This window comes from Silvimonas amylolytica (assembly GCF_014645555.1).
GTDB lineage: Bacteria > Pseudomonadota > Gammaproteobacteria > Burkholderiales > Chitinibacteraceae > Silvimonas > Silvimonas amylolytica.
Window position 1 is genome coordinate 345,298 of record NZ_BMLY01000004.1, and the last position, 103,928, is coordinate 449,225.

Genomic DNA, 103,928 nt, shown 5'->3' on the forward strand with positions numbered 1-103,928 from the left:
ATCAAACGGCAGGCCCAGTCGCGACAAGAGGTCGCGCCGATAGACGGATGTAGAAGCCAGAATCAACGGTCTGGCCGGAAGGGCTTGTTTTTGCATGGGAAATTCTTGTGCTTTGGCTCAAAAAGCCTTTGACAGAAGGGCGTCGCGGATTATATCATGCGCGGTTTCTTAGCTCCGGCGGCCTTGGCCATGAATGTGATCGACAGCGCGTTATTCGCGCGTGAGCAACGGGAATTGTCCGGTACCCTTGCGGTATCGTCACTCACTCGTTTGCACGATCAGTTGGCCGATCAGTCTGGCTCGGTGGAGTGGGAATTGCAGGGTGGTGTCGACAAGATCGAACGTCCCTGGCTCAGTCTGGCGCTCAAAGGACAGTTGCGGCTTGTATGTCAGCGCTGCCTCAAACCGATGGACTGGCCGTTTGCCACAGAGGCGCTGCTGACGCAGTTCTCTGATGAAGCAAAGCTCGACGAAGCCGAAGAGCAGGATGAAGAACTTGAAGGCATGCTCGTTGATCCAGCGCTGGATGTAGAAGCGCTGATCGAGGAAGAAGTCATCCTTGCTGTACCGTTTGCGCCCATGCACGATCATTGTGGTGGCACAGAAGGTGCAACAGAGGCTGGCAAGAAACCGAATCCGTTTGCTGTCCTGGCTGGTCTGAAAACCAGGAAAGCGGAATAACGGACGAGACCGTAAAGCCGGATGTGCTTATAGCGTCGTCCGTTGCATCATCAAATACATAACTGGTTTTCAAGGAGTACCCAAATGGCTGTTCAACAGAATAAAAAGTCCCCGTCCAAGCGCGGCATGCATCGCGCCCATGACTTCCTGACCGCTCCGGCTCTGGCTGTTGAAGCCACGACCGGCGAAACGCACCTGCGCCACCACATCAGCCCGAACGGTTTCTACAAGGGCCGTCGTGTGATCAAGGCCAAGGGCGAATAATTCGCTTCGGGTGAAAACCCTTTATAACCATATGGTTATGTTAGCGGCGCAAGCGGGAGTCCCTGCTTGCGCCGTTCGCCATTCTGGCCAAGCGATTCGCAAAGCAGACCAAAGCTAATGGATATTACTGTTGCTGTTGACGCGATGGGCGGTGACCATGGCACCCATGTCACCGTACCTGCCGCGCTGCGCTTTCTGGACGACCACCCCGATGTGAACATCGTGCTGGTCGGAATGCCTGACGCCATTGAGGCTGAACTCAAGGCGCGCCGCCGTACGCTCGGCCCGCGCCTCAGGGTGCAGCCGGCCAGTGAAGTCGTCACCATGGATGAGGCGCCGCAATCGGCCCTCAAAAACAAGAAAGACTCGTCCATGCGGGTGGCAATCAACCTGGTCAAAACCGGTGGTGCCAACGCGTGTGTGTCGGCGGGCAATACGGGCGCGCTGATGGCGACTGCACGTTTTGTGCTCAAGACCATCAAGGGGATTGATCGCCCGGCCATTGCCAAAATGCTGCCGACGCGCAAGAACACCTATTCGTGCGTGCTTGACCTGGGCGCCAACGTCGATTGCACGCCACAGCACCTTGTGCAGTTTGCAATCATGGGCGCCATGCTGGTTTCGGCCACACGCCAGCAAGCCCGCCCGAGCGTTGGGTTGTTGAATATCGGTGAAGAAGAAATCAAGGGTAATGAAGTGGTCAAAGAGGCCGCTGAACTCTTGCGCCGTTCAAATCTTAACTTCCATGGCAACGTGGAAGGTGACGACATCTACGCCGGTACGGTGGATGTGATTGTTGCCGATGGCTTTACCGGCAACGTCGCGCTCAAGACCTCTGAAGGTCTGGCGAAGATGATTGCTGAGCAGCTGCGGGAAGAATTCCTGCGCAACTGGTGGTCACGTTTGCTGGCAGGACTGGCTTGGCCAGTATTGTCGCGGTTCAAAAAACGCGTTGATCCACGCCGGTACAATGGCGCATCTTTGCTCGGCCTCAACGGTATTGTGGTAAAAAGCCATGGCGGAGCGGATCGCATGGCGTTTTACTGGGCACTGTCACAAGCCGTTGACGAAGCCCGCGCCGGTGTGACCCAGCGCATTGCCGAGCAGGTGCAGCAAGAGCTTGAATTGCTCGCTGCCCAGCCAGAGGTTGGCGCAGTCTCCCCCGATACGCCTTTAGCCTGAACGGGCAACGCGCCCGTTCAGACCCTGCCAGGAGAATAAATCCATGTATTCGCGCATTGCCGGCACCGGTTCTTACCTGCCGGCCAAAACGCTGACCAACCAAGATCTGGCGCAGAAAGTTGAAACCAGCGACGAATGGATTGTCTCGCGGACCGGTATCCGTGAGCGCCGTCTTGCCGCTGCAGATGAAACCACGTCTGACCTGGCCTTCAAGGCTGTCGAGCGAGCGCTGGCTGCTGCAGGCAAAACGGTTGAAGACATTGATCTCTTGATTGTCGCAACGACGACGCCTGATAGCGTCTTTCCGTCGACAGCATGTATTTTGCAAGACAAGCTGGGCGTGCACGGCTTTCCTGCGTTTGATGTCCAGGCAGTCTGTTCGGGCTTTATCTACGCCCTGGCTACCGCTGACAAATTTGTGCAGACCGGCGCTGCCAAATGCGCAGTTGTCGTTGGCGCAGAGAAACTCTCAAACATCGTTGACTGGAATGACCGCGGTACCTGCATCTTGTTTGGCGATGGCGCCGGCGCTGTAGTGCTGACTGCGAGTGAAGAGCCGGGCATTTTGCAGACTCGCCTGCGCGCTGATGGTCGGTACCGTTCCATTCTGAAAGCGGATGCACGTCTGCAAGGTGGCGAGATTTCCGGCAATCCGTATATCTATATGGAAGGCAACGCGGTCTTCAAGTTTGCCGTGCGTGCGCTGGCCGACATCGCTGTAGAAACCCTGGCGGCTGCCGGTCTGGAAAAATCTGATATCGACTGGCTGGTACCGCATCAGGCCAACCTGCGCATTATCGAATCCACAGCCAAGCACCTGCATCTTTCTATGGACCAGGTCATTGTCACTGTGGACCGTCACGGTAATACTTCGGCCGCGTCGATTCCGCTGGCGCTGGATGAAGGTATTCGTAGCGGCAAGATCCAGCGAGGGCAGACCCTGATGCTGGAAGGCATTGGTGGCGGTTTTGCCTGGGGCTCCGCGCTGATCCGGTACTGAAAAACACGGCGCTTTATGCGCCGTTTGTTTTTTCAAACAGTCATTTGAACTGATCGCTCGCGATCAGCCCATACAATGCTTTGCTGTAAAGTTCGACCTGCACAATCCGGCGCAAATTAATACGCGCGACAGGGCAGGGGACGGACAGGTGCAGCGAAGGTAACAAGGAGAAAATCCATGAAACTGGCATTTGTATTCCCCGGCCAGGGTTCGCAGGCGATCGGGATGATGAACGCATGGGCCGAGGTGCCCGTTGTGAAGGCCACCTTTGATGAGGCCTCTGGTGTTCTGGGTCTGGATCTGTGGAAGATGGTTGCTGAAGGCCCGGCTGAAAACCTCAATGCGACGATCAACACCCAGCCAGTCATGCTGACCGCTGGCGTCGCGGTGTGGCGTGCCTGGCAAGCTACCGGTGGCCGTACGCCTGACGTATTGGCCGGTCACAGCCTCGGTGAATACGCAGCACTGGTTGCTGCGGGCGCCATGGGGTTTGGCGACGCGTTGCAATTGGTACGTCTGCGTGCAGAAGCGATGCAAAATGCCGTGCCTGCCGGTGAAGGCGCCATGGCCGCTGTGCTGGGTCTGGATGATGCAGCGGTGGTCGCTGCGTGCGCGCAGGCAGCGCAGGGTGATGTGGTGCAGGCTGTTAACTTCAACTCGCCCGGTCAGGTGGTGATCGCGGGTTCCAAAGCGGCCGTTGAGCGAGCATGCGAGACCGCCAAGGCAGCCGGTGCCAAGCGCGCCATGCTGCTGCCGGTATCCGTGCCGTCTCATTGTGACCTGATGAAGCCGGCTGCCGAGGTGTTGAAGGCTCGTCTCGCTGCTATCAATATCGCTACGCCTGAAATCCCCGTGCTTCACAATGCCGACGTTGCCAGCTATGCCGATGCCGACCGTATCCGTGATGCCCTGGTGCGCCAGTTGTATATGCCGGTACGCTGGGTGGAAACCGTCAGCCATATGGCGGCAGATGGCGTCGGTGTGATTGCGGAATGCGGTCCGGGCAAGGTGCTGGCAGGTTTGAACAAGCGTATCGCTGCGGATGCCCAGCAATTTGCGCTGACCGATCCGGCTGCGCTGGACGCGTTGCGCGCGGCGGCCTGAATCAAGCCGCGGCGTGAAGCATTGCCTGGATTGGCAGCGTTCATGGCCGCGTTAAATGAATTTGAGGAGATAAATCCATGAGTCTTGAAGGCAAGATTGCGCTGGTGACCGGCGCATCGCGCGGCATTGGCCAGGCCATTGCGCTTGAACTGGCAAAGCAAGGCGCGACCGTACTGGGTACGGCAACGTCCGACAGCGGCGCTGAAGCAATTACCGCATACTTGAATGCGGCCGGTGCGAAGGGGCAGGGCCTGCGTTTGCAAGTGACCGAAGAAGGCGCTTGTGAGGCGATTGTGGGTCAAATCGAAAAAGAATTTGGCGCAATCACCATCCTGGTCAACAATGCCGGCATCACGCGCGATAATTTGCTGATGCGCATGAAAGATGAAGAATGGGATGCCATCATGGCGACCAACCTCAAGCCCGTGTACCAGCTTTCAAAAGCAGTTATTCGTGGCATGATGAAGGCGCGCTGGGGCCGGATTGTGAATATTGCCTCTGTTGTGGGTGCAACCGGCAATCCTGGTCAGACCAACTACTCTGCAGCCAAGGCTGCACTGTTTGGTTTTACCAAGTCGCTGGCCCGCGAAATTGGCAGCCGTGGTGTGACCGTGAACGCTGTGGCCCCCGGCTTTATTGATACCGATATGACTAAAGTATTGCCGGAAGAGCAAAAGGCAAAACTGGTCGAAAGCATTGCGCTGGGCCGCTTGGGCGACCCGCAGGACATCGCCGACGCAGTCGCGTTCCTTGCCAGCGACAAAGCCGGTTACGTTACCGGCAACACGCTGCACGTGAACGGTGGCATGTTCATGAACTGATTCTTTCCGGTGTGCATTCAGATGCTTGCGTGCCGGGGAATGGAAGTAGTGTTACAACCGTATGGCGTGTGCATTTTCATCAATTGAAAGCTGAGGCGCTTGGCGTTCAGGTTTTTTTTGGTAGAATGCGGACGCATTTTTCCGAATCTTAGAAAGGCTTGGCTAAACCCATGGAAAACATCGAACAGCGCGTGAAGAAAATCGTTGCTGAGCAACTTGGCGTACCGGAAACCGACGTCAAAATCGAATCGTCCTTCGTGAACGATCTCGGCGCCGACTCCCTCGACACCGTTGAGCTGGTGATGGCACTCGAAGAAGAATTCGAATGCGAAATCCCGGACGAAGAAGCTGAGAAGATCACTACTGTTCAGCAAGCGATTGACTACGTCAGCGCCCACCTGAGCAAGTAATCGTTCCGATTCGTCTCCATGGTCGCCTGGCGACCGTGGTCAGAGCGGTGCGCAAGACCAACGCCTGCATCAGTCACTCCGGTCTTTGCCGGCAATACGGTTTCCGTGTTGCCGGGATGGATTGGGGCCGCCTGACTGTGGGCGCTGCGCCATTGCCACCGCTCTTGTTACATCCGGTTTACTCTCGGAGATTACCGTGTCCAAACGTAGAGTAGTCGTTACCGGCCTCGGTCATGTCTCGCCCGTGGGCAATGACGTGGCAACTGGCTGGGCGAACCTTCTCGCTGGCAAGTCCGGCATTGGCAAGATCACCCGCTTTGATGCGACCGACTATGCCTGCCAGATCGCAGGCGAAGTCAAAGAGTTCGACATCAGCAGTTATATTTCGGCCAAAGACGCACGTCGTATGGATGTTTTCATCCATTACGGTATTGCAGCGGCTTTCCAGGCGATCGCCGATGCTGGCATTGAAGACATTCCCGACCTGGACAAGACCCGCGTTGGCGTGAACATCGGTTCCGGCATTGGCGGTCTGCCTTTGATCGAAGAAACCGGCGCGACGCTGCTGGCTGGCGGCCCGCGCAAGATCGGTCCGTTCTTCATTCCAGGTTCGCTGACCAATTTGATCGCCGGTCACGTGACCATTTACAAGGGCTTTCAAGGTCCTAGCTATGGCATTGTGTCCGCTTGTACTACCGGCGCACACTGCATTGGCGATGCTGCCCGCATGATTCAATACGGCGATGCCGATGTGATGGTCGCTGGCGGCGCAGAAGGCGCGGTCACCGGTCTGGGTATTGGTGGTTTTGCCGCCATGAAGGCGCTGTCTACCCGTAATGATGATCCGGCAGGTGCATCCCGTCCGTGGGACAAGGGGCGTGACGGTTTTGTCATGGGCGAAGGCGCTGGTGTGCTGGTGCTGGAAGACTACGAGCACGCCGTCAAACGTGGCGCAAAGATCTACGCAGAACTGGTTGGTTTTGGCATGAGCTCGGATGCTCACCACATCACAGCCCCCAGTGCAGAAGGTCCGGCGCGCGGTGTGGCCAATGCGCTGCGTGACGCTGGCATTAACCTGGATGAAGTCGACTACGTGAATGCTCACGGCACATCGACCCCGCTGGGTGATGCCAACGAAACCAATGCATTGAAGATTGCTTTCGGCGATCACGCGAAGAAACTGGTGGTGAACTCGACCAAGTCGATGACTGGCCACTTGTTGGGCGGTGCAGGCGGCGTGGAAGCGGTTTACTCGGTCCTCGCGTTGCATAACCAGATTTCCCCACCGACGATCAACCTGGATGACCAGGACATTGAAGGCGGTTGCGATCTCGATTACGTGGCCAATACCGCACGTGAAATGAATATCCGTGTGGCCATTTCCAACTCCTTCGGGTTTGGTGGCACTAACGGCACGCTGGTATTTAAACGCGTCTGATCGCGTGGATGCCAGATCGAAAAGGGCTGCCTTGGGCAGCCCTTTTTATTTGTGGTCGGGATGAGTGATTGTCATGAAGAGGTACGCTGGCAAGCCTGATAAAATCACGCTATGACTTCTGCATTTCATTTTCGCGATTTGACCGATCCGCTCGACCTGGCTGCATTGCATGCGGCCAGCCCGGCACGCTTCCCGTTGTTAATGCAATCTTCCGGCCAGGCAGGGTGGGATATCTTGCTGGCTCTTCCGCAAAGTGGCCGTGTATATCGCCAGGCAGACGGTGCGCAGTTCCTGGCTGATCTGGCTAGCTTGCCTATCCATGCCGGGCAAGGTGGTGATCTACCCTTTACCGGTGGCTGGGGCCTTTACGCCGCGTATGAATTGCTTGAGCAGTTCGAGCCTACAGTGGCGCATCGGGATTGTGGTGACGTTCCTGTCGCGGCGCTGTGGCGCTGCCCGGCGGCGGTATTGCATGACCGGCAGCACCAGCGCTGGCTATTGGTGGCGGAAACAACCGCTGCGCTGGATGAACTGGCCCTGGCTGTCCACAATGCTGTTACGCCGGCTGCGACGCCAGTGATTGTCGATCGCGTGACCGAAGACGATCCACAGGCTTTTCTTGCGGGCGTGCTTGCCAGTAAGCGTTACGTGTATGAGGGCGACGTTTTTCAGGTCAACTTGTCGCGGGCGTGGGACATTCACCTCGCCAGCGGCGGTGCCGGTGATGTGTATGCACACTTGCGTACCGCCAACCCGGCGCCGTTCTCCGCCATCTGCCATCTGGATGGCTACGACATCATCAGCTCCTCACCCGAGCGCCTTGTGAAAGTGCGTGATGGCGTGATTGAAACACGTCCGATTGCCGGCACCCATCCGCGCTCGACCGACCCGGTAGAGGACGAGCGCTCGAAAGCCCAGTTGTTGGCGACGGTAAAAGAGCGGGCCGAGCACATCATGCTGGTCGATCTGGAGCGTAACGATTTAGGGCGGGTGGCAGAGCCGGGTACGGTAGAGGTTGATGAGTTGATGGCCGTCGCCAGCTATGCCTATGTGCATCACATTGAATCCAATGTACGTGCACGCCTGCGTCGCGACGTAAACGCGGCGCAGATCCTCCGTGCCTTGTTCCCTGGCGGCACCATTACGGGCTGCCCCAAAGTGCGCTGCATGCAGATCATTCGTGAACTGGAGCAACGCCCGCGTCATGCTTATACGGGCAGCCTTGGCTATATCGGCATGGATGGCAGCATGGACCTCAATATCCTGATCCGTACTTTCCTGATGCATGACAAACATCTGTACGTGCGCGCCGGCGCCGGCATCGTGGCGGACTCAGACCCGGAGCGTGAACTGCAAGAAACCCGCCACAAAGCACGCGGCCTGTTGCGCGCGCTGGGACTGGAGCAATAAACAGTGCGCTTGATTAACGGCCAGGCCGCCGAGCGGCTGGATTTGTCAGACCGCGCCTTCCAGTTTGGCGATGGCGTTTTTCGCACGTTTTACCAGCGCGATGGCAAGGTTCCTTTCTTGCAGCGTCATTTAGCCAAACTGCGCGCGGATGCGCTTGCGCTGGGTATTACTGCACCGGCAGATGAAGTGTGGCTGGCGGATTTACGCCAGATCGGCAGCCAGAACGCGACGCTCAAACTCATCCTCACCCGTGGCGAAACGCCTCGGGGCTATGTGTATCCGGCTGATCTGCACCCCAACCGTATTGTCCAGTCAGCGCCGCTGCCGACGGCCCGATTGTGGGAAGCGGAGGGCGCTGAGGTCCGGATTTGCGAAACCCGGGCGGGCTGGCAGCCTCGCCTTGCCGGGATCAAACATTTGAACCGGCTGGAAAATGTGTTGGCGCGCGCAGAGTGGCAAGACCCGACCCTGTTTGAAGGGCTTTTGCTTGATCGGGACAACCATGTGATTGAAGGCTGCATGTGCAATGTGTTGATGCTGGAGAACGGTCAGCTGGTCACGCCGCTTCTGGATGGTGCCGGTGTGGCAGGCGTGATGCGCAGCGTCGTGATGAATGCCGCGCAACAACTGGGCTGGTCGGTCGCCGAAGAACGCATTACGCTTCCGCGGCTGCTTGAGGCACAGCGGGTATGGCTCAGCAACAGCTTGATCGGCCTTGTGCCGGTCGGGGCGCTGGCTGGGGTTCGCTGGCCTGTTCATGAGGCGGATGCCGAGCTTTATGCGGCAATCGGAATAATAAACAGTAAGGAAAGTTTCACGCTGTAATCGGCTCCGCAAGGCCCGCCAGGCGAGCCTTGCGTCATGTTTGAGCACTGTCTTGCACCTGGATCGAACGGCCATTCGTCCGTGTAGTCCGTCTGTCTTGCCACGCCGCCAATGGCGCGATGTCTGCGCTATCACTCCATCACAAAGCGCAACGCAATGACGCATTGCCGCGTCGCGATTGCCGCCATAAATCCGTGCCGTTGTCGACCGGGGAAGAGAAAAGCATGCGCGTCGTGCTCGATCACGAGGGCGGGGAGCGGCTATCGCAGTCGCTTTACCGGCACGGCTTGCCAGACGATATTGATACGTCAGGGGCGGGTGAGGGTGCGCTGGTGATCGTTGTGCTGGCGGGGGCGGAGTCGGTCGCCGCCGCGGCCGAACACTGGTTACGTCATCTGCCCTTGCCGGATGCCTTCATCATCGGTTGCACCAGTCATACCCGCAACGCATGCCAGCCAGAAGACTGGTGGCCGGATGGCATCTGCGATCTGGTTACCGCGCAAGATGAAGATGCGTTGCTGGCCGAACTGGCCATGCGGCTGACCCGCCTTGCTGAACTCGAAACGATTCTTGACTCTGAGTGGTTACATGAACGCGCGGTCGGGAGTTCCGCAGTCTGGCGACGGACCTTGCAAACCGTGGCAGAAGTTGGGCGTTTCAGTCATGGCGCATGTTTGTTGCTGGGCGAAAGTGGCTGTGGCAAAGAGTTGCTGGCGCGTCTGGTGCATGACCTTGATCCAGAACGTCGGCGGGGGCCATTCGTCGTCGTCGACTGCACTACGCTCAGCCCGGAACTCTCAGGTAGTGAACTGTTTGGACATGCCCGCGGCGCATTTACCCATGCCCTGAACGCGCGGGATGGCGCGGTAGCGCTGGCTGATGGCGGTACGCTGTTTCTGGATGAAATTGGTGAGCTGGAATTGCCGTTACAGGCACGGCTATTGCGAGTGATTCAGGAGCACACCTACAAGCGGGTTGGGGAGGACAACTGGCGCCAGTCAGACTTCCGTTTGACCTGTGCCACCAACCGTAACCTGGAAGATGATGTACAGAGTGGCCGCTTTCGGGCGGATCTGTTTTTCCGCATTACCCAGTGGACGATCCGTGCGCCGAGTTTGTCTGAACGGCGCGAAGATATCCCCGCCCTGGTCCGGCACTTCCTGGGGCAGAGCGGGCAAAAGGTGCCCTATATCATGCCGGAAGTCATGGCGCGCCTCAAAGCGGCTGATTACCCCGGCAACGTGCGGGAGCTGCGCAATGTGGTGTTGCGCATGTCAGATCGACAGCGTGGATTTGGTGTACTGAGTACGGGGTGCCTGCAAGGCATGATGCCGGGACGCTCCGTGATCAATGCCGAGACCTGGGAGCAAACGCTGGCCAGCGCGGTCGAGGCCGCGCTGGATGCCGGCATGGGTCTGAAAGGCATCGGGCAACTGGCTGAGTCAATGGCCGTGCAGATGGCCGAACGGCGCATGGGGTCGACGGCGCGCGCTGCCGAACTGCTTGGCGTTACACCGCGCGCATTGCAACTGCGTCGACGCGGCCGCCAGCCGGAAGCCGGCCAGTAGGCCGGCCCACCGCCTGCTGCCGGTAGCGCTGCGCGCGCTGTAGCAAGCGCCATGCGTTGCCGCCGGCCATTTGGGCGAATGCGTCCGGTTTTGGCTTGAGCGCGTACACCTTGGCCAGTTCCAGCCCCGGATGCAAAAACACGCCATCCGATCCAAACAGCAATTTGCCGGGCCCGGCCCGGTGAAAGGCTTCATCCAGCAGATCAAAACGGCGAATGCCGGAGGTATCGCTGAACAGGTTGGGGTAGCGCACGATCAGGTCAATCATCCGCCGCTGGGCCGCCCAGTCATCGGCAAAACTGCCCAGGTGCGCAATCACGAATGGCACATCAGGATGCGTCTGCGCCAGCAGTTCAAGCGGGCCGATTTCGCCGGCCGGGTCGTACAGTACCGGCAAGTGCCAGCGCCGGGCCGCATCGCAGATCTGCCGGTTAATGCGGGCGTCATGGTGGTGCACCTTGATGCCACATAGCCCCAGTTCCAGCACGGCTTCTTCAATCATCCGGTGGATGCGTTCCCGATCACGAGAGGCGTGCACCATGGCAAAGCCGAACCAGCGCTGCGGTTCAGAACGCACCAGCGCGGCCACATCGTGATTGCCGCGTCGGTAATCTGACTGGAACACCGGCAGCAGCACCGAACGCGTAATGCCGGCCTCATTGGCACGTGCCACGTACTTTGCCAGGGGGGCGCTGGTGTCCCAGGGGCCGGTCATCCCGTCGCCCTGGCCGGCGTGGACGTGGAAGTCGATGATCATGGCTGGCGTTATCCTTGCCAAAATTCATATTCGCTACCGGGTGCTCTGTACAGGCGATTTTTTTTGGCCTTGAGCTCCGCGGTTTGCCAGGTTTTGAACGGCAGGAGATTGCGAATATCCAGCGGTTTCTTCCCGACCGTCAACGGAGCATTCAGGAGTACATTGGATGGCTCGTACCGTTGCAGAGCACGTACCAGCGCATGTTCTACCGCCGCTTGATGATAGGGGTTGCTTATGAAGGATATGCATGCTTTGAGTGACGTATCTTTGTAGCGTCTGGCATTGGATAGATGAAATCCAACCCGCTCTTTGAGGTCGCTGGATTTCCCAACGTAAAGGGGCTGGATACCACGCCGGATAATGTAAATACCCGCGTTTTTGCTTTGCGCAGTAAGGGCTTCGAGGGTTTTTTCAAGGCTGTTGTAACAAGCCCAATCCAAAGTCAGCGTGGCCGAGCGAGGTGCCGTCTCAAACTCTTCAAGCAATTCAGTTTCAAATTCATTGAGACCGGTATCGAACGCCATCGGACTTGATGCAATCGACAACCCCACCAGCTCCAGGACATCCCGCCGCTGTTGCGCCATCAGGCATGCCTGGCAGCAAGCGCCCTTACTTTGGTAGTGCGCAGTGCCGATGCGCGGATTGCCACCGGTACGCCGGGCGCGGGCGATGATCTGGCGCAGGTCGGTAATGAGCGTATGAGGGGGCGTCCCGGCCGGGTAATGGCGAGCGTCGGCGATCAGGCGTAATAGTCGTCGCAAGCGCCAGGGGGCGAGTTCCAGGGTTTCTCCGTCTGCGGTTTTAAACATGCTCGCGTTCCTCCAGAAAAAGACGTTCACCAGCGGCGTTGTCGCTGACTGCCGGTAACCGTGGCGCCAGTGCCACCATGCTACGCAGTAGCGCCTCGATATCACCGGCAGCGTGGTCGGCCCGCACAATGATGGCGACGGCATAGCGCCCGTCACGCTGGCGCAACAGGGCAGTACGGAAACCACGTTCACGCAGACCACGGTGTAGCGCCTGAGTCCGTGCGGTGGTCGCAAGGCAGAGGTGTTGCATCGGGTGGGTCTGACGCGAGATGCGTAAGTCTGGCAGTGCCGAATGGGCCAGCCGTCGCAAACCCTGTTGCAAATGCCGTAGTGCCTGCCACACGCGCTGGCGCAAACGGGTGCCGTATTTGTGGTTCAGTGCCAGGGCATTCAGGCCGGCGCGCAGGGCGGCTTCGCTAGCGCTGCTGCAATGCGACTGCGTGGGGCCTTCTCGCGCCAGATCACTGATCAGCGCCAGTGGTCCGCACAGCGTGGCCAGCGGCGCACCGAATGCTTTGGACCATGAAGCCAGCAGCAACACGGGCGCGTCTGGCCCCAACCCGGCATGACGCAGGGCGCCGCCGCCACCATGTCCCCATGGCGTGCGCAGCGAGGGGCGTTCACCCAGAATGCCAAGCACCTGACTGTGATCGACCACCACCACGCCGCCGTGTTTGCGCGCCAGCTTTTGATAACGCGCCAGTTGCACCGGCGCGCTTTCGCGCCGGGTGGCGTCGGTGATAATGGCAGGGGGCCGCCCGCCCCAGCGCAAGCGGATCTGCCGTGAGAGATCGGCCAGATCGGCATGACGAAACCATGCCACCGGGACCCCCATGCCCATCACCCGTTCCAGCCCCCAGCGCATGATCGGATAGATAGATTCATCGGCGATCAGCGCATGGGTGCGCCCCAGTTTGTCGAACACATCAATAGCAAGGTGCAAGGTGGAAGGGGCCACCATCCCGGCTTCACATCCCTGCAAGGCCGCCGCTTGTGCCGCCAGAACCCGGGCTAGTGGCGCGACGGCGAGCGAGGCCGGGGTCCCGGTGGTCAGTGCCGGGTAATCCCCCAGTTGTCGCGCCGGATGCACCAGCCCCAGGTACAAAGCAGTAGAGAAGTCGATCATCATGGCGTGCTCCTGGCCTACGCCACGCTGGCTCCCTTGCGCTGTTGCAAGCGTCGCAGCAAGTGAATGCCTGGCACCTGCACATCCACCGGTTCTGCGCTGACATCGATACCCGTGACGGCGCGGTAAGAGTGGATATAAGTCTGGATCTCCGGCCGGAAGAACGTCGCCCAGTTGGCGGCATTGACCGGGTCATTGATCGAGTTCCAGTCGCCCCAGCGGATTGACGACACAATCTGTTCGCCCGTGGTGGCCAGTTGCCAGAACTGATACACATTGGTGTCGCCCCAGCCTTGCAGCTTGCGCATGCTTTCCACCGAGTGCATCCATGGTTCCGGGTACGCCACCATGGCTCGGCGTGGCAGAAACTCGCGGAATTCCGGTCGGGCCAGCAACCATTGCTGCATCATCATTTCCACGCGGGCCGTGGTTGGCAGATCGCGGAACTGGTTATGCGCGCCTTCAGACAAAATCAGATGCACCTCACGCAGGGCGTTCAAGAGCGGGAAGCCGTCAGGGACCACGGTCGTATCATCAGCTTGCCGGAAGAACGGCACGCACAGATTCAACAGCGTGTGAAAGGCTTCAAGGAACTTGCTGCGGTTGTCCGCCGGGCGCGCACTGGGCACGGCTTTGCCGAAAATCTGGAAACCATAGTGATGCCGGTATTCCAGCGCCCGGCGTTCGATCGGCAGGCGGTGTTGTTCGTCCTGCACCCAACCCCAGATCATATTGTTGAGCGGCCGTAGCGGGTCCAGTTCTAGTTGTCCCAGCGGATCATGCGCACCGGACGACACATTCTGGAAGCGCCGCGTGACCGCATTCATGGTCTGTACCAGCTGCATTTCTTCCATCCAGTAACTCCAGATGAGTTCGATCAGTGGCGGGTGCGTGAGCTTGGCAGAGATGTTGTCGTTCCAGTGGCGTAGCCACATGGCGGGCTGCTGGTGACCTTTGGCTTCCAGCTGGAATTGCTGTTCCAGCTTGATTTCCTCATCCTCCAGCGCGCCGGCAATCACGTCGGCGGCATCGGTGCCTTGCAACGCCTGGCCGACGCGCTGCAGATAAGGCAGCGTGGGGGAGTTTGCAGTCCCGAAATACTGCTTGGTCAGACTGGTCGTGTCAGGAGATACAAGATTCAGGCCCAGTCGCTCATTGGCCAGCGCCACAGCGGCAGGGTCATCGGTCAACAGCGTGGCGATGGCCGCTTTGTCTATGGCCCAGGGCGCAACACCACCCCATGTGACCAGGAATGCTTCCGTGGCCACTTTGAGTGCCCGGTAGGCTTCTGTGTCTGTGAACGGCAGAAAGCGTCGGTGGCTAAGTTGCGCCGTGGTGTTGTACAGCGGCGCACCGGGATCGGCGGTCTGGGGCATCGACAGGTCGGGACCCTTGGGGAAAAACAGCAGATCCAGTTGCCGGACGTAGTTATCCCAGCTGAGCGTGTCAGCGTTCAGTTTGATCAGCAGCCACAGCGCAACGTCACCGGTCAGTGGTCGGGTTGTCCGTTGCAGGCTGATGCTGTGTGGCATGTACTTGCCGGGGGCGGCCGGGCCGGAGTTGGCGGCGAGGGTGTCGAAGTTGTGGCCGAAACCGCCTGGTTCACCCGTTTGTTGACCTTGCTGATCTTGTGGAATCCTGGCGACACCCGTCAGATTGATGCTGGCAACAGTTGGAGTTTGTTGATTCGCCAAGGCCATGCCCAGATCAAAAAAGAGCTTCATCTGGATAAGGTCCGCTTTGCTGGAGCGGTCTCCCGGCGCGACCTCCATATACTCTGGACGAAGTACCATGCGCAGTGCTTCGTTGAGCGCATTCATCATCTTTTCCCGATGATTCAGAAATGATGATGGCAATTCCTGATCGTTCTCCACTCTCCCGGGCGTCTTCAACTTGGGTAAGGTAAACGTGATAATGACTTCTGCCTCGACCTCAACAGTTTCGCCATTTACCGGCGTTACATGTCCGGCGGGAATCGTCCTGTCATTGTCGTTCTCCGGGATGAGGTCAGCTTGTCCTTTGCGCTGGTTAAGTTGAGCTTCAATTTTTACGTAGGTTGCGTAGTGGGGTTTAAGCGCATGGACCGGAATCTTGACGTCGTATGTGCCCGGGCTGCGTGGTGTCACGTCGATCTGCACGACATCGTGAAAATCTGCAGTTTCGAATAAATTGGGTTTGGGTTGCGCCATCATCTTTCTCCTTCAGGAGCATTTCATGCAAACGCGGCGGACGCCGCCGCGACGGGTTTACGCTGGTTCAGCACCACGGATAGTTCCTTGCTGCCCGCACGCCATGGCAGGTACCCGGCCAGTGCCCAGCGTTGCAGCAACTCGGCGATCACCTGCAGTTCCTGACTGGCTGGCAGCAAGCCGCTAAAGCGGGCCTGACCCAGTACGGCGAAGGCCAGGGTCGGGGTGTCGGCCAGCATTTGTTGTGGACGGGCTTTCACCTCTTGCCAGCGCCTGAGCAAAGCCTGCGGATGGCGATCGGCCAGTCGCAGCGTGTCACCCAGCCTGTGACCATGCAGGGCAGCGGGCCTTAGCGAGAGCAAAACGCGCACGAACTCATTGATCGACTGATCCAGTCCGGCAAACGCATGCTGCTGGCTGGCGCTCATCTGCCAGCGCGGATATTGCAACTCCCAGATTTGCGCCAGCCGCGCCCACTGCGGATGCGGATACAGCGAGTTACCCATGGCCAGCGACAGCTTCACGCGTATCCACGGCGCCGGGTGCGGGTCGTCCAGATTGATCCGCAATACAAATGCCCGTGGCAGGCTGACTACGCTCATCAAGCCGCAAGTCGCTGCAATGCCCACCCGCGATACCGCCCACAGATCAGCCAGAATCTCACTGATCCACCGATCCCACGCCTGCCAGACCGGTGGAGGTTGTGCAGCGCCAAACCGTTGCTGGAGCGCCCGCTTGAATGCATTGACCAGTTCAAGCAATGCCGCGGCCTGATGTCCGACCTCATGAAACAGTGAGGCCGCGATCCCCGTGCCGACCATGCGCTCGCGCGGCATGCGGATCACAGACACCGGGTTGTTGCCGCCGCCCGGTAGCCGGGTACGTGCCCGCCGGATGGCCCCGCCATGACCGCGCTCTACGTAGCAGATCACCGGCGGCACGTTTTGCAGCACGCCGGGTTGCCGCAACCCATCCTGCGCGGCCACATCCAGCCCGGACAGCCAAACGCCTGTGCCATGCTGGCTGCGCTGGGTGAGTACTTCGGCAAAAATCTCGAAGTGCGTCAGCGCCGCATGGAAATACAACTTGAGCAGGGCGTAGCGGCGCTGGGCTTCGGCGACGTTGCGCGGCGTGGGCGGCATTTGCCGCAAACGGCGCAGGAAGTGCGCAATCCGCAGGCGCAACTGCCGCCGCGCGGCTTGCATATGCTGTTCGATCGCGGCCATGGCTTTGTCACTGACATTGGCCGCAGGCACCATCGGCATCTGCAAGGCGTAGGGCAACTGCGCATCAAGGCGGGCGCGGATGCCGTGCACTTCTTGTTCCAGCAAACGCAAGGCCTGGGTACATGCATCCATTGCGGGCCTCGTTTCAGTAGCCCTGGCGCGGGGGAGCCAGCATCACGATGATGGCTCGGCCATTGCGGGACCGCCGCCAGTAACCCCCATGCGGGATGCCACCGTGGACGGGTGTGCCGCAATTGGGGCAGCCGCTGGTGACCGCTGTCTGGGCCTGAGCCGGACCGCTCTGGCTCTGTGTCGGCCAGGCCGCATTGTCGTAAGTCTGTCCGCCATAACCCGTTGGGTTGGCATAGCCAGTCCCGTAGCCGCTGTTATTGCCGTAACTGTTTCCACCGCCGTAGCCTGCATAGCTCTGGCCGCGATGATGCCGGCGATGAGGTCGCGCAACGCCTGGGGTGGCGGGTCCAAAGATGGGTGTTCCCGCCTGGCGTGCCGCGGCGACACCTTGTCGTGCAATCACGCGCATGGCGGGTAACAGCCCCGGCGCAACCTGGCGAGCGGCTTTCAGGAAGGCGACTTTGGCTGCTTTGGCTGGCGGTACGTGCGGTGGCATGGTGGCGAGGTGGCGCGTGGCATGTTGACCAATACGCACCAGGCGGCGAGCGACTTCAAACTCACGGTCTTCGTTGGAAAGACCTTCCAGTTCCAGGCCCAATGCATTGCCGGCCATGCTGGCCAGCTTGCCCCCAATCATGCCCCCTGCACCCGGGACAATCATGTTCCCCAGCGCACTGCCCACAATGGGCAAGGCGGATTTGGCCGCAGATTTGAGAATGCCGCCCAGGGCTTTGCCCGCAGAGGACTTGGCAAAGTTGGTGGCAACGCGGCCCACAGACTTGATCAGGCCGCCCAGGAACTGTTCCATCTCCTGTTCGTTGTTGACGGCCAGTAATTCTGCGGCCAGTTCAAGTTCTTGCATCTCGCCAGATACTTCGTTTTCGAACTCGTTTTCAAATTCATTTTCGAATTCGTTTTCAAACTCGTTCTCAAATTCGTTCTCGAACTCGGTCTCGAATCCGCTTTCCAGTTCTTGCCCCATCTCGCCGGACAGTTCGGGGGAAAGCTCCTGTTCAAACTCGTTGTAACCAGGGCCCCAACCGCCAGGCCTGGAGGTGCCGATATCGTGCATTTGCCGCTCCTTTACACAGAAATTGGCGGAAGACCGTGCCCCGCACGGTGTTCTTCTGTGCACGATACGTGCCAGCTTTAAGAACGCAGGCCAGTGCCTTGAAAACAAAGGTTTTTGATTTGGAACGGAAAAATCAGGACGCGAATGGGCCTTCGCAGCCTGATATGCCGTCTGGCGGCTGGCGCGAAGATATCTTCGTTTGTAAGTTTTGTGGGGTGGTGCAATGCGGCAAGCGCATCTATGGTTGAAAGCGGTCCGCCGGGTTATGGGAGCCCGGGAGTTCAGAAACCGCATCAGCATCTGTCAGAGCGAACCGGACAAGAAAATGCTGTGCACGCCTGGGGGTGATCAAGTCTGCCCCTGGCTAGAATCTCGCCGTCGCTGTAACAGGACAGCAGGACAAGCGCGCAAATGCAAAAGGCCGCTTTAAGGGCGGCCTTTCAAATAGGGCATCACTGGCGGAGAGGGGGGGATTCGAACCCCCGGTAGGCTTGCACCTACGCCTGATTTCGAGTCAGGTACATTCAACCACTCTGCCACCTCTCCGCAGCAAGGAAGCGGATTCTAGCCGGTTTCATGGGTGCTGCCAAGTCTTTACATTTGTGCTGACACAACAAAATTGGCAGAATGCCGGTTCCTCAACGATCTGGAGTCGCATGAAACGCTGGTTGATCTCTATGGCCGTAGTGGCATTGGTGGGGTGTGGAGGCATGAACGACAAGGCTTCCGACCAACAACAACACCTGATGTCATGGAAAGATTCGAAAGAGCTTGTTGTGCTGGTCCAGAATGGGCCGACTTCGCTCTATATCGATGCCGAAGGCAACTATGCAGGTTTGGAATACGACCTGGTGACGAAATTTGCCCAATCCAATGGCCTGAAAATCCGGTTTGTAGTGGACAATAGCTACGCGAGTCTGCTGCAAAGGCTTCAACGCAACGAAGCGCATATTGCTGTCGGCCTGCATGCCGACGGTGCGCATCCTGGTCTTGCGTTCGGGCCATCCTATCAATCGGTTTCCCCTGTGCTGGTTTACAACGACAGCATGACCGAAGCTGCCGCCTGGCAGAAGCTCTACAACGGGGAAGCCATCATCAAGACCCTGCCGCAATACGTGCCAACGCTCACCGAACTCAAGGTGCAGCATCCATCTCTGGCATGGCAGGTGGTTCAAGACCAGGACAGCGAAACCCTGATTCAGGGTGTATCAACCGGCGACATGGATTTTGCGCTGGTGGATTCGCACGCCGCAGATGTGGCACAGAACTACTTCCCGCAAGTGGGCATGACCGACACCCTCGGGAAGCCGCAACAACTGGCGTGGGCCAGCAGTGCCAATGACAAAGAACTGGGGGACATGATCCAGAAGTTCTTCGGTCAGGCCATTGCTGATGGCACCCTGCGTCAACTGATGGATCGTTACTACGGCCACGTTAACCGCGTTGACCAGATGGATGCCCAGGCATTCCTGGACAAACGTGAAGATGTGCTGCCGACGTTCCGCAAGTGGTTCCATGAAGCCCAGCAGAAAACCGGGCTGGACTGGCGTCTTGTGGCGGCTCTGTCTTATCAGGAGTCGCACTGGGATCCGGCGGCCGCCTCGCCCACGGGTGTGCGCGGCATCATGATGCTGACCACCGAAACCGCGCAGCGGCTGGGTGTGGACCGGCTCAATCCCTACCAGAGTATTCTGGGCGGCGCGCGGTATATTGCGACGCTGCGGGACTCGCTGGATCAGGCCATTCCTGAGCCGGATCGCACCTTTATGGCGTTGGCTGCATATAACGTCGGCCTTGGGCACTTGCTGGATGCACGTGAACTGGCACGCAAGATGAACAAGAACGCTGATAGCTGGGCAGATGTGAAATCCACGCTGCCACTGCTGCGTCTGCCCAAATATTTTGGTCAGACCAAATTCGGCTTCGCCCGTGGCGGTGAACCGGTGGTGTTCGTGGAAAGCCTGCGTACTTACTATGACGTTCTGGCGCGGTTCGAGCCGCCGATGGGCAACTCGCAACCGACACTGTCCAGCGAGATTGAGGTACGTAACCCGAACAATCTGCCGCTGGAAATCAATAGCGCGTTGCGTCCGGTGCAGGCTGCGGCTTCTATCCCGGCCAATGTGGCGGCAGGCAGTGTCAAACCCGCGCCCATGCGGGTGGCAATGGCCCATCAATAGCGCGTGTTGCAGCGTTTCATGCCGTACAAAAACCCGGCTGGTGTAAACCAGACCGGGTTTTTGTTTGCCCGTCGCCGGGCGCTTTTGGCGGCAAGCGCGCTAGCCGGTACAATGACGCACTTCCCGGCCATTATTCATTGAGAGCCCACTGTGACCGTCCGTACCCGTTTCGCCCCCAGCCCCACCGGTTTGCTGCATATCGGTGGGGTGCGCACTGCGCTGTTTTCCTGGGCTTATGCCCGCAAGCATGCCGGCACCTTTGTGCTGCGGATCGAAGACACCGACCTTGAGCGTTCCACGCCGGAATCGGTGAAAGCCATTCTGGATGGTATGCACTGGGTGGATCTGGATTACGACGAAGGCCCGTTCTACCAGATGCAGCGTATGGATCGCTACAAAGAAGTGATCCAGCAAATGCTGGCTGCTGGCACCGCCTACTACTGCTATTGCAGCAAGGAAGAACTGGAAGCCATGCGCGCTGAACAAGAAGCGCGTGGCGAGAAGCCGCGTTACGACCGTCGCTGGCGTCCGCAGGATGGCAAAACCCTGCCCGCCGTCCCGGCTGATGTGAAACCGGTAGTGCGTTTCATGAACCCGATTGACGGCGTGGTCGCCTGGGACGATCAGGTGAAGGGACGCATCGAGATCAGCAATCACGAACTCGACGATCTGATCATCGCCCGCCCGGATGGCACACCAACCTACAATTTCTGCGTGGTGGTGGATGACTGGGACATGAAGATCACCCACGTCATTCGTGGTGACGACCACGTGAACAACACGCCGCGCCAGATCAACATTTTCAAGGCCCTGGGCGCCACGCTGCCACAGTTTGGTCACCTGCCCATGATCCATAACGATCAAGGCCAGAAGCTCTCGAAGCGCCGTGATGCCGTCAGCGTGGTGGATTACGACCAGGCCGGTTTCCTGCCAGAAGCATTGTTGAACTACCTGGCTCGTCTGGGTTGGGGCCACGGTGACGACGAGTTTTTTACCATGGAACAATTCGTTGAATGGTTTGACCTGAAAGACGTCAGCCCCAGCCCCAGCCGCTTTGATCGCGAAAAGCTGCTGTGGCTGAATGCCCAGCATATCAAGGTTGCCGATACCACGCTGCTGGCTGCCCGTGTGGCGGGTTTCCTGGCAGAGAAGGGCGTCGACACCACCCATGGTCCGGCGCTCGCCGATGTTTGCGCGCTGCTGAAAGACCGTTCGCAAACACTGGTCGAAATGGCTGACCAGGCGGAATACTTCTACCGCCCGCTAACCCCGTCGGCAGAGGTCATTGAAAAACACCTGACGGCAGATGACCTGACCCGTCTGGCCGCCTTTGCCGCTGGCGCTGCTGCCTTGGCGACCTGGGATCAACCGACGCTGGGTCAGTTCATCAAGGACTTCGTCAAAGAACAGGGTGTGAAGATGCCACTGGTGGGCATGCCGGTTCGCGCCAAAGTACTGGGTACCACGCATACGCCATCTGTCGACGCGGTCCTGGCTCTGCTGGGCCGCGAAGAAGTGCTCAAGCGCCTGGCCGCTTGATCTTTGAAATGGCGTGCGGTTTGCTCCGCACGCCATTTTTCCATCCCGTTCCCCGCTTTGTCCCACGTTGCCCACACCATGAACCTTTCGCTCAAACAAAAAGTCGGCCAGCTTTTGATGGTGGGCTTTGACGGCCTGACACCCAATGCCCATATCGAACATATGCTTCGTGAGCGAGAGGTCGGTGGGGTCATCCTGTTCCGGCGCAATGTTGATCAGCCTGCGCAAATTGCTGCGCTGACTCGGCGTTTGCAGGAGATCAACGCAGAACACAGCCATATTCCGTTGATGATCGGTGTGGATCAGGAAGGGGGCATGGTGGCCCGGATTGAAAATGGCGTCACACCGCTCCCGTCCGCACTCGCGTTTCGCGCAGCGGGTTCGGTCGCAGATTGCGAAACGCTGACCCGCTTTGCCAATGAAGAATTGCGGCTCTTGGGTTTCACCGTCAATTTCGTGCCCGATGTTGACGTCAACAACAACCGTCGCAATCCGGTGATTGGTGTGCGTGCATTTGGTGAGACGGTTGATGAGGTCACCACCTGGAGCCTTGCCGCACTACGCGGTGTGCAGGCTGCGGGGATGATTTCTGCGGCCAAGCATTTTCCCGGTCACGGCGATACGGATGTTGATTCGCACCTGGGCCTGCCACGCGTGCCGCATGACCGTACCCGCCTTGATCGCGTTGAACTGGCGCCGTTCCGCGCAGCGATTGCCGCTGGCGTCGATACCATCATGACCTCGCACGTGGTGTTTCCGGCGTTTGAACCAGACCCGCAGACCCCCGCAACGATGTCGCATGCGGTCCTGACCGGTTTGCTGCGCCATGAACTTGGATTCAATGGCGTGGTGTTTACCGACTGCCTGGAAATGGACGCCATTGCCAAAGGCCCGGGTACCGTGGCGGGTGCGGTGGCAGCCTTCAAGGCCGGTGCCGATGTGTTGCTGATTTCTCATACCCAGGCGCGGCAGGAAGGCTTTCTGGACGCACTGACTGATGCGGTGGTACGCGGCGAAGTGAGTGAGTCACGTATTGATGCCTCGCTGGCGCGCATTCTGGCGCTCAAATCCCGACACCCCGTCGCCTGGCGTGATCTACCCCTTGATCCGGCGCCCTTGCTGGCGCAACCGGCCGCGCTGGCATTGTCGCAATCTGTCCATCAACGGGCCGTCACGGTGCAAGGAGAGCTTGTCCCGCTGCAGCCTCAACTGCCGGTATTGTTGATTACGGTGGAAGTGCGTGAGCGGACAGAGATTGATGAAGTCCAGACTCGCCCGGACACCCTCGCGGCGCCCCTGGCTGCCGCCGGACTGGCGGTTGAAGAAGTCCGCGTTCCGTTGGCGGTGACCGAGGCCGATCGCGCACGGGTACTGCAAAAGGCCGCGAGCGCAGAGCAAGTAGTGATGGTGAGCTACAACGCCATTTTGCAGCCCGCGCAGCAGGCGCTGATTGCGGCACTGCCGGCAGAAAAACTGTGGCTGGTGGCCGGGCGTTTACCGTATGACCTTGATCTGGCGCCCGCCGCACAGGGCCGCTTGACCGCTTATGCCAATCGGCCAGCAGCGCTTGCTGCCATCGCCGAACGTTTGCTGGCAGGCTGATGTCTGGTTGCGTCCTGAGCAATATGCCATTTGTATATATGGACGAACGCACTTCGGCTCAGCGCATCACCTCGTTATACTGCAACTTTTTTGCGATTCGCGCGTTAGCCATAACGCCTGTTACAACCAGGAACCGGGCCGGCCGCGGCCGCGCTTTTACCCAACGATTTCGGGAATCTGTATGAAACGAATTCTGGCGCTGTGCCTGAGCGCACTCTTGGTGTCGATGACTGCTTACGCAGAAGATGCACCACTGCCGTTTGATGATCCGTCCTCCGCACCACCGGCTGGCAAGACTCACGCTCCGGCACACTCGGGCACATCTAACTCTACCCATGCCGCAGGCAAGAGCAGCAGCTCGGCGCATGGCAAGCACAAGGCCACCTCGGGCAAGCAGTCTGGCAAGCACACTGGCAAAAGCACGACTGCCAAGGGCAAGACGAGCACCAGCAGCAAGAAGGGCGCTGCGCCGGCCAAAGCCAATAGCAGCAAGAAGAGCCACAAGGCAGCACCGGCAAGCACCAAAAAGCCAGCTGCCAAATCCGGGCATGCCACGAAGTCTGGCAAGAAGCCGGCCGCTACTTCAAGCAAGAAAACGCATCAGTCCAAGACCAAGGGCCACACCAAGTCGGCCTGAAGGGCAGGATGAAAAAAAGGCCGGGTTTACCGGCCTTTTTTTGTACCTTGTGGGGGCAGCGGCCTAGTGGCCTTCACCCTGCAGTTCGCCCGCCTTGATCAGTTGTTCCAGCCAGAACGCGCCAGCGACGGTTTTGCCATCCGTCACACTGCCGTCCAGTATCCCGGCGATCAATTCTGCCTGGTCCTTGATGACCAACTCCAGAAACTCGCCTTCGTCCAGTTGCGCCTTGCCAGACTCCAGACCTTGCGCCAGGAAGATGTGAATCTCTTCAGAGGTGTAACTGATAATGGGGTGCAAAACGCCCAGCTTGCGCCAGTGGCGGGCGGTATAGCCGGTCTCTTCCAGCAGTTCGCGCTTGCCGCAGGTCAACGGATCTTCGTTCGGGTCCAGCTTGCCAGCCGGGAACTCAAGGAACACGCGCTTGAACGGATAGCGGAACTGGCGCTCCATCAGCAGGCGGCCGTCATCCATTACCGGGATCACCATCACCGCGCCTGGATGCTGGATGTACTCGCGCGTTGCGGTGCTGTCATCAGGCAAGCGCACTGTATCGCGGTTGATATGAAGCAATGCGCCATCAAACACGCGTTCGCTGGCAATGCCGGTCTCGATCAGATGCTGGTCGTCTTTCATGGGTTTGGGCTCAGGTTTGGCGCAAAGGCGCATTATGCACGTATTGATGTGACGTAAAGCAAACGGGGCAGCCCTGGCTGCCCCGTGCCATGAGTGAGGCAGATCAGAGTTTAACGGGTTGCACGTTCCAGATTTCTTCGGCGTATTCGCGGATGGTCCGGTCAGATGAGAAATACCCCATCCCGGCGATATTCATCACTGCCGCGCGTTGCCAGGCTGCCTTGTTGCGATACAGGGCGTCAACCTTGTCCTGGGCATCCACATATGAACGGTAATCGGCCAGTAACTGGTAATGGTCGCCCCAGTTCACCAGAACATCGAACACCATGCGGTAGCGCTCTGGATCATCCGGGCTGAAGTGGCCAGAAGCCAGCAGGTTCAGAACCTCGTGCAACTCGGTATCGTGATCATAGAACTCACGCGGGTTGTAGCCTTTTTTGCGCAGCGCTTCGACTTGTTCTGTTGTATTGCCGAAAATGAAGATGTTGTCCGGCCCGACATGATCACGCATCTCGACGTTGGCGCCATCCAGCGTGCCCATGGTCAGCGCGCCATTCAGCGCGAATTTCATGTTGCCAGTGCCAGAGGCTTCAGTGCCGGCCAGCGAGATCTGCTCAGACAAATCGGCCGCCGGGATGATCAGCTCGGCCAGGCTCACGCCGTAGTTGGGAATGAACACGACCTTGAGCTTGTCGCCAATGGCCGGATCGTTGTTGATCTTGCGGCCCACGTCATTGATGAGCTTGATCACCAGCTTGGCCATCTTGTAGGCCGAGGCCGCTTTGCCGGCAAAGATCACCACGCGCGGCTGCCAGTCTTTTTCCGGATGTTTGATGATGCGGTTGTAACGGGTGATTACATGCAATACGTTCAACAACTGGCGCTTGTATTCGTGGATCCGTTTCACCTGCACATCAAACAGCGCATGCGGATCAACCACACCGCCCATCTTGCGTGCAATGTACTGCGCCAGACGCTGCTTGTTGGCGAACTTGGCTTCTGCCACCGCGTCGATGAAGGCGGGGAAATCCATGTGCTGTTTGAGTTCGGCCAGCTCATCCAGATTGCCGCGCCAGGTTTTACCAATGTAATGATCAATCACCCCGGCCAGCGCCGGGTTGGCCTGGGCCAGCCAGCGTCGTGGCGTAATGCCATTGGTCATGTTGCAAAAGCGGTCGGGGAAGAGTTTGGCGAAATCGGCAAAGATGGATTGCACCATCAAGTCTGAGTGCAACTGCGACACGCCATTGATCTTGTGGCTGGCCACCACGGCCAGCCAGGCCATGCGGACGCGCCGCTCGCCCGATTCATCAATCAGCGAGATGCGGCGGATCAGATCTACATCGTCTTTATGCTGTTCGCGCGTGTCATCAAGGAAGCGTTCGTTGATTTCAAAAATCAGCTTCATATGGCGCGGCAAGACGCGGTTCATCAGTTCAACCGGCCAGGTTTCCAGCGCTTCTTGCATCAACGTATGGTTGGTGTAGCTGAATACCTTCTGGGTGGTGGCCCAGGCGTCGTCCCACTTGATATCAAAATCGTCGATCAAAATGCGCATCAGTTCCGGAATGGCCAGGACCGGGTGCGTATCGTTCAGGTGAATGGACGTCTTTTCGGCAAAGCGCGTGAAATTCTCGTGGGTTTGCCGATAGCGGCGGATGATGTCCTGCAGGCTGGCGCTGGTGAAGAAATACTCCTGGCGCAGGCGCAATTCCTTGCCGCTATAGGTGGAGTCATCCGGATACAGTACGCGAGAGACGTTCTCTGACAGGTTCTTTTCTTCCACGGCAGCAAAGTAATCGCCCTGGTTGAACTTGGAGAGGTTGATCTCGTTGGATGAACGCGCTGACCACAAGCGCAATGTGTTGGTCGCGGTGGTGTCGTAACCCGGAATGATCTGGTCATGCGCGACAGCGAATACGTCTTGTGTTTGCAACCAGCGTGTACGGCTACCTTCCAGTTGCAAGTGACCACCAAAGCGCACCAGATATTGCACTTCAAAACGCTCGAACTCCCACGGGTAGCCATTGGCCAGCCAGTAATCCGGTGCCTCGATCTGGTTGCCATCGATGATGCGTTGTTTGAACATGCCGTAGTCGTAACGAATGCCATAGCCATAACCGGGTAAGCCCAGTGTGGCCATCGAATCCAGGAAACACGCGGCCAGCCGGCCCAGACCGCCATTGCCCAGCGCGGCATCGGGTTCCAGTTCAACCAGTTCGTTGTAGTCCATGCCGAGTTCATCCAGCGCCCCGCGGACCTCGTCATACAGGCCCAGAGCGAGGAGGGCATTGGTCAGCGCGCGGCCGATCAAAAACTCCATTGAGAGGTAGTACACGCGTTTGACGTCTTGCGAGTACTGCGCACGGGTGGTGCGCATCCAGCGTTCAATCAACCGGTCGCGCACGGCGAGGAAAGAAGCGTTGAGCCAGTCGCGCGGCTGGGCCGAGATCGGATCTTTACCGATCGCGAACACCAGTTTGTTGGCGATAGAGCGTTTGAGCGAGGCTACGTCGGTGTTCGGGGAATCATGAACGAACGTGACGGTCATTGTGGATCTCCCAGGCAGGCAGTTCAGGCCAGCAATTGTTCATAAAGCGTGAAATACGAACGGGCGGCGGCATCCCAACCAAAGTCTTGCTTCATGGCCACTTGCCGAACCGCTTTCCAGTCTTTGGGGCGCCCCCATAGCGCCAGCGCCCGGCGCAGGGCTTGTCGCATGCCTTGCGCTGAGAACTCGTCGAACACAAACCCCGTCGCATGCTCATCGGCCATGTTTTCCAGTGAGCTATCGACTACGGTATCGGCCAGCCCGCCCACGCGGCGAACCAGCGGCAATGCACCATATTTGAGCCCATATAACTGCGTGAGCCCGCAAGGCTCGAAACGGCTGGGCACCAGCACGACATCGGCGGCGGCCATTAACCGGTGCGACTGTGCTTCGTCGTAGCCAATCTGCACCGCCACCTGGCCCGGGTCCCGCAGGGCCGCAGTGGCAAATGCGTGTTCCATGCCTTGGTCGCCACTTCCCAGCAAGGCAAATTGCGCGCCGGATGCCACCAGTTCCGGAAGCAATTCCAGTACCAGGTGCAGGCCTTTTTGTTCAGTCAGACGGCTGACGACGACAAACAAGGGCGCATCGGCATCGGACTGCAGCGAGGTGTGCTCTTGCAGTGCCAGCTTGTTGCGGGTTTTGTTCTGCGGTTTGTCTGCCGTGTAGGTGGCCGGGATCAGCGCATCGCTGGCGGGATTCCAGATCGCGCCATCGACACCATTGAGAATGCCGGTCAAGGCGCCACTGCGATCCCGCAAGAGACCATCCAGTCCGCAGCCCTGTTCCGGCGTGGTGATCTCCCGCGCGTAGGTCGGGCTGACCGTGGTGATGTGATCCGCATAAAACAGCCCGGCTTTAAGGAACGACATCTGACCGTGAAATTCCAGACCATGCATCCCGAAAAAATGGCCAGGCAGGCGCAGATCGCCAAATTGCCAGGCCGGGAACAGGCCTTGATACGCCAGGTTGTGCACCGTGAAAACAGACTTGGCCGGACGCCCGCGCGCTGCCAGATAAGCCGGAACCAGCCCCGCATGCCAGTCGTGTCCATGCACGATCTGAGGCCGCCAGAAGGGGTCCAGTCCGCTCGCCAGTTCTGCGGCTACCCATGCCAGCAGGGCAAAACGCAGGTGATTGTCACCGTATGGTTCCTGATGCGGGTCCAGATAAGGGTTGCCACTGCGGTCATACAAACCGGGCGCGTCGATCACATACAGTTCAAGACCATTTTCTGGCACACGGCCAAAGATCACACGGACAGGGCCGGCAAAGGTATCCAGCGCGGCGACTTCGCCGGCTTCTTCAATCCCCGCGCGAATGGCGGGAAACCCTGGCAGCAGTACGCGCGTGTCTGCGCCCAGTTGTTTGAGCGCGGGCGGCAGCGCACCGGTGACATCGGCCAGCCCTCCCGTTTTGAGCAGCGGAAACAGTTCGGAACATACGTGCAGCACTTGCATGTCAAATCTCTCCCGGCGTTGCCTCATTGGCAAACGTATTGGGCACCGTGCAGATTGCAGGCAGATAAAAGCGGCTGACAAACTGCTGCTGGCGCTGTCGGCGCCTTTTGCCAACCGCCGCGTAACCGCGCCGGATTACAACTTGGCGAGCATTTCCCGGGTGATCAGCACCACGCCGTCCTCGCTGCGATAAAAGCGCCGGGCGTCTTCCTCGGCGTTCTCACCGACAACAAGGCCGTCCGGAATCACGCAGGCACGATCAATAACACAGCGCCGGATGCGGCTGGAGCGCCCGACGATCACGTCAGGCAGGATCACCGCCGAGTCAATGGTGCAGAACGAATGCACCCGCACGCGGGAGAACAACACCGAGTTGATCACCAGCGAGCCGGAAACAATGCACCCGCCAGAGACCAGTGAGTTCAATGTCATGCCGTGGCTGCCGTTGCGGTCCTGGACAAACTTGGCCGGTGGCAGTTGTTCCTGGTGGCTCCAGATCGGCCAGTCCCGGTCATACACATCCAGTTCCGGTGTGACGGAGGCAAGGTCCAGATTGGCTTTCCAGTAGGCATCCACGGTACCGACGTCGCGCCAGTACGGTGGGGATTCAGGATCAGTAGAAACGCAGGAAAGCTCAAAGGGGTGGGCGAAGGCTTTGCCCTGGGAGACAGCTTTGGGGATGAGGTCTTTGCCGAAATCGTGGCTGGATTTATCGTCCTGGATGTCTTCTTCCAGAATCTGGTTCAGGTAGGCCGCGTTGAAGATGTAGATCCCCATCGATGCCAGTGCGGATTCCGGTTTGCCCGGCATGGGCGGCGGGTCGGCCGGTTTCTCGACAAAGTCGATGATCCGGCGATATTCATCCATGTGGATCACGCCAAAGGCGGTGGCCTCGGCGCGGGGAACTTCAATACACGCCACCGTGCACTCGCCACCTTGCTCGACGTGATCAAGCAACATGCGCGAGTAATCCATCTTGTAGATGTGATCGCCAGCCAGGATCACGACGTATTCGGGCCGATAACCCCGAATGATGTCCATGTTCTGGTAAACCGCGTCTGCCGTACCGCGATACCAGTGTTCTTCGTCAATGCGCTGTTGTGCGGGCAAGAGGTCGACGAACTCGTTCATCTCGTTGCGCAAAAAGGACCAGCCGCGCTGCAGGTGGCGCAACAGGCTGTGCGACTTGTACTGCGTAATCACACCAATGCGGCGGATGCCCGAATTCAGGCAGTTGGAGAGGGCAAAATCGATAATGCGGAACTTGCCACCAAAGTGGACCGCCGGTTTTGCACGGCGATCCGTCAGGGCTTTCAAACGGGAACCACGACCACCCGCCAGGACCAGGGCCACCGATTTGTTCGGTAGTTGCCGGGCCAGCGTGATCTTGTCCATGATCGGATATTGCATGGTGGTCTCCACGGTTTTCTGGTGAGCGCCCATTTTTCTGCCCCTTCTTTGGTGGTTTGTCTGTCAGGTCACGACTGTGGGTTCAGTCCGGCCGGTGAGCGGTGCAATGCGGGCCAGGTCACGTGAAGTGGTGATCAGGTCTGCCAGCGCCTCCTGGGTCGGCGTGGCGTGGCGCGCCGCATCGGCCTCGTAACTTTCAAGATAGACCCGCAATGTCGCGCCTTCCGTACCGGTGCCAGACAAGCGGTAGATGAGGCGGGCGCCATCTTCAAAAATGATGCGCACACCTTGCTTTTGCGTGGTCGAACCGTCGACCGGATCATGGTAGGCAAAGTCATCTGCCAGTTTGACCTTGCGGTGTGCCAGCTGCGTGCCCACCAGTTGCGGTAGCTTGGTGCGCAACTCGTCCATCAGCTTGTTGGCGGCATCCGTATCGACACCTTCGTAGTCATGGCGCGAGTAGAAATGACGGCCATATTTGGCCCAGTGCTCAGTCACGATCTGGTTCACGCTCTTGCCCGTGACGGCCAGAATGTTCAGCCAGTACAAAATGGCCCAGATGCCGTCTTTTTCGCGGATGTGGTTAGATCCGGTGCCATAGCTTTCTTCACCACACAGCGTGGCCTTGCCGGCGTCCAGCAAGTTGCCGAAGAATTTCCAGCCGGTCGGGGTTTCAAAGCACGGTACGCCCAGTGCCCTGGCGACAACGTCTGCAGCTTGCGAAGTCGGCATGGATCGCGCAATGCCGCTGATACCCTGCTTGTAACCGGGGGCGAGCGTCGCGTGCGCGGCAATGATGGCCAGGCTGTCTGATGGGGTGACGACCAGCTTGTGGCCGACAATCATGTTGCGGTCGGCGTCACCATCCGATGCCGCACCCAGATCCGGCGCATTGGCGGCATCCAGATGTGCGATCAGGTCGGTGGCGTAGACCGGGTTCGGGTCCGGGTGGTGGCCGCCGAAGTCTTCCAGCGGTTCGCCATTGACGACCGAGCCTTCAGGCGTGCCCAGCAAGTCTTCAAAAATATGTTTGCCGTACGGACCACCCACGGCAGAGAGCGCGTCGTAACGGATGCGGTGGCCAGATGCCAGCCATTGCTTGATGGCGGCAAAGTCGAACAGTTGCTGCATCAGTTCGCTGTAGTCGGCGACGGGATCAATGACCTCAACCGTCATGCCATCCAGCGTGCCAGTGCCGATGGTATCAATGTCGTAGTCGGCTGCATCCGAAATCAGATACTGCGTGATGGTGCCGGATCTGGCGTAGATGGCATCGGTGACTTTCTCGGGGGCCGGTCCACCGTTATCAATGTTGTACTTGATGCCGAAATCGCCATCCGGGCCACCCGGGTTATGCGAGGCCGACAGGATGATGCCGCCAGAGAGCTTGTGCTTGCGGATCACGCAACTGGTGCCCGGCGTCGACAAAATGCCGCCCTGGCCGACCATGACTTTGCCTACGCCGTTGGCTGCGGCCATCTTCAGAATGACCTGCACCGCGGCGCGGTTGTGGTAGCGGCCGTCACCACCCAATGCCAGGGTTTTGCCTTTGACATCGCCCAGTGCATCGAAAATCGATTGCACAAAATTTTCCAGATAATGCGGCTCTTGAAACACGCCGACTTTCTTGCGCAGCCCGGAGGTGCCTGGCTTCTGGCCGGCGATGGGCTGGGTGGAGATGGTTTGCGTACTCATGTTGATAACCCGTTCTTAAGGAGCTGTGATCTTTTGCGGCCGGCCCGTCGGGCCAGATGCCACAGGGGTGCAGTCGCGCTCATTGTGTTGTGTTGTCGGCAGGTTTTGCCGGGCCGGTGTCTGCCATCATGACGGTGACGCTACGCGGTGAGGCGCGGTATTCGCCTTGATGCAAACCCGATTCTTTTGCCTCGGCACTGGCCAGTTCAACGCGCCAGCAGCCAAGCGGTAAACGGAACTCCAGTTGGTGCGCGGAGCCGTTGATCAAAATCAGAATGCCGTCTCTTAATGCCAGCATCATTGCCCGCGCCGCACTGTCATCCCAATCGTGCGATTTCAGCGCCGCACCGGACGGGTTCAACCATTGCACGTCGTACTGGCCATCCGGTGAGGGCGTATCTTGCCACCACTGGCCGTTAATCAGAACGGGGCAAGCCTTGCGCAAGGCGATCAGATTGGCGACGAAGGTGATCATGTCCTCGTCCGCGTGAGCCCAGTCGAGCCAGCTGGTGGCGTTGTTCTGGCAATACGCATTGTTATTGCCGCCTTGCGTGTGCGCCAGTTCGTCTCCTGCCAGCAGCATCGGCGTGCCTTGCGCCAGCATCAGCGTGGCCAGTAGCGCGCGGCGTGAGCGCGTGCGCAACAAAATGACATCTTCGTCCTCACTGGGGCCTTCTTCGCCGCAGTTCCAGGCGTAGTTCTCGTTGTGGCCGTCACGGTTGTTTTCACCGTTGGCTTTGTTGTGCTTCTGGTTGTAACTGGTCAGGTCGGCCAGCGTGAAACCATCATGCGCGGTGATGAGATTGACGGATGCCCAAGGCCTGCGGCCCGGCACACTAAACAGATCACTGGATGCAGCCAGTCGCTGTGCCAGTTGTCCGCGGTTGATCCCGTCATGCAACCAGAAGCGGCGCAAGGTATCCCGATACTGGTCATTCCACTCTGCCCAGCCAGGGGGGAAGTGGCCCAGTTGATAGCCCCCGCCACCGACGTCCCACGGTTCTGCAATCAGTTTGACGTGGGCCAGCACCGGGTCTTGCGCGAGCGCTGCGAATGGGCCGGCAGACGTCGTATAAGCGCCGCCCGGGCCACGCCCCAGCACGGGCGCCAGATCAAAGCGAAAGCCATCAACATGGCACGTACTGACCCAGTAGCGCAGGCTGTCCATCATCAGTTGCAACATGCGTGGGTGGCTGAGCTTGAGCGTGTTGCCGCAACCGGTCCAGTTCTCATAGCTGCCATCGCTGGCCAGATGGTAGTAGCTGGCGTTATCAATGCCCCGCAGAGACAGTGTCGGGCCTTTGTCATCCAGTTCGGCCGTGTGGTTGAACACCACATCCATGATCACTTCCAGGCCGGCTTTGTGCAGGGCTTTGACCAGATCCTGAAATTCCGAGAGCGGCGTCGTACCTTCGCGACCAGACCAGTAGGCTGACTCGACCGCCATCAAGGCCAATGGGTTATAGCCCCAGTAATTGGAAAGATTCATCCGCTGCAGACGGGGTTCATCGGCGTGCAACGTGACCGGCAGCAACTCGATGGTCGTTACACCAAGACGTTTGAGGTGCGCGATCACGGATGGATGCGCAAACCCGGCGTAGGTACCGCGCAGGTTTTCCGGGACATCCGGGTGCTGCATGGTCATGCCGCGTACATGTGCTTCGTAAATCACGGTTTGCGCCCAGGGTACGCGGGGTGCTTTGTCACCTTCCCAGTCGTAATGATCCGGGCCCGGCACGCGTGCTTTGGGGGCAAGTTCCTGGCTGTCGGTAGGATCGGGCTGGCCTGGGTTCTCCAGATCGTCGCCCAGAAAGTTGGAGTGATCATGCGCATGGCCAATCACGTCTTTGGCGTACGGGTCCAGCAACAGCTTGTTCGGGTTGAAACGATGACCTTCCCGTGGCGCATAACGGCCGCTGACGCGGTAACCGTAAACCTGACCGGCGTGACCACCCGCCAGGAAACCGTGCCAGATGTTGTTCTCGCACACCGGGAGAGGCGTGCGGGTTTCTACACCGTTTGCATCAAACAAACAGAGTTCTACGCCGGTTGCGTTTTCTGAAAACAACGCGAAGTTGATGCCGTCGTCACCCAGTGTGGCACCCAGGGGGAACGGTCGCCCGTCCTGCAGGGTCATGGTGCCACCCGTTTCAGGTAAATGGTCGCCAGTGGCGGCAGCGTGAGCACCAGTGAATGCGGCTGGCCATTACAGCCTTCTTCTGTGGTGTATTGCGGCGGATTCCCGATATCGCTGCCGCAGTAATAACGCGAGTCCGTATTAAGGATTTCTGCATACTGGCCGGCTTCTGGCACGCCAATGCGATACCCCTCGCGCGGGACCGGCGTGAAATTGCAGATCACCACAATGCCATCGCCCGGTGTATTGCCGTAACGAATGAACGGGTAGACCGAATTGACGTTGTCGTCTGGGTTGATCCAGCGAAAGCCATCCTCGCTGAAGTCTTTTTCATGCAGCGCGCCTTCGCGTTTGTACGCCTGGTTCAGATCACGTATCAGTGCTTGTACGCCACGATGCCAGTCGACATCCAGCAAGTGCCAGTCAAGGCTGGCCTCATGATTCCACTCCCGGCCCTGGCCAAATTCACAGCCCATGAACAAGAGCTTCTTGCCCGGATGCGCCCACATAAAGGCGTAATACGCGCGCAGGTTGGCAAACTGCTGCCACGCATCACCTGGCATACGCGACAACAACGAGCCCTTGCCGTGAACCACTTCATCATGCGAGAGCGGCAGCACAAAGTTCTCATGCCAGGCGTACATCAGCCCGAAGGTCATCTTGTTGTGGTGATACTGGCGATGCACCGGGTCCAGCTTCATGTATGACAGCGTGTCGTTCATCCAGCCCATGTTCCACTTGTAGTGAAACCCCAGACCGCCATCGGAGGGCGGACGGGTAACGGCCGGGAAGGCGGTGGATTCTTCCGCAATGGTGATGGCTTCCTGGCGTACGCTGCCCACGGTTTCGTTCATGCGCTTCAGAAACTCAATGGCTTCAAGGTTCTCACGGCCGCCAAAGCGGTTCGGCACCCATTCGCCTTCCTTGCGGCTGTAATCGCGGTACAACATGGAGGCCACGGCATCTACACGCAGGCCATCAATGCCATAACGCTCCACCCAGTAGAGCGCGTTGCCGATCAGGTAATTGCGGACCTCATTGCGACCATAGTTGAAGATCAGCGTATTCCAGTCTTGATGAAAGCCCTCGCGCGGGTCGGCGTGTTCGTACAGATGGGTGCCGTCAAATCGGGCCAGACCGTGCGCATCGGACGGAAAATGCCCTGGTACCCAATCAAGGATGATCCCGATGCCGGCTTTGTGTGCGGTATCGACAAAGTGCCGGAAGTCATCGGGCGTGCCAAAGCGTGAAGTCGGCGCATACATGCCCAGCGGCTGATACCCCCAGGATGCGTCAAACGGGTGCTCGTTCACCGGCATCAGTTCAATGTGGGTGAAGCCAAGGTCTTCCACATATGGAATCAGCTGGTCGGCCAGTTCCCGGTAGGTTAACCAGCGCTGACCCTCTTCAGGGACGCGCTTCCAGGAGCCCAGATGCACTTCATAAACAGAAACAGGTGCGCCCAGCGCATTTGCTTTGCGGCGCTCGTCGCTGGGTTCTACCCAGGCGGGCAAACGCGCCACTTTGCTGGCCGTGCCTGGGCGCAACTCCATGGTCAGACCGTAGGGGTCTGACTTGAGAAAGATCTCGCCGTTCTGGTCGCGAATTTCGTATTTATACATCTGACCAATTTGCGCGTTGGGCATGAATAACTCCCACACGCCGCACTCAGGCCGGAACCGCATTGGGTGACGACGACCATCCCAGTAGTTGAAATCGCCGACCAGTGCGACACGCTGCGCATTGGGCGCCCATACCGCAAACGCCACGCCGCCGACGCCATCCAGGGTTGTCGGGTGCGTGCCCAGCTTTTCATACGGCCGCGTATGGGTTCCTTCGGCCAGTAACCAGACATCCATATCCCCAAGGCTGGGGCCAAAGCGATAGGCGTCTTCCAGATCAAACTGACCGTGCGCCCAGGTGACCAGCAGTCGGTAGGCAAAGCGATTCTTGCGGCGCGGAACCAGCGCTTCAAAGAAGCCGCGTTCGTCCGTGCAGGGCAGGGAAAGGATCTTGCGCCCATTGGCATCAATGACCGTGACTGCTGACGCCTGAGGCTGGAAGGTGCGGATCACCAACCCCTCTTCGCTGTCATGCAGACCCAGTACGGCAAAGGGGTCGGTGTGATCACCGTCAAACAGGGCGTCGCGGGCTGCAGCGTCAAGCAGGTAGGACATGGGCACGATCTCTTGGTGGATTTTGTCGGGAAATCTGTCTGATTCACGTGCTATATAAGCAGCGGTGCACGTGCAGCAAACGGCCTGCACAACGAAGCTGCCGTTAATTTATAGTCCAACGGTTACGTGCATGCTGTATTGCAAGATGAGTTTGTATATTCGTTTTCAGACATATCCCAGACATATCTCACAAAAACCGGTGTGCTGATTCAAAAGGGGGGGCAATACATGTCCAGGTCAGCCAAGGCATGGTGGCGCGGTGCAGTGATCTATCAGATCTACCCGCGCAGCTTCATGGATAGCAACGGCGACGGCGTGGGTGATCTGCCCGGCATTCGTCAGCATGTGCCGTATCTCAAACGACTGAATATTGACGCAGTCTGGATCTCTCCGTTCTTCACGTCTCCGATGAAAGACTTTGGTTATGACGTATCGGACTACCGGGATGTTGATCCGCTGTTTGGCACACTGGCAGACTTTGATGCGCTGGTCACTGACCTGCACAAGGCAGGTTTGAAGGTCATTATTGACCAGGTGTTGTCGCATACCGCTGATGCACACCCATGGTTTACCGAAAGCCGCAAAAGTCGTGATAACCCCAAAGCGGACTGGTATGTCTGGGCCGATGCGCACGCAGATGGGACGCCGCCATCTAACTGGTTGTCGGTGTTCGGTGGCTCTGCCTGGCAGTGGGATACCCAGCGCCGTCAGTATTACTTGCATAACTTTCTGACCAGCCAGCCAGACCTCAACTTTCATAATGAGGAAGTCCAGCAAGCGACGCTGGATAACATCGAATTCTGGCTCAAGCGTGGTGTCGATGGATTCCGCTTTGATGCCTGCAACTACCACTTTCATGATCGCAAACTGCGCAGTAATCCCCCTGCGGAGCTGGTGGATGAAATGACTGTGACGCAATCCAATCCGTACGGTATGCAGCAGCATCGCTACGACAAAAGCCGTCCGCAGAACCTCAAGTTTCTCAAGCGTATTCGCAAACTGCTGGATCAATACAGCGCGGCCAGCGTGGGCGAAGTCGGGGATGATGATTCGCTGGTACGCATGGCGGAATACACATCGGGCGGAGATAAACTCAACCAGGCCTACAGTTTCAACCTCCTGACCGAAACGCACTCCGCTGAGTTTATCCGCACTCAGGTCGAAGATCTGGAAGCGCAATTGGCCATGCACGACAAACCCGGTTGGGCGTGTTGGTCGGTGGGCAATCATGATGTGCCACGCGTGCTGACGCGCTGGGGTCACAACACCGACGACCCGCAGTTTTCCAAAATGGTGCTGGCGCTGGTCACGACGCTGCGTGGCAGTAGTTGTCTGTATCAGGGTGATGAGCTGGGGTTGCCTGAGGCCGATATTCCATTTGCATTGCTGCAAGACCCGTACGGCAAGGCATTCTGGCCGGAATTCAAAGGCCGGGATGGTTGCCGCACACCCATGCCCTGGAAAAAGAACGCAGCGTTCGGCGGTTTTTCGGCGATCACACCCTGGCTGCCTGTACCCGTTGAACACTTGGCGCGGGCAGTGGGCGTGCAAGAGCGTCCGGCCGATTCAGTGCTCAATTTCACCCGGCAGTTTCTGGACTGGCGGCGCGGTTTTGCGCCGTTGATTCGCGGTGATATCCATTTTCATAAAGTGCCGGAGCCCGCGCTGCTGTACACGCGCAAGTACGAAGGTAAAACCGTGCTGGTGGCCTTTAACCTGAGTAGTGCCAAAGTGCGCATCAAACTACCCACGGGGGTGCGTGATGTGATCCCGTTGTCGGGTCATGGCCTCGGGCGTGGACTGATTGAAAACGGCATGCTGGAACTTGGCGCCTGGGGCGGGGTTTTTGGTACTGTGCGCTGATTGATCAGTTCAACCGGTCTTCATCCATGCACATCGTTATCGCACCAGACTCTTTCAAGGAAAGCCTCACTGCGTGGCAAGTGGCGCAGGAAATAGCTGCGGGCTTTGCGGCCGTTTTCCCGGATGCGCACTATCACTTGTCGCCGATGGCGGACGGTGGCGAGGGCACGGTCGATGCGTTTGTGGCTGCCACGCGGGGCCGGCGGATTGAGTTATCCGTAACCGGGCCACTTGGTACGCCGGTCGAGGCCTTTTATGGCCTGACAGGCGATGGCCGCACAGCCGTGATTGAAATGGCCGCTGCCAGTGGGTTGGCGCTCGTCCCTGCCGCACAACGCAACCCGTTACTGACGACAACGCGCGGAACCGGTGAGTTGATCATTGCGGCGCTCGATGCCGGTGCGCGGCACCTTGTGATTGGCTTGGGCGGCAGCGCCACCAACGACGGGGGCGTGGGCATGGCGCAGGCCCTGGGAATGCGGTTTATGGATACGACCGGCGCTGACATCGGCCCCGGTGGTGGCGCGTTGGCTGAACTGGCTCGCATTGATGCATCAGCGCTGGATGCGCGATTGGCGCAATGCCGGATCGAAGTGGCTTGCGATGTCGACAACCCGCTGACCGGCCCACACGGCGCATCGGCGATCTTCGGCCCGCAAAAGGGCGCGACACAGCAGATGGTGACCCTGCTGGACCAACATCTGATGCGTCTGGCTGATCGGCTCAAGGATGACTTGGGCAAAGACGTGGCCAGAACGCCGGGGGCAGGTGCAGCCGGGGGGATGGGAGCCATGTTGCTGACGCTGGGCGGGCAGTTGCGGCCAGGCGTGCAGATTGTGGCGCAGGCTTTGCTGCTGGATGAAGCCATCCGCAAAGCCGATCTGGTGATCACCGGGGAAGGACGGATGGATAGCCAGAGTTTGCGGGGCAAGACCCCGGTCGGAGTGGCCCAAGTGGCCAGACGGTACGGCAAGCCGGTGATCGCGCTCAATGGTTCACTCACCGCCAGTGCAGATGAGCTGCAACGCGCCGGTATTGATGCCGCGTTCAGTGTGCTGCACGAACCGGGCGATCTGACTTACGCACTAACGCATGCAGGGCCGAATGTCCGGCTGGCCGCACGCAATGTGGCGGCGGCCATCCGTGTGTCCCAACTGCTCAAACCTTAACGGCCAAACGTTGCCAGAACTTCGGCACTTCCCAGTGATTGCGCCTTGATCTTGTCGACCAGGTTTTCCGGACTGCTGTGATTGGCATCCACGCCCAGCCTGGCGGTTTTCAGCGCGTAAACCGTGAAATGATAATGGTGCGGTTTGTCGCCAGCGGGCGGGCATGCCCCGGTATAAGAGAAGCTGTAATCACTGTTGCGGCCTTGAACGGCACCTGCGGGGAGGATCTTGCTGTTGTACTCGCCCGCATTGGCAGCCACATTTTTGACGCTGGCCGGAATATCGAACAACACCCAGTGGAACCATGTGCGTGAACCCGGTGCATCCGGGTCAGACACCACAATGGCAAAGCTTTGGGTTTCCGCGGGTGGGTTGTTCCAGGCCAGGTCGGGCGAGATATTCTGGCCTTTGCAGCCTTCACCGTAGGCCACGTGTTTCTGACTTAACGTGGCGCCTGAGACCACGTCGTGGCTGGTGACGGTAAAACTGGCGGCCTGGCTGGCAGTTGCAGCCAGTAACAGGGTGCTGCAGGCCCATGTCAGAGGGTGACTCATGGTGGCGTTCCTTCTCTCTATGAAAAGGCAGTGCTGATCAAGTGCGGTCGTGTGCCGCAGTGCACTGCGCGAACTCATCATAGGAAGGCAGAAGCCGCGTGTGTCGCCTTATCCGGTCAGATTCTGGCCTGAAGCGGTCAAACCAGTGCGTCAGCAATGGGTTGGGCCGCGATCTCGTCTGGCACCTGAAATGACGCCCGCAATGCCAGTGGCGATAATCCGAAGCGCTGCCGGAACGCCGCCGCAAAGCGTGATGGTGAGGTATACCCGCAGGCTTCTGCGATACGCTGGATGGCCGTTGTGCCATCCATCACCATGGCCAGTGCACGCTCCATGCGCACGTCCAGCAAGAGTTCGCTGAATGAGGTGCCTTCATCCCGCAAACGGCGGCGCAGCGATGATTCACTCAACGCCAGTTTGCGCGCGACGTCGTCGGCGTGCCAATCCGCCGCGACATTGCCGTAGAGCGTCCATACCACGCGCTCGCGCCAGCGGCCTGGCTGCGCCATGACCAGATCACGCGCGACGCCTTGTCGAGCCAGCGCCAGCCACAAGGCTTCCCAGCGTAATTCAACCAGGGCATCAGAGAGTTTGTCGTGCCGGGTGATGAGGATTTCGCTGATGTAATCGTGCAGCGCCTGACGGCAGGCGGTGTCCGGAGTGATCAGCGGGTGGTCACCCAGTTGCGCTGGTAGCACACTGGCATAGCGCTGGCGAAACCGCTGCAGCATGCTGGCATCGGCGGCGATCACCACGGCCGCAAAAAAACCTTGTGCAGGATCGGGCACATTGGTGAAGGTGATACTGGTGCCCGCGCTGACCGTGAACCAGTCACCCGCCTTGCAGACGAACTCACCGTGCGCAGTCTTGATCTGTTTTTCACCGGCCAGCACCGCGATCAGGCACGGCACAAAATAGGGCGTGCGTTGCACTTGTACGCGGTGATGAAAGCGGAACAAGGCTGCGCCGCCAACAAAGGTACGTTCGGCCAGGTGAGGCAAGGCCATCAGTTGTGACAACAGGCTTTGGTGCATGCGGATCACCCCGACCGGTTTAATGGGCGCATAGCCTACCGCCAGTTCATGACATTGGGTTGGTTTTATGGGTTAGCGGCGGCCCGGTTGTCGCATCCATGCGCCAGGTGTGCCACATCGCCGATATAGCGATGCCGGGGTTTTCTGACAGATCAAGACTCAAAGGCTTATCTGTTTTAAAAATATCAATAAATATCAATCACTTGCGTTTTGTGTTCTGGCTGGTTTTGTTGATAAAAGTCGAGTAAAATAGTCGGCTTTCCAATCTCCCCGTAACAGCCAGCCTATGCTTGATCGCTTGCGTGAAGACATCCGGGCCATTTTTGAGCGCGATCCCGCCGCACGTTCCATGTGGGAAGTGGTCATCTGTTATCCGGGTTTTCAGGCGCAAACGTTGCATCGTATGGCGCACGCCCTCTGGCTGCGCGACTGCAAGCTACTGGCCCGCACTGTCTCGCACTTTGGCCGCTGGCTGACCGGTATCGAGATCCACCCCGGCGCAAAGATTGGCCGTCGCGTGTTCATCGACCATGGCATGGGGGTGGTGATTGGCGAGACAGCCGAGATTGGCGATGACTGCACCTTGTACCAGGGCGTGACCCTGGGCGGGACGTCATTGCATGAAGGCAAGCGCCACCCGACGCTGGAAGAAGGCGTTGTTGTGGGGGCGGGCGCCAAGGTGCTGGGCGGGTTCACGGTAGGGCGCGGGGCCAAGATCGGCCCGAATGCCGTGGTGATCAAACCGGTACCTGCGGGCGCCACCATGGTCGCCAACCTGGCGCGCATGGTCGATAAAGAGCGCGACAAGGCCCGGGCCGAGCAGGCCGAAAAAATGGGCTTCACCGCATACGGTTTGTCTGACGACATGAATGATCCGACCGTGAAGGCGATTCATGGTCTGCTGGATCACTCTGTCACCACAGACAAGCGCCTGGAGATGATCCTGGCCCGGCTGGAACAACTGGGTGTGGATTGCACTGAAGAACGCGCCGAACAAGACGCATTCGACCCGAATTACCTCAACCGGATTGTCGAGGAATAAGGCCTTGGCAGGCGGTATTTTGACGGTAAAAACCCACTGAACTACCAGGGTTTTTAGTTGACTAAATTTGTAGGGTATTTTACGATGCGCCCTATACGATCAACCAGGACAAAGCGATGCGACTGACGACCAAAGGCCGGTTTGCCGTAACGGCAATGCTCGACCTGTCCCTGCGCCAGGCCAAAGGCCCGGTGACATTGGCGGGGATCAGCGAACGCCAGCAGATTTCGCTTTCTTACCTGGAACAACTGTTTGGCAAACTGCGCCGCCGTGAACTGGTTGAAAGCGTGCGCGGTCCTGGCGGTGGTTACTGTCTGGCGCGTGGCGCCGAGCTGATTACCGTGGCCGAGATTATCAAGGCTGTCGATGAACCCATCGACGCGACGCAATGTGGTGGCAAGGAAAACTGCCTGGAAGACCACCGCTGCATGACTCACGATTTGTGGGCCAGCCTGAACAAAACCATTTACGACTATCTGTCTTCCGTCACTCTGGCGCAGCTGGTTGAACAGCAGCATGAAAAGCAGCGTCGCCGTGAGCAATGCCAGCAAACAGTCCTGATGGACCAGCGCCCAGGCAGAACGGCAGAAGCCGCAGGTGTGTTGCCTGGTCTGTAAGTACCAGGCTGGCACCTTCGACACAGAAGTACGGAAGTACAGAAGTAAAACTGTAAAACCCATACGCACAGATTGAGCACGGAGTACCTGTAATGGACCGCAAGTTGCCGATTTACCTTGATTACTCTGCCACCACCCCGGTTGACCCGCGCGTGGCGCAGAAGATGATTCCGTACCTGACCGAACACTTCGGTAACCCGGCGTCGCGTTCGCACGCCTACGGCTGGGAAACGGAATCGGCCGTGGAAGAAGCGCGTGAGCAAGTCGCCGCGTTGCTGAACTGCGATGCCAAGGAAATCGTGTGGACCTCCGGCGCCACTGAATCTGACAACCTGGCCATCAAGGGTGCCGCGCACTTCTATCAAAGCAAGGGCAAGCACCTGATCACCGTGAAGACCGAACACAAGGCTGTGCTCGATACCACGCGTGAACTGGAACGCGAGGGTTTTGAAGTCACTTACCTGGATGTCAAAGAAGACGGCCTGATTGATCTGGACGTGCTCAAGGCGGCCATTCGTCCGGACACCATCCTGATCTCGGTCATGCTGGTGAACAACGAAATCGGCGTGATCCAGGATGTCGACGCGATCGGTGAACTGTGCCGCGAGAAAGGCATTGTGTTCCATGTCGATGCCGCCCAGGCCACCGGCAAGGTGGTGATCGACCTGCAAAAGTCCAAGATTGACCTGCTGGCCCTGTCGGCACACAAGACCTATGGCCCGAAGGGTATTGGCGCGCTGTACATCCGCCGCAAGCCGCGTATCCGTCTGGAAGCACAAATGCACGGTGGCGGCCACGAGCGCGGTTTCCGCTCTGGCACGCTGGCGACGCACCAGATCGTAGGCATGGGCGAAGCTTTCCGCATTGCCCGTGAAGAAATGGGTACGGAACTGGAACGCATCCGTATGCTGCGTGACCGTCTGTGGGCCGGGATCTCTGATATTGAAGAAACCCACCTGAACGGTGACATGGACAAGCGCGTTCCGCACAACCTGAACGTGAGCTTCAACTTTGTTGAAGGCGAGTCGCTGATCATGGCGCTGAAAGAACTGGCGGTGTCGTCTGGTTCTGCCTGTACCTCTGCCAGCCTGGAGCCGTCTTATGTGCTGCGTGCGCTGGGCCGTTCTGATGAACTGGCGCATTCGTCGATCCGCTTTACGATTGGCCGCTTCACCACGGTTGAAGATATCGATTTCGCCGTCAAATTGATCCATGAAAAGATCGGCAAGCTGCGTGAACTGTCCCCACTGTGGGAAATGTTCAAAGACGGCGTGGACATCAGCCAGGTGCAGTGGGCCGCCCACTGACCAGGTGGGTGACGGGGCAGGGCGTGAGGTGTAACCCGCCTTCTCCCGACAAGAACAGATTGATTGAAAGATTGAAATTCAGGTGGTGAGCCAGGCGATGCCGGCGCACCCCGCACAGGAGACATCCAGATGGCTTATAGCGAAAAAGTAATCGACCATTACGAAAACCCGCGCAACGTGGGCTCCTTTGAAAAGGGCGACGACAGCATCGGTACCGGCATGGTCGGCGCACCGGCCTGTGGCGACGTGATGAAGCTGCAGATCAAGGTTGGCGCGGATGGCGTGATCGAAGATGCCAAGTTCAAGACTTACGGCTGTGGTTCGGCCATTGCTTCTTCGTCGCTGGTGACCGAATGGGTCAAGGGCAAGACACTGGACGAAGCACTGGCCATCAAGAACACACATATCGCTGAAGAACTGGCGCTGCCGCCGGTGAAAATCCACTGCTCCATCCTGGCTGAAGACGCCATCAAGGCAGCGGTTGAAGATTACAAGCAAAAGCACACTGCCTGAGCACGGCTGGACTGGATGCCTGCATGTGAGGCATCCGCAACGAGACAGGACTGGAGTTTTTGAATGGCTTTGACTTTGAGTGAACGCGCTGCGAACCATATCTCTGGCTATCTTGCCCGTCGCGGCAAGGGGCTGGGTGTGCGTCTGGCAGTGAAGACATCGGGCTGTTCCGGCATGGCCTACAAGCTGGAATTCGTTGACGTGCAAGCGGATACCGATCTGGTGTTCGAAAGCTTCGGCGTGCAGATTTTCACTGACGCCAAGAGCCTGCCGTACCTCGATGGGACCGAACTGGATTACGCCAAAGAAGGGCTGAACGAAGGCTTCAAGTTCAATAACCCCAACGTGAAAAACGAGTGCGGCTGCGGCGAGAGTTTCCACGTCTGAAGCGCATGACTGAATCACCCTGCCTTGCGATCACGCGGGCAGGGCGGCGTTAAAAAGAACGGGTTATGCCCGTTTTCTTGTTAATCTGCAGGTTCACGCGACCCAGGCCAGCTCCGCCCGATGAATTTCGACTTCAACCAGAATCATTTCGAGGTTTTCCAGCTTCCGGCCACTTTTGCGCTTGATACAAAAGCGCTGGAGGCCCGGTACCGCGCGCTCCAGGCCACGTGGCACCCAGATCGCTTTGCTGGCAGTGATGACACTGAAAAACGGCTCTCGTTGCAGATCGCCACGCGGCTGAACGAAGGCTATCAAACGCTCAAGTCCCCGGTTTCACGGGCACGCTATCTGCTCAAGCTCAACGGTGTGGACACGCAAGAAGAAACCAATACCGCCATGCCGATGGATTTTCTGATGAACCAGATGATCTGGCGTGAGCATATTGCCGAAGGGAAAGCGTCGCAAAACGTAGAGCGGCTGGAAGAACTTAACCACGAGTTGCGGCAAGAAATTGGTGCGATGGAAGATGAAATCTCCCGCCTGATTGATCGTGAAGCACGCTACGACGATGCCGCCATGATCGTACGCAAGATGCGTTTCATGGAACGCCTTGATCAGGAAATCGGCAACGCCATCGAGTCAGTACTGTACTGATCCTGCCATGAACGCCAGAGCCAGCTGGGTGCCCGCATTTTTTGAAGCGTGGGGCATCGCACTGCTCTCTTATCTGGCTGTAGTACTGGTGACGCTGCTGGCACCGGATCGGCAGGACTACCCGGTAATCGGTGTGGTGGTCATGCTGGCTGCATTGTTTGCCACGGGCTTCTCCTACTTCCTGGTGTTGCGCGGGGCCAGGCGGTTTTTGCACCGGTTGAATGCGCATCTGAGTTATACCAGTGTGTGGTTGTCCTGGATCATCACCACGCTGCTGGTCCAGCAGCCGTTATGGCTGATCTGCCGGCGGTTTCATGTGATCAAAAGCCATGACGCACTCGATAATGCGTACTTCACCATGGTTACATTTCTGACCATCGGTTACGGCGACTTTGTGCCTGTGGATGCTGCCGGGCGCATGTTTGCCATGGTGGTCGGTTTACTGGGCTCTGCCCACAATGTTTGTTTTGTTGCCTACCTGCTGCTGCTGGTGCAGCCGGGTATCAGGAAAGATTGATTCATGGCCTTACTGCAAATTGCCGAACCCGGCATGTCCACCGCCCCACATCAGCACCGTCTTGCGGTGGGGATCGACCTTGGTACCACCAATTCGCTGGTCGCCACCGTGCGCAGCGGCAGTGCCGTGTGCCTGCCCGATCACGATGGCCGCGCGCTGTTGCCATCGGTCGTCAATTACGCCGCTGACGGCAGTATGACCGTGGGCCGCGCCGCACAGGCAAAGCAAAACAAGGACCCCTCCAACACGGTCGTGTCGGTCAAGCGCTTCATGGGTCGTGGCCTGAAAGACATTGCTGAACTGGCCACGCCGTACCGCTTTGTTGACGAGCCTGGCATGCTCAAGCTGCAAACCGCCGCTGGCATCAAGAGCCCGGTGGAAGTCTCTGCCGACATCCTGCGTACGCTCAAAGAGCGCGCAGAGGAGAGCATGGGTGGAGAACTCGTTGGTGCCGTGATTACGGTCCCGGCGTATTTTGATGATGCCCAGCGCCAGGCCACCAAAGACGCCGCACGCCTGGCCGGTCTGAATGTTTTGCGCTTGTTGAATGAGCCCACCGCCGCAGCCATCGCTTACGGTCTTGATAACGGCGCGGAAGGCACCTTCGTGGTGTATGACCTGGGCGGCGGCACGTTTGATGTGTCGGTACTGGAACTCACGCGTGGCGTGTTTGAAGTACGCGCTACATCAGGTGATTCGCAGCTGGGTGGCGATGATTTTGATCACCGCATTCACTGTTGGGCCATGGAGCAAACCGGTCTGTCGCGCCTGAACGTGCAAGACTCACGCCTTTTGCTGACGCGCGCGCGGGAGGCCAAAGAAGCGCTCACCGATCATGACAGCACCCACCTGACCGCCATGCTCTCTGATGGCCAGATGGTCGATCAGGAACTGACCGCAGACAAGCTGCATGAACTGACCGCGCATCTCGTGCAAAAAACGCTGATGCCGGTGCGCAAGGCACTGCGTGACGCCAAACTCACGGTGGATGACATCAAGGGCGTCGTGCTGGTTGGTGGTGCCACGCGCATGCCGCAAGTACGCCGCGCCGTGGCCGAATTCTTCGGCAAGACACCCCTGACTAATCTGGACCCGGACAAAGTGGTAGCCCTGGGGGCCGCCATGCAGGCTGATGTACTGGCTGGCAACAAGGGTGATGACGAATGGCTGCTGCTGGATGTGATCCCGCTGTCGCTGGGTCTGGAAACCATGGGCGGCCTGACTGAAAAGGTCATCCCGCGTAATTCCACCATCCCGACTGCACGCGCCCAGGAATTTACCACCTACAAAGACGGCCAGACCGCCATGGCCATTCACGTGCTGCAAGGCGAGCGTGAAATGGTCAGCGACTGTCGCTCGCTCGCGCGTTTTGAATTGCGCGGCATTCCGCCCATGGTGGCAGGCGCTGCACGCATTCGTGTCACCTTCCAGGTGGATGCGGATGGTTTGCTGTCGGTTTCGGCGCGTGAGCAATCCACCGGTGTGGAAGCGAGCATCGCGGTCAAGCCCTCGTACGGTTTGTCTGATGAAGAAATCGGCCGCATGTTGAGCGAATCAATGACGCATGCCACAGATGACATGACCGCACGCAAACTGGCCGAAGCCAAAGTGGAAGCCACCAGTCTGCTGCAAGCGACCGAAGCTGCGCTGGCGGTCGACGGTCATTTGCTCGATGACGCTGAGCGCGTGGCGATTCACAGTGTGCTTGATGACTTGCGTCAGCACCTGGCAGGTAGCGATGCTGACCGCATCCGCAGCACTGCCGAAGCACTGAATCAGGCGACCGTCGAATTCGCTGGCCGCCGCATGGATGCCGCCGTCAAGCGCGGCCTTGCCGGGCAGAAGATCGGCGAACTCTAAGCGCCAACTGAATACCCGTAACCCAAAGGGACTGTAACGTGACTCAAATCGTCGTACTGCCTCATCCCGTGTTGTGCCCGGATGGCGCAGTCATTGAAGCCGAGCCGGGTACTTCGATCTGCGATGCGCTGCTCGACAATGACATCGAGATCGAACACGCTTGCGAAAAATCGTGTGCCTGCACGACCTGCCACGTCATCGTGCGTGAGGGGTTCAATAGCCTGGAAGCCAGTGATGAACTGGAAGACGACTTGCTGGACAAGGCCTGGGGCCTGACAGCGCAGTCGCGTCTGTCTTGTCAGGCTTTGGTTGAGCAGACCGATCTTGTGGTCGAAATCCCCAAATACACCATCAATCACGCGCGGGAAAACCACTGATGACGGACATCTCCGCAAGTCAGCAACGCGTAGCCGATGTGCTCACGCGCCATGGCATTGCGGCGCGGATCGTCACCTTTGATGCATCAACCCGAACGGCCTCAGACGCTGCAGCGGCCATCGGTTGCGATGTGGCGCAAATCGCCAAATCCATTATTCTGAAAACGCGTCAAACCAGCCAGCTGGTACTGGTGGTCACCAGTGGTCGTAACCGTGTGTGCGAAAAAAGCGTGACGGACCTGGTGGGCGAGAAAGTCGGCCGTGCTGATGCGGATTTTGTGCGTGAGAAAACCGGCTTTGCCATTGGCGGCGTCGCGCCAGTCGCGCACCTTGAAGCACCTGTCGTATTGATTGATGAAGACCTGCTGACTTATCCAGAGTTATGGGCGGCAGCAGGAACCCCGAACAGCGTATTCCGGCTGACCCCTGAAGAGCTGGTGGCGTTGACCGCTGGCCGCGTTGCCCGGATCAAAGAGGAGAGTGCAGCATGAAGTGGACAGATACCCATGATATTGCCATCGAACTGGCGGATCGCTTTCCGGAAATCGACCCGCGAACCATCCGTTTTACCGACCTGATGGAGTGGGTCATGGCACTGGACGATTTTGATGACGAACCGTCCCGCTGCGGTGAGCGCATTCTGGAAGCCATTCAGGCCGCCTGGATCGAAGAAGTTTGAGCAACGCGGTGCCTGGTGTCTCATTGCCTTGCACCTGGTTTGACCAGAGGGCTGGATTGAACCATACAATGATGGATCATCTGGCCATCTGAACGGACCCAACCCCAACATGCCTGCCGCGCAACCTGCCCGCGACACCGTGACCACTTCTCCCACCGCGCGTTCTGTCGCCAGTCTGGTGCTGAACGCTCGTTTCAAACTGTTTGATCTGTTCCAGCATCATCCGGATAACGGCGACTTTACCCAACGCCTGACCGATATCGTCTGGCAATTGCAACTTGCCTGTGAGCAGGATGCCGATGTAGCGCTGGCCGTGATTTTGCATGCCCAGGAAGGCAGCTACGGCATCCGTCACTCGGTAGATACGGCCATTGTGGTGGATCTGGTGTGCGAGCGACTGGATATGAATCCGCTGGATCGCCAGTCGGTGGTGAGCGCGGCACTGACCATGAACATGGGCATGATGGCGTTGCAAGAAACGCTGTCACAGCAATCTTCGCCGCTCTCCAGTGCGCAGCGTGAAGAAATGCATCGTCATCCCATGATTGGCCGTGAAACATTGCGCAAGCTGGGTGTCTCTGATCAGTTATGGCTTGATTGCGTATTGCAACACCATGAGCTACCCGATGGCAGTGGTTATCCCGCTCGCCTTGAAGGTGAGGAGCTGCGGTTTGAGGCGCGGCTGATTGGTCTGGCGGACCGTTATTGCGCCATGCTGACCCAGTCGGCCTGGCGCAGCGGCAGCGTGGTCGATAGTGCTTTGTTCCGCACACTACGTACTCATGGCAGTGCTGCTGATGCCAAACTGGGGCGTTTGTTTGGCGATACCCTGGGCTTGTTTCCACCTGGCGCCGTTGTGAGAATGGCGAACGGTGAGAGCGGTGTGGTCAAGCAATATGCCAACGAAGCCGCGCCACTGGTGACGGCCTTGTTTGACGATGCCGATATGCCGTTACTGGAGCCAGTTGATCGCGATACCGGCAACACCCAGTTTGCGATTGTCGAAATGCTCGACCCGACGTCATTGGTCGGGCGCGTCCAATTTGACCTGGTCTGGGGTGCAGCTGCAGCGGGTTTATAGCGACGAGCGTGGTTTTTCTGCGCTTATATCCATTGATATCTATTTACATCCACAACAAGAAGCAGGAATTGATTCATGCAATTTGCTGAAGTGCTGGCCACTTTGCCAGCTGTTGACCACCTGGCTGGTCTGGAACTGCTGGATGGCGAAACCGTCGCCGCCCGCCTGGAAAACAAACCCGGGCAAGCCGGTAGCGTGCGGGTTTACCATGCGCTGTATCAGGAATTTGGCGCTATCGATACTGTTGCCGCCGATAAGGGTTTGCGTTTGTATGCCGAACACACGGTCGATGCACGTGCCAATCCGGGCAAACACCCCAATATTGATCGCCTGCTGACGCTGGTTGAAGGTGGTCAGCCGTTTTCGGTCCGTCTGCTGCCGGCCTGAACGGGTGCAGGCATCAGGTACCAAAACAAAAAGGCCAGCTGTTGCTGGCCTTTTTGTTGTCTGGTGCACCGAGGTATAGCCCCTCGATTACTCCTCTTCTTCGCCTTCCGGTTCGCTCATCAGTAGCGAACCTTGCACGGTTTCCCGCGTCAGGTGCGGTGAAAACAGTTCGATAAAGTCGAAGGCATAACCGCGCAGGTAGGCGTCACGACGCACACCAATGCGCGTGATGGAGGGTTCAAACAAATGGCCGGCATCGATGGCCACAAGGCCGCGATCCCGCTCCGGTTCAAATGCCATGGTCGCCAGAATACCGACGCCCAGCCCCAGCGTGACATAGGTCTTGATCACGTCAGAGTCGATGGCAGTCAGCACGACATTCGGCGTCAGCCCCTGTTTTTCAAAGGCACGGTTAATGAGAGAACGCCCCGTGAAGGCAAAGTCGTACGTGACCAGCGGGTAGGCGGCGACATCGTCCAGGCCGATCTTGCGATCCAGTGCCGCCAGCGGATGGCCTTCCGGCACAACGATGGAACGATTCCACTCGTAACACGGCAACATGGCCAGTTCCGGGTAGTGGTCTATCCCTTCTGTGGCGATGGCGATATCGGCCTCGCCTTCAACCACCATCTCGCTGATCTGGGTCGGGCTGCCTTGTTTGATCGACAAACGCACCTTGGGATAGCGTGACAAGAAGGCCTTGATGGTGCGCGGCAAGGCGTAACGGGCCTGGGTGTGTGTGGTCGCAATGGTCAGGCTGCCGCCTTCTACATTCACAAACTCTTCGCCAATGCGCTTGAGGTTCTGCGCCTGCATCAAGATGCGTTCGGCAATATGCAGAATCTCGCGCCCGGGTGCGGTGACATCAACCACCCGTTTACCGTTGCGGATAAAGATCTGTACGCCCAGTTCGTCTTCCAGCAAGCGGATCTGTTTGGAAATCCCCGGCTGGGAGGTATGCAGTTTTTCTGCTGCTTCAGAGACGTTCAGTCCTTGTTTTGATACTTCAACCAGGTACCGCAATTGCTGTAATTTCATGGCTTTCCCAATAAATAACCACGCATTCTAAAATCTTAACATAACAGTCTATAGCATTATAAACCCAATGATATGATCGCCAGTTCCGGGGGAAAAAACGGTGCGTGCATCCCTCATAAGAGGGATGGTTAGATGGCGTTGGGTTTCATTGTTTCTGGCCTTTTGGTCGGGTTTATTGTCGGCATGACCGGCGTGGGCGGCGGTTCCTTGATGACGCCGATCCTGTTGTTTTTTGGTATCAACCCAGCCACGGCAGTCGGTACGGATTTGCTGTATGCGGCCATTACCAAATCAGGCGGCGTCTGGGTTCACCATCGCAACCGCAATATCGACTGGAAAATCACGGGCTGGCTGGCTTTGGGGAGTGTCCCCGCCGCCATGGTGACGGTGTTTTTCCTCCATCGCTTGCAGACAGATCAAGCGGTGATTAATGGTTTGATCAAACATATGCTCGGGGTGGCACTCCTGCTGACTGCGGCGGCCATTCTGGCCAAACCACTGATCCAGAAGGCCACACTCTCGGGCGATCTGACCCTCAAGGCAGATTCCACCAGCCGCCGTATCATTACCGTGATCGTCGGGCTGGTGCTGGGCGTGATCGTGACGCTTTCCTCGATTGGTGCCGGTGCGCTGGGCACCATTGCGCTGTTTTTGCTCTACCCGTTGATCCCGACTTCGCGGCTCGTGGGCACCGAAATTGCCCATGCTGTTCCCCTGACCCTGGTTGCAGGTCTGGGTCATGCCGGTCTGGGTAACCTGGATTGGGGCATTCTGGGGTTCTTGCTGGTCGGTTCGTTGCCCGGGATTTACTTTGGAAGCCAGCTGTCCGGTCGTCTGCCCGATCGTCTTCTGCGTCCCTTGCTGGCCTTGATGCTGGCACTGGTCGGCAGCAAATTGGTTTTCTAGGCCCTTTTTTCTGAATTCATCGCATCCGGAGTTATTGATGGATCTCGATAGCAAGATTGCCGACACACTGGCATTGCTCAAGCGTATTGCCACCGACTATTCGCCCGCCGTGTTTGCCAACTCGTTTGGTGCTGAAGACATGGTGCTGACGGACCTGATCGCTCGGCACAACATTGGCATTGATGCATTTAGTCTGGACACCGGCCGCCTGCCGGAAGAAACCTATGAACTGATGCAAACCGTCCGTGAACGGTATCCGGAGCACGCGGTGCAGGTGTTCTTTCCGGATGCCGCCGCTGTTGAGGCCTACGTCAAACAAAATGGCGTCAATGGCTTTTATGAGTCTGTGGACCTGCGCAAATCCTGTTGCCACATCCGCAAGATCGAGCCGTTGCAACGCGCGCTGTCTGGCAAGAAGGCCTGGGTGACTGGACTGCGCCGCGAGCAATCCCCCACGCGGACTGACCTGGGCAACCAGGAATATGACGCGGGTAACGGCCTGGAGAAATTCAATCCGCTGATTGAGTGGACCGAGAAAGATGTCTGGGCCTACATCAAGGCCAACAATGTGCCGTACAACAAATTGCACGACCGCCATTATCCGTCGATTGGTTGCGCGCCCTGTACGCGTGCCATCGCGATGGGTGAAGACGTGCGCGCCGGCCGCTGGTGGTGGGAAAATCCTGAAAACAAGGAATGCGGTTTGCACGTAAAAGACGGCGGCGAGGTCAGTGCTGTTTCGTTTGTTTCGTCGGTAAATCGTTGATAGTTAGCAACGAGAACGCCGGACTCGTTGCCTGATTCTTACAATGCCGCCATCATTATGGCGGCATTATCGTTTTTGCTTTGGCAATACTGCGCCGCATCAAAGGTGTGGCGATAAAAAGAAAACATGAAACAAAAACCTGAATTCAGTTCAGGACAGAGGAAAGGAATCAAACATGAGTGGCATTCAATACCTGATTGGCGTTGATGGCGGGGGTACCGGCACGCGTATCTGTATTTCCGGGCTCGATGGCAAGGAATTGACCCGCACTGAAGGCGGTGCCTCGGCGCTGCAACAAGGTATCGACAAAGCCTGGGACAATATTGTGGCGACCATCCGCACCGGCTTTGCCGCGCTGGGAATCAACGCGCCAGATTTTGCCCAATGTGCTGTCGGCCTTGGTTTGTCTGGGGTGCATAACCGCGCATGGGCCGCCGAGTTTGAAGCCAAAAACCCGGGCTTTGCCCGCATCATTGTTGAGACTGATGGTTTTTCGACGCTGCTGGGGGCGCACAAAGGCCTGCACGGCGGCATCATCGCGGTTGGTACGGGTTCGATCGGCGAAGCCTGGTTGCCGGACGGCAAACGCATTGAAGTCGGCGGCTGGGGTTTCCCCACGTCCGATGAAGGTTCTGGCGCGTATCTGGGCCTGAAAGCCATCAATCATGTACAGCGTCTGTTTGATGGCCGTCAGCCGATGACTGATTTCGGTCGCGCCTTGTTTGCCGTGGTCGGCGACACCAAGGAAAAGATTTTTGAATGGATGGGCAAAATGAAGCAGGGCGAATGCGCCTCGCTCTCGCCCATCATCGTCCAGTTTGGCGAAACCGATGAAGTCGCGCGCGGCTTCTTGCAAGATGCTGGTCGCGAGATTGAAATGATTGGTGCTGCGTTGCGCGCCAGTGCGCCGACCCTGCCGATTGCCATTTGCGGCGGCGGCCTTTCTGAAGCCCTGCGTCCATACATTCCGGCTGCGTTTCTCGCGACGACCACGCGCGCGCAAGCCGATTCATGTGCCGGTGCTTTGATCCTGATCCACAAGGCGGTAACAGCCTGAGTGTCTGGTAATGCGCGACGGTGCCCAGTGCCCGTCGCCAGGCATTGTTGACCCGCCCCGGCACGACCGGGGTGCTTGCCAATCTGGGGAGAGCAGGACCATGGATCAGCAGCAAAAGCTGTTGTTTCTCAAGCCCGAAGCAGACAGCGCGACGCCGCTTTATCTGCAGCTGAGCCATAAGCTCGCGGCCGCTATTCATGCCGGCTTCTGGAAAGCCGAAGACCCGCTGCCGTCTGAGCGGACTTTCTGTGAAGTGCTGGGTTTGTCGCGCGTCACGGCGCGCAAGGCGCTGGATCTCTTGTACGAGCAAGGGATGATCGTGCGCCGTCAGGGGGCTGGGACGTTTATTACGCCCAAGCTGGAGCAGCCGCTCTCACGCCTGACCAACTTGTCTGAAATGCTCAAGCAGCGTGGCTTTGTGCCAGGTAGTCGCTGGCTTAAACGCGAAGTGGCACCAGCGACGGCAGAAGAATTGATGCGACTGAATCTGGCTCCCAATGCGCGGGTGTCGCGGTTGTTACGGGTCCGGACAGCGAACGACGTGGTCATGGCGGTCGAAGAGACTGCTTTGCCGCATCATCTCGTGGCGGATCCGGCCAAAATCGGGGATTCGTTGTATGAATACATGCAGAACGCCCGGCTAGGTGTTGTAAGAGCGATACAGAATATCGCTGCGGTCAATGCAAATGCCCGTCTGGCAAGCCTGGCGGACATTCCAGAGGGACAAGCCATGTTGCATCTTGTGCGCGTGGGTTATCTGGAAAATGGCCTGCCCGTTGAACTGACGCACTCCTGGTTTCGTAGTGACTACTACGACTTTGTCGTTGAGTTGCATCGCAAGGCTTAGTGTTTATGCGGCCTCAGGGCAATTGCTTAGGGTATTTGCTGTAGTCAGGTGTTTTACGTAAGTGTAATTAACTACAAAATATGAGAATCAGGCCGTTCATCTGGCAAGGCGCGACGCACAGGTCCGCTTAATGCGCAGGCTTCGAAGTGATTCACCGTATTGATAAATTGTTGTAACCTGCCAAAGCCTCGAGAAACGAGGCGGCATGGCCAGGCGCTAAAAAGCAGCCGGCCAGGAACCAGAAATAACCGGCAACGACCGGACTGAGCATGAGGATGGGGTAGTCACCGCACACTGGGCGGGGCGCCCCGGGAAACGAAACTAGGATAGGTATTTCGGCGGGTGCAGCCTGACTGCGCTTTGTCGCGCGCAACCTGGGAGAAGGTGCGTGCGCGGCCGCCTGCAGTATCACGCCTTTTTTGCGTCCGTATTCCTTTCGCTATTTCTGTGTTCCATGCCGCACTGGCCGGTTTCGGTCAGTGTCCATGACACCAGTTTGAATAGAGGATGAGGAATCGAGATGAAGTTCAGGCAGTCCGTTCTGACCCTTGTTGCCGCCAGTTGTGCTTTTGCGTCGTTGTCTGCCGTTGCTGCAGACAAGACCAAAGTTGAATTCTGGTCGAACAGCCTCTCCCCGAAGTTCGACGCGGTCATGAAAGATCTCACGGCCCGTTTCAACGCAGCCAATCCCGATATTCAAGCTGTCTGGGTCGATGTCGACTGGGACGCCTTCCAGCCCCGTTTTATTTCTGCCGTTGCCGCCGGCAACGCGCCTGATCTGGTGAATCTGCCTGTGCCCTGGGCTGCTGAATATGCGCAGAAAGGGTTGCTGCTGCCGCTGGATAGCAAGATCAATGGCTTCAAGGGTATGTATACCGACGCCGCACTCAAAGATGTCACCTACAACGGCAAGGTGTACGGCCTGCCGTGGTACAACTCAGTGTCGATCATTGCTTATAACAAAGGTATTTTCGACAAGGCCGGTTTGAAGACTGCCCCGAAATCACTGGATGAACTGTTTGCCTACTCCAGACAGATCAAGGACAAAACAGGCGTAGCCGGTTTTGCGCCCAAGGTGCAGGAGTTTTCCAGCTGGTTCATGTATCAAGGCTTGCCGGTCATCCAGAATGGCAAGGCTGTCTTCAATAGCCCGGAACACGTGAAGTTTGTAGAGCGTTTTGCCCAGGCCTGGAAAGATGGCTCGATCCCCAAAGATGTCTTCAAAATGGAGTTCGAGCAGGAAATCGCGGCCTATGACTCGGGCAAGATCGCCATGATGACGACTTCCCCGCAAGCGCTCAAACGCACCCAGACCGATGCCAAGCCAGTGTACGCGCAGACCGTCACGGCCTCGTTCCCGCTGTCCAAAGGTAATACGCCGTTTGGTGGCTATCTCTTCTTCTGGTCTGTCCCACAAGGCTCGAAGCACGCTGATGCGGCCATCAAGCTGGGTCAGTTCCTGACCAATGATGCCAATCAGCTGGCGTTCTCCAAAGCCACTGAAACCACATTCCCTTCGACCCGCAATGCGGTGAGCGATGCGTATTTCCAGAGCGGCGCCAATTCGGCTGACCCGATCGAACATGGTCGCGCTGTTGCTGCGGAGGCTATACGCCAGGCCCGTACGCTGACCGTAACGGGTCTGCCGGACGAAGCCGCGATGAACAAAAAACTTCAGGATGAACTGGAAGAGGCGATCTCCGGACGCAAGCCCGTTAAACAGGCGCTGGATGAAGCTGTTGCATTCTGGAACGGCAAACTTGGCGCCAAATAAGGCTTTGACAGTGGGTAGGTGTAATTCGCAATTGACAGTTGTGATATCTGAAATTTCGCCGCGGGTATTCTGCTACACTCCCGCAGCGTGCTGAAATCCGCATGATCTGGTGGGCACACGCCGGATCAAGTGTGGTGTACCGCAAGGAAAAGATTCCTGGCGTATTTGTCGATAACTCCAAGAGGAAGACAAGATGAAGCTCAAGAAGATGTTGGCCGTTGGCGCAGTGGTATTCGGTTTTGCTTCTGTTTACGCACAAGCTGATACTGAACTCGAATTCTGGACCATGAACCTGGCTCCGAAATTCAACGATTACTTCAACAAGTCCGTTGCTGATTTCAACAAAGCCAACCCTGGCCTGACCGCCAAGTGGGTTGACATGAACTGGGATCAGATCCAGCCCAAGCTGATCGCCTCCATCGCTGCTGGCAACCCGCCGGCACTGGTGAACTTCAACGTGCCTTGGGTGCATGATTTTGCCGCTCAAGGCAACATCCTGCCGGTTGACCAGTACATGGGCGCCGCCAAGAACAACTACTCCGTTGGCGCGATCAAGGACGTAACGGTGAACGGTAAGGTTTACGCCTTCCCGTGGTACAACTCCGTGTCCATCATTGCCTACAACAAGGACATCCTGGCCAAGGCCGGTGTGAAGACTGCGCCGAAGAACTTTGACGAGTTCGTGAACGACGGCAAGCAAATCACCGCCAAGACTGGTGTTCCGGCTTACGCACCGAAGCTGGGTAACTTCGTGGGGTGGTTCTACTACGCCGGTCTGCCAGTTGTTGAAAACGGCAAGGCCGTGTTCAACAGCCCGAAGCACGTTGCATTCGTGCAAAAGTTTGCCGACCTGTACAAGGCTGGCGTGATGCCGAAGGACGTGTTCAAGGTTGAGTTCGAGCAGGAAATCGCTGCATACAACTCCGGCAAGATCGCCATGATGACGACTGCTCCGCAAGCCCTGAAGCGCACCGAAACCGACGCCAAGGACATCTATGCCAAGACTGGCGTGGCCAAGTTCCCGGTTGACGCTGGCAAGATGGCCTTCGGCGCATGGCTGATGGACTTCGTGATTCCGAAGGGCACCAAAGACCCGGCAGCTGCCGGCAAGCTGGGCGTGTTCCTGACCAACGACCAGTCGCAAGTTGCTTTCTCCAAGGCAACCGAAACCACCTTCCCGTCGACCAAGAAGGGCAACCTGGATCCGTACTTCCAGGCTGGTGCCAAGAGTGCCGATCCGGTTGAAGCTGGCCGTGCTGCTGCCGCTGCCTCCATGGACAACGCTCGCACTCTGACCATCCCGCCGGGCGTGCTGCCGGACGAAGCTGCAATGACCAAGAAGCTGCAAGACGAAATCCAGGACGCTGTTGAAGGCCGCAAGCCGGTCAAGGCTGCTCTGGATGAGGCTGTTGCTGCCTGGAACGAAAAGCTGAAGAAGTAAGCAGTAAAAAGTAGCTAGAAGTTCCTGAGCGGAACCGCCCTCGGGTGGTTCCGCTCAGTCCGTTACACAAAAAAATAAAGACACAGTCGAGTTGCGTCGTGAAGACTTCAAACAGTTACACCACGATTGCCTATCTGTTCCTGGCTCCAGCCTTGATCTTGATGGGTGTCCTGACGTTCTGGCCTGTTGGCTATAACACTTACCTCGCGTTCCAGGACTACAGCATTGCTGATGGTTCATCCACCTGGAACAATTTTGCAAACTTCAAATACATCGCTCACGAAGACCTGTTCTGGAGTGCGCTCAAGAACTCGTTGCTGTATCTGCTGATTGTGCCGGTCATTCAGTTGGCGGCGCTGGTCGTGGCGAAGATGGTGAACAACAAGCTGCCGGGCATGACTTTGTTCCGCGCCTTGTTTTACATCCCGGTCATTACCTCGATCTCGATCGCTGGTGTCGTGTGGGCCAACGTCTACAAATATGACGGTGTGCTGACCTGGCTGTTGCAAAGCCTCGGCATCCTGCACGATCAGGTGAACTGGCTGGGCGAGCCCTCCATTGCGCTCTACATGCTGATGATCTTTACCTTCTGGAAAGGGATCGGTTATTACATGGTGCTGTATCTTGCCGGTCTGCAAGCCATTCCGTCGGAAGTGGAAGAGGCCGCCATTCTGGATGGTGCCAATGCCTTCCAGCGCTTCTGGAAGATCACCGTGCCCATGGTCAAGCCGACCATCCTGCTCTGTACGCTCCTCAGTACCATTGCCGCGATCAAGGTTTATCTGGAAGTGATCGTGCTGACCAAGGGTCAGGCCGACACCTACACCGCGCTGTTCTATGTGTACGACCAGGCGTTCCGGAACTACAACTTCGGGCGTGCTGCGGCCGCCGGTGTTGTTGTCACGTTCTTCTGCGTGCTGCTCGCCGTGATCCAGTTCCGCATGTTCGGCGACGACAAGAAATAAGGCACAGGGAGACATAACATGGCGCTTGGTAAAACCACCCGCACGGTGATCGGCCGTACGCTGCACTACGCCGGTCTGGTGCTGTTCGCGATTTTCACCGCATTTCCGTTTATCTGGGCCCTCTCGGTGGGCCTGTCGCAAGACGCATCCAACATCTGGATTTTCCCGCGGGCATTCTGGCCAACGGACCCCAGCTTCGGCTGGTTTATCCGCGTGTTCCACGAAATGCCGTTCATGACCTACCTGGGCAACTCTGCCCTGATGTCCTTCTGGACTGTGGTGGGTGTGACCGTGGTGTCGGTGCTGGCGGGCTACCCGCTGGCGCGTCTGAAGTTTGCCGGTCGTAACCTCATTTTTGTGGCCATCATTGCCACCATGATGTTGCCGTCTGAAGTGGCACTGGTCCCCAACTTCATCACCATGAAGCACCTGGGCCTGTTGAACACCATGACGGGTGCGATTCTGCCCAATATTGCCGGCGCATTTGGTATCTTTCTGATGCGCCAGGCTTTTGAGGCCGTACCGCAAGATCTGATTGATGCCGCCCGTGTGGATGGCGCGACAGAACTGCAGATCATGTGGCGGATTATGGTGCCTGTATGTGCACCGTCGATCGCCGCGCTGGCCATCTTTACGCTGGTTAACGAATGGAACGACTATCTGTGGCCGTCGATTGTGCTGAACTCGAAAGAGAAGCTGCCGCTGGCGGTTGGTGTGTTCAATGACTTGACCGGCCCGTTTGCCACCTCGACCAGCCTCGTGATGGCTGCGATCGTGATGACAATCATTCCGGTACTGATTTTCTTCGCTTTCACCCAGCGCTACTTTGTTAGCGGTCTGGATGGCGCAGTGAAATAAAGCTGCCTCTCGCTCACAGTGCAGCGGGACTTATCCCCGCTGTTCAGGCAGACTCAGAACAAAAGATTTAAAGGAATCGAATAAATGGCTTCGGTTACGCTCAGAGATATCAAGAAGACCTACGGCAAAGATGTACAAGTGATCAAGGGTGTTGACCTTGAGATCAAGAACGGCGAATTCGTCGTGTTCGTGGGCCCGTCCGGTTGCGGCAAGTCCACCCTCCTGCGCATGATTGCCGGTCTGGAAGACATTACATCCGGCGACCTCCTGATTGGCGATACCATCGCCAACGATATTCACGCTTCCAAGCGCGGTATCGCGATGGTGTTCCAGTCTTACGCGCTGTACCCGCACATGAGCGTGTACGACAACATGGCGTTCTCCCTCAAGCTGTCAGGTGAATCCAAAGAAGACATCGACCGTCGCGTGCAGCGCGCTGCAACCATCCTGCAGATCACGCATTTGCTGGAACGCAAGCCCAAGGCCCTGTCCGGTGGTCAGCGTCAGCGTGTGGCGATTGGTCGCGCGATTGTGCGTGAGCCGGAAGTGTTCTTGTTCGACGAGCCGCTGTCCAACCTGGATGCGGCGCTGCGTTTGAACATGCGTGTGGAGCTCTCCAAGCTGCACAATGATCTGAAGACCACCATGATCTACGTGACGCACGATCAGGTTGAAGCCATGACCCTGGCTGACCGTATCGTCGTGCTGAATGCCGGTGTGATTCAGCAAGTCGGCTCGCCGCTGGAACTGTACGAACACCCGTCTAACCTGTTTGTGGCCGGCTTCCTGGGTTCGCCCAAGATGAACCTGCTGGAAGCACAACTGGTGAGCCTGGAAGCGGAAGCCGCTGTTGTGCGCTTGCCCAAGGGCATCACCGTGCGTGCGGCGGTCAATGCCAATTCGGGCAAGGTCGGCGACAAGGTGACGCTGGGCATTCGTCCGGAACACGTTCAGCTGAAGCTCGAAGGCGAAGAGGGCGTACCAGCCCGCATCGACCTGATCGAACACCTGGGCGACATCGTGCTGGCTTATGTAGAAGTGGCCGGCGTGAATGAAATCCTGTGTGTGAAGCTGCCGGGCAACCACCCGGAACTCAAGCGCGGCGCTTCGGTTCGCCTGGTGTTCCCGGAAAAGTCCACGCTGGTATTTAACGAGCAAGGTCTGGCGTTCAAGCGTACTTGCTGATTGGCTGGCCGCTACAGCAACAAAAAACCCGCCGTGAGGCGGGTTTTTTTATGGCGACTGCAAACACGCAGGATCATGTCGACAGCCGCATCCGGCGTGAAATCAACCTGCGCGAGCAGCGACGTAGTCTTTCAGGGTCTGCACGTCTGCATCCATCACATCAAAGCGTTGCGGCAGTTTCTCCAGATCGGCTACGGCTGCCGGCATGGCCGGTTTGTTGCCCAGGGCTTCTTGCATGGTGGCTTCAAACTTGGCCGGCAGGGCGGTTTCCATAATGACCATCTTCACGCCAACCTGACGGTGCGCCTTGGCTGCATGGTAGCCGTCGGCGGTGTGCGGGTCGATCTGCACGCCGTATTTGTTGAAGACTTCGCGAATGCTGTTCACACGGTCAGCGTGTGTGCTGCGGTCAGAGCGGAAACCATACTCATCGTGCATACGGGCAAAGTCTGCAGGCGACAGATCAAAGCCCTTGGCCTTTTCGACGGTATGCCAGAGGTCGGCGAGTTTGGCGCCGTCGCGGCCGGTCAGGTCGAACACAAAGCGTTCCAGATTGGAGGCCTTGGTGATGTCCATCGACGGGCTGGATGTCTCGTAGGTTTGATCGAGGCCACGCGGGTGATAGCCGCCAGTCTTGAAGAACTCATCCAGTACATCGTTTTCGTTGGTAGCGACCACCAGATTGCGGATTGGCAGGCCCATCTGGCGAGCAACGTGCGCCGCGCAGATGTTGCCAAAATTGCCGGAAGGCACGCAGAAGTCCACCGGTTCGCCCACTTCTTTGGCGACGGCAAAGTAACCCTTGAAGTAGTACACCACCTGGGCGACGACACGGCCCCAGTTGATGGAGTTCACGGCACCGATCTTGTACTTTGCCTTGAACGCGGCGTCATTGTTAACGGCTTTCACCATGTCCTGACAAGCGTCGAACATGTTGTTGACCGAGATATTGAAAATATTCTCGTCTTGCAGCGTGAACATCTGCGCCCGCTGGAACGGGCTCATCTTGCCGTAGGGCGAAAGCATGAACACGCGCACGCCTTTTTTGCCGCGCATGGCGTATTCCGCCGCGCTGCCCGTGTCGCCACTGGTTGCGCCAACAATATTGATTTCTTCGCCGGCGCGGTTCAGTACGTATTCAAACAGATTGCCCAGCAACTGCATGGCCATATCCTTGAAGGCAAGGGTAGGGCCGTTGGAGAGTTGCTGGATAAAGAGATCGTCTTCCAGGCGCGTGAGCGGTGTGATGTCATCCGTACCAAATACCGCTTTGGTGTAGGTTTTGTCGATCAGCGCCTTGAGATCTGCTGCAGGGATGTCATCGACAAAGCGACTGATGATCGCGAACGCCAGCTCTGTGTATGACTTGCCAGCCAGCGCCTTGAGATCGTCGGCGGACAGTTGCGGATATTGATCCGGAACCACGAGGCCGCCGTCAGGGGCCAGGCCGCCGAGCAGGATTTCAGAAAACTTCTTGGGCGACATGCCGCCACGTGTGGAGATGTATTGCATGATCGAAGCCTGTGTCAGGGCGCGATGCGCGAAATTTTGTTAGCGCCTGGTGGCGCGGTGTTTTGATACCAAGGGGTATCTGGTAGCAAGTTGCTTTTTGTTTGCTACCCTACTAACTCGTCATTCCCGCGCAGGCGGGAATCCAGCTGCGATACTTGCTGGTGCTACGTTGTAGCCCGGATGGAGCCCAAGGCGGAATCCGGGGTGGCGGACCTGATTCATATTGTTGTCGGGTGTTAGCGCCTTTGGCGCGGTGTTTACAACCCGGCGGTGGCCGGAGCACGTCACTTTCTTTGCTTCGCCAAAGAAAGTAACCAAAGAAAGGCGACCCCAGCCTGGCGGCCCTCCGGGCTTCCCTCAGTCAGTCGGGAGCCTAAGGTCTCCCTCCCTTCTTCGGCGCTTGGCTTTAATGGGGGAGGAAAATCAAAAGCAACCCCAACCCCAACCCCAACCCCAACTTCAGCGCCAACGGCAATTTGCATTGGCGGGCTACCAACAATCTATTTACTGCGCCGGTTGATCGACCATTGAGTCGATCTCTTCACCCAGACAACTAAACCCGGCTGCAGCCGCCTTGCCTTTGAGCACACGCTCAAGCGCATCGTCCGCCAGCATGGGTTCCTTGCCGGCGATCAGGCCGTTGATGCGGGCGTCTTTCATCAGACGCTGCCCAACGCAGCCGCAGAACGCATTCTTGTCGAACGATACCTGGAGTTTGGCCAACTGGTCCGCCACGTTTTGCGGCAGATTCTGCCGCTTGCAGGCGCTGATCGCCTGCGCGCGCATCACCGAGATATTGGTGCCACGTACGCCGGTGACCTCTGCCGCATGGGCTGTTCCTGTTGCGCAGAGCAACAGGGCCAGAACCAGCCAGCCATACCTGGCCTTAGCCATTGAGGTGTTCCAGACGCAGCTTGACCACCTTGCCGTTAATGCTGGAAAGGTTCTCGATCTTCGCCAGCGCGCCGTTCACGTTCTTCTCCACCGCCTGGTGGGTCAGGATGATGATGTCGGCGCGGCTGTCAGCGCGGCGGTCTGCCGGACGTTGCAGCATGGATTCGACCGAGATATTGGCGTCAGCCAGGATGCGCGAGACATCAGCCAGCACGCCCGGACGGTCTTCTGCATCCATGCGCAGGTAGTAGCAGGTTTCCACTTCGTCGATCGGCAGGATCGGCAGGTTGGCCAGTGCGCTCGGCTGGAAGGCCAGATGCGGCACGCGGTTTTCCGGGTCAGCAGTGGCCAGACGGGTGACGTCAACCAGGTCGGCAATCACGGCCGATGCGGTCGGTTCGGCACCAGCCCCCGGGCCGTAATACATGGTGGCGCCGACGGCGTCGCCCTTGACCAGTACGGCGTTCATCACGCCATCTACGTTGGCAATCAGGCGCTTGTACGGGATCAGTGTCGGGGCCACGCGCAGTTCAATGCCGTTTTCACGGCGGCGAGTCACGCCCAGCAGCTTGATGCGGTAGCCCAGTTCACCGGCGTATTTGATATCTGCGGCGTCCAGCTTGCTGATGCCTTCCAGATAAGCCTTGTCGAACTGAACGGGAATACCAAATGCAATCGCGCTCATGATGGTGAGCTTGTGCGCGGCGTCGTGACCTTCAATATCAAAGGTGGGGTCGGCTTCGGCGTAACCCAGGCGCTGGGCTTCGGCCAGCACGTCTGCAAACGCCAGACCTTTGTCGCGCATTTCGGTCAGGATGAAGTTGCTGGTGCCGTTGATGATGCCGGCAATCCATTCAATACGGTTAGCGGTCAGACCTTCACGCAGGGCCTTGATCACCGGGATGCCACCGGCCACGGCGGCTTCAAATGCTACCGTTACGCCTTTTTCCTGGGCGCGCTCGAAAATCTCGTTGCCGTATTCGGCAATCAGCTTTTTGTTGGCTGTAACCACGTGCTTGCCGTTGGCAATGGCCTTGAGGACCAGTTCCTTGGCAATGGTGGTGCCACCAATCAGTTCGACCACGATGTCCACATCCGGGTGGTTCACCACCTTCAGCGCATCGTTGACGATCTCGACATCCGGGCCGCACATTTCGCGGGCGCGATCCAGGTCACGGTTCGCGGCAATGATGATCTTGATCGGACGCCCGGCGCGGCGTGCAATCTCTTCTGCATTGCGTTTCAATACGGCGGCAGTGCCACCACCAACGGTGCCAACACCGCACAGACCTACATGAATCGCTCTCATTTCAGCGCCTTCTTGAAGTTGAACGCGGGGATATGCATCCCCTCTCGGAAATAGAATTTATGTGCAAGCGTACGCTGCACGCCGGAATCCAGCGCCAGCACGTCGCACTCTAGCGCGCGTGCTTTGGTCTCAAGCCAGTCCAGCATCTTCTTTCCAACGCCTGTGGATCGCACATTGGCATCGGTGACCAGATCGTCCACGTAAAGACGGCGGCCTTCGTAGGTGTTCTCGACAACGCGCCATAGCGCGACGCCAAGTACCTTGTCATTTTGGGTAACGGCGATCAGGCGACCGCCATGCTGAGCAATTACCGCAAGCCTGCCGGTATAGTCTTCCGGCAGGTTGGGGCGTAATTGAACATGAACTGTTTTGGCCTTGGCGAACCAGGTGCGATCTGCAAACTGGCCGTTTTCATCAATCAGTTCAAGAATCTGCATTATGCCGTACCGTGCCGCTTGCGATAACCCGCCAGGAACCGCTCCACGCGACCCAGCGCATCGGTCAGGTCGTCCAGGTTTGGCAGGAAGGTCATGCGGAAATGGTCCGGCTGCGGCCAGTTAAAGCCGGTGCCTTGCACCATCAGCACTTTTTCTTCTTGCAGCAATTCCAGAATCAGTTGTTGGTCGTCTTGCACCGGGTACATTTTCGGGTCCAGCTTGGGGAACATGTACAAGGCGGCTTGCGGCTTGTTGCATGTCACGCCCGGAATGCTGTTGAGCAGTTCGTACGCCAGATCACGCTGGCGCGTCAGACGGCCACCAGGTTTGACAAGATCATTAATGCTTTGATAGCCGCCCAGTGCGGTCTGGATCGCGTATTGCGCCGGTACGTTGGCACACAAACGCATGGTGGCCAGGATGTTCAGCCCTTCAATGTAATCTTTGGCGATCTTTTTGTTGCCAGAGACCACCATCCAGCCAGCGCGATAGCCGCAAGCGCGGTAGTTCTTCGAGAGGCCATTGAAGGTGACAAACAGCACGTCATCGGCCAGCGATGCCAGTGAGGTATGTGTACGGCCGTCATACAAGACCTTGTCGTAGATCTCGTCGGCGTAAATGATCAGTTTGTTCTGGCGGGCGATCTGGACAATCTCTTTGAGCAGATCATCCGGATACAACGCACCAGTCGGGTTGTTCGGGTTGATCACCACAATGGCGCGGGTGCGCGGGGTGATCTTGGCGCGGATGTCTTCCAGCGACGGCAACCAGCCGTTGGCGTCATCACACAAGTAGTGGCGTGGTGTGCCGCCCGCCAGGCTGACCGCAGCGGTCCAAAGCGGGTAGTCCGGCATCGGTACCAGCACTTCATCGCCGTTGTTCAACAGGCCCTGCATCGACATCACGATCAGCTCGGACGCACCGTTGCCAATGTAAATGTCATCGACGGTCACATCGGCAATACCCTTTTCCTGGGTGTAATGCATGATGGCTTTGCGGGCCGGGAACAGGCCTTTGGAATCCACGTAACCAGCAGAATTGGGCAGGTTGCGGATAACGTCCTGAACGACCTCATCGGGTGCCTCAAAGCCAAACGGCGCCAGATTGCCGATATTGAGTTTGATGATGCGATAGCCTTCTTCTTCCATCTGCCGGGCCTTTTCAGGGACCGGGCCGCGGATTTCGTAGCAAACGTTCAGCAGTTTGTTCGACTTGAGAATGGCTTCCATCAATCAGTGCCTGCAAGAAAATCGGGGGAACCTCGTATTCTAGCGAAGATAAGCACCTTGCGGGCGCTCGTCTGCACCGGTTTGGTAACTTGTGTGTATCGCGGATATGAGAAAGGCGATTGCGCCGCAGAATCAACGGTTTGCAATCGCCTTCTTCTGCCATTGATGTGCGCGCTTCAGGCGGAGGGGCAGGTGTCTTCAAAAACGCTGAAGGTTTCGCCGCGCGCATCCGGGGCAGGCCAGGCCTTCTTGAAGGTAAAGGCAAACGCGGTCGGGCCGTGCAGTCGCAAGCAATCCAGCCGCACTTTAGCTTCTTCAGCAGTGGGAATATGCCCGGCTGGAATCCACCACAGCACAAGATAAGCCTGCGCCATGCGCTCAAAGAATTCGCGCCGACGGCTCATGATGTCGGTATGCGCGGTGTGATAGACATAGTTACGCAGCGAATCGATATCGCGCCAGACCGACATATTGACCAGCGTATCGGCATCATACGGACGCAGATCTGTCGCGTTGCCTGCGTCGTCTTTCAGGCGCCAGATAAATCCCGGTGAAGATTCTGCCAGTGCGTTGATGCGATCCAGGTTGGCAACGAAATCCGCCATGACCGGGGAGTCGATCGGACCTTTGGCAATACCGATGTTGAGTTGGGCCAGTTGGTATTGCGACATCACGCCTCCTCACAAGCAGCGCCGAAAAAAGGCAGTGTAATCAGGCTTCTGTGTTTGTGCTGCATGACTTGGCGGGTCTGGCAGACAGGTGGCGCGGCAGGCCGGGGTTTGTGGGTCAGGTGTTGGCCGGGGTGCTTTCTACGCGATTGCGGCCGCTTTCTTTGGCGTGATATAGCGCCTGATCAGCGGGTTGCACCAGTGCTGCGGCGGCCTCTTGTTCCGGGCGCGGTGTCAGTGCATGCACGCCAGCGCTGATCGTGACAAAGCTGGCCGGGTTGCCGGCATGGACCATTTCCAGTGCCCTTACGGCTGCACAGAATTTTTCGGCCAGAACACGCGCACCGGTCAGATCGGTATTAGGCAGCAGGACGGCCATTTCTTCGCCACCGTAACGCGCGGCCAGGTCGCCCGGACGGTGCACCAGGTCGTCAATGGCGTGGCTGATGGCGCGCAGGCAGTCGTCGCCGGCAGGGTGGCCGTACAGGTCGTTGTAGCGTTTGAAGAAGTCCACGTCGATCATGATGAGCGCCAATGAGGTTTGCTCCCGTGCGGCGCGGGCAAACTCTTCAGCCAGCCTGGCTTCAAACTGGCGGCGATTGGCCAGCCCGGTCAAGCCGTCCTGCGCCGCCATCTTTTGCAAAGTGGCATTGATACTTTCCAGTGCGCGATGCGCTTTCATCAGATCTTGCTGCGCCCGTGCCCGCAAATTGATTTGTTGCACCAGGTGGGTGCCAGCCAATCCCAGGATCGACACGAGCAAGAGTATGCCCAGTGAATGGAACAAGGTGCGTCGCCACCATTCGGCCAGAATTTCATCGCGCGAGAACGCGGCGGCCACAAAGACCGGCCAGCCTTCCACCTGTTGAAAACTGTTCAGGCGGGTGACGCCATCATAAAAGGATTTCACCACCAAAGAGCCACTGCCATCGCTATGGCGATAGCCCTGGTAAACCAGGGAGCGGCTCATGTCAGAGCCGATATTGGCCGGGTTGAAGGGGCGGCGGACCAGCAGCGTGCCGTTGTCCAGCACCATGCTCATGGCGCCAGCCGTACCAATGTCAAAACTGTTGTAGAACGCAGAAAAATAATCCAGCCGTACTGAAGCCAGAACGACGCCAGCAAAGCTGCCATCGTCATGATTGAATCGACGCGTGACGGGAATAATCCACAAGCCAGTGGAGCGGCTGATCACCGGTTTGCCAATATGGGGCCCACGATCAGTATGTGTACGATGCCAGGCGAAATAATCGCGGTCCGAGTTGTTGAGGTTGTAGCTGACCTGCGCCTGTGAACTGGTCAGCCAGTTGCCCTGTTCGTCGTAGACAAACAAACCGGCCAGATGAGGCTGTTCCAGCAATTGCTGCTGCAAAAAGCGATGCAGGCGCTGCATTTGCAAAATGCCGGTGCCGTCAAATTCCAGGCGTTCCACCATGCCGAACAGCACGGTATCTGTGACTTTGAAAGTGGACTGGGCGTGATGGGCAGCCGCATGCGCCAGGTTGGTGGTTTCCTCGCGCATTTCTTTGAGCTGCTGATCGCGCGCGTTCCAGCTCAGGGCGACATCCATGATGACCAGTAGTAAACACACGACGCACACAAAGCCAAAGGCCATGGTGGATACGCGTACGGGTTGGTACCTGATGTTCAAGCCCTGCCTCCTGATTGGGTTCGATTCTCAATATATACGCATGACACTGACCTGGTTAAGCGGATAAACGGCGAGTGTGGCGGCGCAATCAGATGGCATCCGGTAAAATGACCGCTTACCTCATCTGGATTGTTGTCATGAAACTGCATCACACCAATGTCGATAACCTGAACCAGTTCACGTCTTACGGCGAAGGCTTCGTCAAGGTGAACCAGCAACAATACGACGGCAGCCTGATCGTGACACCGTCTGAAGTGCGTGAATGGCAGCCTGTGCGTTTTGAAGACCTCCAGGCCGAACACTTTGAACAACTGCTGGCATTGAAGCCGGAAATGGTGCTTTTGGGGACCGGCAAAAGCATCCGTTTTCCGCATCCGCGCCTTTATGCATCGCTGGCGCAAGCGCACGTAGGGCTGGATGTAATGGATACCGGCGCATTGTGCCGCACCTTTAATATCCTGACTGCCGAAGAACGTCGCGTTGTGGCGCTGGTGCTGAGCGCCTGAGGCCGAGTGGTTGTTATGCATAAAAAAAACCCGACGTTATGTCGGGCTTTTTTGTTGGGGGGTAGCGACGTATCAGTGCACCGCGTTACGGGAAAAATCACGTGGCCTGAAGCCCAGCACGCCCAGCATGCCGAAGTACGCCACCAGACCCACCGCCACAAGGGCTGCCAGACGGGCAATGCGCGAGGGCATGTTGCCGATGTCCCACGCCGGCATCAGCACCAGCGCACCATAGAGCGCCGCAGCCATCACCACAACGGCAATCAATAGCTTGATAAAGAACGCCTTCCAGCCCGGCTGGGGCTGGAAAATGCCATGCCGGCGTAGTTGGTAATACAGCAGCGAGGCATTACAGCACGCGCCAAGACCAATCGCCAAAGACAAACCGGCATGCTTCAGGTGCCAGACAAACGCCAGATTCATCAGTTGGGTCAACAGCAGTGTCACCACAGCGATTTTTACCGGGGTCTTGATGTTCTGGCGGGCGTAAAAACCTGGAGCCAGGATTTTCACCATGATCAGACCAATCAAACCGGCCGAATAAGCAATCAGCGCGTACTGCGTCATCAGGGCGTCGTGCGCGCCAAACCGGCCGTACTGGAACAGGGCAGAGACCAGCGGGCCAGAGATGACTGCCAGCGCCACGGCGGAGGGCAGGGCCAGCATCAGGCACAGGCGCAAACCCCAATCCAGCAGCTTTGAATACTCTTCCGGGTCTTTGCTGGCGTGGGCTTTGGCCAGCGAAGGCAGCAGGATCGTGCCCAGTGCCACGCCCAGCACGCCAGTCGGGAACTCCATCAGGCGATCAGCGTAATACATCCATGAAATCGAGCCAGACACCAGCCACGATGCGAAGATCGTGTTGATCAGCAAAGAGATTTGCCCGACCGACACACTGAAAATGGCCGGGCCCATTTGTTTGAGCACGCGCCACACCCCGGCGTCTTTCAGATTCAGGCGTGGCAGCACCAGCATGCCAATTTTCTTCAGGTGGGGCAGTTGATAACCCAGCTGCAATACCCCGCCTACAATCACGCCCCACGCCAGCGCGATAATCGGCTGCGCCATATGCGGTGCAACCACCGTCGCGAAGAAAATCTGCGAGACGTTCAGCAGTGTCGGCGCAAACGCCGGCACCGAGAAACGGTTCCAGGTATTGAGAATGCCGCCCGCCAGGCTGGCCAGCGAAATGAGGAAAATATAGGGAAACGTGATGTGCAAGAGCTGCACAGTCAGGTTGAACTTGTCCGGGGTATTGGCAAAGCCTGGTGCGGTCAGCCACAGCACCACCGGGGCGCCGATCACGCCCAAAACAGTGATGACGGCCAGGACCAGCGTCAACAGGCCCGCGATATAAGAGATGAAAATGCGAGTGGCTTCTTCGCCCTGGGTGTTTTTGTATTCAGCCAGAATCGGTACGAAGGCCTGACTGAACGCGCCTTCGGCAAAAATGCGACGCAACAGGTTGGGTAATTTGAACGCGACATTGAACGCATCGGTGGCGAGCGTTGCGCCAAACATGCGCGCTACAATGGCGTCCCGAGCGAAGCCCAGTACCCGCGAGGCCAGCGTCATCGAACTGGTCGTGGCGAGTGATTTCAGCAGATTCATTGAAATGATTTCGGCGTTGTTCTTGAGAGGATGGCGCATCATATCGAAGGCTGGTCGATCAGAGAAGTTGCATTGCTTGCAATTACCCGATATCATCGGCGGTTTCCGAATTGAACCACCCGTTGCTATCAAGCTTTGGGATGGATGTAACCGAAAACCCGTCAGGAGTCAGAACACATGGCAAATAGCGCCCAAGCTCGCAAGCGTGCGCGTCAGGCTGAAGAAGCCCGCCAACACAATGCTAGTCAGCGTTCGGCATTCCGCACTGCGATCAAGAAGGTGCTGAAGGCCGTTGAAGCTGGCGATAAGTCCGCTGCTCAAGCAGTATTCCAGCAGTCTGTCAGCACCATCGACAGCCTGGCTGACAAGAAGATCTTCCACAAGAACAAGGCAGCTCGTCATAAGAGCCGTCTGTCCGCTGCAATCAAGGGCATGGCTGCCTGATCTGCTTCGGCTTCTTGCTGAGAAAAACCCCGCTTCGGCGGGGTTTTTTGTTTTCCGGCCGCCGGAATGCCCGCTGTCGCAAGTGGCTTGTCAACAAACAAGCGCTGGCAAACTGTCAGACTGAACATGGCTTGAACTGCCGCCTGTACAACATCTTTCAGTGGCAAACCGGCCGTTCTCCAATGGTCTGGCGGAGACGAACGGCGCGCGTCATGCATTTGTGCTAGATTTGGTTCTCGCACCAAATACATGGTTTGTTTACAAAATATGCAAGCAAATGATGAACTGTCGCCTCTGCCGCGCGTTCTGGTTGTCGACGATTCGCGCATTGTGCGCGCCACGATCAAAAAGCACCTCTCAGGTGCGTACGACATCATCGAAGAAGCGGATGGTGAAGCCGGATGGCAGCGCTTGCAAGCGGATGAATCCGTCTGTTTGCTGATTTCTGATCTGACCATGCCAGAACTGGATGGTCTGGGTTTGCTGGCCCGTATCAGGTCGCGATCCGAGGCGCGATACCGCCTGCTGCCCATCATCATTGTTTCGGGTGAAGAAGACGAAGAAACCCGCCAGCGCTGCGTAAATGCCGGCGCCAGCGACTTCGTGACCAAATCTACCGATCGTGCGGAAATGCTGGCCCGTGTCGCCGCCAATATCGAACTGGCACGCACTCACAAAGAACTCGACGCAGTCCGTGAAGAACAAGCCCGCACTGCCACGCATGTGGCGGATGGTGTGGGGACCAACCATTTGCTGAAACTGCAGATGGAGCAATCGCTTTCTTATGCTCGTCGTCATCGCAGCGAAGTGACGGTATTGCTGATCGAGATCGATGCGTTTGACCAGGTGCAGGCAAAACTGGGCGAGCGTGTGGCCAACCAGATGCTGCAGTTGCTGGGCAAACAACTGGCCGGAAAACTGCGCAATGAAGACACGCTGGCCCAGGTGGCTGGCCCGCAATTTGCGGTGGTCTCGGCCTCGACCACGCTGTCCGAATCCCGCATTCTGGGGGAGCGTCTGCGTCAGGCCATTGCGACAGCGCGTATCAATTTCCGTGGTGAACAGATTCAGGTCACGGCCAGCATTGCGGTGGCCAACACCCTGCATGATGATGCAGCGGATACCGATGCGTTGATGGCTGCGGCCAGTGCCCGCCTGGCAGCGCGTACTGAACACAACGCGGTGATTGTGCCGCAACCTTCGGCATCGCATATCGCCACACCGTCGATTGCTGAAGCGCTGGCCTTGTTGCATAAAGGCGATGCGGCTGAAGTCTCTGGACTCAAGCAGCATTTGCCGGCGCTGCTGGCCAATCTGGCGCCCTTGCTGGAACTGGCAAATCAGGAATTGGGCCTGGGCTGGAATACCGATCAACTACCGCAGTAAGCGACGCAGGTCCGATCAAACAAAAAAGGCTGCCATTGCAGCCTTTTTTGTTTGTATCCATATCAGGGCTGGACCACTCAGCCCTGTGCCAGCTTGGTCCGTGACAGTGGCGGGTTCTTGGCAAAATACTTCTTGATCCCGGTGTGCAAGGTCTCGGCCATCTTGTCTTGATAGTCCTCACTGATGAGCCGTTGCTCTTCCTGCGGGTTAGAAATAAATGCCGTTTCCACCAGAATTGACGGGATGTCTGGCGCTTTCAGCACAGCAAACCCGGCCTGTTCGACTGCGCCTTTGTGCAGGCGGTTCAGGCCACCCAGTTCAGTCAACATGGCCCGACCAAAGCGCATGCTGTCGTTCAGCGTGGCCGTCTGGGTGAGGTCCATCAGCGTGTGGGCCAGATATTTGTCCTGGGTGTTGCTGATCTTCACACCACCAATCAAGTCGGCATCATTTTGCGTTTGCGCCAGCCATTTGGCCGCAGTGCTGGTAGCGCCTTTGTCAGACAGCACGAACACGGACGAACCATTGGCATCGGGCCGGATGAAAGCATCGGCGTGGATGGACATAAAGAGGTCGCCCTGCACGGCGCGGGCCTTTTTCACACGAACGCCCAATGGCACGAAGAAGTCTGCATCACGGGTCATGACCACGCGGATGTTGGGGTCGGTTTCCAGCCGCGCCTTCAGTTTGCGGGCGATCGACAACACCACGTCTTTTTCGTGATTGCCGCTTGGGCCCGTCGCGCCGGGATCTTCGCCACCGTGGCCAGGATCAAGCACCACGGTGATCAGTCGATCCACCTTGAGCTTGCTTCGATCAATCGGCTTGCTGTCGGCCTGCGCCATCACATCATCGTTCGGCGAGCGATCAGGCTGAGCGGGTTGTTGCGTTGCTTGCTGCGGCTGGCTGGCGGCACCGGGGTTTTTGTCCAGCTTCAGTTGGGCTGGGTCCAGCAGGCCGTCAGGCGTGGTCTGGTTATCCAGAAATGCCAGCAACGGGTCTTTCTGCACAGCAGGGTAGAGGTCGATCACCAGGCGGTTTTTGTATTCGGCCACCGGGGCGAGCGAGAACACTTGCGGGCGAACTTCGGTTTTCAGGTCAAGGACCAGCCGCACAGTACCTGGCTTGTTCAGGCCAGCCCGCAATTGCTGAATGTAGGGATCATCGTTACCCACCTTGCCTGCCAGTTTCTGCAGTTCGCTATCCAGATCTACGCCTTGCAGGTCAACCACCAGGCGGTCAGGATTTTTGAGTACAAACTGGTTAAACGTGAGCGGTGCGGTGGATTCGATAGTGACCCGGGTGTACGCCTGGGCGGGCCAGACACGCACCGCCACCACACTGGCTGCCGCGGCGGCGCGAGCAAGCCCGGCAGGAACCACGGTCAAAAAGAGGGTCGAGACCGCGGCGCGCAGGGCGCTGCGACGGCCAGAATCTGGGGTCAGGGCGTGAGGGCGAGTTGCGCGAGACATGCCTTGCCGTGCTCCGTATGTGCTTGAATTTCAATGTTTCTTCCGTCTTCAACAGGGGTGAGACGGATAGTCCAGTCTGCGGTTGGCAGCAAGCCTGCTGCCTTGTCTGCCCATTCGATCAGGCAAATGCTGTGGGGATTGAAGTAATCCCTAAAGCCAGCATCCACCCATTCCATAGGGTCTTGAAATCTATATAAATCAAAATGATACAAGTTTAAATTAGAAACAGCATAAGGTTCAACCAGTGTATACGTTGGACTTTTCACGCGGCCAGCAAAACCCATGCCGCGCAAGATGCCGCGAGTGAGGGTGGTTTTGCCTGCGCCAAGGTCGCCTTCAAGAAATACGGTCATGCCAGGTTGCATGGCCGCAGCGATGTGTGCACCCAGCGCCAGCGTCGCGTTCTCGTCAGCAAGGTAACGGCTTGCAGTATCATCGGCAGCATGCATAAACAATTGTCTTCCATCGAATCATCAGGGCCGGATTTGCCCGCGCTGGCTAGCCAGATCAAAGGCTGGGCGCAAGAACTGGGCTTTGCCCGTGCCGCAATTACCGGCACGGATCTGTCTCATGCCGAGCCCGGTTTGCTGGCCTGGCTGGAGGCGGGTTTTCACGGCGAGATGGATTATATGGCACGGCACGGTCTCAAACGTGCCCGGCCTGCAGAATTGGTGCCAGGCACGCTGTCGGTCATCAGTGTCTTCATGCCGTACCTGCCAGCTGGCACATCTAACGCAGATGCCGTGCTGGCGGCAGACAACAAGGCGTATATCTCGCGCTATGCATTGGGGCGGGATTATCACAAGGTGTTGCGTAACCGCCTGCAAAAGCTGGCCGACCGCATTCAGGCCACAGTCGGGGAGTTTGGCCACCGTGTATTTGTAGATTCCGCGCCGGTGCTGGAAGTCGAACTGGCCAAACAAGCCGGTCTGGGCTGGCGTGGCAAACACACGCTATTGCTGAACCGCGAATATGGCTCGTTCTTTTTCATTGGCGAGTTATTTACGGATTTGCCATTGCCACCCGATCCACCCGAACAGAATGAACACTGTGGTCGCTGCACCCGCTGTATCAGTGTTTGCCCGACTCAGGCCATTGTCGAGCCATACAAGGTTGATGCGCGGCGTTGTATCTCCTACCTTACCATTGAGTTGAAGGGCAGCATTCCGGAAGAGTTCCGACCCATGCTGGGCAACCGTGTTTATGGTTGCGATGATTGCCAGCTGGTTTGTCCGTGGAACCGTTTTGCTGTGGATAGCAAAGAGGCTGATTTTCACGTCCGCCATGGGCTCGATGACGTCGAACTGGTGACGCTATTTGCCTGGGACGAAGCAACCTTTCAGCACAATATGGCTGGCAGCGCCATTTTGCGGATCGGTCACGAGCGCTGGTTGCGCAATCTGGCCGTCGGGCTTGGCAATGCCAGTACCTCGCCGCAGATTATCGCGGCACTCAAATCCCGCGAAAACGACCCAAGCGAGATCGTGCGTGAGCACGTCGCCTGGGCACTAAAAAGGCACGGTGCATGAATCCGGTCATCCAGCCGCTGGGCGATACGGCACTGGTCCTGAGTGTGTCCGCAACCCTGGAAGATCAGCGACGCCTCTGGATCATGCAAAGACTGTTGCAACAAAAATTCCCCGCCTGGTGGGTGGTCCTGGGCGTGGGCAATCTGACCATCCGGTTTGACCCGATGATCGAAGATGCTTCGGTCATCGAACATGGCATTGAGGAGGCCTGGCAACGTAGTCAGCGGCGGATGGAAGTCGCCAGTCATCACCACGATGTCCCCGTTGTTTATGGTGGCAAGGCCGGGCCGGATCTGGCGCGCGTGGCGGAACATGCAGGGCTCACGCCCAAACAAGTCGTGGAACGCCATGCCGCGGCCGAATACGTGGTGTTCTGCATCGGCTTTTTGCCGGGGTTTCCTTATCTGGGTGGGCTGGACCCCCAATTGGCTACGCCACGGCTGGACAAACCGCGCCTCAAGGTGCCGGCTGGCGCCGTCGGCATAGGCGGTGAGCAGACCGGGATTTACCCCAACGCATCGCCTGGCGGCTGGAATCTGATCGGCCATACGGACGTGCGGCTCTTCAACCCCGCCATGATCCCGCCTGCATTGCTCGCCCCCGGTGACACACTGCGCTTTGTGCCGACCGAGGTGCGTGCATGAGTATCTCCATACTGAAAACCGGCGCATTGGCGACCGTACAGGATGCGGGTCGCTACGACGGCGCGCAGTGGGGGGTGCCCCGTAGTGGCGTGATGGATATTCCCGCATGGCTGATTGGTAATTTGCTGGTGGGGAATCAACCAGACCTGGCCGCGATTGAAATCACCCTGGGTGGTTTTAGTGCGCAGTTCGAGACCGACTGCGTGATCGCCATAACCGGTGCCATTGCCCCTGTCACGCTCGATAAAAAAACCATTGGCCAATGGCGCACGGTGACGGTTCGCGCAGGGCAAATCTTGCGCGTGGGTTTTGCTGAAACCGGTGCCCGTATGTTCTTGTGTGTCAGCGGCGGTATGGATGTCGCCCTTGTGATTGGCGCACGTTCGACTGACCTGGCAGGCGGCTTTGGTGGCTTTGAGGGGCGCGCGCTCAAGGCGGGCGATAGCGTGTCGATTGGCCAGCCCGGCGGCTTGGCACCGGATGCCTGGGTGCGTCCGCCAGCGCGTGGCGATATCTTGCGCATCTTGCCGGGAACAGAATGGTCAGCGTTTACCATCGCGGCGCATCAAACATTATTGAGTGAAGCCTGGGTCGTCACGCCCGATGCCAACCGGATGGGCGCTCGCCTGGCCGGACTCGAACTACCGTTGTCACAGCCGCTGGAAATGACTTCTCATGCTGTGCACCCCGGCGTGGTACAAGTTCCCCCCTCTGGCCAGCCCATTTTGCTGATGGCCGATGCGCAGACGACGGGTGGTTACCCGAAAATTGCCCAGGTGATCCGGGCGGATCTCTGGCGTATTGGCCAGTTCCGGCCAGGCGAGACGATCCGCTTTGTCGAGGTCACACTGGCCGAAGCGCTAGATGCATTGTCCACACAACGCCACTGGCTGGCCCAACTGGAGACGCAACTGAAATGGCGCGCTTCAAGATCGACCTGAACGCGGATCTGGGTGAAGGTTACCCGTTTGATGCTGAACTGATGCAGCTGATCAGCTCGGCCAATATTGCTTGTGGCGGTCATGCGGGCGATGAAGCTTCCATGCGTTCCACCGTGCGGCTGGCGCGTGTGTATGGCGTGCGCGTTGGTGCGCACCCCAGCTACCCGGATCGCGCACATTTTGGCCGCCGCACGCTGGATATCCCGTCAGCAGAACTCCAGGCCAGTCTGAGCGAGCAGATTGGTGCTTTGCAGGCACTGTGTGTCGAGGAAGGCGTTGCACTTCAATACGTCAAACCGCACGGCATGCTCTACAACGATGCCGCTCGCAATCCAGCGCTGGCTGATGTGATCATCAACGCAACCCGCGCGATCAGCCCGGACCTGGCCATCATGGCGCTGGCCGGCAGCCGCATGGTCGCGCGCTGTCATGAACGCGGCATAGCGGTGATCGAAGAAGCCTTTGTTGATCGTGCCTACCGGGATGATGGCTCCCTGGTCCCCCGCAGCGAGCCGGGTGCTGTGCTCGATAACGATCACGCTGCAGTGGCGCAAGCCCTGCGTCTGGCCACGGCGGGGGAGGTTGTGACGCGCTCTGGCAAAGTGTTGAAGCTGCCCGCGACGTCTTTGTGTTTGCATGGCGATACCCCTCACGCAGTTGACTTCGCGCGCGGTCTATATAGCCAGATGGAAGTTCTTTAGATCAAAAAGTAAATAATACCAACCGTAACCAATAATTAGTTAATCGCGCGCGCCCTGCCTGATCCGGACAATCCTTATTGATTCGTCATACGAGGAGAGCCCGATGGGCAGCGCAGAACATGCTTTGGATAGGCCGGCGGGTGCTGCACCACCGCTGCCGGATGAAATACCGGACGACCAACTGATTGCACAACCCTCACGCGCGCATCCGCGTGGTCTCTACCTCTTGTTCGCCACTGAAATGTGGGAACGCTTTTCCTACTATGGCAACCGGGCACTCCTGGCGCTGTTCATGGTGCAGGCGCTGGCGTTCGATAAACAGTTTGCGGCTTCGCTTTATGGGCAGTACACCGGTCTGGTTTATCTGGCACCACTGATCGGTGGCTATGTCGCGGATCGCTGGTGGGGCAATCGGCGCTCGATCTTTGTCGGTGGTGCCCTCATGGCCGCTGGCCAGTTCACCCTGTTTGCTGCGGGCAGCATGTTGCAGACCCCTGCGACTGCGATCACGTTTTTTTACTGTGGCCTGGGTCTGATCGTCGCGGGGAACGGGTTCTTCAAACCCAATATTTCGTCGATGGTGGGTCAACTATATACACAGAATGACAACCGCAAAGACTCGGCGTACACGATCTTCTATATGGGGATTAACCTTGGCTCGTTCATTGCGCCGCTGATCTGTGGCTTCCTGGGTGACACCGGCAATGCCGCTGATTTCCGCTGGGGTTTCTTTGCAGCGGGCGTGGGCATGCTGCTTTCGCTGGTGGTGTTTGGCTTCTTCCACAGACGTTATCTGGTCTCACCGACTGGCACTCCGGTTGGATTGGCACCTAAAGCCATTGCAGCAACACAAGCCAGCCAGCGCAACGAACCGCTGACCCGTCAGGACATTGATCGCATGATTGTGATCGGTGTGATTTCGTTCTTCGTCATCTTCTTCTGGTCGGCGTTTGAACAGGCCGGTGTGTCGCTGACCTTCTTTGCAGAAGAGGCCACCAACCGCCAGTTGTTTGGCTTTACGGTGCCGGCTTCGTGGTTTCAGTCGCTCAATCCGGTCTTCATTCTGATTTTTGCGCCGATCATGGCGCAGTTATGGAGTGCCCTTGGGCGCCGCAACAAAGAGCCAAGCTCTCCGACCAAGATGGCCTGGGGCTTGATCCTGCTGGCCGTGGGCTATCTGATTATTGGTTTTGGCGTGAAAGACATGTCGTCTACAGCGAAAGCCAGCATGATCTGGCTGACTGCGATGTACCTGATGCACAGCCTGGGTGAATTGTGTCTGTCGCCGATTGGTTTGTCGCTGGTGAACAAACTGGCCCCGGCCCGGTTTGCCTCGCTGATGATGGCGGTGTGGTTTACCGCAAACGCTGCGGCTAACTGGTTTGCCGGCATCCTTGCCACCTTCTACCCGGAAGCAGGCCGTACGCCGGTATTCTTTGGTTATCAGATCACCGGTCTCCATGAATTCTTCATGCTGTTTGTGGCCATGGCTTTTGTTGCAGGTGCCATCTTGCTGGCCCTCACCCGGCCGTTGCAGAAAATGATGCACAACGTGCGCTAAACAAGGCCTGCGGGATTGCACAGCAAAAAGCCCATCAGTAGTTTTCGCGCCTGATGGGCTTTTTGTTGTTTACAAGGTACACATTTGTCTGACTGGCGGAGAAAGCGTGCCGTTTGGCCTGTGCAAAATGTGGCGAAACGCAATCCAGGCTACATTGAACATGTTGGTGCGCCGCAATATAGGCTGCGCTTCACACTATCCGCACATTCTTTCAAGTTGTTGTCTGATCATCATGCGTATCTTTGCAATTGAAGTTTTCAGAGATGGTGGTTCCATCGAGTTCACGCTGGAAAAGAATGGAACCGAGCGTCATGTCTGGCTGGAAACCCCCATTTATGGTGAGCCGCGCACGCTCATGATCAATTCCAGCCTGGTGGCCAGCGGGTGCACAGAGGTCGTCGAGTTGCTGGCTGACATGGATCGCTGGTGGGCAGAACTGCCAGAAAAGATGCGGGCACTGGTGGACGAGATTATGGCTGAGCATAATCCGTCACCCGAGTCCGATGCCCCTTTGGCAGAGGCCATCGACATCACCCGGGTCGTGCACGTTCACAATTACGTGCTGGCCAACTATAGCGGTCAGGCGTCGGCACCCGTGCCCGATTGATGTTCTGCCATCGCAAACCGGCCTAGCGCCAGCAGAAGCTGGAGTTCTGGCAGCGTTTGCCTTTGCGGTTACCGGTTTGTTGACCCTTCTTCTTTGCTTCCCGCGCCGGCACATCGCCTGGCGCAGTCCTGCGGCCGGGTTCTTTGGCGGCGGTATGCGCAGGCGGTTGCGCCCGTGCATGATCCTGGTTGTATGGATGTACCGCGATTTCTGCTGCCAGCGCCGTGGCGCAGTGCGTACTTTGCAGCGCCAGAAGCAGCCCCGCGATCAAGATTTTCTTCATTGCAGTGTCCTTGTTCGGGCTCCATGCCCGGCGCGGGAATTTATCTGCGCCGGTTCCGGGCCGGAATGGCCTGCAATCCGAAAAATCAGGGTTGAGTACGCTGGGTGTGATTAATTCTCACCGCGCCAGCGTGCGGTTCATGCGCGCTTCCAGCCAGCGCTGCACTTGCTCGAAAGCCAGGCTCAGGCACCAGTAGATGGCGGCCGCAGTCAAATACAGCGGAAACGGCTGGAAGGTGGTGGAAATGACTTCTTTGGTAGCCAGCATCAGTTCTGTGACTGCAATTACCGAAACCAGCGAGGTATCTTTGATCAGGCTGATCAGGCTGTTCGACAAACTGGGCACGGCCAGGCGCAAGGCTTGCGGCCAGACAATAAAGCGCAGTGTCTGCATGTGCGTCATACCCTGGCTGAATGCGGCTTCCCATTGACCGCGATCCACACCGTTGATGCTGCCGCGAATGGTCTCCGACAGATACGCGCCCACGTTCAGGCTGAGCGCCAGAATGCCGGCGCTGATTGGATCAAACTGGATGCCCATACTGGGCAGGCCGTAGTAGATGATGAAAATCTGCACCAGCAACGGCGTACCGCGCATGCAACTCACGTAAATGGCTGCGGGCCAGTTCAGCACTCGCCAGGGCGATAGCCGCAGCAAGGCCACTGTGCCTCCTACCAGCAAGCCGCCAATCATGGCGCCGACCGCAAACAGCAGCGTGTATCCAGTGCCCTTTAACAAGTATGGCCACGCGGTTTGCAGCAAATTGATCACGTCACCCAAAGTGTGTTCTCCCATGCAAAACCCCCTGCGCGCAGGCAGGGGGTTTAAAGAGGTTCATCGGCCATTGACCGATAGAACCCTGGTCATCAAGCGCCGGGTGCCTTGCTCACGTCGCGACCGAAATATTTGTTCGAGATACGGGCATACGTACCGTCAGCCTTGATGTCGGCCAAGGCCTTGTTCAGCGCCGTCTTGAACTTCGGGTTGTTTTTGGTGAAAGGGATGCCATTGCTCGAAGCTTCACCCACCGCTGCGCCCGGTTTGAGTGGCAAGCTGGTCTTCTTGATCAGGTACGGGATCATCAGCGTGTCATTGAGCGCAGCGTCAATGCGACCCAATGCGAGGTCTTGCAGGTATTCTTGCTCGCCCGGATAGGTTTTGACATCCACGCCGGCTACTGCGCGGGCCATATCAGCATAGTTGGTGCCCTGGCCCACGCCCAGCTTCAGATTCTTCAAATCATTCAGGCTTTTCAGATTGCGGGTTTCGTTCTTGCGAATAACCAATTGTGCTTGCGAAATCACGTACGGATCGCTGAAGTCAAAGGTTTCCTGGCGCTTGGGTGTAATGCCCACCTGATTGACGATCACGTCATATTTGCCGGCCTGCAGGCCGGCCAGAATGCCGCTCCACTCCGTTGTGGTGAATTCAGCTTTGACACCCAGTTTTTGCGCCAGGGCATTGGCGATCTCAACGTCAAACCCGGTCAGCTGACCGTTTTCCCGGTAATTGAACGGCGGGTAGGTGCCTTCCAGTGCAACCTTGAGCGTACCGCGCTGTTTTACCGTATCAAGCAAATCTGTTGCGTTGGCGGTAAAAGCGACGAGTCCAAGCACACTGGCAATAAGCAGCTTGCGCATATTCATATTACTTTTCCTTATAATGAAACAACTGGAACTTCTGGCACAGGTATTTAAAGTAAGGGTTGGTGTAGCGTATGCCTATCAGGAATATCGGCAATCACCTTACAAAAACCGGCTTCGTTCCTGTTGGGGTGCGCTACTGTGAAAACTGTCAGGTTTGGGGCTGACACCAGTATGCCAGGCTGATATTTCCGCTGCGCTGACTGGGGGGAAGGCCGCAATGAGATACCAAATCATTCCTGTATATGCCGACGATGCCAAACAAACTGATGAGATTGGCTGGGTGGTGATTAACCCGGCTGGATTCAGGGTGTCCATTGTGTATAGCGTAGATGCGCTGTGGCTGGCAGAACGTCAGTGTGATTTTCTCCAGGCTGAGCTGGAACACATGAACGAGTTGGCCCGTAATCTGGACAAGGTCGTCGCACTCAACACCAGTGGTCGTTTTCCTGGCGTGGTCCTGGGCGTGCACGACAAGCATGTTTTGATCGATGCCGGGCAAGGCGAGGCTTGGGCGGTGGAGATTTTTCTGCTGAACCAGGCCGGGATCACCCTGCGCGAAGGTGACCGCGTCAAATTGGCGTACATCGATGGCTACATGATTGATCTGGCGCCACCGGTCAGTGGCAACCCCTGGTCTCCGCCTACGCCATCCATGCGCGCATACTGACTTTATTCGCAAGCAATGGACGAAATAGCCCTGATCTTCGTCAGTTAGACCAATGGCAAATAGATATCGCTGATGGCCTGGTGTTCTGGTACGTCCGGGTAAAAGCGAACGCGTTCAATCCACAGTGGTGTATCACGCAGTGTTTCACCGCTGTATGGCAGCCAGTCTACGTAAAGTGCGCGGATCGCAGCCCCCAGCGTCTCGTCCGGCCCCGTATAGCGCAACCTGGCGTAGCGCCCGCCAGGCAGCACATCTGCGACCAGGCCTTCGTCGCCGCCAACAACCGGTGGCGGGCATGCTACGGCCAGATCAATACGATATTGGGCGGCTGGCGTGGTGTACGGATCGTTGTAGAGCACGTTGAAAGTGGCGTGCGTGGATGGCGGCATCTGGTTCCGTTTACGCCATGCGATAAAGCGGCGGATCGTTTGTCCCAACAAGGCCGGATCTCCTTGATGTTGCAAGATCGCTACCGGTGTCGCGGCACGTTCCACGATCTCGGGCTGGAGGGGGCGCAATGGCGTCATGTGACGGTTCCTCAAGGTGTACAACGGCAGGTAGGTGTAATGCCAGTCATGCCAGCGCGGCGATTGACGGAACCCGCTGGGGCTTTGCCCCCATTGCCGGCGAAAGGCGCGGGCAAACGCTTCTGGTCCGGCGTAACCGCTTTCCAGTGCGATATCCAGAACAGATTGCCCCGGTCGAAACGCCAGTTGTAACGCGGCACGCTTGAGCCGGCGCAACTGGATATATTCGTACACCCCTAATCCGAACAAGGCGGCGAACTGACGCTGGAAATGCCAGCGCGATACACCGGCGATCTCTGCAAGCCGGGATAGCGGCAGGTCTTCATCCAGATGCGTATCCATAAAATGCAAGACGCAGGCAAAACGGGTGTAGAGATCCTGATTCAAACGCGGCTCGTCGGGCGATGTGGATGAACAGGTGCCAGCATAACGGGCTGTGGTTAAGGCGTCCTGACCGATATTGCACATCCCTGAAACAAAACGGCCCGCAGTCTGCGGGCCGTTGCCTGGGTGAAGCGTTGAACGAAGCTTAGAAGTCGACGCTGGCACTGACCGAGAACGTGCGCGGGGTGCCGACAGTCAGGTAGCCATAACCCGGATAGCCGCCCACCGCAGACCAGTAGTCACGATTGAATACGTTATCGATACGCCCGCGCAGTGTGACTGCACGGTTCTGGATTTCTGTCAGATAGCGCACGCCCAGATCCATCCGGGTCCAGCTGGGTACTTCCAGTGTGTTGGTGGCATCCGCATAGCTGGCGCCGGTGTAAACCACGCGGGCGTTCAGCGCCAGGCCTTCCAGTTGAGGTAGTTCGTACTCCATGCCCAGGTTGCCCTGGAAGCGTGGGACCCCAATGACTCGCTTGCCATCCGTCAGATCAGAACCGGTGTCTTTCTGGGTGGCATCCAGCCAGGTCAGACCGCCCAGAATACGCAGGCCGGTGGTTGCCAGACCGTACACATTCAGTTCGGCGCCACGGTGTTCATCCTCGCCGGAATCTGCAAAATGGTTGTTGGCATCGACCACGCCACGTGGTTTTTCCGTGCTGAACAAGGCCAGACCGGCGCCCAGACGGCCGCCGTCATACTTCACGCCCACTTCTTTTTGCTTGGCGACATACGGGGCCAGCATTTCACCAGAGTTGGTGGCGTTGGCCGGAGCGGTATCGCCCTGCGCCAAGCCTTCAATGTAGTTGGCGTACACCGACACCTGTTTGACCGGCTTGTACACAATGCCCACCGCCGGGCTGGTACGGCCCTTGGTGTAAGCGGCGCTGGCTTCGCCGGTGTCGTAGGCGTAGTTGGTGATGTCAAAGTGCTGATAGCGGGCGCCGACGGTCAGCAGGACCGACTTGTCGAACAGTGACAGCGTATCGCCCACCGCCACGCTGGACAGACGGATGATGCCGTTCAGTGCCGGGTCTGACAGCTGGTTGCCGGCAAACGCGGTGCTGGAGATCGCCGGTTGTGCGTAGCTAGTCGGGTTGTACAGGTTGGTGTTGAACGTGTTGAAGAAGTCCATCGCATAGGCGTTGTCTTTCTTTAACTGGAAATAATCGCCGGCAACCACCCACTCGTGACCGACCGAGCCGGTTTGCAGCTTGCCGCGCAGACCGACTTCACCGGTGTCGACCTGATCGTCACGGGTGTTGTCAAAGCGGTAGAAATTGCCGTCGCCGTTATCGCTGGTCACGGTCAGGTTGGCCAGTGAGTTGGCTTCGTGACTGCGGCGCAGGCCATAAGCACCCCACGCGGTGACGTCGTTGGTGAGGTCGTATTCGGCGCGCAAAGTGCCAAACAGGTCACGTTCGTTGGAGTAAGACCATGGTTGCGCAAAGTTTTTGCTGGCATCCGGCGCATCTGGAACACGGGTTACGCCGCTGAGCGTGACTTCCGGGCGAGTGGCTTGCAAACGATTGTCTTGCGCGCCCAGGTCAGCGGACACGCGGGCACGTTCACCGCGCCAGTCCACACCAACTGAACCCACGCTGGTCTGGGATTTTTCGTCATCGACACCTGTACCGCCATCACGGTAACCCGCGTTCAGGCGCAAACCCCAGCTTTTGTCCGGACCGAAACGGCGTGCTACGTCGGCCGCCACATTGCCGCTACCACCGCTATCGACGCCGACGGTCACGCGGTTCAAGTCTTCATTGGGTGCACGCTTGGGCAACAGGTTGATCGAGCCGCCAATGCCGCCGCCATTCGGCGCAGCGCCCATCAGAAAGCCCGTTGCACCTTGCAGGACTTCGACGCGTTCAAACAGTTCGGTGGCAATGTACTGGCGCGGCAGCAGGCTGTAGAGGCCGTTGTAGGCCACGTCATCAGAGCTCAGCACAAAGCCGCGGATGAAATACGATTCCTGGAAATTGCCAAAGCCACGTGCTACGCGCACCCCCGGATCGTTTTGCAGCACATCACCCACGCCATGCGCTTGCTGATCCTGGATCAGTTCATTGGTGTAGCTGGTGATGTTGAACGGGGTATCCATATTGTTTTTGGTACCCAGAATGCCGGCGCGCCCCCCCTTGGCGACCTGGCCACCGGCGTAGGCCGGTTGCAGACCATCTTTGGATGCATCGGCACTGGCCGTGACTGTAACGGTCTCCAGGCTGACGGTATCGGCTGGCGCAGCGGCAGCGACGGCAGAAGCAGTAGAAGAGGCGGGAGCGCTGTCGGCGGCGCGGGCCAGCGGCAAAGCGCAAGCCACGGCCATTGCCGCAGCGATCGGAGTCAGTTTTTTCATTGGGTGTTCCGGCAGACGATGAGTACGCCACGGTCGGGGGCACGCCGTGACGAGAAGGTTCATATTTTAAATGTAAATGCGAATTATACTCATTAATACATAAAGAAATGTTGCGCTGCCGTAAGATTTATACAACACCGACCTCTGGATTTGCGGAAGAGGGAAGCGACCAATCCAGAAATGAGGCGGTTTTTGCCGGAAATTTGAAAGCCTGGCTTTTTATTTGAAAGACCGTTGACAGAATTTGGTGCGGATGTGATCGGGGATTCAAATCCGTGAAGGCCGAATGGCGCTTACCCCCTGGTGGTCTCTGAAGAGAGAACCAGATGAAGCCAACATGGGCGGCACACAAGGCGCCCAATCGGCGGGAGGAAATGCTCAAGGCTGCTGGCGTCTTGCGGCGCCCGTCATGCTTTGCAATACGCCATCACGCAGCACCAATCCGTGAAACAGCGCTGCGCATGGCTGACTACTTTGAGGGCCCTGCGCTGGACCGCGATTTGCACATTGTGGTGAGCGGCAATGGCACGCTGGATGCAGACGCCGTGCTGTTGCGCCGGGCACGGTTTCGGCAAAAGATGCGGTGCTGGCCGTCGAAAACCACGGTCCGACCATCCCTCTGGCGCTGCAGTCCCGTCTGTTTGACCGCTTTTTCCGCGGCGACACTGCCCGCACCGAGTCCGGGCAATCCAGCGGTCTGGGTCTATCCATTGTGCATACCATCATGACGCTTCACCGGGGTGAATGCCGCGTGATCAGCGCGGACAGCATCACCCGGTTTGAACTGGTGTTCCCGCTGGATGGGGCTGCTGCCAACGGTTAACCCGTCTGGTTACAGATCGCGTGTACGCGGAATAATCACGGCCTGGCCATGCAAGTGGCCATCCGTATCAAGCAATTGCCACAACGTGGCTTCTTCAATCATGAAGCGCTGGCCAGATTGCATGATACGCACACCGCTATAACCGGCTTCGTAACCGACTTGCTGTACCCGCTCCAGAAACCGCCGGCGTGCCTCGCGGTTTGGCGCCTCGGCGGACAGACGGGAGGGCAATCGGATCAGTTCATCCCAGCTATAGCCAAAGCGGCGTTGCGCGGCTTTGTTGCCGTAGATGAAGATTGGGTCCTGCTCGGTATTGTGAGCCAGCACTGCAAACGGGGCCATCTCATACAACCACCTGGCGGCATCTGCATTCGGTACAGAAGGCGGTACGAGCGGCCGGTTCAACAAGCGGGCATAGCTGTCGGCAAGCAATTTATAAAAAGCCGGATCACAAGAGAGCGGGATCATCCTGAGGCGGGGGAGAGAGCGTAGAAGCGCATACGATACCGCATCGGCCGGCGCGACAGGGCGGCAGGTATTCAATCGCGGAACCCAAGGTGGTTGATCTTGCCCCGGATGACACTTTTTTGAACCCTGAAAAAGGCGACGCAAGCGATGGGTTTTTGAAGGCGACACCGGACCGCTTCTGGCCGATCGCCGTTTAGATCAAGCTGGCCTGAAGCGCCGCTTTATCTGATATCTAGGACCTATACCCCGGGGCCTGCCGAGAGAGGCATTCGAGTCTGTATCCGCCGTGATCGGGCAAGTCAAAAAGAACAGGATGCGGTTTATCCGTGGATGCCAGTGTCTATACCGACTGTTTTTTATGACGCAGGGTACTGGCACAACCCGCCACCAAGGCCAGGAGGGCCGCCATGAAAAAGATCATCGAAGATTGCTGTTGAAAGGCGCGGCCAAAGACCATGGCGACGGTCACTGCCCCAAAGGACTGTCCCAGCAGCCTGCCCATGGACTGCAATCCAGATGCCCCACCGCTTCTGGCAGGCGGGGCGCTTCCCATAATGACCCGGTTGTTGGGTGACTGAAATAACCCGAAGCCCAGGCCACAAATCCCCAGTCGCCAACTGAGGTCGAAGAGTGTGGGGGCCGGCCCGAGCATGCAGAGCGCGGCCAGCCCTAGCCCCAGGGTAATTAATCCGGCACCACTGATCAGACTTGGCGGTAGCCGATCGGAAAGGCGGCCGGCAGTGGGTGCAATCAGCGCGGTCATCAGTGGCCAGGCGGTCATGAGCAAACCAGTTTGCGTTTCCGTCTTCCCCAGCGTGCGCTGCAGATAAAACGATAGCCCGATTGACGCCATGGTCTGTGCCGCGAAGGAACAGATTGAGGTCACCATGGAAAGCGAAAACACGGGCTTGCGTAATAGATCAATGGGCAACATGGGCACGGCCTGGCGTCTTTCGCGACGAACGAGAAGCACGCCGAAAACCAGTGCCGCCACAACCATCAAGATACCTCTTTGCTGGCTGTCTGCTTCGCCCACCGCCGCCAGTCCTGCAATCAACAAGCCGAAAGTCAGCGCGTTGAACAGTGCACTGAGTAGATCAAGCCGCTTGGGCGTGGCGGGGGTCAGTGGCAGCGTGCGGGCACCAATCAACAGGGCCAGTAGTCCCAACGGGCCGTTTACCAAAAACAGCCATTGCCAATGTGCAATGGCAAGAATGGCCGCCGCGACGCTGGGGCCCGCAGCTGAAGCGGTGGCCACCACCAAAGAGGCATACCCCACACCGACGCCCAGTTGGGCTCTGGGATAGATAAACCGCACCAGAGCGATATTCACGCTCATGATTCCGGCCGCGCCAAGCCCCTGCACAATGCGCGCGAGCGTGAGCGCCAGCAATGAATGGGCCGATGCACAAGCCAGCGATGCCAGCGTGAACACCACAAGGCCACCCCAGTACACCCGCTTGTAACCCAGGATATCGCCCAGCGTGGCAAAGGGTAACAACGACACGGTAATGGCTAATTGGTATGCATTGATCACCCACACCGAACGCGCTGCAGAAATAGACAGGTCATGCCCGATCACCGGCAAGGCGACATTGACGATGGAGGTATCCAGGACGGCCATGGTGGTCGCGATGGCAATCGCAAGAAAAGCGAGAAGGCGCTGAGGTTGGGGCAAGCCGTCGGACATGTTTTGAGTTGCGCTCAAGAAATTCTCCGATCATAGCGGATGCCCAAGAGACAGGAAGTGCCGGCTGGAGATGCTGCCATCACCGGGGGTGAGTCCCTGTTTGAGGTGGTTGGTAGCAACAACGCAAAGCTTGCAGGTTCGGTTTTGCCAAAGCCGAGGCACAAAACATGCACGCAAGGTCAGCTTTATATGTGCGGATCAAGATCGGCCGCCAGGAATCGCAGCAGACGAAGAGGTTTATTGTCGAAACCGGGGAGGGGCCAGGCAGACAAAGTAGCAGGCGTTGAGAAAGCGGCCAATTGCGATGTCTAACGCACAGAACCTTTGCTGGTAACGAGCAGTTTCTGGCCTATTGTCGTGTCGTCTCTTGCCACATCGAGCATGACGCGCGCCAGGTTGGCGCGTGAAATCATGGGTAGCCCAGAGACTTTCTGTACCCGCGCCATCGGTCGAACCTCTATCACATCTGCCGGCGGGCCGTTGGTCAAGCCGACGGGATAGAGTCCGGTCCATTGCAGCCCGGAGTCAGGAAGCAGTGCTTCCGAAAGCGCCTTGTCCCGATACACCGTTGGCACCCATGTTCTGTAAACTATGCGGGCGATCAACCCTGCCGTGCGCGCAGTCTCGCCCACGCCATAGGCTGACACCAGCACTAACCGCAGAACACCGGTCTGCTTCATTGCCTGAATAATCAGCGGCAAGCCTGACTGCATCAAATCAACGGGCTTTTTCTTGCGCGTGCCCAGGCAGACCAGGACTGCATCCGTGCCACTGATGGCGGCCTTCAGAACGGCAGCGTCGGTTAACTGGCCCGCCATCACCTGAAGCCCCGGCCTGGCTGTGATCGCTTGCGCATTGCGCACATAAGCCACAACCTGATCGCCTTGCGCCAGCGCTTGTTCGACGACCTGGCGGCCCGTTGCGCCGGTGGCGCCCAATACCACGATTTTCATGCGCTTCTTGTTCCGGTACGTGAGGTAGATAACGTTTGCAAGTACGCTGAATAACCCAGCGTACATTGTGAGATCGGGCCTGCCCAACCAATGCGGCAGCCATATTAACGGGCCGGCAACTGACCCCTCAAATCTTTCAAAGAGTACTCACCATGACTGCTAAAAGTATTAAAGCGAAATACAACGAACAAAATTTTAAACTCCGCCAGCGCGGGATCAAGCTGGTCCCGTACAAGGCGCCTTGCTGTGGCGCAACGCTCGAAGGCCAACTGGCTGGCCTGGGTGAAGAATGGGAGGCCGTCTCCACTTGTCCGGAATGCGGCGAGCTGTACATGAAGTACACCTCACACACCCAAATTACCGCAGATACGCTGGCGACCAGATAACCCTGGAGCCCCGGATTCCGGCTATCCGGGAGCGGCATGCAGGATGTGATCAGCTTGCTTTCAACGCGCGCTCAAAGTTTGAGTGTGGGTGCCCTGCTGAGGGCGGGCTCTGTTGCATTGACGCGGTGAGGTGAAGGGCAACTGTTCGGCCAAAGCGTTCTGTTACCCCATTTGTCCTGAAAGCCTGCTCAGAGTCACATGCCGGCCATGTCTCTGTTGCCGGCACCGAACGTCAACTTTCTTCCCCTTTGGAGCGCGTAGGGGCGTGTTACCATCTGCGCCGTGCCGTTTTTATTGCTTTGCAGCATGCGGCAGCGCAGCAGCATTGCCATGATGCGGCCAACGTTGGCCACTTTTCTGTCGTGTTCCCGCCTTGTCGCCGGTCGCGGCGTAACCTGTTTTCTGCAGCCGCACGGCGCTTCCCATGATCATTCTGAAAAACGTGGCCTTGCGCCGCGGCACCAAAGTCCTGCTCGACAACGCGTCCGTGACGCTCAATCCCGGTGAGAAAGTCGGCCTGGTCGGCCGCAACGGCGCTGGCAAATCCTCGCTGTTCGCGGTGCTGAACGGCACGCTGCACGAAGACGGCGGCGATGTGTCGATCCCGTCGCAGTGGCGCATGTCGCAGGTGGCGCAGGACATGCCGGAAACGGCGCAGACGGCGACCGAGTTTGTGGTCGAAGGCGATACCACCCTGCTCGCCGCGCAGCGGGAGGTGACCGAGGCCGAGGCCGGCGAAGACTACATGCGCATGGCGCACGCCTATACCGCGCTCAACGATGCCGGAGCCCACGACGCGCCGGCACGGGCGCAGGCGCTGATTCTCGGCTTGGGTTTCAGCGTCGACGAGCTGCAGCAGCCGGTGAACAGCTTTTCCGGTGGCTGGCGCATGCGGCTGCAACTGGCGCGTGCGCTGATGTGTCCGTCCGACCTGCTGCTGCTGGACGAGCCGACCAACCACCTGGATCTGGACGCGCTGGTATGGCTGGAAGCGTGGTTGAAGCAGTACGCCGGCACCATGGTAGTGATCAGCCATGACCGCGAATTTCTCGATGCCGTCACCAATGTGACGCTGCACGTCGACAATGCCAAGCTGGTGCGCTACGGCGGCAATTACAGCAAGTTCGAGGACATGCGTGCCGAACAGCTGGTCCTGCAGCAAGCGGCACTGGCCAAGCAGCAGGAAAAAATGGCGCACCTGCAAAAGTTCATTGATCGCTTCAAGGCCAAGGCCAGCAAGGCGAAGCAGGCGCAGAGCCGTGTCAAGGCGCTGGAGCGGATGGAGAAGATCGCGCCGGTGCTGGCCGATGCCGATTTCCAGTTCGAATTCAAAGAGCCGCAGAGCCTGCCGAACTCGATGCTGTCGATGACCGGCGCGGTGTTCGGCTATCCGGCGCCGGAGGGCGCGCCGGAAGACACGCCGCCGACGGTGATCGTGCGCAACGTGAACCGCACCGTGCTGGCCGGGCAGCGTATCGGCATTCTCGGTGCCAACGGCCAGGGCAAGTCGACGCTGGTGAAAACCGTGGCCGAGGCGCTGCAGGCGGTCGGTGGCGAGATCATTCGCGGCAAGGGGCTCAATATCGGCTACTTCTCGCAGCAGGAGCTGGACGTGCTGCGGCCGGAGGACGATCCGCTGCAGCACATGTTCCGCCTGGTGCGCGACACCCCGGCGGCGATGCGGCCGTCGGCCAACGATTGCCGCGAGCAGGGGCTGCGCAATTTCCTCGGCACCTTCAACTTCAGCGGCGACATGGTGAAGCAGGCGGTCGGCAGCATGAGCGGCGGCGAGAAGGCGCGGCTGGTGCTGTGCATGATCGTGTGGCAGCGGCCGAATCTGCTGCTGCTGGATGAACCGACCAACCATCTGGACCTCGCCACCCGCGAGGCGCTGAGCGTGGCGCTGAACGAGTTCGAAGGCTCGGTGATGCTGGTCAGCCACGACCGGGCGTTGCTTCGCGCGGTGTGCGACGAATTCTGGATGGTGTCGCGTGGCGGGGTCAGCGATTTCGCGGGTGATCTGGACGATTACCAGGTCTACCTGCTGGAAGAGGCCAAGCGCCGGCGAGAAGAGGCGGCCGGCAAACGTTAAGCCGGCCCGTCTACGCGTTACCACCTTGCGGCCAATCATGAGCAGGATTGCCTGCAGGCGCCGGGGCTGTCCAGCTGCCCCGCCGTGCTAGACACGCGAGATTTTCAGTGGGTTGTTCAAAGGTCAGAAGCGGACATTCGGCTGCCTGCGACAAATGTCTGCTTCCGAACATAAACCACAGCAATTGAAGTATTGGCTTGCCAGGAATAGAGCCAGGTATTCGCTTATGCAGGGATCCCGTCGGCGGAATGACTTTGGTCGCCATACAAAAAGCCACCCCGGAAGGTGGCTTTTTTTGAATCGGCATCAAGCGCACGTAGCGGAGCGCGATCCGGATTGCTCAATGCGTCGCCGCGTACACCGTCGCAATGGAAAAGGGGCCGTGCCCCGCGCCGACCGACGGTGCAGACATGGGGATGAGCGCGCCATCGCTCCCAGTGGTGTATTGCGAGACGGTGTTGCTACTGATATTGACCACATAGGCATACTTGCCCGAGGGGTCAAACCGGAGGTTGGCTGGATTTTGTCCCGCGCCGACGGTTGGGGTACTCAGGGGTGCGAGAGATCCGTCGCCGGCAATGGCGTATTGAGAGATACCGCCGCCGCCATAATTTACCGCATAGGCATGCTTGCCCGAGGCATCGACGACAATGCCATACGGCGAAGAACCGGCAGCAACAGTTGGGGTTGCCATGGGGACCAGTAGGCCACCACTGCCGATAGTGAATTGAGAGATGGTGTTGTTCTGAAGGTTCGTCGCATAGGCAAACTTACCCGAAGGATCAATCGCCAATGCATAGGGAGTCCCTACGTTGACAGTTGCCACAGATGTGAGCGCTCCGCCACTGCCGATGGCGTATTGCATGACCGTATTACCATCGTAATTCACCACGTACGCGTATTTGCCCGAGGGATCGACGGCGACGCCAAAAGGAGTGAGGCCAGCGGTGACCGACGTGGGAGTCATGGGCGCGAGTGATCCATTACTCCCGATGGTGAATTGCGAAACCGCCATCCCAACAGAGTTCGCCACATAGGCATACTTGCCCGATGGATCAATAGTGATGGAATAGGGATAACTGCCTGCACTGACGGTCGAGGGGGACATGGGTGAGAGCGCCCCATCGCTACCGATGTTGTATTGCGAGACGGTATTTGCGTGGAGGTTCGCCACATACGCATGCTGGCCCGAAGGGTCTACCGTAACGGAATACGGCATAGCTCCGGTCGGCACTGTCGGCACGGACATGGGCGTGAGTGATCCGTCGCTACCAATGATGTATTGCGAAACCGTATCGTCATCGCTGTTCGCCACATAGGCATAAGAGACGCGCGTGCAAGTCACACTGATGCCCGTTATGTCGCTTGCGGCGACCGTACCGGCGCCGCTGACAACAGCGCACGCCTGTCCCTTCGGCTGAGTGCCCACCGTCACTGTATAGCCGCTACCCGACGTCACGCCGGTTGCAAAGAGGAAGGTGCCATTCGTGCTGACAGGCAGCGCGTCGCCGCCGTTGTTCAGCAACGTGACCTGTGTACCCGCAACCAAGCCTGAGACCGTGCCGCCGACTTTATAGCTGGCAGCGCCTGGTGCCGGCGTCGCGTTGACTGCGGGCGTCGGAGTTGGAGTCGCGGAATCGTGAGAGTCGCCCCCGCATGCGGTCAGTGCCAAGGCAACAAGGGTGGGCAAAAGACGCAAAACAGAATTCATTTTTTTCTCAGGGTTGGTGCGATGGGGCGCGATTCTAGCCACTCCCAAAACCCCCCGCATCTCATGAGAATCAGTGTGTTGCATATTTCTTGAAAGGCCAAGCCGTTTACAGCTTTCGGTCAGCAACGCACCACGATTCTGTCAACCGTGATAGCGACCACGGCGAACGCAGATTTATTCGGGCTGAACGACTGGCAGTTTAGGGGTGGTAGCAGACATCTCGGAGGTTTGGTCTGAACTTCCGCTTTGGCCGACGAGCTGCCCATAGGTGGCCGGGCCTGGCGGCACCGGCCAAAGCGGACGCTTGCTCGCTCCCTTGCAAACGGCTGACCCTGCGGAGTGAAGCAGACTTCATTGTTGCCGCAAAAACGGGCCTGTTCAGTTTGAGATAACAAGCCGGGCTGCAATGGCCAACACCCGAATCCATGGGCCGTGGGCGCTGCTACCGGCAATGGTCGCGGTTCTCATTGCATCCGTTGCCGGTGACGGCGAAGCCCCGATGCATAATCCTGTGCTGCGCTATGGTCACCTGCAATTTCGGTGGTCAGGGAGGCAACACCTCGTTCACAAACCCAGGATACAGCCCATAGATCCGGGCGATTCTGTTTAGCGACGACGACAACATTGACGAGGCAGTCATGGGTGACCGAATCGCTGACAGCCAGGCATTCAAAGCATTTTCTCATTACGAACCTCCGCATTCGTGCGTGTATGGGGCATCACGGCGGCCCAATAGAGCCACCGTGATGTCGAGCGTTACCAACGGATCTTCAGGCCACCGAGCGCGCCGTAGCTGCTGAAGTCCGTCGCCCATTGGCCATGGCCTTGCGCCCAGGCGGTGGTATCGCGATCCAGGCGCGCTTCCACACCTGCTTTCAGCTCGCCCCGGTTGGCTGGCGTGTCACTGGCGACGGTCTGGCCCTCAAAGCTCACACTGTCGGCGCGATTGCCGTGCAACCAGTTGGCCTCCACAAACGGTTGTACGCGGTTGCTGCCGTTATCCAGCGTTTGCCGTTGATAAACTCTTACGCCCAGCCGGGTATCAACTTGACTCCCGTTCTGACCACCGATGTGGGTGCCTGCGGGATCAACCACATCGCCCGCGCGGTAGTTGGTGTAGACCAGTTGCGCTTGCGGTGTCGCCACCACTTGTTTGCCGTCCCGTTCATGCACGGGCAGGTCGTACCCGGCCTCCACGGAGGCAGACAAGGCCTTCGACATATAGGACTGGGTGGCATAGGCATCGGCGCTGACCTTGTTGTCGAAGTGGCCGTACTGCAGCCAGGTATCGACGTAGGGCCCTTTGTGCTCAGCCGCATTGCCAAACCAGGTGCTATACAAACCCACGCTGACGCCGTTCACTTCGCCCTTCGCGCGAGCCTGGTTGCCATCCGCGCGGGCATCCGTTGAAGCGGTACCGGCGCTGACCATGGCACCAAGGTGTACTCGCTGACCGCTTTCTCTATCCCAGCGGGCAAGTTCGCTCCCTGCCTGCAACAAATACCGCGTACCGGACTGGCTCAGTTCACCCTGACCGGCCTTGCTGTCCACGCGATCGCCCGTCACCCGGGCCCATGCACCGCGCGGCGCGTCGGCGTTCTGGTCGAAGTACGATTCGCCGACACGATCACGCAGGGTCTGCATTTGCCAGCCTTTGACGGCAGACTGGTTAGCCAGGTAGGCACCCGGTTCCGGGCGGTAAACCGGTGTCGCGAACCGGGCGTGATCGACGGCAACCGGATGATCAAGTTGGCCCGGCTCAACCGGCGATGTGTTGTCCTCGTCCGCGCTTGGGTTCTTTTGCGAGCGTAAATACCAGTTGCCATCCGCAGCATCGGCTGAGCCTTTGTAGAGCTTGTACTCATAGGCGCCGCCCACTGCCCGGCCTTGCAGTGAAAATTCTGCATCAGACTGACCATCCACCCGGATCAGTTCGATCCCTCGGTGGGTCAGGGCGCCCGCGCCATTGGCGTTTTTTACTTCGACATTGCTACCGCCCGATGTGTTACCGGCGACTTCCATGTGGTCGGTGGCCGATTGGTCGTCCCCCAGCGCGGTATTGAAGATCAGCGTGCTGCCAGGTTGCCCGATGTAGTTGCCGGCAATCTTCAGGGTATTACCCGGTTGGGCATTGGCGCCGGCCAGTGTCACGGTGCTGGCGTTGTGTAGATCTCCACCGATATTGAACGTACCTACCGGGCCACCGGCTTGCGCGGCACTGCCGACCAGGACGGCACCCTGGTTGTTCACCGTGCCTTGTACCGTGCCGTAGCCACCCAGCCTGGCGGTGGGGGCAACGTCGACGTTGGCGCTGGCCAGTTGGCCTGCGCCGCCGACAAACAACGTCCCGGCGTTGACATCGGTGTTGCCGGTCCAGGCTTGCGCGGTATTCACAGACAGTGTTGCGGCGCCGTTCTTGACCACCGTGCCAGTGCCCTCAATGGCGTTGGCCAGGGCCCAGTCCTGATTGACACTCAGCTTGAGCGTTCCGCTGTTGTTCACGCTGGCCGTGCCCAGATTGTCGGCGCTGGAAGCCGTCAGTTGCGTGCCCGTGGCCGTCGTAAACTGACCGGAGAAAACACGGTTGTTACCCACCAGGTTTACATCGGCTGCACCGGTCAGATTCACCGCACCGGCGCCATCCAGCATATTGACCAGATCGCCCGTGGCGCCCGTCAATTGCAGCGTACCGACGTCGCTGATCTTGCCACTGCCCAGGCCTTGCACATGATCCAGTTGCACGGTGGCGCCATCGGCAATATGGGTGCTGACACTCAAACCCATGTTGGCACCTTGCACATCCAGCGTGCCGCCCAGTGCCCGCAACTCACCTGCACCCGTCAATACGCCTTGCGAAGTGCCACCGTTACTGATGCCCAGGGCTCCCCCGTTGAAATTCAGCGTCGATCCTGCCGCGCCATCCAACGCGCCGATCGTTTGGGTCGTACCGTTCAGATCGGTCGTAGTCGCGTCCGCCATATTCAACTGGCGGGTCTGGCCGAGTGCATTGTTGGCCTCAAGGCGAAGCGTCCCGCTTTGCACCGAGGTTTCACCTTCATAGCGATTGGTGGCGTTGGAGAGCGAAATCACGCTGCCTCCCGCATTGATCGCCAGATTGCCGGCACCAATAATCTGCGCGGACATATCCGCCGCTGCCCCGGTCGCGCCGGTGTTTTGCGCCAGCGTCAGGGTCTGGTTTTGTTGCAGATCCAGCTGGGTCAGGCCGTAATTGACGTACAGCCCGTCGCCGGGTTCGGTTGTCAGCCGGTAACCATACGTCCCCTGGGCAACGATTTGGTCCTGTTGGGCGATATCCAGCACCTGGTTGCCGCCGACCCTATTGCCGTTCTGATCCTGCAAGGTCAGGCCACCGCCGTACCCATTGACTGTCGCGGCCGTGACCAGTTGTACACCGATCTCGCCATCATCTTGTTGCAACAAATTGACGGTGTTGGGTGCATCAACCGGGCTCGGGGTGTATGGGGTAGGGACAACAATACCCACGGCGCCGGTCCCGCTGGCATCCAGATGCGCTGCGTTGATGGTGCTTTGCGCCATCGTGGCATCAGGCACAGTGGCGTTGAAAATGGTGGTCCCGCCATGAAAGGCTAGTCCGCCAATGTGTTGTTCGCCGTCGCCCACGGTCACCACGCTGCCGTTATCGACCAGCAAGGTGGCGTTGGTCAGCGCCTTGGTGTTGTCGCCTTGCAGTGCCAGGGTGCCGCGGCCCATATCCAGCGTGCCAGTGAAAGCACTGCCGGTGTTGGTGCCGAAATTGAATGCGTCATTACCCGCGCCCATTTTTGCGATCAGTGTTCCCTGACCGGTCAAACTGTTGTTCACGGTAAAACCACCACTCTCTGGCGCCACATTCAGCGTGCCATCAAGCGCAATGGTGGCCGTGCCGAGGTTTTGCTGATCAGCACTCACCTGCATGCTGGCCGCATTGCCAATCTGCCACTGACCGTCAAAGGCGCTGTTATCACCGGTGATGTTGATATCGTGCCCGCTCACCACCGCATTGCCGCTGCCATTGAGGTTATTGGCAAAGTCGGCATCGTATTGGCCGTCGGTGCCGGAGAAATCCAGTTGGACTGTCGCGTTGCTGGCCAGCGCCACCGCGCCAGTGCCAGCGGCATTCTGTTGGGTGAGTTGCAAGGTGCCGGCATCCACATTGCTGCCACCGCTGTAACTATTCGCTGCACCCAGCGCGAGCGTACCCGCGCCCACTTTTTGCAAGCTGCCGGTGCCGGCCAACGCGTCGTTGTAAACCAGCGCGCGGTCAGCTTCGACCTTTGCGGTGACACCACCGTTGAGCGTGATGCCACTGGACGATAACGTGCCGCTGCCCGTGATCAGTGCGCCGTCGTTGGCGTCGATACGCGCACTATCGGTCACGCTCAGCGCGCCATCGCTGGTGCCATCGCCAACCTGCAAGGTGCCATCAAGCGCCATCCCGTTGGTTGAGGTCACGACACCGGTGCCCGCGAGTTTGCCACCCGCGTTGACCTGGATTTTCCCGGCAAAGCCCACGCTGGCCTCGTCCACCGCCAGTGTGGCGCCGTCCTGAATGCGCAGCGTGCTGAGCTTGTCGGCGCTGGAGAAATTCAGGCTGTTGGTCACCCTGGTCGTACCACCGCTGATATCGGCCAGGACGTTGACCACATTGGCGCCGCTGGTCATGCCGATGCTGGCCTGATCCACGTTGACGCGGGTGAGGTTCAGGGTGTCAGACCCGGCGCCAAAGGTGATCGAATCAGTGGCGGTGTTGCCGGAAAGGCTCACATTGGTGAGATTGGCCGTGTCGTTGCCGGCGCCCAGCAGCAGGCTGGAGGTCTTGGTCAGATTCAGCGACAGGTCGCGCAGATTGGCCGTGTCATTGCCGTTACCCAGATCAATGGCGACGCCGCCTTGCAGTGTGGTGCCGGTCAGGTTTAGCGTGTCATCTCCGTCATCCAGCTTGATCGATACGCCATCCAGCGTCGCGGCGGTGGCGGTGAAAGTGTCTGGGCCGTTGCCCATGCTGACCTTGCCGCCGATGAGTTGCGCACCGTCGGCCAGGGTCATGAAATCGTTGTAGTAGCCAAAGTTGTAGACGATGTCGGTCGACGACGCATTGGCGCGGATCTGTACCGTATCGCTTGGGTTCTGGCCGGTGCCTTCCGTCATATTGCCGGTCAGCCCGCCGGTGCCCTTGTCCTGGGTATCGGCAAACTCGTACATGCGCACTTCGCTAACGGGCTGGCCGTTGATCCGCAGCGCGGTAATAGAAACCCCCTCGGGGATGATGAAGGTGTCCGAGCCCATGCCCATTTCGATCTTGCCGATGGCCTGGTTGTTTTCATCGGCAGTGATGACATCATCGCCGCCGCGAGTCGAAAGCCAGCCCCCATTGAAGATGAAATTGGACAGTTTGACGTCCGTATCGTGGCGGTAAGGGTCGTAGCGGAATGTCCCGCCCGTCAGCATGATGTGGCTGTTTTCACCGAACACTACCGGCGTGTAGTTGTAGTCAAAGTTGCCGTTGTTGGTGATCGCGACGTAATTGCGGCCCTCGTAATTGAAGGCGATTTCCAGCGTGGCGTTCTTTTCCAGCACCAGCTGGCCACCCGGTTCTCTGGGGTCGTACAGCAGGAACATGGCCCCGGATTTGGTCGGGGCAACGTCCAGCGCCGGAATGGTCGGGAAATACGAAGGCAGCCCGGTACCGCTGCCGCCGGTGATCTTGCCGTATTGCCCTTCTGCCACCGTGAATTTGCCGGTAGCACGGTAATACCCGCCGGTCACATCCAGCGTGCCCCCGGTAAACAGATAGTTTTCAACAACTTGCGTGGCATCTGGCGCGGCGCCACCGGCTTTGGACTGATCCTTGTAGCCGCCAACGATGGATTTGCTATCGCCCTCTGTGAGTTCGACCGTGGCGACGGCCAGTGCATCTGCGCTGGCGAGCGCCAGAACCAGCCCGTAGCCCATTGCCAATACACTGCGAGGCAAATTCAAATGCTCGCTCACCGCCGATGGTTTGGACGCTTTGCCGTGTGCACTGGCATTTTCAGCGACAGCAACCCAGGCGTTGCGACTGGCATTCCAGATGGTGCGAAAAAAGCGGTTCATGGCGGCTAATCCAGCAAATGACGATGCTGGGCAGTCTGGGCCGCTTCAAAAATCAGAAATATCCGAGTGTTCCGAGGTCGCTATAGGAGTTTGCCGCGCGTTGAATGGTGGTCACCCTTGCCACACCACTCAGGCGTGACCCAACGCCACCGGCAATTGCAACTCGATTTCAATCCGTCGCCCCACCTGCGTGAACTGGCCCTTCATCAACCCCACGACGGCCCTGCAGATGGCCAGGCCAAGGGTCCTGCGGGCAGAGACTTCCGCCATTCCGGTAATGACGTCGTCGGTATCCAGTTGCAAGCGTACGGTCACCATACCGCTGGCCTGCACGCTCGTTGTCAGTTTGAGTGTTCCGCCCGCAAGGTCGGTCAGCAACCCCGCCACAATCTGGCCATAGCGGCGGGAATCAACCCAGACCTGAGACAGGGTCACCGCAGAAGAATCAAACGCCAGCGGCTTGCCATTCATTGGGCGCGCGTCAATGGTTGACTGGGTGAGCTGCGCGATATCCACCGTTGTCGCTTGCAGTACCACCGCACTGACGTCATAAAGCAGCAGTTCATCGAGCGTGCTCATCAGCACCCGATTCGTCTCGGCAGCCTGCGCGAGCGCCTGTTGTGCAGCTTCACCAGAGGAAACCATTGCACTACCCAGGTGATGATCCAGGTCCTGCAACGACAAGCGGATTGCCCGGCTCAAGTTGATGAGCAGGGCACTTTTGTGGCGGCTTTCGGCAGCGGTCTGTTCTTTGGCGTCACGCAGGCGTTTGAGCATGGCGTCTTGTGTGGATTGATCAATGAATCCACCCACCACCCCGATGATGCGACCATCCTCGCCGCGAAACGGCACGAACCAACCCCGTACAAAGATGGGCACCCCGGATGATTCGATAAAGAAATCGTTAACGAACGAGGACCCGATCAAAATGGCTTCGTGGTAACGCTTCTGGAAATGGGCCCGGCGTTCAGGCGTCAGCCACTCTGCTTCGCCGAACCGCTTCATATAGGCCTGGTCATGCGAAATATGGTGAAAGTCCAGAAGGCTGCGGTTGGCAAGGAGAATCCGGCCCTCGACATCACGCACGAACATCGGGATCGGCGCGTTTTCGATCATGGCTCGGAGCATATGCAGTTCACGCTGCGTATCTGCATCCAGCCGCACCATTTCAACCGCACTGTCGGCATGCAGATTCAGCCCGTTGCGGTGAGCGATCTCGACCAGTTCAACCAGCGACGCCGCATGCAACTTGGTCAGTAGCCGGGTTTTGTAAGTACTGACTGTTTTGAAACTCAGCGCCAATTGCTCGGCCACTTCGTTGTTGGACATCCCGCGTGTCAGCAGCTGTAAAACCATGAGCTCCCGCGGGGAAAGCTGCCCCAGTTCATCTTCACGGGGGGATTCAAACACCTCATGCGTGAACCAGGTTTTGCCGTGCAGGACCACGTTGACCGCCGTGCTTAATGTCGCAACGGGATCAAACTTGCTCACGAACCCGCTGGCCCCGGCGGCAAGGCTTCGTGCGGCGAAGTGCTCTGCTTGCTGTTCGGAATAAACCAGGATTTTCAGCGCATCATGCTGCTTTTTCAGCCGCTGGATCACCTCGAGGCCGCCCACGCCGGGCAGGCTCAATTCCAGAATGACGAGTTCTGGCTTCTGCTGGCGACACTGCGCCAGCGCATCGCGACTGTTGTCGGCTTCCGCAACAACCTCGTGGCCTGCTTCTGTGAGCAGAGTCCGTAGCGCTAGTCGGACCAGGGGCTGAGGATCGATAATCAGGATCTGGCTCAAAGGCCCTCCAGACAGGCAGCGCCGCTAGCCTTGTGTGATCACACCGGAAAGCCGGCGCGCAGGGATCAGATTCGGTTTGGTTTGGCCCGTTGGCGGGCAAATTTACTCTAGACCAGTGGAGCCGGTTTCGCCCTGCTGCGGTGTTGCCGGGCTAGCCTCAATCCGCCCATGGCCTCGTCAACAATGAGTGTGCCCGCGCCTGCAACCAAGTGCCTCAGTGTCGCACTGGCCGGTAAGTTAAAACATAGCCAAGGGCAACACCTCGGCCTGAGCGGACGTTGGCGCAGGCGGCAGTGCAAGTCTGCTTTGCACTGGAAATCGGCCATCATGTACATTGAAAACCATGCTCGACTCATGGACTCTGATGCACTGCTCAAATCCCGGCATGGTATCGGTTTTTAACTAATAATCTTTGGAGGCCCTTGGTGTGAAGCGTATCGCCTTGGGACTTGACTGGAGGAAGCATGGAATTAAATGAAAGCATAATGCGTTTCCGCTTGGCCAGTAGAGAGCTCTTCAATAATTATTTTAGAGTAGTGTCCCCGTATGAGGCTGGCGCTTTGGCTTGGCAGAATCTGGAATATTTTCGTGAAATAGAGAAACAGCTATATCGGTTTATGGTGTTGGCTCCGCATGATTTAACTAATGTGCGTTATGGGGATATAAACTCGAAAATAAAAATTTTAGCAAAATCGGATTTTTTGCCAGCGATGGTTAATAGGGAAATTGATTCGGGGTACTGGGATTATCCAATTGCTGGATTAAAGGGAGACTATTCGCTTTCATTTATTGTATTTTTTGATTGGGATGTATTAAGCTTTCATGATGGCAAATATGTCAGAGTCAAGATAGACAGTTGTTTCGATGATTCAGTCATTGTTGGAAAACATGCTTTGGTTGAAGTGGAGAATGTGAGATTTTTCCTGGAAAGCTAAAATTTTATGGGGTTGAAATATATATGCATATATGTTTTTGCCATTGGCAATGGTTAGCAGACTCAGGTCGAGTCGAACCCACTCCGACTTGAGTCCATGCCTTGAACGCAGGTGATCGTGAATCCTTGTTAGCTCCGACGGCATCACCCAGCCACAGTGTATTCGTTCCAGATAACCAAGTGGCTCATAGAGCGATACAAGGTCGTCAGTCACATACAACTACTATCTTGATGCAAGAATGTACCCTTCTCCATCAAACGCTCCACAAATTATCCCGACTATACTGTTAAGTATTAATGGAATGTCTTCTAAATAAAATTAGACCCCTGACTTGGCCGTCCAGAGATCAAGCCTAATGATAAAAAATGAAATTAAGGAACCGTATTTGTAATCATATTCTTACGATACGGGTGCTTCAGAATGTTGGATATTTTTTCTAAGCAATAAACTTCGTTGTTAAAATAGATGGCGGGCATCTTTCACTCATAAATAAACGCATTACCTCTTTTTTCCCGCCAGTCTTCGATGATTAATCCGAGATTTTTCGATTCACGCTCTTTTTCCAAAAGTTCATTAAATAGCCATTCGTCAGCCATTAATCCAGAGGTTTTTCCTCCTGCCGAGAAATCAAGCAACTCGTGAGACGTTAGTGCTGAATTTGCTAAAGTTCTGTACTCCCAACTTTGCAGATCCAAACGTTCTGCTGCCTTCTTTGCCAAGGTCAGAGAAGGTCCTGGTTTTAGCGATTCTTCTAGCCACTTTGCTGCAACAATACTTGGTAATTCATGCATGGAGTTCATATATTTCTGCTCGTATCGACCATCAGGATAAATTTTCCACCGCCCCCATTGGGGTCATTCCAATCTGTATGAGGCCTAATAGGAAGAGCATGATCGGGGTCATGACGAAGGCTTTCTTCTCCGTTCTGTACATGCGACGAATAGTAGGTCGCCTACAGGAACAACTGCTTGGCCGACAGCGGCCAATTTAGCACAACGGCATCGACGTCCGCTCAGGCCTGTGGATTCAACCGGTCGATGCAACAGCCTGTTGGAATCGTTCAGCCGGTGTTTCATAA

General features: G+C 57.9%; 92 protein-coding genes, 1 tRNA gene and 1 pseudogene (1 of these 94 running past the window's edge). 53 read left to right on the plus strand and 41 right to left on the minus strand.

Features of this window, described 5'->3' with window-relative positions:
- Positions 1-96: the beginning of a Maf family nucleotide pyrophosphatase gene (locus tag IEX44_RS13870; protein WP_188694890.1), read on the minus strand. It extends 504 nt beyond the left edge of the window; the window shows 96 of its 600 coding nt (coding positions 1-96); it begins with the start codon at positions 94-96; its stop codon lies beyond the left edge, outside the window.
- 60 nt (positions 97-156) lie between these two features.
- Here IEX44_RS13870 and IEX44_RS13875 point away from each other — a divergent pair, with 60 nt between their 5' ends.
- From IEX44_RS13875 to IEX44_RS13925, 11 genes are all read left to right on the plus strand, one after another.
- Positions 157-681 carry a YceD family protein gene (locus tag IEX44_RS13875; protein WP_188694893.1) on the plus strand — a complete coding sequence of 175 codons (525 nt, stop codon included), beginning with the start codon at positions 157-159 and terminating at the stop codon, positions 679-681.
- An 84-nt stretch (positions 682-765) separates the two neighbouring features.
- A complete protein-coding gene (gene rpmF, locus IEX44_RS13880; RefSeq protein ID WP_188694896.1) occupies positions 766-945 on the plus strand; it encodes a 50S ribosomal protein L32 in 180 nt (59 codons plus the stop codon).
- A gap of 117 nt (positions 946-1,062) precedes the next feature.
- Entirely contained in the window at positions 1,063-2,127 is a 1,065-nt protein-coding gene (plsX, locus tag IEX44_RS13885) for a phosphate acyltransferase PlsX (protein ID WP_188694899.1), read from the plus strand.
- A gap of 43 nt (positions 2,128-2,170) precedes the next feature.
- Positions 2,171-3,127, plus strand: a complete 957-nt coding sequence (locus IEX44_RS13890) for a beta-ketoacyl-ACP synthase III (RefSeq protein WP_188694903.1) — start codon at positions 2,171-2,173, stop codon at positions 3,125-3,127.
- 177 nt (positions 3,128-3,304) lie between these two features.
- On the plus strand, positions 3,305-4,231 hold the full coding sequence (gene fabD / locus IEX44_RS13895; protein WP_188694907.1) for an ACP S-malonyltransferase: 927 nt from the start codon (positions 3,305-3,307) through the stop codon (positions 4,229-4,231).
- Between the two features lie 77 nt (positions 4,232-4,308).
- Complete coding sequence (gene fabG / locus IEX44_RS13900) at positions 4,309-5,052, plus strand: 3-oxoacyl-ACP reductase FabG (RefSeq protein ID WP_188694909.1); 744 nt, start codon at positions 4,309-4,311, stop codon at positions 5,050-5,052.
- Between the two features lie 170 nt (positions 5,053-5,222).
- On the plus strand, positions 5,223-5,462 hold the full coding sequence (acpP, locus tag IEX44_RS13905) for an acyl carrier protein (protein WP_184099651.1): 240 nt from the start codon (positions 5,223-5,225) through the stop codon (positions 5,460-5,462).
- Positions 5,463-5,658: 196 nt separating this feature from the next.
- Positions 5,659-6,900, plus strand: coding sequence for a beta-ketoacyl-ACP synthase II (gene fabF / locus IEX44_RS13910; RefSeq protein WP_188694912.1), 1,242 nt, complete (start codon positions 5,659-5,661; stop codon positions 6,898-6,900).
- 111 nt (positions 6,901-7,011) lie between these two features.
- Positions 7,012-8,310 carry an aminodeoxychorismate synthase component I gene (locus IEX44_RS13915; protein ID WP_188694914.1) on the plus strand — a complete coding sequence of 433 codons (1,299 nt, stop codon included), beginning with the start codon at positions 7,012-7,014 and terminating at the stop codon, positions 8,308-8,310.
- A 3-nt stretch (positions 8,311-8,313) separates the two neighbouring features.
- On the plus strand, positions 8,314-9,135 hold the full coding sequence (pabC, locus tag IEX44_RS13920; RefSeq protein WP_188694915.1) for an aminodeoxychorismate lyase: 822 nt from the start codon (positions 8,314-8,316) through the stop codon (positions 9,133-9,135).
- Between the two features lie 119 nt (positions 9,136-9,254).
- Entirely contained in the window at positions 9,255-10,703 is a 1,449-nt protein-coding gene (locus IEX44_RS13925; RefSeq protein WP_229679134.1) for a sigma 54-interacting transcriptional regulator, read from the plus strand.
- Here IEX44_RS13925 and IEX44_RS13930 read toward each other — a convergent pair.
- From IEX44_RS13930 to IEX44_RS13960, 7 genes are all read right to left on the minus strand, one after another.
- Positions 10,645-11,460 (minus strand): amidohydrolase family protein, encoded by an 816-nt coding sequence (locus IEX44_RS13930; RefSeq protein ID WP_188694917.1) that lies wholly within the window; start codon positions 11,458-11,460, stop codon positions 10,645-10,647. The genes IEX44_RS13925 and IEX44_RS13930 overlap by 59 nt on opposite strands.
- Positions 11,461-11,468: 8 nt before the next feature.
- Complete coding sequence (locus IEX44_RS13935; RefSeq protein WP_188694919.1) at positions 11,469-12,269, minus strand: GIY-YIG nuclease family protein; 801 nt, start codon at positions 12,267-12,269, stop codon at positions 11,469-11,471.
- On the minus strand, positions 12,262-13,398 hold the full coding sequence (locus IEX44_RS13940; protein ID WP_229679136.1) for an aminotransferase class I/II-fold pyridoxal phosphate-dependent enzyme: 1,137 nt from the start codon (positions 13,396-13,398) through the stop codon (positions 12,262-12,264). The genes IEX44_RS13935 and IEX44_RS13940 overlap by 8 nt, the downstream gene beginning before the upstream one ends.
- A gap of 14 nt (positions 13,399-13,412) precedes the next feature.
- A complete protein-coding gene (locus IEX44_RS13945; protein WP_229679138.1) occupies positions 13,413-15,584 on the minus strand; it encodes a hypothetical protein in 2,172 nt (723 codons plus the stop codon).
- A gap of 23 nt (positions 15,585-15,607) precedes the next feature.
- Positions 15,608-16,942 carry a hypothetical protein gene (locus IEX44_RS13950; protein WP_188694922.1) on the minus strand — a complete coding sequence of 445 codons (1,335 nt, stop codon included), beginning with the start codon at positions 16,940-16,942 and terminating at the stop codon, positions 15,608-15,610.
- A gap of 13 nt (positions 16,943-16,955) precedes the next feature.
- Complete coding sequence (locus tag IEX44_RS13955) at positions 16,956-18,014, minus strand: hypothetical protein (RefSeq protein ID WP_188694925.1); 1,059 nt, start codon at positions 18,012-18,014, stop codon at positions 16,956-16,958.
- A gap of 456 nt (positions 18,015-18,470) precedes the next feature.
- Positions 18,471-18,560, minus strand: a tRNA-Ser gene (locus tag IEX44_RS13960).
- A gap of 110 nt (positions 18,561-18,670) precedes the next feature.
- Between IEX44_RS13960 and mltF the strand changes: the two genes are divergently transcribed.
- From mltF to IEX44_RS13980, 4 genes are all read left to right on the plus strand, one after another.
- Positions 18,671-20,194, plus strand: coding sequence for a membrane-bound lytic murein transglycosylase MltF (gene mltF / locus IEX44_RS13965; RefSeq protein WP_188694928.1), 1,524 nt, complete (start codon positions 18,671-18,673; stop codon positions 20,192-20,194).
- A gap of 150 nt (positions 20,195-20,344) precedes the next feature.
- Positions 20,345-21,733, plus strand: coding sequence for a glutamate--tRNA ligase (gltX, locus tag IEX44_RS13970; RefSeq protein ID WP_188694931.1), 1,389 nt, complete (start codon positions 20,345-20,347; stop codon positions 21,731-21,733).
- A 78-nt stretch (positions 21,734-21,811) separates the two neighbouring features.
- Complete coding sequence (gene nagZ / locus IEX44_RS13975; RefSeq protein ID WP_188694934.1) at positions 21,812-23,335, plus strand: beta-N-acetylhexosaminidase; 1,524 nt, start codon at positions 21,812-21,814, stop codon at positions 23,333-23,335.
- A 181-nt stretch (positions 23,336-23,516) separates the two neighbouring features.
- On the plus strand, positions 23,517-23,972 hold the full coding sequence (locus tag IEX44_RS13980) for a hypothetical protein (RefSeq protein WP_188694936.1): 456 nt from the start codon (positions 23,517-23,519) through the stop codon (positions 23,970-23,972).
- A 63-nt stretch (positions 23,973-24,035) separates the two neighbouring features.
- Here the strand turns inward: IEX44_RS13980 and IEX44_RS13985 are convergent, their stop codons facing one another.
- The 7 genes from IEX44_RS13985 to glgB all read right to left on the minus strand — a co-directional run bounded on the left by IEX44_RS13985 (position 24,036) and on the right by glgB (position 36,038).
- Entirely contained in the window at positions 24,036-24,608 is a 573-nt protein-coding gene (locus IEX44_RS13985) for an NUDIX domain-containing protein (RefSeq protein WP_188694939.1), read from the minus strand.
- 103 nt (positions 24,609-24,711) lie between these two features.
- Entirely contained in the window at positions 24,712-27,159 is a 2,448-nt protein-coding gene (gene glgP, locus IEX44_RS13990; protein WP_188694942.1) for a glycogen/starch/alpha-glucan family phosphorylase, read from the minus strand.
- 23 nt (positions 27,160-27,182) lie between these two features.
- Complete coding sequence (gene glgA / locus IEX44_RS13995) at positions 27,183-28,619, minus strand: glycogen synthase GlgA (protein WP_188694945.1); 1,437 nt, start codon at positions 28,617-28,619, stop codon at positions 27,183-27,185.
- Between the two features lie 135 nt (positions 28,620-28,754).
- On the minus strand, positions 28,755-30,029 hold the full coding sequence (gene glgC / locus IEX44_RS14000; RefSeq protein WP_188694948.1) for a glucose-1-phosphate adenylyltransferase: 1,275 nt from the start codon (positions 30,027-30,029) through the stop codon (positions 28,755-28,757).
- Between the two features lie 63 nt (positions 30,030-30,092).
- On the minus strand, positions 30,093-31,724 hold the full coding sequence (locus tag IEX44_RS14005) for an alpha-D-glucose phosphate-specific phosphoglucomutase (RefSeq protein WP_188694951.1): 1,632 nt from the start codon (positions 31,722-31,724) through the stop codon (positions 30,093-30,095).
- Between the two features lie 79 nt (positions 31,725-31,803).
- Positions 31,804-33,861 (minus strand): glycogen debranching protein GlgX, encoded by a 2,058-nt coding sequence (gene glgX, locus IEX44_RS14010; protein ID WP_188694954.1) that lies wholly within the window; start codon positions 33,859-33,861, stop codon positions 31,804-31,806.
- Positions 33,858-36,038, minus strand: coding sequence for a 1,4-alpha-glucan branching protein GlgB (glgB, locus tag IEX44_RS14015; RefSeq protein WP_188694956.1), 2,181 nt, complete (start codon positions 36,036-36,038; stop codon positions 33,858-33,860). Before glgB ends, glgX begins: the two co-directional genes overlap by 4 nt.
- Positions 36,039-36,266: 228 nt before the next feature.
- Between glgB and IEX44_RS14020 the strand changes: the two genes are divergently transcribed.
- Both IEX44_RS14020 and IEX44_RS14025 read left to right on the plus strand, forming a co-directional pair.
- Complete coding sequence (locus tag IEX44_RS14020) at positions 36,267-37,901, plus strand: alpha-glucosidase (protein ID WP_188694959.1); 1,635 nt, start codon at positions 36,267-36,269, stop codon at positions 37,899-37,901.
- 26 nt (positions 37,902-37,927) lie between these two features.
- Complete coding sequence (locus IEX44_RS14025) at positions 37,928-39,070, plus strand: glycerate kinase (RefSeq protein ID WP_188694962.1); 1,143 nt, start codon at positions 37,928-37,930, stop codon at positions 39,068-39,070.
- On the opposite strand, the gene IEX44_RS14030 is transcribed toward IEX44_RS14025, so the two are convergent.
- Both IEX44_RS14030 and IEX44_RS14035 read right to left on the minus strand, forming a co-directional pair.
- A complete protein-coding gene (locus tag IEX44_RS14030) occupies positions 39,067-39,624 on the minus strand; it encodes a YbhB/YbcL family Raf kinase inhibitor-like protein (RefSeq protein ID WP_188694965.1) in 558 nt (185 codons plus the stop codon). The genes IEX44_RS14025 and IEX44_RS14030 overlap by 4 nt on opposite strands.
- Positions 39,625-39,761: 137 nt before the next feature.
- Positions 39,762-40,658, minus strand: a complete 897-nt coding sequence (locus IEX44_RS14035; RefSeq protein WP_188694968.1) for an AraC family transcriptional regulator — start codon at positions 40,656-40,658, stop codon at positions 39,762-39,764.
- Positions 40,659-40,944: 286 nt separating this feature from the next.
- On the opposite strand from IEX44_RS14035, the gene cysE reads away from it, so the two are divergent.
- The 13 genes from cysE (at position 40,945) to IEX44_RS14100 (ending at position 50,079) form a co-directional block, all read left to right on the plus strand.
- Complete coding sequence (gene cysE, locus IEX44_RS14040; protein ID WP_188694972.1) at positions 40,945-41,700, plus strand: serine O-acetyltransferase; 756 nt, start codon at positions 40,945-40,947, stop codon at positions 41,698-41,700.
- Positions 41,701-41,816: 116 nt separating this feature from the next.
- Complete coding sequence (gene iscR / locus IEX44_RS14045; protein ID WP_188694975.1) at positions 41,817-42,317, plus strand: Fe-S cluster assembly transcriptional regulator IscR; 501 nt, start codon at positions 41,817-41,819, stop codon at positions 42,315-42,317.
- A 92-nt stretch (positions 42,318-42,409) separates the two neighbouring features.
- A complete protein-coding gene (locus tag IEX44_RS14050; protein ID WP_188694978.1) occupies positions 42,410-43,624 on the plus strand; it encodes an IscS subfamily cysteine desulfurase in 1,215 nt (404 codons plus the stop codon).
- 129 nt (positions 43,625-43,753) lie between these two features.
- Entirely contained in the window at positions 43,754-44,137 is a 384-nt protein-coding gene (iscU, locus tag IEX44_RS14055) for a Fe-S cluster assembly scaffold IscU (RefSeq protein WP_188694981.1), read from the plus strand.
- A 63-nt stretch (positions 44,138-44,200) separates the two neighbouring features.
- Positions 44,201-44,524: an iron-sulfur cluster assembly protein IscA gene (gene iscA, locus IEX44_RS14060; RefSeq protein ID WP_188694984.1), complete on the plus strand. Its 324-nt coding sequence runs from the start codon at positions 44,201-44,203 to the stop codon at positions 44,522-44,524.
- A gap of 120 nt (positions 44,525-44,644) precedes the next feature.
- Positions 44,645-45,178, plus strand: coding sequence for a Fe-S protein assembly co-chaperone HscB (gene hscB / locus IEX44_RS14065; RefSeq protein ID WP_188694986.1), 534 nt, complete (start codon positions 44,645-44,647; stop codon positions 45,176-45,178).
- Between the two features lie 7 nt (positions 45,179-45,185).
- Positions 45,186-45,695 carry a potassium channel family protein gene (locus tag IEX44_RS14070; protein WP_188694989.1) on the plus strand — a complete coding sequence of 170 codons (510 nt, stop codon included), beginning with the start codon at positions 45,186-45,188 and terminating at the stop codon, positions 45,693-45,695.
- A gap of 3 nt (positions 45,696-45,698) precedes the next feature.
- Positions 45,699-47,555: a Fe-S protein assembly chaperone HscA gene (hscA, locus tag IEX44_RS14075; protein WP_188694992.1), complete on the plus strand. Its 1,857-nt coding sequence runs from the start codon at positions 45,699-45,701 to the stop codon at positions 47,553-47,555.
- Between the two features lie 38 nt (positions 47,556-47,593).
- Complete coding sequence (gene fdx / locus IEX44_RS14080) at positions 47,594-47,932, plus strand: ISC system 2Fe-2S type ferredoxin (RefSeq protein ID WP_188694994.1); 339 nt, start codon at positions 47,594-47,596, stop codon at positions 47,930-47,932.
- Positions 47,932-48,423, plus strand: coding sequence for a YbaK/EbsC family protein (locus IEX44_RS14085; RefSeq protein WP_188694996.1), 492 nt, complete (start codon positions 47,932-47,934; stop codon positions 48,421-48,423). The genes fdx and IEX44_RS14085 overlap by 1 nt, the downstream gene beginning before the upstream one ends.
- Positions 48,420-48,611, plus strand: coding sequence for a Fe-S cluster assembly protein IscX (gene iscX / locus IEX44_RS14090; protein ID WP_188694999.1), 192 nt, complete (start codon positions 48,420-48,422; stop codon positions 48,609-48,611). Before IEX44_RS14085 ends, iscX begins: the two co-directional genes overlap by 4 nt.
- A 109-nt stretch (positions 48,612-48,720) precedes the next feature.
- Positions 48,721-49,692 (plus strand): HD-GYP domain-containing protein, encoded by a 972-nt coding sequence (locus IEX44_RS14095; protein ID WP_188695001.1) that lies wholly within the window; start codon positions 48,721-48,723, stop codon positions 49,690-49,692.
- Positions 49,693-49,767: 75 nt separating this feature from the next.
- Positions 49,768-50,079, plus strand: coding sequence for a DUF2322 family protein (locus tag IEX44_RS14100; RefSeq protein WP_188695003.1), 312 nt, complete (start codon positions 49,768-49,770; stop codon positions 50,077-50,079).
- Positions 50,080-50,166: 87 nt separating this feature from the next.
- On the opposite strand, the gene cysB is transcribed toward IEX44_RS14100, so the two are convergent.
- Positions 50,167-51,117, minus strand: coding sequence for an HTH-type transcriptional regulator CysB (gene cysB, locus IEX44_RS14105; RefSeq protein WP_188695007.1), 951 nt, complete (start codon positions 51,115-51,117; stop codon positions 50,167-50,169).
- A gap of 132 nt (positions 51,118-51,249) precedes the next feature.
- Here cysB and IEX44_RS14110 point away from each other — a divergent pair, with 132 nt between their 5' ends.
- From IEX44_RS14110 to IEX44_RS14150, 9 genes are all read left to right on the plus strand, one after another.
- Positions 51,250-52,023 (plus strand): sulfite exporter TauE/SafE family protein, encoded by a 774-nt coding sequence (locus IEX44_RS14110; RefSeq protein WP_188695010.1) that lies wholly within the window; start codon positions 51,250-51,252, stop codon positions 52,021-52,023.
- Positions 52,024-52,060: 37 nt separating this feature from the next.
- The gene (locus tag IEX44_RS14115) at positions 52,061-52,789 is read left to right on the plus strand and encodes a phosphoadenylyl-sulfate reductase (protein WP_188695013.1); all 729 of its coding nucleotides are present in this window, start codon (positions 52,061-52,063) and stop codon (positions 52,787-52,789) included.
- A 175-nt stretch (positions 52,790-52,964) separates the two neighbouring features.
- Complete coding sequence (locus IEX44_RS14120; RefSeq protein ID WP_188695016.1) at positions 52,965-53,846, plus strand: glucosamine kinase nucleotide-binding domain-containing protein; 882 nt, start codon at positions 52,965-52,967, stop codon at positions 53,844-53,846.
- Positions 53,847-53,946: 100 nt separating this feature from the next.
- Positions 53,947-54,693: a GntR family transcriptional regulator gene (locus IEX44_RS14125; protein WP_188695019.1), complete on the plus strand. Its 747-nt coding sequence runs from the start codon at positions 53,947-53,949 to the stop codon at positions 54,691-54,693.
- Positions 54,694-55,213: 520 nt separating this feature from the next.
- Entirely contained in the window at positions 55,214-56,467 is a 1,254-nt protein-coding gene (locus tag IEX44_RS14130; RefSeq protein WP_188695023.1) for an ABC transporter substrate-binding protein, read from the plus strand.
- Between the two features lie 193 nt (positions 56,468-56,660).
- The gene (locus IEX44_RS14135; RefSeq protein WP_188695025.1) at positions 56,661-57,908 is read left to right on the plus strand and encodes an ABC transporter substrate-binding protein; all 1,248 of its coding nucleotides are present in this window, start codon (positions 56,661-56,663) and stop codon (positions 57,906-57,908) included.
- A gap of 98 nt (positions 57,909-58,006) precedes the next feature.
- Complete coding sequence (locus IEX44_RS14140; RefSeq protein WP_229679140.1) at positions 58,007-58,873, plus strand: carbohydrate ABC transporter permease; 867 nt, start codon at positions 58,007-58,009, stop codon at positions 58,871-58,873.
- Between the two features lie 18 nt (positions 58,874-58,891).
- Entirely contained in the window at positions 58,892-59,731 is an 840-nt protein-coding gene (locus IEX44_RS14145) for a carbohydrate ABC transporter permease (RefSeq protein WP_188695028.1), read from the plus strand.
- A gap of 84 nt (positions 59,732-59,815) precedes the next feature.
- On the plus strand, positions 59,816-60,916 hold the full coding sequence (locus IEX44_RS14150) for an ABC transporter ATP-binding protein (protein ID WP_188695031.1): 1,101 nt from the start codon (positions 59,816-59,818) through the stop codon (positions 60,914-60,916).
- Positions 60,917-61,018: 102 nt separating this feature from the next.
- Here IEX44_RS14150 and thrC read toward each other — a convergent pair whose 3' ends face one another.
- The 7 genes from thrC to IEX44_RS14185 all read right to left on the minus strand — a co-directional run bounded on the left by thrC (position 61,019) and on the right by IEX44_RS14185 (position 68,616).
- Positions 61,019-62,428, minus strand: coding sequence for a threonine synthase (thrC, locus tag IEX44_RS14155; RefSeq protein WP_188695034.1), 1,410 nt, complete (start codon positions 62,426-62,428; stop codon positions 61,019-61,021).
- Positions 62,429-62,932: 504 nt separating this feature from the next.
- Positions 62,933-63,322, minus strand: a complete 390-nt coding sequence (locus IEX44_RS14160; RefSeq protein ID WP_188695037.1) for a hypothetical protein — start codon at positions 63,320-63,322, stop codon at positions 62,933-62,935.
- Positions 63,315-64,631: a homoserine dehydrogenase gene (locus IEX44_RS14165; RefSeq protein WP_188695041.1), complete on the minus strand. Its 1,317-nt coding sequence runs from the start codon at positions 64,629-64,631 to the stop codon at positions 63,315-63,317. Before IEX44_RS14165 ends, IEX44_RS14160 begins: the two co-directional genes overlap by 8 nt.
- Entirely contained in the window at positions 64,628-65,068 is a 441-nt protein-coding gene (locus IEX44_RS14170) for a GNAT family N-acetyltransferase (RefSeq protein ID WP_188695044.1), read from the minus strand. Before IEX44_RS14170 ends, IEX44_RS14165 begins: the two co-directional genes overlap by 4 nt.
- Positions 65,068-66,297, minus strand: a complete 1,230-nt coding sequence (locus tag IEX44_RS14175; RefSeq protein ID WP_188695046.1) for a pyridoxal phosphate-dependent aminotransferase — start codon at positions 66,295-66,297, stop codon at positions 65,068-65,070. Before IEX44_RS14175 ends, IEX44_RS14170 begins: the two co-directional genes overlap by 1 nt.
- Positions 66,298-66,473: 176 nt before the next feature.
- Entirely contained in the window at positions 66,474-66,968 is a 495-nt protein-coding gene (locus IEX44_RS14180; protein WP_188695050.1) for a DUF3291 domain-containing protein, read from the minus strand.
- Positions 66,969-67,083: 115 nt separating this feature from the next.
- Entirely contained in the window at positions 67,084-68,616 is a 1,533-nt protein-coding gene (locus tag IEX44_RS14185) for a sensor domain-containing diguanylate cyclase (protein ID WP_229679142.1), read from the minus strand.
- Between the two features lie 137 nt (positions 68,617-68,753).
- Between IEX44_RS14185 and IEX44_RS14190 the strand changes: the two genes are divergently transcribed.
- Positions 68,754-69,122 carry an Mth938-like domain-containing protein gene (locus tag IEX44_RS14190; protein ID WP_188695055.1) on the plus strand — a complete coding sequence of 123 codons (369 nt, stop codon included), beginning with the start codon at positions 68,754-68,756 and terminating at the stop codon, positions 69,120-69,122.
- Between the two features lie 72 nt (positions 69,123-69,194).
- On the opposite strand, the gene murJ is transcribed toward IEX44_RS14190, so the two are convergent.
- The gene (murJ, locus tag IEX44_RS14195) at positions 69,195-70,733 is read right to left on the minus strand and encodes a murein biosynthesis integral membrane protein MurJ (RefSeq protein ID WP_188695058.1); all 1,539 of its coding nucleotides are present in this window, start codon (positions 70,731-70,733) and stop codon (positions 69,195-69,197) included.
- Positions 70,734-70,910: 177 nt separating this feature from the next.
- On the opposite strand from murJ, the gene rpsT reads away from it, so the two are divergent.
- On the plus strand, positions 70,911-71,177 hold the full coding sequence (gene rpsT / locus IEX44_RS14200; protein WP_188695061.1) for a 30S ribosomal protein S20: 267 nt from the start codon (positions 70,911-70,913) through the stop codon (positions 71,175-71,177).
- 267 nt (positions 71,178-71,444) lie between these two features.
- The gene (locus IEX44_RS14205; RefSeq protein WP_188695064.1) at positions 71,445-72,563 is read left to right on the plus strand and encodes a diguanylate cyclase domain-containing protein; all 1,119 of its coding nucleotides are present in this window, start codon (positions 71,445-71,447) and stop codon (positions 72,561-72,563) included.
- 77 nt (positions 72,564-72,640) lie between these two features.
- Here the strand turns inward: IEX44_RS14205 and IEX44_RS14210 are convergent, their stop codons facing one another.
- A complete protein-coding gene (locus tag IEX44_RS14210; RefSeq protein WP_188695066.1) occupies positions 72,641-74,035 on the minus strand; it encodes an N-acetylmuramoyl-L-alanine amidase in 1,395 nt (464 codons plus the stop codon).
- Complete coding sequence (gene tsaE, locus IEX44_RS14215) at positions 74,005-74,484, minus strand: tRNA (adenosine(37)-N6)-threonylcarbamoyltransferase complex ATPase subunit type 1 TsaE (protein WP_188695069.1); 480 nt, start codon at positions 74,482-74,484, stop codon at positions 74,005-74,007. Before tsaE ends, IEX44_RS14210 begins: the two co-directional genes overlap by 31 nt.
- On the opposite strand from tsaE, the gene queG reads away from it, so the two are divergent.
- The 6 genes from queG (at position 74,479) to IEX44_RS14245 (ending at position 80,018) form a co-directional block, all read left to right on the plus strand.
- Positions 74,479-75,564, plus strand: coding sequence for a tRNA epoxyqueuosine(34) reductase QueG (gene queG / locus IEX44_RS14220; RefSeq protein WP_188695072.1), 1,086 nt, complete (start codon positions 74,479-74,481; stop codon positions 75,562-75,564). The genes tsaE and queG overlap by 6 nt on opposite strands.
- Positions 75,561-76,208, plus strand: a complete 648-nt coding sequence (gene pxpB / locus IEX44_RS14225; RefSeq protein ID WP_188695075.1) for a 5-oxoprolinase subunit PxpB — start codon at positions 75,561-75,563, stop codon at positions 76,206-76,208. The genes queG and pxpB overlap by 4 nt, the downstream gene beginning before the upstream one ends.
- Positions 76,205-77,149, plus strand: a complete 945-nt coding sequence (locus IEX44_RS14230; protein ID WP_188695078.1) for a 5-oxoprolinase subunit C family protein — start codon at positions 76,205-76,207, stop codon at positions 77,147-77,149. The genes pxpB and IEX44_RS14230 overlap by 4 nt, the downstream gene beginning before the upstream one ends.
- Positions 77,125-77,850: a 5-oxoprolinase subunit PxpA gene (locus IEX44_RS14235; RefSeq protein WP_188695081.1), complete on the plus strand. Its 726-nt coding sequence runs from the start codon at positions 77,125-77,127 to the stop codon at positions 77,848-77,850. Before IEX44_RS14230 ends, IEX44_RS14235 begins: the two co-directional genes overlap by 25 nt.
- Before the next feature lie 103 nt (positions 77,851-77,953).
- Complete coding sequence (locus IEX44_RS14240; protein WP_188695084.1) at positions 77,954-79,411, plus strand: peptide MFS transporter; 1,458 nt, start codon at positions 77,954-77,956, stop codon at positions 79,409-79,411.
- Positions 79,412-79,643: 232 nt separating this feature from the next.
- Positions 79,644-80,018, plus strand: coding sequence for a hypothetical protein (locus tag IEX44_RS14245; RefSeq protein ID WP_188695089.1), 375 nt, complete (start codon positions 79,644-79,646; stop codon positions 80,016-80,018).
- 22 nt (positions 80,019-80,040) lie between these two features.
- Here IEX44_RS14245 and IEX44_RS14250 read toward each other — a convergent pair whose 3' ends face one another.
- From IEX44_RS14250 to IEX44_RS14260, 3 genes are all read right to left on the minus strand, one after another.
- On the minus strand, positions 80,041-80,301 hold the full coding sequence (locus IEX44_RS14250; RefSeq protein WP_188695092.1) for a hypothetical protein: 261 nt from the start codon (positions 80,299-80,301) through the stop codon (positions 80,041-80,043).
- Between the two features lie 117 nt (positions 80,302-80,418).
- The gene (locus IEX44_RS14255) at positions 80,419-81,096 is read right to left on the minus strand and encodes an amino acid ABC transporter permease (protein ID WP_188695095.1); all 678 of its coding nucleotides are present in this window, start codon (positions 81,094-81,096) and stop codon (positions 80,419-80,421) included.
- 71 nt (positions 81,097-81,167) lie between these two features.
- Positions 81,168-81,947 (minus strand): transporter substrate-binding domain-containing protein, encoded by a 780-nt coding sequence (locus IEX44_RS14260; protein WP_188695098.1) that lies wholly within the window; start codon positions 81,945-81,947, stop codon positions 81,168-81,170.
- 217 nt (positions 81,948-82,164) lie between these two features.
- On the opposite strand from IEX44_RS14260, the gene IEX44_RS14265 reads away from it, so the two are divergent.
- Positions 82,165-82,614 (plus strand): hypothetical protein, encoded by a 450-nt coding sequence (locus IEX44_RS14265; protein WP_188695103.1) that lies wholly within the window; start codon positions 82,165-82,167, stop codon positions 82,612-82,614.
- A 44-nt stretch (positions 82,615-82,658) separates the two neighbouring features.
- On the opposite strand, the gene IEX44_RS14270 is transcribed toward IEX44_RS14265, so the two are convergent.
- Both IEX44_RS14270 and IEX44_RS14275 read right to left on the minus strand, forming a co-directional pair.
- A complete protein-coding gene (locus IEX44_RS14270; protein WP_229679144.1) occupies positions 82,659-83,528 on the minus strand; it encodes an AraC family transcriptional regulator in 870 nt (289 codons plus the stop codon).
- Between the two features lie 142 nt (positions 83,529-83,670).
- A complete protein-coding gene (locus tag IEX44_RS14275; protein ID WP_188695109.1) occupies positions 83,671-85,887 on the minus strand; it encodes a TonB-dependent receptor in 2,217 nt (738 codons plus the stop codon).
- Between the two features lie 577 nt (positions 85,888-86,464).
- Here IEX44_RS14275 and IEX44_RS14280 point away from each other — a divergent pair.
- Positions 86,465-86,710, plus strand: a pseudogene (locus tag IEX44_RS14280) (ATP-binding protein); the annotation flags it as partial.
- A 9-nt stretch (positions 86,711-86,719) separates the two neighbouring features.
- On the opposite strand, the gene IEX44_RS14285 reads toward IEX44_RS14280, so the two are convergent.
- The 3 genes from IEX44_RS14285 to IEX44_RS14295 all read right to left on the minus strand — a co-directional run bounded on the left by IEX44_RS14285 (position 86,720) and on the right by IEX44_RS14295 (position 89,821).
- Positions 86,720-87,178, minus strand: coding sequence for an MEKHLA domain-containing protein (locus tag IEX44_RS14285; protein ID WP_188695114.1), 459 nt, complete (start codon positions 87,176-87,178; stop codon positions 86,720-86,722).
- A gap of 340 nt (positions 87,179-87,518) precedes the next feature.
- Positions 87,519-88,886: an MFS transporter gene (locus IEX44_RS14290; RefSeq protein ID WP_229679146.1), complete on the minus strand. Its 1,368-nt coding sequence runs from the start codon at positions 88,884-88,886 to the stop codon at positions 87,519-87,521.
- 290 nt (positions 88,887-89,176) lie between these two features.
- Entirely contained in the window at positions 89,177-89,821 is a 645-nt protein-coding gene (locus IEX44_RS14295) for an NAD(P)-dependent oxidoreductase (protein WP_188695116.1), read from the minus strand.
- A 152-nt stretch (positions 89,822-89,973) separates the two neighbouring features.
- Here IEX44_RS14295 and IEX44_RS14300 point away from each other — a divergent pair, with 152 nt between their 5' ends.
- A complete protein-coding gene (locus IEX44_RS14300) occupies positions 89,974-90,207 on the plus strand; it encodes a hypothetical protein (protein ID WP_188695119.1) in 234 nt (77 codons plus the stop codon).
- A gap of 194 nt (positions 90,208-90,401) precedes the next feature.
- Here IEX44_RS14300 and IEX44_RS21090 read toward each other — a convergent pair whose 3' ends face one another.
- A complete protein-coding gene (locus IEX44_RS21090) occupies positions 90,402-90,539 on the minus strand; it encodes a hypothetical protein (RefSeq protein ID WP_229679148.1) in 138 nt (45 codons plus the stop codon).
- 92 nt (positions 90,540-90,631) lie between these two features.
- Between IEX44_RS21090 and IEX44_RS14305 the strand changes: the two genes are divergently transcribed.
- Positions 90,632-92,299 carry an ABC-F family ATP-binding cassette domain-containing protein gene (locus IEX44_RS14305; RefSeq protein ID WP_188695122.1) on the plus strand — a complete coding sequence of 556 codons (1,668 nt, stop codon included), beginning with the start codon at positions 90,632-90,634 and terminating at the stop codon, positions 92,297-92,299.
- A gap of 340 nt (positions 92,300-92,639) precedes the next feature.
- Here IEX44_RS14305 and IEX44_RS14310 read toward each other — a convergent pair whose 3' ends face one another.
- The 3 genes from IEX44_RS14310 to IEX44_RS14320 form a co-directional block, all read right to left on the minus strand.
- Positions 92,640-94,010: a beta-propeller fold lactonase family protein gene (locus IEX44_RS14310; protein ID WP_188695125.1), complete on the minus strand. Its 1,371-nt coding sequence runs from the start codon at positions 94,008-94,010 to the stop codon at positions 92,640-92,642.
- Positions 94,011-94,766: 756 nt separating this feature from the next.
- Complete coding sequence (locus IEX44_RS14315; RefSeq protein ID WP_188695128.1) at positions 94,767-100,124, minus strand: autotransporter outer membrane beta-barrel domain-containing protein; 5,358 nt, start codon at positions 100,122-100,124, stop codon at positions 94,767-94,769.
- 129 nt (positions 100,125-100,253) lie between these two features.
- On the minus strand, positions 100,254-101,915 hold the full coding sequence (locus tag IEX44_RS14320; RefSeq protein WP_188695134.1) for a response regulator: 1,662 nt from the start codon (positions 101,913-101,915) through the stop codon (positions 100,254-100,256).
- 464 nt (positions 101,916-102,379) lie between these two features.
- Here IEX44_RS14320 and IEX44_RS14325 point away from each other — a divergent pair, with 464 nt between their 5' ends.
- The gene (locus IEX44_RS14325) at positions 102,380-102,850 is read left to right on the plus strand and encodes a hypothetical protein (protein WP_188695137.1); all 471 of its coding nucleotides are present in this window, start codon (positions 102,380-102,382) and stop codon (positions 102,848-102,850) included.
- Between the two features lie 479 nt (positions 102,851-103,329).
- On the opposite strand, the gene IEX44_RS14330 is transcribed toward IEX44_RS14325, so the two are convergent.
- Positions 103,330-103,650: a hypothetical protein gene (locus IEX44_RS14330; RefSeq protein WP_188695139.1), complete on the minus strand. Its 321-nt coding sequence runs from the start codon at positions 103,648-103,650 to the stop codon at positions 103,330-103,332.
- Positions 103,651-103,928: the final 278 nt, after the last annotated feature.

What these genes read in the sequence shown, in the direction of transcription:
- IEX44_RS13875 (WP_188694893.1), top strand. Translation starts at nt 157, where the DNA reads ATGCGCGGTTTCTTAGCTCCGGCGGCCTTGGCCATGAATGTGATCGAC.
- rpmF (WP_188694896.1), top strand. Translation starts at nt 766, where the DNA reads ATGGCTGTTCAACAGAATAAAAAGTCCCCGTCCAAGCGCGGCATGCAT.
- plsX (WP_188694899.1), top strand. Translation starts at nt 1,063, where the DNA reads ATGGATATTACTGTTGCTGTTGACGCGATGGGCGGTGACCATGGCACC.
- IEX44_RS13890 (WP_188694903.1), top strand. Translation starts at nt 2,171, where the DNA reads ATGTATTCGCGCATTGCCGGCACCGGTTCTTACCTGCCGGCCAAAACG.
- fabD (WP_188694907.1), top strand. Translation starts at nt 3,305, where the DNA reads ATGAAACTGGCATTTGTATTCCCCGGCCAGGGTTCGCAGGCGATCGGG.
- fabG (WP_188694909.1), top strand. Translation starts at nt 4,309, where the DNA reads ATGAGTCTTGAAGGCAAGATTGCGCTGGTGACCGGCGCATCGCGCGGC.
- acpP (WP_184099651.1), top strand. Translation starts at nt 5,223, where the DNA reads ATGGAAAACATCGAACAGCGCGTGAAGAAAATCGTTGCTGAGCAACTT.
- IEX44_RS13915 (WP_188694914.1), top strand. Translation starts at nt 7,012, where the DNA reads ATGACTTCTGCATTTCATTTTCGCGATTTGACCGATCCGCTCGACCTG.
- IEX44_RS13925 (WP_229679134.1), top strand. Translation starts at nt 9,255, where the DNA reads ATGTCTGCGCTATCACTCCATCACAAAGCGCAACGCAATGACGCATTG.
- IEX44_RS13930 (WP_188694917.1), bottom strand. Translation starts at nt 11,460, where the DNA reads ATGATCATCGACTTCCACGTCCACGCCGGCCAGGGCGACGGGATGACC.
- IEX44_RS13935 (WP_188694919.1), bottom strand. Translation starts at nt 12,269, where the DNA reads ATGTTTAAAACCGCAGACGGAGAAACCCTGGAACTCGCCCCCTGGCGC.
- IEX44_RS13940 (WP_229679136.1), bottom strand. Translation starts at nt 13,398, where the DNA reads ATGATGATCGACTTCTCTACTGCTTTGTACCTGGGGCTGGTGCATCCG.
- IEX44_RS13945 (WP_229679138.1), bottom strand. Translation starts at nt 15,584, where the DNA reads ATGGCGCAACCCAAACCCAATTTATTCGAAACTGCAGATTTTCACGAT.
- IEX44_RS13950 (WP_188694922.1), bottom strand. Translation starts at nt 16,942, where the DNA reads ATGGATGCATGTACCCAGGCCTTGCGTTTGCTGGAACAAGAAGTGCAC.
- IEX44_RS13955 (WP_188694925.1), bottom strand. Translation starts at nt 18,014, where the DNA reads ATGCACGATATCGGCACCTCCAGGCCTGGCGGTTGGGGCCCTGGTTAC.
- mltF (WP_188694928.1), top strand. Translation starts at nt 18,671, where the DNA reads ATGAAACGCTGGTTGATCTCTATGGCCGTAGTGGCATTGGTGGGGTGT.
- nagZ (WP_188694934.1), top strand. Translation starts at nt 21,812, where the DNA reads ATGAACCTTTCGCTCAAACAAAAAGTCGGCCAGCTTTTGATGGTGGGC.
- IEX44_RS13980 (WP_188694936.1), top strand. Translation starts at nt 23,517, where the DNA reads ATGAAACGAATTCTGGCGCTGTGCCTGAGCGCACTCTTGGTGTCGATG.
- IEX44_RS13985 (WP_188694939.1), bottom strand. Translation starts at nt 24,608, where the DNA reads ATGAAAGACGACCAGCATCTGATCGAGACCGGCATTGCCAGCGAACGC.
- glgP (WP_188694942.1), bottom strand. Translation starts at nt 27,159, where the DNA reads ATGACCGTCACGTTCGTTCATGATTCCCCGAACACCGACGTAGCCTCG.
- glgA (WP_188694945.1), bottom strand. Translation starts at nt 28,619, where the DNA reads ATGCAAGTGCTGCACGTATGTTCCGAACTGTTTCCGCTGCTCAAAACG.
- glgC (WP_188694948.1), bottom strand. Translation starts at nt 30,029, where the DNA reads ATGCAATATCCGATCATGGACAAGATCACGCTGGCCCGGCAACTACCG.
- IEX44_RS14005 (WP_188694951.1), bottom strand. Translation starts at nt 31,724, where the DNA reads ATGAGTACGCAAACCATCTCCACCCAGCCCATCGCCGGCCAGAAGCCA.
- glgX (WP_188694954.1), bottom strand. Translation starts at nt 33,861, where the DNA reads ATGACCCTGCAGGACGGGCGACCGTTCCCCCTGGGTGCCACACTGGGT.
- glgB (WP_188694956.1), bottom strand. Translation starts at nt 36,038, where the DNA reads ATGTCCTACCTGCTTGACGCTGCAGCCCGCGACGCCCTGTTTGACGGT.
- IEX44_RS14020 (WP_188694959.1), top strand. Translation starts at nt 36,267, where the DNA reads ATGTCCAGGTCAGCCAAGGCATGGTGGCGCGGTGCAGTGATCTATCAG.
- IEX44_RS14025 (WP_188694962.1), top strand. Translation starts at nt 37,928, where the DNA reads ATGCACATCGTTATCGCACCAGACTCTTTCAAGGAAAGCCTCACTGCG.
- IEX44_RS14030 (WP_188694965.1), bottom strand. Translation starts at nt 39,624, where the DNA reads ATGAGTCACCCTCTGACATGGGCCTGCAGCACCCTGTTACTGGCTGCA.
- IEX44_RS14035 (WP_188694968.1), bottom strand. Translation starts at nt 40,658, where the DNA reads ATGCACCAAAGCCTGTTGTCACAACTGATGGCCTTGCCTCACCTGGCC.
- cysE (WP_188694972.1), top strand. Translation starts at nt 40,945, where the DNA reads ATGCTTGATCGCTTGCGTGAAGACATCCGGGCCATTTTTGAGCGCGAT.
- iscR (WP_188694975.1), top strand. Translation starts at nt 41,817, where the DNA reads ATGCGACTGACGACCAAAGGCCGGTTTGCCGTAACGGCAATGCTCGAC.
- IEX44_RS14050 (WP_188694978.1), top strand. Translation starts at nt 42,410, where the DNA reads ATGGACCGCAAGTTGCCGATTTACCTTGATTACTCTGCCACCACCCCG.
- iscU (WP_188694981.1), top strand. Translation starts at nt 43,754, where the DNA reads ATGGCTTATAGCGAAAAAGTAATCGACCATTACGAAAACCCGCGCAAC.
- iscA (WP_188694984.1), top strand. Translation starts at nt 44,201, where the DNA reads ATGGCTTTGACTTTGAGTGAACGCGCTGCGAACCATATCTCTGGCTAT.
- hscB (WP_188694986.1), top strand. Translation starts at nt 44,645, where the DNA reads ATGAATTTCGACTTCAACCAGAATCATTTCGAGGTTTTCCAGCTTCCG.
- IEX44_RS14070 (WP_188694989.1), top strand. Translation starts at nt 45,186, where the DNA reads ATGAACGCCAGAGCCAGCTGGGTGCCCGCATTTTTTGAAGCGTGGGGC.
- hscA (WP_188694992.1), top strand. Translation starts at nt 45,699, where the DNA reads ATGGCCTTACTGCAAATTGCCGAACCCGGCATGTCCACCGCCCCACAT.
- IEX44_RS14085 (WP_188694996.1), top strand. Translation starts at nt 47,932, where the DNA reads ATGACGGACATCTCCGCAAGTCAGCAACGCGTAGCCGATGTGCTCACG.
- iscX (WP_188694999.1), top strand. Translation starts at nt 48,420, where the DNA reads ATGAAGTGGACAGATACCCATGATATTGCCATCGAACTGGCGGATCGC.
- IEX44_RS14095 (WP_188695001.1), top strand. Translation starts at nt 48,721, where the DNA reads ATGCCTGCCGCGCAACCTGCCCGCGACACCGTGACCACTTCTCCCACC.
- IEX44_RS14100 (WP_188695003.1), top strand. Translation starts at nt 49,768, where the DNA reads ATGCAATTTGCTGAAGTGCTGGCCACTTTGCCAGCTGTTGACCACCTG.
- cysB (WP_188695007.1), bottom strand. Translation starts at nt 51,117, where the DNA reads ATGAAATTACAGCAATTGCGGTACCTGGTTGAAGTATCAAAACAAGGA.
- IEX44_RS14110 (WP_188695010.1), top strand. Translation starts at nt 51,250, where the DNA reads ATGGCGTTGGGTTTCATTGTTTCTGGCCTTTTGGTCGGGTTTATTGTC.
- IEX44_RS14115 (WP_188695013.1), top strand. Translation starts at nt 52,061, where the DNA reads ATGGATCTCGATAGCAAGATTGCCGACACACTGGCATTGCTCAAGCGT.
- IEX44_RS14120 (WP_188695016.1), top strand. Translation starts at nt 52,965, where the DNA reads ATGAGTGGCATTCAATACCTGATTGGCGTTGATGGCGGGGGTACCGGC.
- IEX44_RS14125 (WP_188695019.1), top strand. Translation starts at nt 53,947, where the DNA reads ATGGATCAGCAGCAAAAGCTGTTGTTTCTCAAGCCCGAAGCAGACAGC.
- IEX44_RS14130 (WP_188695023.1), top strand. Translation starts at nt 55,214, where the DNA reads ATGAAGTTCAGGCAGTCCGTTCTGACCCTTGTTGCCGCCAGTTGTGCT.
- IEX44_RS14135 (WP_188695025.1), top strand. Translation starts at nt 56,661, where the DNA reads ATGAAGCTCAAGAAGATGTTGGCCGTTGGCGCAGTGGTATTCGGTTTT.
- IEX44_RS14145 (WP_188695028.1), top strand. Translation starts at nt 58,892, where the DNA reads ATGGCGCTTGGTAAAACCACCCGCACGGTGATCGGCCGTACGCTGCAC.
- IEX44_RS14150 (WP_188695031.1), top strand. Translation starts at nt 59,816, where the DNA reads ATGGCTTCGGTTACGCTCAGAGATATCAAGAAGACCTACGGCAAAGAT.
- thrC (WP_188695034.1), bottom strand. Translation starts at nt 62,428, where the DNA reads ATGCAATACATCTCCACACGTGGCGGCATGTCGCCCAAGAAGTTTTCT.
- IEX44_RS14160 (WP_188695037.1), bottom strand. Translation starts at nt 63,322, where the DNA reads ATGGCTAAGGCCAGGTATGGCTGGCTGGTTCTGGCCCTGTTGCTCTGC.
- IEX44_RS14165 (WP_188695041.1), bottom strand. Translation starts at nt 64,631, where the DNA reads ATGAGAGCGATTCATGTAGGTCTGTGCGGTGTTGGCACCGTTGGTGGT.
- IEX44_RS14170 (WP_188695044.1), bottom strand. Translation starts at nt 65,068, where the DNA reads ATGCAGATTCTTGAACTGATTGATGAAAACGGCCAGTTTGCAGATCGC.
- IEX44_RS14175 (WP_188695046.1), bottom strand. Translation starts at nt 66,297, where the DNA reads ATGGAAGCCATTCTCAAGTCGAACAAACTGCTGAACGTTTGCTACGAA.
- IEX44_RS14180 (WP_188695050.1), bottom strand. Translation starts at nt 66,968, where the DNA reads ATGTCGCAATACCAACTGGCCCAACTCAACATCGGTATTGCCAAAGGT.
- IEX44_RS14190 (WP_188695055.1), top strand. Translation starts at nt 68,754, where the DNA reads ATGAAACTGCATCACACCAATGTCGATAACCTGAACCAGTTCACGTCT.
- murJ (WP_188695058.1), bottom strand. Translation starts at nt 70,733, where the DNA reads ATGAATCTGCTGAAATCACTCGCCACGACCAGTTCGATGACGCTGGCC.
- rpsT (WP_188695061.1), top strand. Translation starts at nt 70,911, where the DNA reads ATGGCAAATAGCGCCCAAGCTCGCAAGCGTGCGCGTCAGGCTGAAGAA.
- IEX44_RS14205 (WP_188695064.1), top strand. Translation starts at nt 71,445, where the DNA reads ATGCAAGCAAATGATGAACTGTCGCCTCTGCCGCGCGTTCTGGTTGTC.
- IEX44_RS14210 (WP_188695066.1), bottom strand. Translation starts at nt 74,035, where the DNA reads ATGTCTCGCGCAACTCGCCCTCACGCCCTGACCCCAGATTCTGGCCGT.
- queG (WP_188695072.1), top strand. Translation starts at nt 74,479, where the DNA reads ATGCATAAACAATTGTCTTCCATCGAATCATCAGGGCCGGATTTGCCC.
- tsaE (WP_188695069.1), bottom strand. Translation starts at nt 74,484, where the DNA reads ATGCATGCTGCCGATGATACTGCAAGCCGTTACCTTGCTGACGAGAAC.
- pxpB (WP_188695075.1), top strand. Translation starts at nt 75,561, where the DNA reads ATGAATCCGGTCATCCAGCCGCTGGGCGATACGGCACTGGTCCTGAGT.
- IEX44_RS14230 (WP_188695078.1), top strand. Translation starts at nt 76,205, where the DNA reads ATGAGTATCTCCATACTGAAAACCGGCGCATTGGCGACCGTACAGGAT.
- IEX44_RS14235 (WP_188695081.1), top strand. Translation starts at nt 77,125, where the DNA reads ATGGCGCGCTTCAAGATCGACCTGAACGCGGATCTGGGTGAAGGTTAC.
- IEX44_RS14240 (WP_188695084.1), top strand. Translation starts at nt 77,954, where the DNA reads ATGGGCAGCGCAGAACATGCTTTGGATAGGCCGGCGGGTGCTGCACCA.
- IEX44_RS14245 (WP_188695089.1), top strand. Translation starts at nt 79,644, where the DNA reads ATGCGTATCTTTGCAATTGAAGTTTTCAGAGATGGTGGTTCCATCGAG.
- IEX44_RS14250 (WP_188695092.1), bottom strand. Translation starts at nt 80,301, where the DNA reads ATGAAGAAAATCTTGATCGCGGGGCTGCTTCTGGCGCTGCAAAGTACG.
- IEX44_RS14255 (WP_188695095.1), bottom strand. Translation starts at nt 81,096, where the DNA reads ATGGGAGAACACACTTTGGGTGACGTGATCAATTTGCTGCAAACCGCG.
- IEX44_RS14260 (WP_188695098.1), bottom strand. Translation starts at nt 81,947, where the DNA reads ATGAATATGCGCAAGCTGCTTATTGCCAGTGTGCTTGGACTCGTCGCT.
- IEX44_RS14265 (WP_188695103.1), top strand. Translation starts at nt 82,165, where the DNA reads ATGAGATACCAAATCATTCCTGTATATGCCGACGATGCCAAACAAACT.
- IEX44_RS14275 (WP_188695109.1), bottom strand. Translation starts at nt 85,887, where the DNA reads ATGAAAAAACTGACTCCGATCGCTGCGGCAATGGCCGTGGCTTGCGCT.
- IEX44_RS14285 (WP_188695114.1), bottom strand. Translation starts at nt 87,178, where the DNA reads ATGATCCCGCTCTCTTGTGATCCGGCTTTTTATAAATTGCTTGCCGAC.
- IEX44_RS14295 (WP_188695116.1), bottom strand. Translation starts at nt 89,821, where the DNA reads ATGAAAATCGTGGTATTGGGCGCCACCGGCGCAACGGGCCGCCAGGTC.
- IEX44_RS14300 (WP_188695119.1), top strand. Translation starts at nt 89,974, where the DNA reads ATGACTGCTAAAAGTATTAAAGCGAAATACAACGAACAAAATTTTAAA.
- IEX44_RS21090 (WP_229679148.1), bottom strand. Translation starts at nt 90,539, where the DNA reads ATGGCAATGCTGCTGCGCTGCCGCATGCTGCAAAGCAATAAAAACGGC.
- IEX44_RS14305 (WP_188695122.1), top strand. Translation starts at nt 90,632, where the DNA reads ATGATCATTCTGAAAAACGTGGCCTTGCGCCGCGGCACCAAAGTCCTG.
- IEX44_RS14310 (WP_188695125.1), bottom strand. Translation starts at nt 94,010, where the DNA reads ATGAATTCTGTTTTGCGTCTTTTGCCCACCCTTGTTGCCTTGGCACTG.
- IEX44_RS14315 (WP_188695128.1), bottom strand. Translation starts at nt 100,124, where the DNA reads ATGAACCGCTTTTTTCGCACCATCTGGAATGCCAGTCGCAACGCCTGG.
- IEX44_RS14325 (WP_188695137.1), top strand. Translation starts at nt 102,380, where the DNA reads ATGGAATTAAATGAAAGCATAATGCGTTTCCGCTTGGCCAGTAGAGAG.
- IEX44_RS14330 (WP_188695139.1), bottom strand. Translation starts at nt 103,650, where the DNA reads ATGAACTCCATGCATGAATTACCAAGTATTGTTGCAGCAAAGTGGCTA.